The sequence below is a fragment of the Kitasatospora sp. NPDC033851 genome (genome assembly GCF_055576085.1).
Window position 1 is genome coordinate 1 of sequence record NZ_JBVIRL010000018.1, and the last position, 113,671, is coordinate 113,671.

The following is a 113,671-nucleotide window of genomic DNA, read 5'->3' on the forward strand; positions in this document are numbered from 1 at the left end:
GTCCACACGTCGTGGGGGCCGAAGCCGAAGTGGTGGTCGGTGTTGGCGAAGAGGGTGAGGACGTTGTGGTGGGGGATGAGGGTGCCCTTGGGGCGGCCGGTGGAGCCGGAGGTGTAGATGACGTAGGCGGGGTGGGCGGGCAGCACGGCCGTGGCGGGGTTGGTGCGGGGCCGGGCGGAGACGTCCGTCTGGTCGAGGAGGAGGGTGGGAATGTCGGTGTCGGTGCTGCCGGTGGTGAGTAGAAGCGTCGGTTGGGCGTCGTCGAGCATGTAGGCGACGCGGTCGGCGGGGTAGTCGGGGTCGATCGGCAGGTAGGCGCCGCCGGCCTTCAGCACGGCGAGCAGGGCGACGACCAGTTCGGCCGAGCGGTCGAGGCGGACGGCGACCAGGGTTTCGGGGCGGACGCCGTGCTCGGTGAGGAGGTGGGCGAGGCGGTTGGCGCGCTCGTTCAACTGGCGGTAGGTGATCTGCTGGTCGCCGTCGGTGAGGGCGATGGCGTCGGGGGTGCGGGCGGTCTGGGCCTCGAAGTGCTCGCTGAGCGTGCCCTGCGCGGCGGGGGCGAGGGCTGGGCGGGTGGCCCAGGTGTCCAGCAGCAGGTGCCGCTCCTCGGCGTCGAGCAGCTGCACGGCGTGGACGGGCTGTGACGGATCGGTGGCGAGGGCCTCCAGGACCCGCAGCCAGCGTCGTCCCAGGACCTCCACCGACGCCCGGTCGAACAACTCCGCCGCGAACGTGATTCGGACCGCCAGCCCGTCCGGTGCGTCCGTGGCCGTGTAACGCTCGCGGACCTCGAAGGCGAGGTCGAAGTTCGCCTTCGGCTCCCCGGCAGTCGACAACTCGACGTCCACGCCCGGGAGTTCGAGGCGCGCTTCAACGGTGTTCTGAACTGCGAGGATGACCTGGAAGAGCGGGTGCCGGGCCATCGAGCGCACGGGTGCCAGCTCTTCGACGAGGCGCTCGAACGGCACGTCCTGGTGGGCGAAGGCACCGAGACCGGTCTCGCGGACCCGGCCCAGCAGCTCGGCGAACGTCGGGGCGCCGCTCAGGTCGGTGCGCAGGACCAGGGTGTTGACGAAGAAGCCGACCAGCTCGTCCAGTGCCTCGTCGGTACGGCCGGCGATCGGCGTGCCGATCGGGATGTCCTCGCCGGCGCCGAGCCGGGAGAGCAGCACCGCCAGCGCCGTCTGCAGCACCATGAAGGACGTGACGCCCTCCGTCCGGGCCAGCTTCAGCAGCCCCGCCTGCAGTTCGGCGGGGACGGTCAGCTCGACCGTCTCCCCCCGGTTCGAGGCGACGGCCGGGCGCGGCCGGTCGAACGGCAGCGCCAGCTCCTCCGGCAGGTCGGCCAGCGTCTCCCGCCAGTACCCCAACTGCCGTGCCAGCAGGCCTTCGGTGTCCTCCTCCGACCCCAGCAGTTCCCGCTGCCAGAGCGTGTAGTCCGCGTACTGCACCGGCAGCGGCGCCCATCCGGGCGCCTGGCCGCCCACCCGCGCCGCGTACGCGGCCGACAGATCCCGCCCCAGCGGACCGAATGACCAGCCGTCACCCGCGATGTGATGGAGCGTCAGCACCAGGACGTGCCGCTCGGGCGCCAGCGCGAAGAGTGCGGCCCGCAGCGGCGGTTCCGTCGCCAGGTCGAAGGGCTGCTCGGCCGAGCGGTGGACCGCGGCGGCCAACTCCTCCTCGTCGCCGACCTGTTCGACGGTCAGCGCGAACGTGACCTCCTCGATCGGCAGTACCCGCTGCACGGGTTCGCCGTCGACCGCGGCGTAGACGGTCCGGAGCACCTCGTGCCGCTCGATCACGTCACGCAGTGCCGCCGCCAGGGACTCCTGCTCCAGCGGGCCGGAAAGCCGCAGGGCCGCAGGGATGTTGTAGTCGGCGGTCGATCCCGCCAGCTGTCCGAGGAACCAGAGCCGTTGCTGGGCGTAGGACAGCGGCACCCGCTCGGGCCGATCGCCGGTGGCCACCACGGGCGGTCGCAGCACCGTGCCGGTGTCCAGCTGCCGCGCCAGCGCGGCGGGGGTCGGCGCCTCGAAGAGGGTGCGGAGCGGGAGTTCGGCCCCCAGGGCGGACCGCACCCGGCTGCCGAGGCGGGTGGCGAGCAGCGAGTGGCCGCCGAGGTCGAAGAAGCTGTCCTCGACCCCGACCGAGGGCAGGCCCAGGACCTCGGCGAAGAGCGCGCAGAGGATCTCCTCCGGCAGGTTCTCCGCCGCGCGCCCGGCGCCGCCGCCCGCGGCCGCGTAGTCCGGGGCGGGCAGGGCCTTGCGGTCGAGCTTGCCGTTGGCCGTCAGCGGGAGTGCCTCCAGCAGCACCACGGCCGACGGCACCATGTACTCCGGCAGCCGCTCGGCGGCCGTCGCCCGGGCCAGGGCGGGCAGCGCGACCGCGTCCGCGCCGTGCTCCGCCACCAGGTAGCCGACCAGCCGGTGGTCGCCGGGGGCCTCCTCGCGCACGACCACGGCGGCCTGCGCGACACCGGGGCAGGACGCCACGGCGGCCTGCACCTCGCCGAGTTCGATCCGGAAGCCGCGGATCTTCACCTGGTCGTCGGCACGGCCGAGGAACTCCAGCTCCCCGTCGGCGCTCCAGCGGACCACGTCGCCGGTGCGGTACATCCGCTCGCCGGGGGCGCCGTACGGGCAGGCGACGAAGCGTTCGGCGGTCAGGCCGGGGCGGCCGAGGTAGCCGCGCGCCAGGCCGGTGCCCGCGAGGTACAGCTCGCCGGTCACACCGGCCGGAACCGGGCGCAGGGCCTCGTCGAGCACGTAGGCCCGGGTGTTGTCGATGGGCTGCCCGATCGGCAGTACCTCGCCGTGCTTGCCGCCGACCTCGTGGGCGGTGGACCAGATGGTGGTCTCGGTGGGGCCGTAGAGGTTGGTCACGCCCGCGGTGCGGGCCGCCAGGGTCCGGGCCAGTCCGCTGTCCAGCGCCTCACCGCCGACCAGCGCCCGAACACCGGCCAGCTCGCCGCCGACCAGCGCCCGAACACCGGCCGGCTCGCCGCCGGCCGGCTCGACAGCCTCGACGCCCGCGGCCTCGGCGGTCAGCGCGTGCCAGAGGCTCGGCGTGGCCTGCATCGCCGTCACCCCGGCGGCCGTCACCAGCTCCCGCAGCGCGCGCGGGTCCCGTACGGTCGCGCGCGGGGCCAGCACCACCCGGGCGCCGTGGACCAGGGGCAGGTAGAGCTCGAGCGCGGCGATGTCGAAGGCGACCGTGGTCACCGCGAGCAGCCGGTCCGCGGGGTCGAGGGCGAACCGGCGCTGCATCGCGGCCAGGAAGTTGACCAGTGCCCCGCCCGGCACCACCACGCCCTTGGGGCGTCCGGTGGAGCCGGAGGTGTAGATCACGTACGCCGGATGGGCCGGCAGCACGGCCACGGCCGGGTCGGCGTCGTCCGGGGCGGCAGCGACCGGGTCGGCGCCCGCAGCGTCCGGCTCGGTGTCGTCCCCGGTGGCCGGCTCGATCCGGTCCAGTGGCACGACGGGGATCCCGTCGGCTGGCACGGTCGCTGCGGTGTTCTCGGAGGCGAGCACGACGACCGGCCGGGCGTCCGCCAGGGTGTAGGCGATGCGGTCGGCGGGGTAGTCGGGGTCGACGGGCAGGTAGGCGCCGCCGGCCTTGAGCACGGCGAGCAGCGCGACGACCAGCTCGGGCGAGCGCTCCAGGCAGACCGCGACCAGCGACTCCGGGCCGACGCCGCGCCGGATCAGCAGGTGTGCCAGCCGGTTGGCCCGGGTGTTGAGCTCCCGGTACGAGAGCTCCCGCTCGCCGCAGACCAGCGCGACCGCTTCCGGGGTGCGGGCGGCCTGGGCCTCGAACAGTGCGGGCAGGGTGGCCGACGGCGGCTCGACGGCCGTGTCGTTCCACTCGGTCAGGACCTGCTGCCGCTCCGTCGCGTCGAGCAGTTCGACCTCGCGCAGCGGCAGGGTGCCGTCGGCGGCCGCCAGGGCGGCGAGGTAGTGCTGGAACCGGCGGCAGTGGGCGGCGATCTCCGCCGGCTGGTAGAGCGCCGGGTTGGCGTCGACGACGAGCCCGGCGCCGTCGCCGGTCTGCCGGTCGTAGATCAGGATGTTGAGGTCCTCGACCGGGCCGCTGCTGAGGTTGTGGGTGGTGCTCGGGTGGCCGCCGAAGTCCAGGTTGTAGTCGAAGGACTGGATGTTGACCGTGGGGCCGAACAGTTGCCCGCTGGAGGCGACCAGCCCGAGGTCGCGACGGATCTCCTCGTAGCGGTAGCGCTGGTGGCGCAGGGCTTCCCGGGCGGCGCGGCTGGTCTGCTTGATCAGCGCGGAGAGCGGTTCCCGCGGGTCGACGGTCAGGCGCAGGGGCACCACGTTGTTGACCACGCCCGGGGTGGTCCGGGCGACCTCCCCGGACCGCGCGCCGACCGGGAAGCCGAGGACCACGTCGCCGCTGCCGGTCACCCGGGCGGTGTAGGCGGCCGCGGCGGCGAGCACCAGGACGGTCCAGCTGACTCCGAGTCGGCGCGCCGAGGTGCGCAGCGTGGCCATGTACTCGGAGTCCAGTCGGCGCGCGTGGCGCAGGTGGGTGTGCGAGGTGGGGGCGAACCGGCCGGCGAAGTTGACGGCGGTCGGCCGGTCGGCGAGCCGGTCCTGCCAGTACTGGCGGTCCGCCGCGAACTGGGCGGAGGCGCGGTACTCGGCCTCGACCTCCACCAGTCGTGCGAACGGCGGGATCCCGCTCTCCTCGGGCAGGGTCCGGTCCTCCGCCCAGGTGCTGTAGACCTCCGCGACCCGGGCGGCGAAGAGCGGGCCGCTGTGGCCGTCGCCCATCGCGTGGTGGGCCCGCAGCGACCAGACGTAGTGGTCGGGCGCCAGCCGGATCAGGGCGAAGGCGCAGGCGGGGCCGGTCTCCAGGTCGTACGGCCGGAGGTACTCGGTGCGCATCCAGCTCAGCGCCGCCTCCCACGGGTCGGCCTCACTGCTGACGTCGACCGGGACGAACCGCCAGGCCGGGTCGGGCTCGACGAACTGGCGCAGCTCCTGACCGCTCGTCACCAGTCGCAGACGCAGCGTCTGGCAGTCGAGGACGGCCCGGTGGAGGGCGCGCTCGAACAGCTGCGGGTCGACCGGCCCGTGGATCTCCACGTACTCGTGGACCTGGTAGGCAGGGCTGGCCGGGTCCAGCTGCTGCGCGAACCACATTCCGGCCTGGCCGGAAAGCAGGGGCAGGTACTCGGGCTGGGAAGGCGACATGTGCTGGAACTCCGGTTCGTCTGGGATCGCCCCGGGCCGTCGGCCCGAAGGTTCCAACGCTGCCCGGCCGGGCGGTCGGGCGGCGCACGTGTGTGACCGCCCTCGCGGCGCCGGGGCGGCGCCTGGGGCGGTGTGAGGCTTGGATGGGGGGTCAGCGCCCGGTCGGGCTCGCCGTCACCGGGCCAGCGAGTCGAGCAGCATGGCTGCCGTGACCGCCGGGTCGTCCTCGGCCCCGACGAGCGAGGCGTTCGGGAGCTGGGCGCTGCCTTCGCGTTCCGCGCGGGCGCGGCGGCGGCCGCCACCGGTGATGTTGAGCAGGATCCGCGCGTCACGCGGGATCCGCCGCTCGGCCACCGCGCGTCGCAGGCAGGCCACCGCCACGGCGGCGGCCGGCTCGATGTCGATGCCCTCGGTCTCCTCGAACAGCGCGGCCGCGGCGAGCGCGGCCGGGGTGTCGGCCAGCAGGACCTCGCCCGAGGTGTCGGCCAGCAGGTCTCGGACGCCGCCGCGGACCCCGAACGGCGGTGTCGCGTTGACGAGTTCGGGGGCGTGGACGTCGACGGTCGACGGCGCGACCGGACGCGAGAGCGGAGTCGGCGCCGAGACCGGCGTGGGAGCCGGATTCGCAGCAACGGGAGGAACCGGAGTGGGAGACGGCAGCGACTCGGCCGCGCCGGCGCGCTCCTGGAGCCAGAGCCGGTGCAGCGGGGCGAAGCCGGTGTTCTGGCAGAGCAGGGTGCGCGGCGGGGTGCCGCCCGTGGTGGCGGCGATCCGCCGGGCCGCCTCGTGCGCGGCGATCGCGCCGGTGCCGCTGCCGACGGCCTGGACGTAGTAGTCGGGCAGTCGGCCCAGTCGCTCGTACGCGGCCAGCATGACCACGCCGAGGCCGTCGCGCCGGGCGACGTTGCGGACTCCGCCCTCGGGGAAGAAGGGTGCGCCGGTGGCCAGGATGCCCTGGCTGTAGGTGATGGCGTCGTTGTAGCCGCCGCCCTTGACGGCGACGATCCGCACCTGCGGGCCGGTTCCGGCGAGCGCCAGGCCGGGCAGGGCGCGCTCGGGGACCACCAGCACACAGGGGAAGTCGAACTGTTCGGTGGCCCGGACGAACGCGGCCGCGGTGTTCCCGGCGGACGCCACGACCATGATGCCCGCGTCCTGCGGGACCCGGCCAAGGACGGAGAAGGCCTCCAGTTCCTTGAAGGTTCCGGAGTCCATGCGGCAGTCGCGTTCCGGCCAGTAGCCGCTGAAGGCCATCCAGAGGTCGCTGAGTCCCAGGGCGGCGCCGAGACCGCGACATCGGTGCACCGCCGGCAGGCTCGCCCCGGGCACCTCACGGATCACCGGGAGCCAGTCGCGGTAGCGGAAGAGGCCGGAGGCCGCCGGGGCGGCCGCGACCGCGTCGGCCAGTGAGCCGGCGGTGTACTCGGTCCGCAGCAGTGAATTGTCACGGCACCCGGGGCAGGCCGAGATCAGCCCGTCGTCCCCGAGTCGTAAACCGCATCGAGTGCAGACAACCGTGTAGTGCCCGCCGTGCTCCATGGCTTTCTCCCCGTTGCTACCGGCCGTGGCCGGTACTGCAAGCTGAATTTCGTCGGGCCGGGCTGGAAACTACTGCTCCATGGCCGAGATGAGGCTCTTCGGACGCATATCGGTCCAGGAGTTCTCGATGTAGTCCAGGCACTCCTGGCGTCCGGCCTCGCCGAACACCTGCTGCCACCCGGCCGGAATTTCCGTGAAGACCGGCCAGAGCGAATGCTGGCCCTCGTCGTTCACCAGAACCAGGTAGTTGGCCTCGGGGTCCTCGAAGGGGTTCGTCACCGCGTCACCTTTTCTCGCATAACCGGCAAGCCGGATGGACAATGCGGACATGGCGGAGGTGGATCCCTGATCCGGACGGACCTGCCCCCGCCCGGCCCGTACTCCAGTCTTACTCATCCGGGCCCGAAAGGGGAAGTGCGGATTGCTGTCGGGAGGCGTGAACGGAGCGTGGAGACCCTTCCCGTCGTCAAGTCGTGCGCGAGCCGGTCGCGATGGCCGTGACCTGGTGTGAAATGCTGTGCAATACGGCGGAAATGAGGTCCGCGGGCGGAGCGGACGGGGGATCGGTGCGACCGGCTCGGCGGTGAAGTCCCGTACCACTGCGGGCGTACGGCCGGTGACGAAAACCTGCCGAGTGGATGATCGGACGGTCACGGATCGTCTGGCAGACTTCTTCCCCATGAGGTTACCGACCGACAGCCACGCATCCGGTGCCGAGCACAACTCGCCTTACCCCAGCGGTAGTTCACCACAATTCAAGGGGCAGTCGCCCGGCGGGGCGGCGAACGGGACGGACGGGACGGGCGGGACGGGCGGGACGGGCGGCCTCGCCGCCGGCGGTGCCGCGCCGGACGGTCCGCGCACGCTGCGCGGCCGGATCGCCGCCCGCCGGCTCCGTCCGGTCCGGCCGCGCCTCTGGTTCGAGTTGGCGCTCATCGGGATCAGCTACTGGGTCTACAACCTCGTGCGCAACGCGGTGCCGCAGCACGCCGAGACCGCCAAGGCGCACGCGAACCTGGTGTGGGACCTGGAGCGGAGCCTCGGCCTGGCCTTCGAGCGTTCGGTCAACCACGGCATCGACTCGGTGACCTGGGCGATCGTCGGGATGAACTACTACTACGCCACACTGCACTTCATCATCACCATCGCCGTCCTGGTCTGGCTCTACCGCAGCCACCCCGGCCGGTACCCGGCGGTCCGCACCGCGCTGGCCGGAGGCACCGGAATCGCCCTCGTCGGCTACTACGTCTTCCCGATGGCCCCGCCGCGGATGCTGCCCGACTTCATCGACACGGTGACCGCGCACCACACCTGGGGCTCGCTGGCCTCGGGCGCGGGAGCGAGCATCTCCAACCAGTACGCCGCAATGCCGTCGATGCACTTCGGCTGGGCGCTCTGGTGCGGGCTGACGGTGTTCTACCTGGCCAGGCGGGCCTGGCTGCGGGCGTTGGGACTGCTGTACCCGCTGTTCACGCTGACTGTGATCATCGCCACCGCGAACCACCTCTGGTTGGACGCGGTCGGCGGTGGGGTCTGCCTGGGCGTGGGCTTCGTCGCCGCCCGGTTCGTCTTCCACCGCTGGGCCTACCAGTTCCCGCGGATCCCGGACTCCTGGCAGCCCGCCGCCGGCCCGCGCGCGAGCGAGCGGCGGCCCGTGCCGGGCGAGGCCGGCTCTCACCGGTAGCCCAACTCCCTGACCACAGCCGGCCGGTGGGCCTGGATCGGCGGCCCGCCGGCCCGCCGGCCCGCCAGCCGACCAGCCGGCCAGCCGACCGGCCCGATGGCAGGGTCCGCCGATCCCGTCCGGCCGTTCACGGCCGACGGTACGTCGCGCGGCCGGACCGGCGGAAGATCACGGGCACCAACGGCGTACGCTGGCCCCATGCGTCACGTGATCCTCCCCCCGCCGGCCCGCTAGCGGGCGGCCCACTCCACCCACCCCGGCTCGGCGGGATTCCGCCCGCAGTCGGGGCGATGACTGCCGCCCGCGCACCCAGCGGACCTGAACCGGCCATTCATCGTGGAGTACCGACGCATGACCTCGTACACCGCCGTGCCCTTCCGGCACGGCCTGTTGTCCATTTCCGCCGCCGCCGTCGCCTGGGGCGTGGGCGGGGCCGTGGCCGCGCTGCTGATGCGCACCAGCGGCCTCGGCCCGGTGGCCGTCTCCTGCTGGCGCTTCGGCGTCGCGGCGCTCTTCCTGGCCCTGCTGCCGACCGGCGAACGCCAAGCCGAGCGGGGAGCCGCCCGGCCCGGAGCCGCCCGGCGGGGTGCCGCCCGGCCTGGAGCCGCCGTGCTGACCGGGCTCGGCCTGGCGGTCAGCCAGTGCGCCTACTTCGGTTCCGTGCGCTACGCGGGCCTGGGGCTGGGCACCCTGATCACCATCGGCGCCGGCCCGGTGCTCACCAGCCTCGGCGCACACCTGCTGCTCGGCGAGCGCCTCACCCGCCGTGCGCTCGCCGCCGTCGTCCTGGCCCTCGCCGGGCTCGCCCTGCTGGTCGCCGCCCCGGCCGCCGGGCCGCGCCCGGCGCTGGGCGTCGCGCTGGCCGTCCTGGCGGGCGCCGGGCAGAGCGGCCTCACCCTCTGGGCGCGTGGCGGCGGCTCGGCCCGGGCCAGTACCGGTGCCTTCACCACCGGGTTGCTCTGCCTGCTCCCGCTCGCGGCCACCCGGAGCTTCCTGCCGACGGCCGGGGACCCGGCGGTGACCGGGATCGCGCTGCTCTTCCTCGGCACGGTGCCCACGCTGCTCGCCTACCGCTGGTACTTCACCGGGCTGACCGCCGTCCCCGGGACGACGGCGGCGGTGCTGGTGCTGCTGGAGCCGGCGACGGCGGCGGTGATCGGCGTGCTGTTCCTGGGCGAGCCGGTCACGGCGGGACTGCTGCTGGGCTCGGCGCTGCTGCTCGCGGCGATCGGGGCGCTGGCCCGCGGGTAGCCCGGCGGGGTGGCCGTACCCGGCGGCCACCCCGGCGGCCACGCGGCCGGCCACCCGGGCGGGCTCCTGTGGTCGCCGGGGGCGTGTGGCCGTGCTGTGGTGGTCCGCATGAACCGCTCACGCCTGGCCCGGGTGGCCGTCACGACCGCGTCCGCCGTCCTGCCCACCACCGTCCTGCCCACCACCGTCCTGCCCACCACCGTCCTGCTCACCACCGCCCTGCTCACCAGCGCCGCCGGTGCCACGGTCGCCGCCGCCGCTGTTCCGGCGTCGGCGACCGGGCTCCGGGACGTCACCGCCGAGCAGTGCCGGGGTGCGGGCGGGCACGTCGAGGGCAGCGGCTACTGCGTCGACGCGCTCGGCGACGACGCCTGGGGCCAGCCCGTCGACGGCCAGGCGATCAACCCGGACCCGCGCCCCGGCGAGGAGTGAGCACGCTGCTCACGGCACCGGCCGCAGGGTCACCGGCGTCGGGGTGAGGGCGCGCAGGACCAGGTCGATGCGGACCCTGGCAGCGCCCGCGCGGTGCAGGGCGGCGGCGATCGTCCGTAACTCCTCCGGGCCGGTGCAGGCGAGCCGGAGCTCCAGGTCGGCTTCGCCGGCGAGGGCGAGGCCGCTCTGGACGGCCGGGAACTCGGCCGCGAGCCGGTCGAAGTCCAGCGGGACCGGGCCGTGGCTGACCCGGGCGATCGCGTGCAGGGACCGGGCCGGCCGCAGGTGGCTGTCGGGGGCCAGGCCGCCCGGGACGAGCTGGAGCGGGGCCGTCACCGGTGCTGGAGCTGAGCGGTCGGGGCCGGGGCGGGCGGTGCGGCGGGGGTGGAGACGGGCGGGGCGACCAGCCTCGGGTCCAGGACCAGGGTGGTCACCCCGAGCGGGGCGGTGAGGTCGCGCAGGGCGGGTTCGCCGAGTTCGGTGTGGGCCTGGTCCGGTCCGAGGAGGGCGGCGAGGGCTTCGGGGCTGGAGAATCCGACCGCGCAGCGGCGGCCGTCGCGCAGGCGGAAGAGGCGGAGTGCGGTGGTGCTGCCGGTGCCGGAGGTGGTGACCGGTACGTGCCAGACGACGCGGGCCATGCGGATGCTCCCGGGTGGGGTGGTGGTTCCTGCCGGAACTGCTTCCTCGACGCTAGGGCGGTTCGCCCCGGGCGTCGCCGGTCCTGACGCAGCGTTGACCGAATGGGGTGGTGCGTTGACGCACTCCTGACGTTCGGCTCACCCGGATGGACGACACCGCCGGCCGAGGGTGCTCCGTTTGCCGTGCGTCCCGGCTCGGACGACCGTGGATTCTGCCCCTGGTCACGGCCGCGGGAGCGCCCTCGGGGAGACCGGCGTGCGCTCCGGGGCGGGGGGCGGTGGAGCGAGGGGCCCGTGACGAGATATCTTGACGTCAAGACGTTGGAGACGTGAAGCGGAGTACCGATGACTGACTCGACCATCATCTATACGCACACCGACGAGGCTCCGGCCCTGGCGACCTACTCGTTCCTGCCGGTGGTCCAGGCGTATGCCTCGACCGCGGGTGTACGGGTGGAGACCCGCGACATTTCCCTGGCCGGGCGGATCATCGCGAGCTTCCCGGAGCGTCTGACCGAGGCGCAGCGGATCGGCGACGCCCTGGCCGAGCTGGGTGAGCTGGCCAAGACCCCGAGCGCCAACATCATCAAGCTGCCGAACATCTCGGCCTCCGTGCCGCAGCTGAAGGCCGCCGTCGCCGAGCTGCAGGCCCAGGGCTACGCCCTGCCGGACTACCCGGACGACCCGCAGACCGACGAGGACAAGGACGTCCGCGCCCGTTACGACAAGATCAAGGGCAGCGCCGTCAACCCGGTCCTGCGCGAGGGCAACTCGGACCGCCGCGCGCCGCTGTCGGTCAAGAACTACGCCAAGACCCACCCGCACCGCATGGGTGCCTGGACGGGCGACTCCAAGACCAATGTCGCCACCATGGGCGAGAACGACTTCCGGTCCACCGAGAAGTCCGCCGTGGTCGCGGCCGACGGTGCCCTGCGCATCGAGCTGGTCGGCGAGGACGGCACCACCACCGTGCTGCGCGAGAAGGTGCCGGTGCTGGCCGGCGAGGTCGTCGACGCCTCCGTGATGCGCGCCGCCGCCCTCAACGAGTTCCTGGCCGCCCAGGTGGCCCGTGCCAAGGCCGAGGGCGTGCTGTTCTCGGTGCACCTCAAGGCCACCATGATGAAGGTCTCCGACCCGATCATCTTCGGCCACGTCGTGCGCGTCTTCTTCCCGAAGACCTTCGCCGCCCACGGCGCTGCGCTGGCCGCCGCCGGCCTGAACCCGAACAACGGCCTCGGCGGCATCCTGGCAGGCCTGGACGCGCTGCCGAACGGCGCGGAGATCAAGGCCTCCTTCGAGACCGAGCTGGCCGAGGGCCCGGCCCTGGCCATGGTCGACTCCGACAAGGGCATCACCAACCTGCACGTGCCGAGCGACGTCATCGTCGACGCCTCGATGCCGGCCATGATCCGCACCTCCGGCCACATGTGGGGCCCGGACGGCCAGGAGGCCGACACCCTCGCCGTGCTGCCGGACAGCAGCTACTCCGGCGTGTACCAGGCCGTCATCGACGACTGCCGCGCCAACGGCGCCCTCGACCCGGCCACCATCGGCTCGGTGCCGAACGTCGGCCTGATGGCGCAGAAGGCCGAGGAGTACGGCTCGCACGACAAGACCTTCGAGATCGAGGCCGCCGGTACCGTCCGCCTGGTCGACGCCGACGGCAACGTGGTGCTGGAGCAGGCCGTCCAGCCGGGCGACATCTTCCGCGCCTGCCAGACCAAGGACCTGCCGATCCAGGACTGGGTCAAGCTGGCCGTCTCCCGCGCCCGCGCCACCGGCGACCCGGCGGTGTTCTGGCTGGACGAGACCCGCGCCCACGACGCGGTGCTGATCGAGAAGGTCAAGACCTACCTGCCGGAGCACGACACCACCGGCCTGCAGATCGAGATCAAGTCCCCGGTCGAGGCCACCAAGTTCTCGCTGGAGCGCATCCGCCGCGGCGAGAACACCATCTCGGTGACCGGCAACGTGCTGCGTGACTACCTGACGGACCTGTTCCCGATCCTGGAGCTGGGCACCAGCGCCAAGATGCTGTCGGTCGTCCCGCTGATGGCGGGCGGTGGCCTGTTCGAGACCGGCGCCGGCGGCTCCGCCCCGAAGCACGTCCAGCAGCTGGTCAAGGAGAACTACCTGCGCTGGGACAGCCTCGGCGAGTTCTTCGCGCTGGCCGCCAGCTTCGAGCACCTGGCCACCACCACCGGCAACGCCCGCGCCCAGGTGCTGGCCGACACCCTGGACCGCGCCACCGGCACCTTCCTCAACGAGGACAAGTCGCCGAGCCGCCGCCTCGGTGGCATCGACAACCGCGGCAGCCACTTCTACCTGGCCACCTACTGGGCTCAGGAGCTGGCCAAGCAGACCGCCGACGCCGAGCTCGCCCAGGCCTTCGAGGGCCTGGCCAAGACGCTGACCGAGCAGGAGCAGACCATCGTGGACGAGCTGATCGCCGTCCAGGGCTCGGCGGTCGACCTCGGCGGCTACTACCAGCCGGACCCGGCCAAGGCCGCGGCCGTGATGCGCCCGTCGAAGACCCTCAACGAGGCGCTCGCCAGCCTCGGCTGAACCCGGTCGGGCTCTGCACTGAGCCGAGCCGAGCTGAACCACCGGGAGGCCCCCGGGTCCGTGCGAGCGGACCCGGGGGCCTCCCCGCGTTCCCCCGGCCCCGCGTTCCCCCGGCCCCGCGTTCCCCCGGCCTCCGGCCCTCGCCCGGAGGCCGGTGTCCGGCTCAGATGCGGCCGAGCAGGGTCAGCGCGGTACCGACGGCCTCCCGCAGCAGCAGGTACGGGCCGTGCGCCAGCGGTCCGTCCGCGCCGAGCACCTCGGCGGTCGCGCCGGCCCGGCGGGCGGCGAGCGCGGAGCGGACGGCGTGGAAGCCGCTGGTGACCACCGTGCACCGGTAGCCGGGGCGCTCGGCGGCCATCAGGGCCGCGCTGAACCGGAGGTTCTCGGTGGTGTTCACGGCCCGCTCCTCGCGCCGGATCCGCTCGGCCGGGACGCCCCGGGCGATCAGGTAGCGGGCCATCGCGGCGGCCTCGGTGCACAGCTCGTGCGGGCCCTTGCCGCCGGTCACCAGGACCAGCGGGGCGTACCCGGCGGCCTCCTCGGCGGCGAATCGTTCCAGCGTGGCGTCCAGCCGGGCCGCCAGCGTGGGCCCGGGCTCACAGCCGTCCAGCGCCGCGCCCAGGACGACCAGGAAGTCGGAGCCGACCGGCACGGGCCGGCGGCGCCGGTGCAGCAGTGCGAAGCCGAGGAAACCGAGCAGCCAGAGCAGGACGTACCCGCAGAGCAGGACGGCGCCGATCAGCAGGACGTGCATATCCGTTCGAACGCGTACCGCGGAACCACCGTTCCGGCGCCCGGCCCGGGAACGGCGGAACCCCCGTTCCGGAGGTGGAACGGGGGTTCCCGGGAGCGGGGGTTCCGGAGCGTGGGTTCCGGAGCGGCGCGGGTGCTCAGCCCGCCTCGGCCGCCGGAGTTGCCGAAGCGGCCGGAGCCGCCGTAGTCGAGGGAGCCGTCGAGGCGCCCGGCGCCCCCGGGGCCGCGCCCGCCCCCGGTCGCCGGTCGCGCTTGTGCAGTGAGGCCAGGTAGGCGTTGTACGCCTCCAGCTCGGCGTCGCCGGACCGGTCCTCGGCGCGGTCGCGGCGGCGGGCCTGCCGATGCTCGGAGCCCATCCACTGGTAGACCAGGGCGATCAGCACGATCGCGGTCGGGATCTCGCCGAACGCCCAGGTGATGCCGCCCGCCAGCTTCTGGTCCTCCAGCAGCTTCGTCCCGGGCGGCGACCCCTCCGTGGTGAAGGTGGTGACCAGCGGGTGGCTGGCCATCATCACCGCCACGCCGAAGAAGGCGTGGAACGGCATCCCCATGAACAGCTCGATGATCCGCATCACGTGGCCGGGCCGGTGCGGGCCCGGGTCCACGCCCATGATCGGCCAGAAGAAGGCCAGACCGGCGAACAGGAAGTGCACCATCATGAAGATGTGCCCGAGGCGGTACTGCATCAGGAAGTCGAACAGCGGGGTGAAGTAGACCCCGTACAGGCTCGCGATGAACAGCGGGATGGTGAACGCCGGGTGCGAGATGATCCGGACGTACCGGCTGTGCAGCAGCGCCACCAGCAGCTCGCGCGGCCCGCGCGGGCGGCCCTTGCCGGCCGGGCGCAGCGCGCGCAACGCCAGGGTGATCGGGGCGCCCAGCAGCAGCAGGATCGGCGTCAGCATGGAGAGCACCATGTGCTGGATCATGTGCGCGCTGAACAGCACCATGCCGTAGTCGTTCAGCCCGCTGCAGGTGACCAGCAGCAGGGTGCCGACGCCGACCGCCCAGCCGACCATCCGGCTGATCGGCCAGCGGTCGCCGCGCCGGTACAGCCGGACCACGCCCGCCGCGTAGAGCCCCAGGGCGACCAGGCCGCCGAGCAGGAACACCCAGTCCGGGGACCAGGTCCAGACGTTGGAGAAGGTGAACGGTCCTAGCTGGGTCATCCCGCCGTGGTGGTGCATGCCTGACATTCCGTCGCCCATCGGCGGGTCCTGCTTTCCGTCCTCGTGGCCCCCGGTGCGGGTCCGGTTCGCCCCTTTTGCTTGGCCTACAGCCTAGGTGGGCCTTACCTCGGGCCGTGCCCCCACCCCCTCCGTACGGGGTGTCTGCCCACCGGACGGCCCGCTGGCTAGACTGACCGGCCGGTCGGCAGGGAGGCCCAGACATGGCGACGGAGCCACGTACGGCGACGGAAGCAGACACGGCGGCGACGGAACGGGGAGCCGCGGCGGGGACCACCGTCGCGCTGACCGGGGCGACCGGTTTCATCGGCTCCGGGGTCCTGGCGGCCCTCGCGGCGCGCGGCGTGCGGGTGCGCGCGCTGGCCCGCCGGGTGCCGGAGGCCCCCGCCCCCGGCACCACCTGGGTGCCGGGCGACCTCACCGACGGGGCGGCCCTGGCGGAGCTCTGCGAGGGCGCCGGAGTGCTGGTCCACCTGGCCTCCCGGGTCGACGGCTGCGCCGAGGAGTGCGAGGCGGCGAACGTCCGGGGCACGGCCGCGCTGATGGCGGCCGCCACCCGCGCCGGGGTGCGCCGGATCGTCCACCTCTCGACGGCCGCGGTGTACGGCGAGGGCCCGCACGCGGGCATCGCGGTGGACGAGGTGTCGCCCGCCCCGGTGTCCGAGGCCAGCCGTACCCGGCTGCTCGGCGAGCGCCACGCCCTGGACGCCGGCGCGTACGTGCTGCGCCCCGGGCTGGTGACCGGGGCGGGGGACCGCTGGGTGGTGCCGGCCCTGGCCGAGCTGGTCCGCCGGGTGCCGGTGCGCTGGGCGGGCGGCGCGGCCCGGCTCTCGGTGGTGGACCGCACCGACCTGGCCCGGCTGGTCACCGCGCTCGCCCTGGACGACCACGCCGTCCCGCCCGGTGTCCACCACGCCTCCCACCCCGACCCGGTCCGCTCCGGTGACCTGCTCGCGGCCCTGGCCGCCCTCGGCCTGCTGCCCGCCCTGGACGGCCCGGACGTGCCGGACGTCCCGTGGGACGAGTGCCGCCGACTGCTGGCCGCCGTGCCCGGTCGGGTCTCCGAGCGCCAGTTCGGCATGATCGTCCGCGACCACTGGTACCGCAGCGAGGACATCTGGCGCCTGGCCGCCTGCCCGCCCGGCCCCGGCCCGCTCGCCCGCCTCCCGCAGGCCGCCGCGTGGTACCGCGAGGCACTCGGCCAGGACGGCTAGGTCAGTCCCGTACGGCCGGGAGGAGGGTGTCCTCACTGCGCCGCCCGGCGGCGAAGTCGGCGACGTTGCGGGCGGTAGGCCTGGCGGCTGGTGACCAGGTTGTGCTGGGGATCGAGCAACGTCGTGGCCTACCGGTCGGAGGAATCGGCCGGGAACACACCAGCGGCAATCCCGGAAAGCCGTGCGGAGTCTGCATGCTGGCTTCTATGAGGATCGACCGACTGACATTCCGGTCCTGGGGCTCACGGGAACCGGCATGAGGCGACCGTCCGGGCCGGAGGATATGTCCAAGCGCAAGCGCCGCGTTCTCCTCCTGTGGGTACTCATGCGGTCGGTGCTGACCGCGGCCATCCTGGTGGCGGCGTACTTTCTGCTGCCGCTGGACGAGCCCTTCGGGGCGGCCACGGCGGTGGGTCTCATCGCCGGGCTGCTCATGGTGTCCGCGCTCGTCGCCTGGCAGACACGGTCGATCATCCGGTCCCCTTACCCTCGGCTCAAAGCCATCGAGGCGCTGGCCACGAGCGTCCCGCTGTTCATCCTCCTGTTCGCGACGACCTACTACCTCGCGGCGCGGAGCCAATCCGGGTCCTTCACGGACCCCCTGACGCGGATGGACTCCGTGTACTTCACCGTCACCGTGCTCTCCACCGTGGGCTTCGGCGACATCGTCCCCAAGAGCGAGGCGGCCAGAGCGCTGGTCGTCCTGCAGATGCTCGGGGACCTGGTCTTCGTCGGCATCGCCGCGCGCGTCATCCTGGGCGCCGTCAACGTGGGACTCAACCGGGGTAATCGGCCGGTCTTCCCCGACTTCGCCCCGCCTCCCGGCGGCGCGGACACCGACGACGGCACCGGCCGGCCACGGCCGTCGGGATGACGAGGGGTAAGCAGCCCGGGACCGCTTTGTGGGCGTCGTCGTCAACCGACCGCGGATGTGTCAGGGGGCGGGCGTCCCCGGGGGCCCGGGTTTGACGGTGGCACCGGTCGCCCGTCCCGCGAGTCTTTGGGTCCCTACGTAGGAGACCACCACCGCGACGATCACCAGTGGCATCACGGTGAGCCCCTGGGAGCCGAGCAGCAGGGTGGCCAGCAGGACGCAGGTCATCGGGAGTTTGAGCATGGCGACGCTCAGCGCGCCCACCCCGATGGCGAAGCCCGTGGTGGTGTCGAGGCCGGGAAGGTGGGACATGGCCAGGCCGCCCGCGCCGCCCACGAACAGGGACGGGAAGACCGGGCCGCCGCGGAAGGCGCTGAGCGACGCGATGTAGGCGAGCGACTTGAATACGACCAGCAGCAGCAGTGTGCCGACGGAGTAGCCGGCCTGGTCGGCCAGGAGGGGGCCGATGGTGCTCTCGCCCGAGAACAGCACTCCGGAGATCGGTTTGTCGGTGATGCTGGTGTAGAGCAGGGCGAGTACTCCGATGAGGACGCCGATCAGCGCGGTGATCGGCACCCTTCGCGGCTCGACGTGTGTTCTCAGGCGCAGGGCCAAGCGACGGATCACCTCGCCGAGGACCGGGGCGGCGAGGCCTGCGAGGACCGCCCAGCCGAACGCGGCGAGGGTGGGCCGGTCGGCGGGTGGTACGTGAGTCAGCGACAGGGAGTAGGTGCCCAGGCCGGTCCAGGAGTCCAGGCCGGTGAAGATCAGCGAGCCGATGCCGGCGGCGAGCAGGCCGGGCACCAGGACGACGCCGAGCATCGGCCCGGCCAGGCCGGAGGCCTCCATCAGCAGGAACGCGCCGAGGATGGGCGAGCCGAGGAGTTCGCTGATCGCCGCGAAGCTGCCCGCCGCGCCGATGACGGCGAGGGCGTTGGGAGGGGCGTCGCGTTTGAACAGTCGGATCGCGCCGACGGCCAGGCCGCCGCCGAGCGCGATCAGTGGGGCCTCCGGGCCGAGGACGACGCCGAGGCTGAGCGAGGCGATCGCGGCGAGGGCGACCCCGGGCACCGTGGCCACGGATGGGATGCCGCCGGTCTTGAGCCCGTCGGCCGGCTCGTGCCCGCCTCGCCCGGGAAGCTGCCGGATGGTGAGGGCGACCAGGACGCCGGAGACGGCGAGCACGGGCACGGCCCACCAGTTCGGCGTTCCGCTGAAGCCGAGGCCCTTGGGCAGGTCGTCGTAGACCAGGGACTGGAGTTCGGAGACGAGGGCGAGGAAGCCGTACGCAGCGGCCGAGATCGGCACGCCCAGCACGGCCGCCATCACCAGCAGCGCGACGTACTCGCGGCTGCGGACGACCGCGAAGGGGTCCTGCGGGGCAGCGGGCTCGGCGGGCATGGCGTACCGTCTCCTCGGCGTCCGGCCCGCCGGGAGAACCGGTCAGGCGACCCTGGGTCGAGAAGCTCCGACCGTCCTGCCGGTGTCGGCCCTCCGGGCGCGGCAGCGGTTTCTGCGGTCACGCGGCGCCGAGCCCCTGCCGGGTGACGGGACTCGCAGGGCCGCCCCACAGCCGGCGGGGAGGTGTTCCTCCGATCATCGCGGACGCCGGCGGCATCCGGCGCGGTGGAAACGCCACGCGGGTGAGCCGCGTCTGCAGCCGGTGGTAAGCAGTGGTTCTGTGGATCGGCTTCTTGGTGGCGCTCGGCTTCGCCATCCGCGAGTTCCTCGACACCGGCCCGGACGGTGACCGCGCACCGCATCCAACAGCCCCAGGTGCCTCCGCCGGCCACGCGTGACAACCCTCCCAAGATCGGGACAGCACCGCTGCCCGCCGCGTCGGCGTGGCAGCAGCCGGGACCACGCTGCCCGCCGAGTGCCTGCCCCGAACACACGGGACCCCGCCCACCCCGGTGCAGCGGGGTCAGTCCGCCGGCCGGCGCACGTGTCGGTGGCGCAGGTACCAGAGCGCACCGACTACACCGGACAGCGTGACCAGCGCGACCAGGAGCAGCGGGTACCGGCTGCCCGCGAGCTTGGCGTCGGTGGCGACCACGAGCATCACCGCACCGATCGGCAGCAGCAGCGAGAGCACTGTCCTGAGGCCGGAGCCCACGAGCGCGGGCCGGGCCCGGGTGGCGTGGTCCGACTCCGACGGCGCGGTGGTGGCGTCGCCGTGGTAGTACGCCCGGGCTCGCTTGCCGAGTTCCTGGGTCGCACGGTGGTAGGAGTAACCGAGGTAGGGCAACCAGATCAGCGGGGCTACCAGGCCGATGAGGAGGACCACCGCGAGCAGGATCCACTGCCCGACGCGGGCGGCGGTCGACGTCGGCCGTTGCTCGGGGGTAACCACGCCGAGCAGGTAGGCCATCCGTTTCACCACCCTCCACAGGGCTGCGATACGGCCGGGAGGGGTATCGGTTCGCGTCGCCGCGGCGGCCTCGAGCGCGGCCCGGGCCTGCTCCTCGTCCTGGTACACGCCCTGGATCACGAGCAGCTCGGCCGCCCGTGCGCCATCGGTGGGCTCCCGCCCCGCGACCGCCGCCAACTCCAGCATCATCCGGCTCTGCGTGAGCAGCGCGCTGCAGAACGCGAACGGGACGAGCGCCATGAACGGGCCGCCCACGAATGCGCCCTCGCTCTGGCTGACCCGCCGGCCCCGTGTGATCACCATGACGCACAGCTCGGCGTCACCGGCGTCGGGATGCTGGTCGCGCGCGCGGGCGACCGAGGCGCCGGCGCGCCGCCCGAGATGGTGGACGGCGAAATTGGCCAGCAGTTCGGGCAGGTGGCCAGGGTCCGCCAGGGCTGCCCGCAGCACTTGACGGGACAGTGCGGATTCCGGGCCATCGAGGGGAGGTTCCTCCACACGACCAGCCTCTCACCGCGGCGCGCAAACAGGGGTGGCGCCTTTGACGTGTTGGAGGTGACTCGAAGGCCTCGGTCGATCCCGCTGTCCCGCCACCACGGCGTTGCGCTATGGCCCGAGCAGATGCGCGTCTCAGCCGCCGGGGAAGCCGGAACTGAAACTCGGCGATCGTCGCCATCCCGTTCGAGGGCGCGGTGCGGCCGGTCAGCAGCGCGGCCCGGGTCAGCGAACGCAGCGCGGTGGTGTGGAAGTTCGAGCACTTCACCCCCAGGTTCGCGATCCGCGCTTCACTCCGACCCGATCCCTTGCGTGATCGTGGTCGTCCCCCACCCCGGGCGGCGGCCGGCTGACCGGTTCCTCCGCCGTCCGGGATCACCGCCACGGCAAACGGTTTGAAGAACGACATGCACCGCGGTCGCGGCGTGCTACATGCCGCCCTGGTTCTCGATTCCCGCGTCGGCCACCGCGATGGCGACCCCGAGCGCCTCGGTGATGTGGGTCGCGGCCGACATCACCCGGGCGGTGCCGACGATCGGCGCGATCGCGACCAGCACGTCCTGCAGCTGACTGGCGGTCATGTGCTCCTTCATCGCCGGTTCGAGGTGCGCGAGGTAGGAGAGCGCAGGTGCGTCCATCGCCGCCAGCGCCGCGATGCGGGTGAGGATCAGCATGTCGGGGGCCAGTCCGCACCGCTCGATCGAATCGGCGGTCATGGCCATGAGGGTGTCGAGAACGGGCGTCTCAGAGGTGGTGGGCATGTCTGCCATCTCCACGTGTCGCTGGGCTTCAGTCTGCGCTGCCTGCCCAGACCGGGGCGTCCGAAGGCCGCCCGGTCCGACCGTAGGCAACCTCCGGACCGCCCGCACGGACAGTGGGCCGACCGAGTGGATCACCCGGTGCAGTGACTCGATCGGGTGACCCACCATCTCCGGCCCCGCGGAAGGCCAGGAGGATGTGCAGGTTCCGACTCGTGGACCCGGTGATCGTTCTCTCGGCCCGACGAAGGGCTGGGGCAGTGCGCGAGTAGCCGCCGTGTCGCGATCGTGGCAACTTGGTACTGGAGGCCGGATCTCTGACCAGGTCGCACGGAAACGGCGACGGTTTCTCTCCCAAGGAGCCGAACATGGCCAGCAACGTCAGCCGAGCGTCGGAAGGTAATCAAGTCAGCCGGAAGCCCTTCGCGGGCGGCTGGACCCTCTTCGCAGCCTGCATGATGATCTTCGGCGGAACGATGGCGATCCTCGAGGGAATCGGCGCCATCGTCAACGACGAGCGCTATGTGATCACCGGCAACTACGTCTACAAGTTCGACGTCACCGGCTGGGGCTGGCTGCACCTCATCCTCGGCCTCGTGATCGTGGTGGCGGGCTTCCTGCTCTTCACCGGCGCGATGTGGGCACGGATACTCGGCGTGACCGCGGCAGGATTGAACATGATCGCCAACTTCCTGTGGCTGCCCTACTACCCGTTCTGGGCCTTGGTCATGATCGCCATCGACATCTTCGTCATCTGGGCGCTGACAGCCGGAACCCACCGACAGGAGACCCGAGCCTAGGAACGCAGATCCCAGCCGGGCCGGGCCCTCCCGATCCCGGGACGCTTGCCGCGGTTCTGCGCAGCGCGACCCTGAACCCCTGAGATCCGCGGATCGGCGGAGCGCGCAGACCCACCAAAAGCCGGTGCTGGGCCCGAGGGTTTCCCTTGGACGTCCCCGGCACCGGCTTCGGACGCTTTCCGCGGCCTGCTCCCGACGGTGATCGAGCTGCTGGAGCCGGCCGGCAGAAGTGGCCGATGACGTCGCGGTGTGCTGCGCGTCGCCCTGATCGCCCCCGTTCGGGTGGTTCAGGGTTGGGCGGGCGCGGGGCGTGGGACAGGCCGGTAGTGACGAGATCCAGCGCGGGCCGTCGGGCCCGCCGGTCGACCACACCTGCCGCCACGTCCATGACTTCAGTTCATCCCGGCCTCGGGGGCGCGTCCATGACCAGCAGCGTTTCCGTGGGACCCGAGGACGCGGGCAACTGGGTGACGGCACCCGCCGGCCGTCTGCCCGGCGACATTGCCGCTCGGATCCGGGCGGCCCGGGAGGCGGGGGTCGAGGAGCGCCACCTCGCAGCGATCCTCGCCGAGGCCTTCCCCCTGTTCGGCACCGGAGGCAGGGGCCCTGCCCCGCGGGCCGACGCGTGACCACCACCGCCAACCGGAGCGGCTACACGGCAGCAGGGGCACGTGCAGGCTCACCAGGTCGGCGCGGGTGAGGAGTTCGGGCAGCTCGGTGTAGGTCATGCCGAGTTCCAGGCAGGCCGGCTGCGGCCACGCTGGAGGGCGGGGCGCGGGCACGCCCGCCGGGTGCGCGAAGGCCCCCGGACCGTACGCGGCGGCGGGGTCCGGGGGCCTTCGGCGGGCGGGCGAGCGGTCAGAGGACCGTCTCGGCCTCGAGGTAGCGATCCTGCGGGACGGTCTTCAGCTCGGCGACGGCCTCCGCGAGCGGCACCAGGTTGATGTTGGTGCCCTGCAGCGCCGTGATGTGCCCGAAGGCGCCCTTGTGGACGGCTTCGACGGCGTGCCAGCCGAAGCGGGTGGCGAGCACCCGGTCGTAGGCGGTCGGGGTGCCGCCGCGCTGGGTGTGGCCGAGGATGACCGGCCGGGCCTCCTTGCCGAGGCGGTGCTCCAGCTCGCGGGAGAGCTGGGTGGCGATGCCGGTGAAGCGCTCGTGGCCGTAGATGTCCTTGCTGCCCTCCTCCCAGTGCATGGTGCCGGGCTCGGGCTTGGCGCCCTCGGCGCAGACCACGATGGCGAACTTCTTCTGGCGGTCGAAGCGCTCGCGGACGACGGCGGTGAGCTTGTCGATGTGGAACGGGCGTTCCGGGACGACGATGGCGTGCGCGCCGGCCGCCATGCCGGCGTTGAGCGCGATCCAGCCGGTGTGCCGGCCCATGACCTCGACGACCATGACCCGCTGGTGGGACTCGGCGGTGGTCTTCAGCCGGTCCAGGGCCTCGGTGGCGACCGAGACGGCGGTGTCGAAGCCGAAGGTCACGTCGGTGGCGGCGATGTCGTTGTCGATGGTCTTCGGCACGCCGACGATCGGCAGGCCCGCGTCGCTCATCAGCTTGGCGGCCTTCAGGGTGCCCTCGCCGCCGATCGGGATGACCGCGTCCAGGCCGAGGTCCGAGCAGTACTTCTTGGCGCGCTCGACGCCGTCCCGCAGGTGGCTCGGCTGGACCCGGGAGGACCCGAGGATGGTGCCGCCCTGGGCGAGGATGCCGCTCACCGAGTCCAGGGTCAGGGGGCGGTGGTGGCCCTCGAGGAATCCGCGCCACCCGTCCTCGAACCCGATGATCTCGTCGCCGTGGTCGACCACCCCCCGGTGGACCACGGAACGGATCACCGCGTTCAGTCCGGGGCAGTCACCGCCGCTGGTCAGCACTCCGATACGCATTAGCTTTGCAACTCCCGAGCAGAACCGAGGTACGGCCGGACTACAGGCTGGGACGACGAGCCGTCACCGTGACGGGGCGCTCCCGCACCGGGGTGGCGGGGGAGTGGCCGTGGGGTGAAGGACCGGTCGATCCGGACAGAACGTCCGAAACCGACCGTGAAGTCGAGCATACGGCCCCTGGTCCGGCCGGGCAGGAGCCGACGTGGGAGCGGCGCCGTCGGCGCCCCCACGTGGATGTGCAGCCTGCTGCCGAGGAGGGTGTGCAGTAGGCAGCCCCATTGTCGTACGTCCGGGGCCGCCCGCGGGCCGGGTGACCGCATCGCGGGCACCCGGCCGGGGCGTACCGGCGTACTACGCGGGGCGCGTCGCGGCGGCGATGCGCTCGGCGCGCAACGCGTCGTACCAGGTGGTGTCGGCCGGCGGCAGGGCGTTGACGTCCAGCGCCAGCTTGATCAGCATGTCGGCCACGGCGGGGTTGCGCGCCAGCACGGGGCCGTGCAGGTAGGTGCCGAAGACGGTGTCCCGCCAGGCGCCCTCGGTGCCGTCACCGGTGCCGTTGCCCCGGCCGACGGTGACGTTGGCGAACGGCTGGACGCCCTGTCCGAGGTGGGTGACGCCCTGGTGGTTCTCGAAGCCGGTCAGCTGCGGCAGGCCGAGCCGGGGGTCGACGTCGGCGAGCACGTCGCCGACGCAGCGGGCGCCCTCGCCGCGCGCGGTCCAGACGTCGAGCAGGCCCAGGCCGGGCTCGCGCTCGCCGAGGTCGTTGATGAACTCGTGGCCCATGATCTGGAAGCCGGCGCAGACGCCGAAGATGATCGCGCCGTTCTCGGCGGCCCGCACCAGGCCGCTGTCGGCGCGCAGCCGCTCGGCGGCCAGCCGCTGCGGGCGGTCCTCGCCGCCGCCGATCAGGTAGATGTCCCCGCTGGTGGGGATCGCCTGGTCGGAGCGGACGTCGATCCGGGTCACGTTGAGATGGCGCTGGCGGGCCCGGCGCTCCACGACCAGGGCGTTGCCGCGGTCGCCGTAGGTGCTGAGCAGGTCCGGGTAGACCCAGACCACGCGCAGGCTGCTCTCACTCATCCTCGAAGGCCTTCCGTCACGAAAAGACTGGTGTGCGGGCGCGGCATCAGCCGGCCACGACCTTCCGCAGCTGCTGGAAGGCGGTGTAGTTGGCGATGGCCTCGATCCGGCCGGGCGGCGCCATCCGGACGGCCTGCTCCAGGGTGTCCACCACGTGGAACTGCAGCCCGGCGACCTCCAGTCGGACGGCCAGGTCCAGCTTGCGCTGGCCCATCACGAAGACCGGGTGCCCGGCGAGACGCTCGTAGTCGACGTCCCACAGCCAGGAGGTGTCGGTGCCGTCGGCGTCGAGGGCGTTGACGGAGAGGATCACCGGGGCGGGCGGGCCGTCGATCAGCGAGAAGGTCTCCAGCCAGCCGGCCGGGTTCTTGGCCAGCAGCAGGCGGATGTCCCGGCCCTGGTACTGGACGACGTCGTAGCGGCCGGCCACGGCGGTCACCGAGCGCATCCGCTCCAGGGCGACCTGCGGGGAGACGCCGAACACGGCGGCGACGGCGGCCGAGCTGGTGGCGTTGGCCAGGTTGGCCCGGCCGGGCAGCTGCAGCTGGATCGGCCAGGCGCCGCGCTGCGGGTCGATCACGTGGGTGCCCTGGAGCGCCCAGTGCGGGTTGGGGCGACGGAAGCCGCACTCCTGGCAGAACCAGTCGTCGCCGGGGCGCTGCATCACACCGCCGCAGGCGGGGCAGGACCAGGCGTCCTCCTTCCACGCCTGCCCGGCGGCCACCCAGACCACCTTCTTGCAGGAGGAGGCGGCCCAGGTCACCAGCGGGTCGTCGGCGTTGGCGATGACCACGGCCTCGGTGTCCTGCAGGCCCTCGCGCCACTTCTCGGCCATCATCCGGGTCTCGGCGGCGCGGTCGAGTTGGTCGCGGGAGAGGTTGAGCAGGGCGATCGCCTTGGGGCTGGTGTCGCGGGCGACCATCGCCAGGTACTTCTCGTCGACCTCGATCACGCCGAAGCGGGCGTCGCTGCCGCCCGCCAGGGCGGAGGTGATGCCTGCCGGCATGTTCGCGCCGAGGGCGTTGGAGACCACCGGGCCGGCGGCGCGCAGCGCCTCGGCGATCAGGCGGGTGGTGGTGGTCTTGCCGTTGGTCGCGCTGACCAGGACGACATCGAGGTGGTCGGCGAGGGTGGCGAGCAGGTCGGGGTCGAGCTTGAGGGCGACCTTGCCGCCGATCACCGAGCCGCTCCCGCGTCCGGCCTTGCGCGACACGGCGGCGGCGACCTTGCCGGCCGTGACCGCGATCTTGGCGCGGGCCGGCAGCGAGGCGTCGCGTGCGCCTGTGGGCTCCGATTCGGTGCCTGCCATGCTCAGTGGTTCCTCCTTGCTGCGGCACCGCCCGGGACCGGATAACGGGCCGTCGGGCGGCGGGGACGGGAGTCAGCCTACCGACTCCGTCGTCCGGCCGGACGATCCGGACCCCGCGCCGCCTGCTGTGACGGGCCGGCGCAGGGTACTGACGCTCCGTCAAGGAGGGCGGTGTACGGAGGGACTCCTCATCCCTTGGGGACGCTCCACCGGCTCCGCCGGGTTCCCGGGGTGCCCCGGTAAGGATCTGGTGAAGAAATGATCAGCGGCTCGGGTGGTGGGTGCGGGCGGCCGGATCCTCGGCGCGCAGGGTGGCCGTGATCACCAGGGTGCCGTCCTCGGCACGGAAGTCCAGCGGCGCGGCCAGCCGGCGCATCGCGGCGATCAGGCCGCTGTTGGCGGCGTGGGTCACCGCGTACACCGTCCCGATCCCGGTCGCCCGGGCCGTCGCCGACAGCCGCCGCAGCAGGGCCTGGCCCAGCCCCTGGCGCTGCCAGGCGTCCTCGACCAGGACGGCCAGCTCCGCCTCGCCGTCGTCCCACATCAGGTGCCCGAGGGCGAGGATCCGCCCGTCCGGGGCGGCCACGGCGAGGCTGCGGCCGTGCCGGGCGTCCAGCAGGTGGTCGAGGTAGCGGTCGGCGTCGCGGACCGGTCCGTGGTAGCGCAGCCGCAGCGCGGCGGGGGAGCAGCGGCCGTGCATCGCCAGGGCCGCCGCCTTGTCGGCCGGGCCGGCGGGGCGCAGCAGCAGCACGGTCCCGTCCGGCAGGGACAGCCGGGACGGGGCGTCCGGCACCCGGTCGGCCGGGCCGCGCTGCGGGTGCGGCTGCGGGTTGGGGTGGTGCGGGTGTGGGTTGGGGTGCGGGTGCGGCCGGGCGACCCGGGACGGGCCGTCGGCGAGCGCGGGCAGCCGGGCGGCCAGGCTCTCGGACGCCGCGCACCTGGGGTCGGACCTGCGGAAGGGCCGGTGCCAGAGCCGTTCGGGGCGAGTGCGTGATGCCGTCATGCGGCCGACGCTACCTACGGTTCGCTTCCGGTCGGTTACGTGATCGTGAACGGGCGAATGCCCGCCCGGGACACGCCCGGGACACGGCCGGGACCGGCCGGGCCGGAACCGGGACCGGGTGGCCCGGGAGCCGGGACGGAGCCGGAACAGGTCCAGACCGCTGCCTCAGGCAGGTGGGACAGCGGGCGGCCGACGGTGGATTCCATGACCGGCGCTCCTGGTGAGCAGGACGCCGGGACCCCTTTCCGCCAGGCACCCCGCCGGGCACCCAGCCAAGCACCGAAGGCAGCTCTCATGCGCATCACCCCGTCCGTCGCCGTCTCCGCCGCCACCCCCGCCCTCCCGCACGCCCGCCGCGCCCCGGTCGGCACCTCGCTCACCGCCCTGCTCGACCGGCAGGTGCGCACCCGGCCGGATTCCACGGCCGTCGTCGGCGAGAGCGAGGCCGGCGGCCTCACCTTCCTGGAGCTGTCCGAGTCCGCCCGCCGGCTGGCCGCCGAGCTGCGCCGCCTGGGCGCCGGCGCCGACACCTGCGTCGGCCTGTACGTCGAGCCGTCGGTGGAGCTGGTCGCCGGGGTCTGGGGCGTCCTGCACGCCGGGGCCGGCTACCTGCCGCTGTCGCCCGAGTACCCCGAGGACCGGCTCCGCTACATGATCGAGGACAGCGGCACCCGGATCGTGCTCACCCAGGAACACCTGCGCGAGCAGTTGGCCGCGCTGGCCCCGGCCGGGACGGCGATCGTCACCTTCGAGGACGCCCCGGCGAACCGCGCCGCGGCGGAGGGGAGCGGCGCCGAGGGGAGCGGCGCCGAGAAGGCCGGCGCCGAGGAGGTCCGGCCGGAGTCGCTGGCCTACGTGATCTACACCTCCGGCTCCACCGGCCGCCCCAAGGGCGTGATGATCGAGCACCGCGCGGTGGTCTCGCAGCTGCGCTGGATGCTCGACGCCGGGCACCTCGACCCCGGGGTCACCGTGCTGCAGAAGACCCCGATGAGCTTCGACGCCGCCCAGTGGGAGATCCTCGCCCCGGCCGTCGGCGCCCGCGTGGTGGCCGGTACGCCCGGCCTCTACCGCGACCCGGAGGCGCTGGTCGCCGCCGTCCGGCGGCACGGCGTGACCGCGCTGCAGTGCGTGCCCACCCTGTTCCAGGCACTGCTGGACACCGAGGGCTTCACCGACTGCGCCGGCCTGGCCCGGCTGTTCTCCGGCGGCGAGGCGCTGTCCCGGCGGCTCGCCCGCAATCTGGGCCACGCCCTGCCGGGGGCGAAGCTGGTCAACCTGTACGGCCCGACCGAGTGCACCATCAACGCCACCGCGCACGTGGTCGACCCGGCCGAGCTGGGCGACGGCGCCGGCTCGGTGCCGATCGGCCGCCCGGTCGACAACACCCGGTGCTACATCCTGGACGAGCAGCTGGTGCCGGTCGACGCCGACGGCGTCGGCGAGCTGTACATCGGCGGCGTGCAGCTGGCCCGCGGCTACCTGCACCGGCCGGAGCTGACCGAGGAGCGGTTCGTCCCGTCCCCGTTCACGCCCGGCGAGCGGCTGTACCGCACCGGCGACCTCGCGCAGTGGAACGCGGACGGCACCCTCCAGTTCGCCGGCCGGGTCGACAACCAGGTCAAGCTGCGCGGCTACCGGGTCGAGCTGGACGAGATCGCCCGCGCGATCGAGGAACACACCTGGGTGCGCCGCTCGGCCGCGATCGTCGCCGGCGACGAGCGCACCGGCCACCGGAACCTGGTCGCCTGCGTCGAGCTCAACCCGCGCGAGGCCGCCCTGATGGACCAGGGCAACCACGGCGGCCACCACCAGTCCAAGGCCAGCAAGCTGCAGGTCAAGGCACAGCTGTCCGACCCCGGCGTGCGCGACCCGGCCCGGCTGGCCGGCCGCGAGCGGGTCGAGCTGCCCGGGCGGCGCGAGAGCGAGGCCCAGCGCCGGGAGACCTTCGCCCGCAAGACCTACCGCTTCTACGACGGCGGCCCGGTCACCCGCGAGGACCTCGCCGCGCTGCTCGCCCCGCGTCCGGCCGGCGCCTTCGGCCGGGACCTGGAGCTGCTGAGCTTCCCCGAACTCGGCCGCATCCTGCGCTGGTTCGGCCAGTTCCACAGCGAGGAGCGGCTGCTGCCGAAGTACGCGTACGCCTCGCCGGGCGCGCTGTACGCGACCCAGCTGTACCTGGAGACCGGCGGTCTGGACGGGCTCGCGGCCGGGCTGTACTACTACCACCCGGTCGAGCACAGCCTGATCCGGACCGGGCCCGCCGAGACCCGCGAGGAGGCCTACCTGACGCTGCACTTCTCCGGCAAACACGGCGCCATCGAGCCGGTGTACAAGAACAACATCCGCGAGGTGCTGGAGTTCGAGACCGGCCACATGCTGGGCGTCCTCGAGGAGGTGCTGCCCGAGTACGGGCTGGACGTGCGCCCGCTCGGCCTCGACCCGGCGGTCAAGGAGCGGCTGGACGTCGCCGAGGAGGACCACTACCTGGGCGGCTTCACGGTCGCCCGGGGCGGCGGAGCGGCCCGCGCCGAGTGCACCGAGCTGTACCTCCAGGTCCACGAGGACCGGGTGGAAGGCCTGCCGGCCGGCCTCTACCGGTACACCGACGGCGACCTGGAGCGGGTCTCGGACGCGGTGGTGGAGTCCCGGCACGTGATCGCGATCAACCAGTCCGTCTACGCCCGGGCCGCGTTCGGCATCACCGCCGTCAGCCGCGCCGAGCAGGAGTGGCTGGAGTACATCGCGCTCGGCACCAAGCTGCACCACCTGCAGCGCAACGGCCGGGGCCTGGGCTTCATGTCCTCCGGCTACAGCTCCAAGTCCGGCCACCCGCTGCCCGCTTCGCGCCGCATCGACGAGATCCTCGCCGGCCGCGGCATCGCCCCCGGCCCGTCGTACTTCTTCCTCGGCGGCAAGGTGAGCGAGGAGCAGATCCGCAGCGAGGGCATGCACGAGGACACCGTCCACATGAAGGGCCCGGCCGAGATCATCAAGGACGAACTGGCCAACCTGCTGCCCGACTACATGCTCCCCAACCGGGTGCTGGTCGTGGACGCCCTGCCGCTCACCGCGAACGGCAAGGTCGACCTCAAGGCCCTCGCCGCCTCCGACGCCGTCCGCACGGCCGACGCCCGCAGCGAGTACGTCGCCCCGGGCACCGGGCACGAGCGGTGGCTGGCCGAGGCCTGGGGGCAGGCGCTGAAGTACGAGGACGTCTCGGTGGCGGACGAGTTCTTCGCCGTCGGCGGCAACTCGCTGACAGCCGTGGCCCTGGTCCACCGGATCAACCGCGAGTTCGGCATCACGCTGCCGCTGCAGGTGCTGTTCGAGTGCCCCAGGCTGGTCGACCTGGCCGCCCGCATCGAGCGCGCCTGCGGCGAGGGCGAGGGCGGGGGCGGGGCCGGGGGCGGGGCCGGGGCCGGGGCCTCCAGCTCCCGGCTGATCCCGCTGCACCCCGGCGAGTGCGGCCGGCCGGTGTTCTGCTGGCCCGGGCTGGGCGGCTACCCGATGAACCTGCGCCTGCTCGGCCGGGAGGCGAGCGACGGCCGCGCCTTCTACGGCATCCAGGCGCACGGCATCAACGAGGGCGAGACGCCGTACCCGACCATCCGGGAGATGGCCGCCGCCGACGTCGCCGAACTGCGCCGGGTGCAGCCCGAGGGCCCGTACACGCTGTGGGGCTTCTCCTTCGGCGCCCGGGTCGCCTTCGAGGCGGCCTGGCAGCTGGAACAGGCCGGCCAGCGGGTGGAGAACCTGCTGCTGATCTGCCCCGGCAACCCGGAGGTGCGCCGGGACGACGGCCACCAGTGGGGCCGCGAGGCCTCGTACGCCAACCCCGCGTACGTGACCATCCTGTTCGGGGTGTTCACCGGCCGGATCAGCGGCCCCGAACTGGAGCGCTGCCTGACCGCGACGGCGGACGAGGACGGCTTCGTCGCCTCCGTGCACCGGATGCTGCCGGAGCTGGACGAGGAGCTGATCCGCCGGATCACCGGAATCGTCGGTGAGACCTACGAGTTCGAGTACAGCTTCCGCGAGCTGGCCGAGCGGCGGCTGGACGCCCCGGTGACCATCTTCAAGGCCGCCGGCGACGACTACTCCTTCATCGAGGGCAGCAGCGGCTACTCCGCCGCCCCGCCCGCCGTGGTCGACCTGGCCGGCGACCACTACGGGGTGCTGAAGGAGCACGGCGTGGCCGAACTCGTCGCCGCGATCCGGGCGCTGGAGCGGACCACGGACCGGGAGACCGCCCCGGAGCACTGACGCGGACACGCTCACGGATGGCCCAGAATCCGTGAGCGGGGGAACCCCTTCGGATAGGGATGGCTCGGCTTACCGCCGATCCCGTCCCGATCCGAAGGGGTTCCCTGTGTTCCAGAAGTCCGTACGGGCCGTCGCGTGTTGCGCGCTGCTCCTCGTAGCCCCGCTCGCCCTCGCCCAGCCCGCCGCCGCCATCGCCTCCTCGACGGTCACCTCGAACTCCGAGAACAACGGCCCCAAGACCCCGGAGGAGGCCGCCGCCTGCAAGTCCGTCACCAGCGCCCTGCTCGGCGGCTTCGGCTCCATGCTCGGCAACGCCGTGTGCGTGGTGAAGCCCGCCGTCAAGGGCTGATCAGCGCACGACCCGTCAGCGCACGGACTCTGCCCGCAGGGGCGTCCGTGCGCTGACGTAGTATCCGGCGCCATGACGATCGAGGACGCGAGCACTGCCGACACGGTCGAGGTGAAGGCCGAGGACTGACGGCCGCGCCGGGTGCCGGTCAGGCGATCCGGGTCGGGGGGCCTTCCACGGTGTGGCCGGTGGTGGTGAGGAGGGCCGCGAGGTCGGCCGGGGTGACGGACCGGGGGGTGCGGAGGAAGAGCTCCTCGGGGTGGAGCGAGAGCAGGGTGATCCGGTGGTCGTTGAGCGTGGTGGGGGTGTGGGCGAGCGCCGTGGTGCGCACCCGCCACAGCGTGGTCGGTGGCGGGGCGTGCGGAGACCACCAGCTGTGAAGCACCGCGGTGGCGAGCAGGGCGAGCGCGGAGGTGCCCAGGACGACCGGGCCGTCCGGGCCGTGGACGACGACCTTGGCGATGAGGTCGGCGGCGGTGACGGAGAGGAAGACCGCGGCGAGCTCGACGGTGTCGCGGCGCCAGCGGCGGTCGCGTCGGGCACCGGGGACGCGGCGGAGGGAAGGCTTCGAGTGCTCCATGACCTCCACCGTGCCCGACCGGTGTTTCCCGGCCGCGTACCTGCCGTGACCTGGTGGTTACGGTCCGCGTGAGGCTGTTACGGGAGCAGTTCCGCGGCTGCGGCCTTCACCTCGGCGAGGAGGAGGCGGAGGTCGTCCTCCGTCGTCGTGGCGTTGAGGAGGCAGGCGCGGAGCATCTCGTGCTCGCCGAGGCGGGCGCCGGTGACGAAGACCCGGCCGCGCTGCTGGACGGCGGCGGGGAGGTCGCGGTTGAGGGTGTCGCGGGCGGCGGGGTCCAGGCCGGGGGCGCGGTGGCGGAACGCCACGATGGAGGTCTGGACCTCGGCGAGCAGCTCCAACTCCTCGTCGGCGCTGACGAGTTCGCCGAGGCGGCGGGCCAGCGCGGTGCACCGGGCGATGTCCCGGGAGAGGCCGGCACGGCCCTTGTGGGCGATGGTGGCCCAGACCTTGAGGGCGCGGAACGGGCGGGTCTGCTCGGTGCCGTACTCGGAGAACCAGCCGAGCGCGCCGGCCGCCTCGTCGCGCAGGTAGGACGGGACGAGGCTGAAGGTGCCGCGCAGCTCCTCGGTGTCGCGGACCAGGGCGCAGCCGCAGTCGACCGGGACGCCGAGCCACTTGTGCGGGTCGAGGGCGAGCGAGTCGGCGCGCTCCAGGCCGGCGTAGCGGTGGGAGATGGCGGGGTCGAGCCGGCCGAAGGCGCCGTACGCGCCGTCCACGTGCAGCCAGAGGCGCTGCTCCTCGCACAGGTCGGCGATCGGGCCGAACTCGTCGACCGCGCCGGTGCCGACGGTGCCGGCCGAGGCGACGACCAGGAAGGGCAGCAGGCCGGCCGCCCGGTCGCGCTCGACGGCGGAGCGCAGCTCGGCGGTGTCGAGGAGGCCGTCGGGGCCGGTGGCGACGGTGCGCAGGTGCTTGCTGCCGAGGCCGAGGAGTTCGGCGGCCTTGCGGACGCAGGAGTGGGTCTCGCCGGTGACGTAGCCGGCCAGCGGGGGCAGGCCGGCCAGGCCGTCCTCGCGGACGTCCCGGCCGGCCCGGCGGGCGGCGCGGTTGCGGGCGGCGGCGAGGCAGACGATGGTCGCCATCGAGGTGCCGGAGGTGAGCAGCCCGCCGCCGGCCGGGTGCGGGAAGCCGACGAGTTCGGCGATCCAGCGGACGACGGCGCGTTCCAGGTGGACGTCGGCGTGGTCGCCGCCGGCCGAGCTGGGGTTCATCGCGGACGCGGCGAGGGTGGCGAGCACCCCGGCGGGAGCGGGGGCCGAGTTGACCCAGCCGAAGAAGCGCGGGTTGCCGTTGCCCATGGGGTACGGCATGACCTCGCGCCCGATGGTGTCGACCAGTTCGGCGAGCGGGCGGCCGTCGGCGGGCAGCGGGGCGTCGAGCAGGGCCTGGCGCGCGGTGTCGTCCATGGGCTGCCAGATCGGGCGGTCGGGGAGTTCGGCGAGGTAGTCGGAGACCAGTTCGGCGGTGGCGTGGGCGGCGGCGCGGAAGTCGTCGGTGGCCATGCGGGGCGCTCCAGGGGGCCGGGGGAGGGGAGGCGCGGCATCCTCGGCGCACCCTGATCAGGCGATGGTCGGGTGATCTTACGCAAAGGGCCCGCGCCGTGCGGCGCGGGCCCAGCAGACGGAACGGGGGCGATCAGTCCAGCGAGCGGGACGGGGGCGATCAGTCCAGCGAGGCGGACAGGCCGCTCGCCGAGCGGCAGTAGCCCTGCATCTCCTTGTTGGTGATCTTGGCGCAGAGCCGGCCGGCCGCGCCGGCGTCCGTGTAGTTGACCGTGTAGTAGCTGACCAGGCCCTCCGCGCAGGCCTTGCGCTGCCAGCCGTCGGCGGCGGTGGCGCACTGCTGGGCGGCCCAGTCCTCGCGGTCGAGGTTGTACTTCATGGTCCGCGAGCCGACGCCGCGGCTGCAGTCCACCGCCCCGCCGCCGGCCTTGCCGTTGAGGCACCACTTGAGGGCGTCGGCGTAGACCTCGGGGTGGTTCGGGTAGTCGTGCGAGGAGAGGTAGAAGGTCGGGGCGTAGAAGAAGCAGGCGGACTGGAACAGGGCCGGCTGGTCCTTGCACGGGTAGAGCGGGTCCTGGGCGAGCTTGTCGGCGGGCAGGTTGGCCTTGGCCTGCTCGTCCTCCTCGTCCGGGCCGAAGAGCTGCATGAACAGGCCCTCGGAGCAGCGGATCTTGTTCTGGTCGGTGGGGAACTTGTTGCACAGGTCGCGGGCCTTGGCGACGTCCTGCTTGACGACGAACATCGTGCCGTGGCCGACGCCGTGGATGCAGGGGCCGCTGTTCTTGGGCGCGCAGAGCTTGAGCAGGTCCACCTCGGGCTGGGCGGAGGCGTTCAGCATCTCCTCGACGGCGCCGTGCAGGTAGCCGGCCGCGCAGGTCTCGTGCGGGAAGGAGATGACCTTCTGGAAGTCCGCGTTGAAGCGCTTGACCGCCGCGTGGCCGAGCTCGTGCGCGATCGGGTGGCAGAAGCGCACGGTGTACGGCTTCTCCTTGGTGATCTTGTCGAGGTCGGCGAGGGCGACGCCGGGGTCGGTGGCGTCCATCTCGGCCATCAGCTTGTTGCGCAGCGTCGAGCGGGTCCACACCGCCGGGTCGCCGGTCGGAGTGGCGCTCGCGGGGCCCGCCGAGGTCGGCTGGGCGCCGCCGGCGGCAGGAGCCCCGGGGGCCGCGGCGGCGGGCGTCCCGGTGGCCGCCGCGGGCGACCAGTCGGTGACGGCCACCGACCCGAGGCCCAGGACGCCCAGGAGGAGGGCGGTGAGAATCGCGAAGACTCGCGGCTGCATGACGGGATCCCCCGGCGGATCGAGGTGAAAGGGTTCGCTCCCATCCTGACGGCAGGGGGGCGGGAATCCACGATTTCGCCCGCCATTCGGGAGATGTCGGCGACGCTACCGCACCGTGCGACGCTCGGGAGCGGCGGGATGGTTCCCGGTGATCACCCGGACGGCGCAACGGCCCGTGTGGCCGGGCCGCTGCGCCGTCCGGGCGCCGGTGCGTCGCCGCGCCGCTGCGCCGACCGGGTGCCGGTGCGCCGTGCGGGTGCGGGGAGTCATAGCTCCAGCGTGACCTGGTACTCCGTCAGCCAGGCGTCCAGGTCGAGCGCGAGGTCCACGCCCAGCCGGACGGACTGCGGGTCGGTGTCCGGGGCGAGCGCGTCGGCGAGGCGCCGCCGGTCGAGCAGGTCGAGTGCCGGGGACTTCCGCTCGGCGGCGAGCCGGGTGAGTTCGGCGCGCAGCCGGGCCGGGTAGTGCGGGTCGGTGGTCACCGGGTAGGGGCTCTTCGCCCGGTCGGCGATCGCGGCCGGCAGCACGTCCCGGACGGCGGCGCGCAGCAGGCTCTTCTCCCGTCCGTCGAAGCTCTTCATCGCCCACGGTGTGTTGAACACGTACTGGACCAGCCGGTGGTCGCAGAACGGCACCCGCACCTCCAGCCCGTTGGCCATGCTCATCCGGTCCTTGCGGTCGAGCAGGATGCGGACGAAGCGGGTCAGGTTGAGGTAGGAGATCTCACGCATCCGCCGCTCCAGCGGGTCGGCCGCCGCCAGGTGCGGGACCTCGGCGATCGCCTCGCGGTAGCGGGACCGGCGGTAGCCCTCCAGGTCGAGCTTGCGCAGCAGTTCGGCGTCGAGCAGCTGTTCGCGCGGGCCGGAGCCGCTGCCGGCGATGGCGCTGAGGCCCGCGGCCCAGGGGAAGTCCTCGGTGGCGACGCTCCTCGGGTCGTGGAACCAGCTGTAGCCGCCGAACAGCTCGTCCGCGGACTCGCCGGACAGGGCGACGGTGGAGTGACGGCGCACGCCCCGGAAGAGCAGCAGCAGGGACACGTCCATGTCGCCGACCCCGCCCGGCAGGTCGCGGGCGCGCAGCGCGGCGGAGCGCCGGGAGGGGTCGGTGAGGTCGGCGGCGTCCAGCTCGATCACGCTGTGGTCGGCGCCGATGTGGTCGGCGAGCAGCCGGGCGTACGGGCCGTCCTCGGTCTGCCGGACCTCGTCGGCGTGGAAGTGCCCGCTCCGGCCGGTGAACCCGACGGAGAAGGAGCGCACCGGGCCGGCCCCGGCGGCGCGCAGCGCCCGGGCGGCGAGGGCGGTGACGGCGCTGGAGTCCAGGCCGCCGGAGAGCAGCGAGCAGAGCGGGACGTCCGCGTCGAGCTGGCGGTGCACGATGTCCTCCAGCAGGGCCCGGACGGTGGCGACGGTGTTCGCCAGGCCGTCGCGGTGCTCGCGTGCCTCCAGCGCCCAGTAGCGGCGGACCGAGACGCCCGTGCGGCGCACCCGCACCACGTGCCCGGGCCGGACCTCCTGGATGCCCCGGTACGGCGTCAGGCCGGGGGTGCGGGTGTAGCCGAGCAGTTCGCGCAGCCCGTCCAGGTCGACCACCGGACGGACGGCGGGGTGGGCGAGCAGGGCCTTGGGTTCGGAGCCGAAGACCACGCCGTCCGGGGTGGGGTGGTAGTGCAGCGGTTTGACGCCCATCCGGTCGCGGACCAGCAGCAGTTCCTCGCGCCGGGCGTCCCAGACGGCGAAGGCGAACATGCCGTTGAGCCGCTCGGCGAGGCCCTCGCCCCACTCCAGGTAGGCGTGCAGCACGACCTCGGTGTCGCTGCGGGTGCGGAAGCGGTGGCCGGCCGCCTCCAGTTCGGCGCGCAGCTCGCGGTGGTTGTAGACCTCGCCGCTGTAGGTGAGCGCGGCCAGCAGCCGGCCGTCCCGCTCGACCGTCATCGGCTGGGTGCCGCCCTCGGGGTCGATCACCGCGAGGCGGCGGTGGCCGATCGCGGCGTGCGGCTCGAGCAGGACGCCGCCGGCGTCCGGGCCGCGGCAGAGCTGGGTGGCCGTCATCGCGTCGAGGACGCTCCGGTCCCTCGGTTCGGCGGTGAGGTCGCGGTCGAAGGCGACCCATCCGGTGATCCCGCACATCAGCCAGCCTCCGGTCTTCCGCTTCGTGTTCAGGGGATCACGCTACGTGTGGAGTCGGTGACGCTACAAGGGTTGGGCGGAAGACGAGCGAACGCGGGGCCGGGTGGGCGTCGAGGGCGGGTACGGGGTGCGCCCGGGCCGTGCGACTGGGCCATAAGCCGTCATGTCTGCCCGATATCGGGCAGGAACTTTGGCTTCGCGCTTCGATCGACCTAGGCTGCTCACTCGTGCCGAGCTCACCCCACCCTCACGAAGACCTCCTCGCCCACCTGACCCGGACCAGCCCGCTCGGGCCCCGGGAGGCGGCGCGGGTCGTGGCGGAGGTGCTGGCGTACTTCTCCGAGAGCACCGAGGAGTACGTGCGCCGCCGCCACACCGAGCTGCAGGCACGAGGTCTGACCAACGAGCGGATCTTCGCCCGGCTCGCCGAGGAGCTCCCGCAGCGGCGCGTCGCGGCGCCGGAACTCTCGGCCCGCCAGCTGCGGCGGATCGTCTACGGCTGAGCGCCGTCTGAGCGCCGTCGCCCAGGCGGCCCCGGAACGACCTGCGCCACCACGTCTACGCCACCCGTCTACGCCACTACGAACGAGGAGTCCACCCATGTGCGGAATCGTGGCCTACATCGGCCCCAAGGACGCGACCCCCTTCCTGCTGGAGGGACTGGCCCGGCTGGAGTACCGCGGCTACGACTCGGCGGGCGTCGCCGTCACCGGGCGCAGCGGCGGCATCAAGCTCCGCAAGGTGAAGGGCCGCGTCGCCGACCTCGCCGCCGCCGTGCCCGCCCGGTTCAAGGGCACCACCGGCATCGGCCACACCCGCTGGGCCACCCACGGCGTCCCCAGCGACGCCAACGCGCACCCGCACCTGGACAACGCCGAACGGATCGCCGTCGTCCACAACGGCATCATCGAGAACGCCGACGAACTGCGCGTCAAGCTGGCCGCCGACGGCGCCGTCTTCCGCTCCGAGACCGACACCGAGGTGCTCGCCCACCTGATCGCCGCGCACATCACCGAAGGCGTCGAGCTGGAGGACGCGGTGCGCGCCGCGCTCGGCCGGGTGGTCGGCACGTACGGCATCGCGGTGCTCGACGCCGAGCAGCCGGACCGGATCGTGGTCGCCCGCAACGGCAGCCCGATCGTGCTCGGCATCGGCGAGAAGGAGATGTTCGCCGCCTCGGACGTCTCCGCGCTGGTCCGCTACACCCGCCAGGTCGTCCACCTGGAGGACGGCGAACTCGCCACCGTCCGGGCCGACGGCTTCCGCACCTTCACCGCGGACGCCCGCACCACCCACCGCCAGCCGTCCACCGTGGACTGGGAGGTCGACTCCTTCGACACCGCCGGCTACGAGCACTACCTGCTCAAGGAGATCCACGAGCAGCCCGGCTCGGTCGAGCGCACGCTCAGCGGCCGGCTCGACGAGCGCTTCGCCACCGCGCACCTCGGCGGCCTCAACCTGGACGCCCGGGAACTGCGCGAGATCCGCCGGGTCAAGATCCTCGGCTGCGGATCCGCCTACTACGCGGGCGAGATGGGCGCGCAGCTCATCGAGGAGCTGTCCCGGATCCCCGCGCACAGCGAGCCGGCCTCGGAGTTCCGCTACCGCAACCCGGTGATCGAGGCGGACACCCTGTACGTCGCGGTCAGCCAGTCCGGCGAGACCTACGACACGCTGGCCGCCGTCCAGGAGATCAAGCGCAAGGGCGGCCGGGTGCTCGGTGTCGTCAACACCGTGGGCAGCGCGATCGCCCGCGAGTGCGACGGCGGCATCTACCTGCACGCCGGGCCGGAGGTCTCGGTCGCCTCCACCAAGGCGTTCACCTCGACCGTCGTCGCCTTCGCGCTGCTGGCCCTGCACTTCGGCCGCATCCACGACCTGTCGCCCGCCGACGGGCGCCGGATCGTCTCGGCGCTGCAGGCGCTGCCGGACCAGATCCGCGAGGTGCTCGACCAGAGCGAGGCGATCGCCGAACTCGCCGCCGAGTACGCCGAGTCGACGGGCATGATGTTCATCGGCCGGGTGCGCGGCTACCCGGTCGCCCGGGAGGGCGCGCAGAAGCTCAAGGAGATCTCCTACGTCCACGCCGAGGCCTACCCGGCGAGCGAGCTCAAGCACGGCCCGCTGGCCCTGATCAGCCCCGAACTGCCCACCGTCGCCCTCGTCCCGGACGACGAGCTGCTGGACAAGAACCTCACCACGCTGGGCGAGATCAAGGCCCGCTCGGGGCGCGTCATCGCCGTCGCCCACCGCCGCCCGGAGGAGAAGCTCGCGGACCACTGCATCCTGGTGCCCAAGAGCGAGCCCGAGCTGGACCCGCTGCTGCTCAACATCCCGCTGCAGCTGCTCGCCTACCACGCCGCCGTCGCCCTCGGCCGCGACGTGGACAAGCCGCGCAACCTGGCGAAGAGCGTGACGGTGGAGTAGCCCGCACGGAGAGACGTCGGGCCCCGGTCGCTGTGCGGACGACCGGGGCCCGGCCGATTTCGGGGCCCGGCCTCGCCACCTCACCGGCACCTCGTCGGAGGCTCAGAAGACCGAGCAGCCGGAGAGGGTGGTCAGGGTGTCCAGGGCGGTGACCGCGGCGACGGAGTTGCCGGCCTGGTCGAGGCGCGGACCCCAGGCGCAGACGGCGGCGCGGCCGGGGAGTATGGCGAGGATGCCGCCGCCGACGCCGCTCTTGCCCGGAAGGCCGACGCGGAACGCGAACTCGCCGGCGGCGTCGTAGGTGCCGCAGGTGAGCAGGACCGCGTTGATGCGCTTGGCCTCGCTGCGGGACATCAGGTGCGTGCCGTCGGCGCGCACGCCGTAGCGGGCGAGGAAGGAGCCGGCCAGGACCAGGTCGCGGCAGCTCGTGGCCAGGGCGCAGTGGGCGTAGTAGTGCTCCAGGACGGTCTCGACCGGGTTCTCCAGATTGCCGTGGCTGGCGATGAAGTGCGCCAGGGCGGCGTTGCGGTGGCCGTGCTCGGCCTCGGAGGCGGCGACCACCGGGTCGGTGTCGAGCCCGGGATTGCCGGACTCGCGGCGCAGGAACTCCCGTACCGCGCTGGAGGCGTCGCCGGTCATGGTCTGCAGGCGGTCGGTCACCACGAGGGCGCCCGCGTTGATGAACGGGTTGCGCGGGATGCCGTGCTCGGTCTCCAGCTGCACCAGGGAGTTGAAGGGGTTGCCGGACGGCTCGCGGCCGACGCCCCGCCAGAGCGTGTCACCGCCGTAGGCGACCGCGAGCGCCAGGGAGAACAGCTTGGACACGCTCTGGACGGAGAACGGCTGCTCCCAGTCCCCGACGCCGTACAGCTCCCCGTCGACGGTGGCGACGGCCATGCCGAAGGCCTCCGGGTCGGCGGTGGCGAGGGCCGGAATGTAGTCCGCGACCCGGCCCTGCCCCCGGGTCGCCCGGGCGGCCGCCTCCGCGGCCGCCAACAGCACCGGCCAGTCCAGGATCTCCCCGCCGGGCACACCGTTCAACGCACTTCCTCCACCGGCACCGACTACGGACACGATCGGGACCGGGCGCGCGGTGCGGGCGGCGTCCGGTCCGACCAGGATTATCCGTGTTTCGGGGCGGTGCTTCGGTACGGGGTGGGTGGTTGCGGCGGCACAGCGGCGGAACCGGCGGTGGAACCGCGACGGCTACGGCGGTTTACGGGGCGTTGGTGGGGGCCTGGACGGGCGGGCCGGTCAGCAGGGTGCCGGCGTCGGAGTAGGGCCAGCCGTTGGGGACGCAGTCGTGCAGCCCCTTGATCTGCTGCATCATCACCGGCGCCGGAGCGCCCGGGCCCGGGCAGTCGACGTGCCCGTTGCCGAGGATGTGGCCGACCTCGTGGTTGACCGCGAGCGCGTGGTACAGCTCGGGCTTGCCCTGGTAGAACTCGGACAGCTCGGTCCACCGCTTGAGGTTGATCACCACCTGGTGGGTCACGCCGCAGTTCACCCAGCCGCCGGTGTCCAGCCCGTACTGGCCGCAGATCCGGTCGGTGGACTGTGGAGTGGCCAGGTAGACGGTGAAGTCCACCGGGTCGGCGGGCATCCGCTGGAAGGAGGCCGTACCGCCGGCGGCCCAGCCGTGCCGGACATCGCCCAGGACCGCGTCCACCTCGGCGGCGAACTGCTCCGGACTCTCCGCGATCCCGTTCTCCACCCGCACCTTGTACCGGTACAGGTGCTCGCCGGTGCCGAAACGGGCGGAGCCGCCGGGCGCCGTGGTGAACACGAGCGCGGCCGGGCCGTGCTCGCGTTCGCTCCACGGCTGCCACCACAGCAGGCCGGCCGTCACGGCGGCGGCCACCGCGAGGGCGAGCGCGCCGTGCCAGAGCTTCCGGGGGCGCAGCCGCCGGGCGCGGAGCCGGGTGAGCGTCTTCACCGGCTGCCCCCGAGGGGGCCGTTCGGTCGGGCGGGTATCGGGGCCAGTGTGGACATGGCGGTACGGCTCCAATGCGGGGCCCGGGCGGGCTTCGGGGTTCTACCGGGAGGAACGGGTGGGGACGGGGCAGGGGTTCAGGGGGTTCGCGAGGCCGGGGTGAGGTCTCCTGTCGGATGCGGGGCCCGGGTGGTTCCCGGAACCGCTCGATGGTGTCACCCGTGCGGCGTGTCCCTGGGATCGGGGGCCGGATTCGGGTGTTGTGGTGCGGGTCGACCCACTCCCCGTGCACGTCATCGGAGGCACCGTCATGTCCACCACCGCCGTTTTCGCCGTCGACGGGATGAGCTGCGGCCACTGCGAGAGGACGGTCAGCGCCGGGCTGTCCGCCCTGCCGGGCGTCACCGACGTCGTCGCCGACGCGCCGAGCGGGCGGGTCACCGTGGCCTCCGCGCAGCCGCTGGACGAGGCCGTGGTCCGCGGCGCGGTCGACGGGGCCGGGTTCACGCTGGTCGGGCCGGCCTGAGTGCGGGCCAGAGTGCGGGCCTGAGTGCGGGTCTGAGGCCGGGTTCGCGCCCGGTTTCGGGAGCGATGCGTGGGGTCCGTCGGTGGGGTGACCGACGGACCCTGCCGCCGTCCGGGGTTCAGCCCATCGACTTCGCGCCGTCCAGGGACTCGCGGATGATGTCGGCGTGGCCCGCGTGCTGGGCGGTCTCGGCGACGATGTGCAGCAGCACCCGGCGGGCCGACCACGTGGTGTCCGCCTGGAACCACGGGGCCTTCGGCAGCGGGTGGGCGGCGTCCAGGTCGGGGAGCGTGGCCACCAGCTCGTCCGTACGGCGCGACACCTCCTCGTACGCGGCCAGGACGCCGGCCAGCGTCTCGCCGGGCAGCATCCGGAACTCGTCGGCTCGGCGGGCGAAGTCGGCCTCGGTCCACGTGGTGAAGTCGGGCATCGCGGACGGGCCATCCACGATGAACTCCGCCCAGAGCCGCTCGACCGTGGTCACGTGCTTGATCAGGCCGCCCAGACAGAGCGCGCTCGCGGTGGTCCGCAGGCCCGCCTGCTCGTCGGTGAGGTCGCGGGTGGTGAAGCGCAGGAAGTGCCGCTGCTTCTCCAGCGCGACCAGGAGGTCGGCGCGCTCGCCGGTGACGGTGCTGGGGGTCGCGGCGGGGGTGCTGGTCGTGGTCGGGGTCGTCGTGGTCATGGCTTAGGGCCTTTCGTTCGGTTCCTGCTCCCTCGGACAAGAACCACGCTACGGACCATTGCGGCCACTTCCTGTCCTGAATTCCGGGAAGAATCGGATCCATGGCGAACACCAGCACCAGGACGCTGCGACTGCTCTCCCTGCTCCAGACCCACCGGTACTGGCCCGGCGAGGAACTGGCCGACCGGCTCGGCGTCTCCGTCCGCACCCTGCGCCGCGACGTCGACCGGCTGCGCGAACTCGGCTACCCCGTCGACGCGCAGCGCGGCGTCGACGGCGGCTACCAGCTGGCGGCGGGCGCGGCACTGCCGCCGCTGGTCATCGACGACGAGGAGGCGGTGGCCCTGGCGGTGGGCCTGCAGGCGGCGGCGGAGAGCCCGGTGGAGGGCGTCGCCGAAGCCTCGGTGCGCGTACTGGCGAAGGTGGTCCAGGTGATGCCGGCCCGGCTGCGCCGCCGGGTGGAGGCGCTGCGCACGATGACCGTCCCGGTCGACTGGGGCACCCAGGCGGGCGCGGGCGTCGACCCGGACATCCTCACGGTGGTGGCCCTCGCCTGCCGGGACGGCGAACGGATGCGATTCGCGTACACCGCCGCCGACGGGCGCGGCACCGAACGGCACGTCGAACCGCACCGGCTGGTCTGCCTCAACCGCCGTTGGTACCTCGTCGCGTACGACCTCGACCGCGCCGACTGGCGCAGCTTCCGCCTCGACCGGCTGACCGCCCCGCAGGGCAGCGACGCCCGCTTCGCCCCGCGTGTCCTCCCGGCCGCCGACGCGGCGGAGTTCGTCCGCGCGGGCCTCAACGGGATGCCTCGCCCGCAGCGGGTGGAGGTGCTGATCGACGCGCCCGCCGACCACGTCCGGGCGCGGGTCGGCCGCTGGGGCACGGTCGAGCCCGTCGCCACCGGCCGCTGCCGGCTCCTGATGACCGCCGACTCCCTCGACTGGCCCGCCATGGCGCTGGGGTCGCTGGGCGCCGACTTCGAGGTGATCGGCCCTCCCGGGCTGCGGACGCTGCTCGCGGACTGGAGCACCCGCTTCGGACGGGCTGTGGAGCGGGGGGAGGAGGCCGCCGACTAGGAAGTCGGGCCGGCCGACTTCCGGTGCCGGGGGCTGCGGGGCTCGCGGCTTCTCGGCTTCTCGGCCTACTCGGCTATGGGGCGAGCGCGTCGAGAGTGGACCGGAGGCGGGTGAGGGCGGCGGGCAGCTCGGTGAGCGGGGGTGTGGCGAGGGCGAGGCGGACGGCGTTGGGATGGTGGGGGGTGGTGGCGAAGGCGTCGGCGGTGGAGATCAGGATGCCCTCGGCGGCGAGGGAGGCGGCCACCTGATCGGGGCGCTGGTGGGGTTCGAGGGTGAGCCAGAGGATGTAGGAGCCGGGGTGGGCGGTGATGCCCAGGCCGGCGAGGGCGGTGCGGGCGACGGCCTGCCGCGCGGCGGCGTCCGTACGGCGCTCCCGTTCCAGGCGGGCGACCGTGCCGTCCGCGAGCCAGCCGGTGGCGAGGGCGGTGATCAGGCCGGGCGCACCCCAGGCAGCCGTGCGCAGTCGGGTGGTCGCGGCCCGCAGCAGGTGGTCCGGCAGGACGGCGAAGCCGAACCGCAGACCCGGCGCCACGTTCTTCGACAGGCCGGCCACGTAGCAGGTGCGTTCGGGCGCGAGGGCGTGCAGGGGCGGGGGCGGTACGGCCTCCAGGAAGGCGTACGTGCCGTCCTCGATCAGCGTGCAGCCGTGCTCGGCGGCCAGGCCGGCCAGGCGCTCGCGCCGCGCCCGGTCGAGCACCCAGCCGAGCGGGTTGTGGACGGTCGGCATGGTGTACACCGCGCGCACCGGGCGGGCGCGGCAGAGCCGGTCGAGTGCGTCGAGGTCCGGGCCCGCGTCGAGGTCCGGGCCCGCGGGGGTGATCGGGACGGGCGCCAGGTCCAGCCCGTGCGCGGCGGCGAGCAGCTTGATACCGGGATAGCTGAGCGCGTCCACGGCCAGGACGTCCCCGGGGCGGGTGAGGGTGCGCAGGACGCAGTCCAGCGCCTGCTGCGCCCCGCTGGTGAGCAGCACGTTCTCCGGCGCCGTGTCGACGCCGCGGTCCAGCAGGTACCTGGCCACCGCCGCCCGGTCGTGCCGGTGGCCGCCCGGCGGGTGCTGGCGCAGCAGCGCCTCCGCGTCGCCCGAGGAGGCGAGGGCGCGCAGGGCCTGCCGCAGCAGGTCGCCCTGACCGGGGGCGAGCGGCTGGTTGAAGGAGAGGTCCGCCACCCGGGGTACCGGGAGCGCGCGGGAGGGCTCGAGGCCGTCGTAGCCGGAGCGCACCCGGACGAAGGTGCCCCGGCCCTGCTCGCCCACCACCAGTCCGGCGGCGGCCAGTTCGGCGTAGACCCGGGTGGCGGTGGCCAGGGCGACCCGCCGTTCGCGGGCCAGGGCGCGGTGGGTCGGCAGCCGGGTGCCGGCCGGGAGCGCGCCGGAGCGGATGGCCGTCGCGTACTCGTCGACGATCGCCTTGTAGGAGGGCGGTCGCACCGGTCACCTGCCGTTCCTGGGGTGGCGTGTACGGGAGCGCGGACCGGGAGTGTATCCAGGACAATAACTGGATTGTCATGGATGGGAGTTCCTAGCCTCGACACATCCAGCAGCGAGGCCGGCCGGGCCAGCAGCGAAGCCGGGAACGGAGCACGCGCCCATGACCATCCGCAGCGAGCGGGACCAGCACGTCGTCACCCTCACCATCGACCGGGAGAGGAAGCTCAACGCCATCGACTACCCGACGATCGACGCACTGCTCGCCGAGCTCGACCGCATCGACGCCGACGAGACCGTCCGCGCCGTCATCCTCACCGGCGCCGGGCAGCGGGCCTTCAGCGCGGGCGCCGACATCCCGTCCCTGGCCGCCAGCATCGCCGGTGGGCCCGAACGGGCGCTGCGCGAGTTCGTCCGGCGCGGCCACACCCTCACCCGGCGGATCGAGGAGTTCCCCAAGCCCGTCATCGTGGCCGTCAACGGACTTGCGTACGGCGGTGGTTGCGAGATCACCGAGGCCGCGCCACTCGCCGTCGCCGCCGAGCACGCGACCTTCGCCAAGCCGGAGATCTCGCTCGGCTTCCCGCCGCCCTTCGGCGGCTCTCAGCGGCTGCCGCGCCACGTCGGCCGCAAGCGCGGCCTGGAGATGATCCTCACCGGCGACCCGGTCCCGGCCGCCCGCGCCGCCGGGATCGGCCTGGTCAATGCGGTCGTTCCGGCAGGTGAGCTGCTGCACACCGCACGGGACTTGGCCGACCGCATCACCCGGCACGCCCCCACGGCGGTGGCCGCCTGCCTGCGGGCCGTGACCCGGGGCGTCAACCTCCCGATCGACGAGGGACTCGCGGCCGAGGCAGCGGCCTTCGCGGCGACCGTAACGACCGAGGGCGTACGGGACGGGGTGCGGCGCTTCCTGGACCGCACGTCCGCCTCCCGCTGAGGGAGCCACGGCCGGCGGGACCGGTGACGCTGCCCGAGCCGACCCCCGTGTTTCGGACGGCGTCACGGTCCTGCATCAGCACGCCGGTCCGTGCGCCGGGCGAACGGACCGGTCGTGGGGGCCCAGGAGGTCAGCGGGCTCCCGGGTGCGCCGCCGGGAGGGCGGCGTCGTCTCCGCAGTGGGCGGCGACGGTGTCGGCGAAGGCGCGGGCGAGGGGGCAGAGGTTGTCCCAGTCGCGGATGGCCCAGCCGGCGGTGAGGGCCGGGAGATCGGGGAGCGGGAGCAGCCGCAGGCCGGGGTGGCCGGGGCCCTGCCACTGGGGGAGCGCGGGGACGACGGCGTGGCCGAGGCCGAGCTCGGCGAGCAGGATCGCGGTGTCCCAGTCCGCGACGCTGGTGTCGAAGACCGGCCGGATGCCCGACTTCCCCAGCCAGGAGTCGAGTTGGGAGCGGGCGACGGAGTTCTGCGGCAGCCCGATCAGCCGGGCGTCCTGCAGGTCGGCGGGTTCGATGCGGGCCCTGGCGGAGAGCGGGTCGCCCGCCGCGACGGCCAGGACCCACGGCAGGTCGACGACCGGCCGCTGGTCGATGCCGCGGGCCTGCGTGCCGAGGGTGATCCAGGCGAGGTCGACCCGACCGGCGGTGAGCGCCTCCAGACAGCTGCGGCTGGAGACCTCGGTCTGGAACTCCAGGCTGACGTGCGGGAAGCGCCGGCGGAAGGCCACCACGGCCGCGGACATGAAGTGCCGGATACTGGTGGCGCCGGTGGTGATCCGGACGGATCCTCCTTCGCCGCGCGCGAGTTCGGCGATCCGGTGCAGCGCGTGGTCGATGCCGCCGAGGCCGGTGGCGACGGCGGCCTGGAGCAGGCGGCCCGCCTTGGTGGGCACCACCCCGCGCGGGTGCCGCTCGATCAGGGAGAGGCCGAGCTCGCGTTCGAGGCGCTTCACGTGCTGGCTGACCGCGGACTGGGTGCAGTGGAGGTCACGGGCGACGGCGCTGAGCGAGCCGGCCCGGCAGACCGCGGCGAAGACGCGGAGGTCGTCAATGGTCACGGAGATCCAAGGTATCGCTTGGAGGCGTCCCAGCAAACCGGTGGATTGACTTGGGTGTTCGGCGGGTCGATCATCGTTTCCGGGCCCAGGGCGGCAACCCGCCCGCTGCCTTCGCGGCGTTCCGGACGCAAGAGGCGGGGGCGCGGGCGGGTGTCGACCCGCATGGATGCACATTGATGCAACAAGACACGTGACGTGCAACAGAAGGGGGAACGGTCATGCGGTACGCCGACGGTCCGGGTGCGCACTGTGAGGTGTTCGTCGAGGCACCGGTCGAACGGGTGTGGGAGCTGGTGACCGACATTGCCCTGCCCACCCGGCTCAGCCCGGAGCTCCACCGCGTCGCCTGGCTGGACGGCGCGGACCGCCCCGCGCCGGGCGCCCGCTTCGAGGGCCACAACCACCGCGCGAACATGCCCGACTGGCGGACGGTCTCCGAGGTGATCGAGCTGACCGACCCGGTCGCGACCGCGGACGCGACGGACCCGGCCGACGCCCGCACCTTCGCCTGGGCCGTGATGGACGCGGACGGTCGCTACGGCGAGCCGGTGTCCGAGGTGACCGGCTCGCTGGCGCGGTGGCGTTTCGACCTCACCCCCGAGAACGGCGGCACCCGGCTGCGCCAGTCGGTGGAGATCGGCCCGGGCCGCAGCGGCCTCAGCTCCTACATCGAGGCCAAGCCGGAGGCCGAGGAGAAGATCGTCGAGTTCCGACTCGGCGAACTGCGCAAGGGCATGACGGCCACCATCGAAGGCCTCAAGTCGCTGGCCGAGCAGGGGGATTAGGTCGGTCGGACCAGCGGGGGCCGGCGCGAGCCGTCGGCCCTCAGTCGGCCACCCGGCCACCCGGCCACCCGGGCGCCCGTGCGGCGCCGCGGGTTCGTACGCGGTCACCAGGACAGCGGGTACCGGACCGGGTGCCCGCCGATCCGGCCGGGCAGCAGGCCGATGAGGACCAGGAGCCCGGCGGCCAGCGCGAGCAGCGGAAGGAACGGCACGGGATGCGGCGCCTGGAGGACCACGATCACGGCGGTGGCAACCGCCGGAGAGTGCGAGAGGTGGGTGAGCATCATCGCGCCCAGCGAGAGTCCGGCGGCGATGGCCGCGCCCCAGGCGGTGCTGCCGGTGACGGCGAGGGTGGCGAAGCCGATCAGAGCCGACATCAGCTGACCGCCGACCAGGTTGCGCGGCTGCGAGATCGGCAGGCCGGGCGCGCCGTGCACCAGCGCCGCGCTGGCCGCCAACGGGGGGATCAGTAGCGGTTGGTGGAGCAGGACGCCGACCGCGACGAGCAGGAGCAGGGCGCCGATGGCGAAGACGGTGGCCCGCAGGGCGTGCAGCGGGTGCGGTCTGGGCGTGGCGACGGGCGGTGGCATGGACATGTGTGAGTGCTCCGGATGGGGGCAGGGACCCGGAGATGATAAACAGACTGTTGAGGTAAAGGTGGGATGTTTTGCCTGTCGGGCAACGCCGTCCACGTCCTGATGCGCCGACGATGCGCCGACCGAGCCCCGACCGAGCCCCGATCGGGCCCCGAGCGGAGGAGAGCGAGCACCCCCATGACCACCCTGTCCGGCACCGTGCCCGCCGGGGGGCTGGTTCAGCCCGCGTTGATCAGCGTGGCCGGGAGGTAGCCGGAGGTTATGCCGAGCTCCCATCCGTGGACCTGGACGGCGAGCGCGGCGAGGGCGATCGGGACGACCGGGAGCAGGGTGCGGGGCCAGGCCGTCGCGGGCGTGCTGTTGCGGTGTTGGGCGAGGCGGGCGGTGAGCGCCTCCTCGAAGGCCGACCGGTCGTCGTCCAGCAGGACCCGCAGCAGCTGCTGGTCGGGGCTCAACCCGGTCGCCCAGGACTCGCCCGCGGCCTCCAGGGCCCGGGCGGCCGCCGCGCGCTCCGCGGTGTCCGGCTTGCGCAGCGGGGCGGGGGCGACCCGCTGCGAGTGTCGCGTCTCCACGACACCGAGGTAGGCGCAGAGCGCGTCCATCTCGGCGAGGCTCGCCGGGTCGGAGACGGAGGTGCGGTCCGAGAACGGCAGCCGGTCGTGGATCGAGGGCGCGTAGTCCTCCGTCAGCAGCGGCCCGAACATCCGGTCCTCGTCCCGGATCAGGCCGCTGATCACGCACATCGCGAAGGCTTCCACCCAGGTGCCCGCCTTGGGCGCGAAGTCCACGGTGGCACCGAAGCTGATGTCGTCGCTGTCCAGCGTCTCCCCGATGTACGGGAAGGGGACCTGGAAGTCGCCCCGGGGGAAGCAGCCGAGCTGGAGCACGCCGAGGGCGCACTCGGCCGCCGTCCGCAGGGCCGCGCGGGCGTCGGCGCCGGCCAGCGCCGGATCCTCCAGGGTGAGGGCGCCGAGGTGGTCGAGCAGCTCGTCGCCCATCGCGCGGACGGACTTGATGGTCAGTTCGTCCTCGATGTCGTACCAGTGGCCGAGGACCCGGCCACGGACGTCCCCCAGAGCGTCCCGGATCCGCTGGTGGACCACCGTGTGGCGCGTCACTTCCACCATGTGCTGCTGTCTCCTCGTCGGTGGTGCGGTCATTCGTCCGCGATCTTGTGCTGACGGAGGGGTACGCTAGCAGTGGCCTCTGACAGGTGAGCGTGGGCGCGGGCCCGGCCCTCCAGGGCCGGGACGGCCCGTACGGTCCGTCGGTGTGGAGCGTTACGTGGGTCGCTGCTGCTGTTCGATGTACTGCTTGTCGAAGGTGCCGGGAGGACACGCCACTTCAAGCTGAACACTCCTCGCCGGTACCTGGTCACGAGGACCGAGTCGACGTGCAAGGCCGTGACGACTGTCCTGCCGCGCCCGGGGTGTGGGGCGTTGTCAGCGCCTGCGGGTAGGTTCTCGTCCCAGGTCTGCTCGGCCTGCGGGCTCAAGGACGGCCCCGAGCCCCTGATTCCCGCGATTCCCGGAGCTCAGAGGCTGCGGGCCTCCGTGGTCGGGCGGGCCTCCGTGGTCGCGTGGAGGTGGATCAGCGCGTCGTAGGTCGGGCCGATCGCGAGGCGGGGGAGCGGGTCGTCGCGGAACTCCGTACCGGCGTCATAGGTCGGACGGGCGGTGCCCAGCCAGGCGCGGGTGGCCGGCGGGGCGGAGCGCAGGTCGACGTAGTAGTCGCGGTGGCGCACCCGGTCGAGGGTGTACTCGTTCATGTCGGCGGTGGCCGGCGGAACGGTCACCTTCTTCCACGCGGGCGCGAAGGGCGCGTCCTTGGTGAGGAAGGAGCCGCGGTCGAAGGTGAAGCCGATGGAGAGGTAGCCCGCTCCCAGGGCGTCGCGCAGGTAGGAGCCCTGGGTCCTGGGGTACAGCACGGGGTCGCTGGACCGGTACCCGACGTGGCCGTTGTGCGCCGAGAGCAGCATCCTGCTGCCGGTGCGGCGCTGCCACCACAGGGCGTTGTCGGTCATGGCCCGGTCGCGGAAGTGCTCCTTCTCGGCCAGGTCGGCCGGGTCGTCGAGGTCCACGGCGGTGAAGGCGAAGGTCTGAGCGATGCTGCGGGCGTTCTGCAGCGCCCACTCGTACGCCTCGCCGCCCCCGCCCTCGGCCGCGGTGACCAGCTCCAGCGTCCGCTGCGCCACTGCGGCATTGGTCCGCCGCTCGGCGAGCGGCGTCGTGGTCAGGTACGTGACGGCGTCGTCGAACGGGCGCAGGCCGGCGTACAGCTGCTCCAGGCGGGGCAGCGACTCGGGCGCCGCGTCCCGGACGTAGCCGGTCACCCGGTCGAAGAGCTGGTCGCCGATCGAGGGGAAGTCCAGGTCGTCGCCGACGAAGTGGACCGGGCGCCCGGGGTGTTCGCGGTTGTGGGAGCGCATCCAGTCGATCAGGTCGGCGAACTCCTGCCGATCCCACGGGGATCCGCCCATCGTCTCCTGGACGAGTCGCCGGGCGTCGCCGCCGGTGCGGCCCTGGACGTAGTCGTCGACGCGCAGGCCCGAGGACCAGCTGGTCTCCAACGCGAAGGCGGTGAAGCCCTTCTCCTCGACGAGGTAGCGCAGGACGCGCTGCTTCATGGTGAAGAACTCGTGGGTGCCGTGCGTGGCCTCGCCGAGCCCCACCACCGTGGCGTCGCCGATCACGGCGCCCAGCGCCCGCAGGTCGGTGTCCCGGCCGCCGGCCTCGGTGCTTCGCAGCGGGTGGGCGATGGCGTCCAACTCCCTCACCACGGCAGAGGATTGACGCTGCGCTGCGTCCGCCGCCCGGTCCGCCGACCGGTCCGGCGGCTGGTCCGCAGCCGCCACGGTGGCCGGGGCGAACAGGGCGGTGGTCGCCATGGCTGCCGTGGCGGCCAACAGGGACCGTCGGCCGATGTGCGTGCCGCGTGCGGTCATTCTCGGCTGCTCCTCGAGATCGGTGGAGTCGTTCGCCGGCGAACGCCGGTAGACGAATCGTCGATCATCGAGGAGCGTTGGCGCGCTGAGGGATTCCGCCGAGTCGAGCCGGGGGGTAACCCCCGGGTGCCCGCGCGCCGTCCTCGGCTGGACGGCCCTCGGCGGCTTCCTGCCCAGCGTCGCGGTCGGCGGGCTCGGGGTGCTCGGCGCCACCGCCGTCGACATGACCGACCCGCAGGCCGCCCTGCAGAAGATCCTGCCCGGCTGGTTCAACCCGGTCTTCCTGCTCGCCCTGGTCGTCGGCACCATCGCGGTCAACGCCCTCACCGCCTACAGCGCCGGCCTCGCCCTCCAAGCCGTCGGCATCCGCATCCGCCGCACCCTCAGCGTGCTGGTGGACGGCGCGGTCGCGGTCGCGCTGACCCTCTACGCGCTGCTGGTCTCCAACTTCCTCGACACCGTCAGCAACGTCCTCCAACTGACCGTCGTCCTGCTCGGTCCCAGCACCGCGATCTACGCCGCCGACATCCTGCTGCGCCGCAACCGCTACGACGGCCACGCCCTGGGCGACGAGACGCCCGGCAGCCGCTTCTGGTACCGGGCGGGCTTCAACCCCGCCGGCGCCCTCGCCCTCGCCGGCGGCGTGGCGAGCGCGGCCCTCTGCGTCGACACCCTCTACACCGGCCCGGTGGCCGCCCTGACCGGCGTCGACCTGGCCCTGCCGGTGGGCATGGTGGTGGCGGCTGCCGCGTACGCCCTGCTGATGCGCCGTCGCGTGTGACGAGGGGCGGGGCCGGCCGAAAAGGAAACGGCAGGGAGATCGCACTCCCTGCCACTACCAAGCTATAGCGCACGCGGGGGCTTGCGGCAAGGCCCCGGTCACCCCGCAGAATCGATGGTCGAAAGGCCATGACCTGCGAAAACGGGAGTCGTGAAATGCGCGTGTTGTTGACGACATGGGGATCGCGCGGAGATGTCGAACCGCTGGCGGCCCTGGCGGCGGCGCTGCAGGGGCTCGGTGCGGACGTGCGGGTGTGCGCGCCGCCGGACGAGGAGTTCGTGGACCTGCTGGCACGGATCGGAGTGCCGCTGGTGCCACTCGGCCCGACGGTGCGCTCGGTGGTCGCCGGTCCGAAGCCGCCGACGGCGCAGGACGCCTTCCGGCTCGCCCCCGAGCTGGTCGCCGCGCGGTTCGACACACTCACCGCGACGGCCGAGGGATGCGACGTGCTCCTGGCGACCGGCCTGATGCCGGCCGGTGCGCGGGACGTGGCCGAGTACCTCGGCATTCGCTACGTGCTCGCGTGCTTCCACACCCTCGGACTGCCGTCGCGGCACTTCCGGCCAGGGGCACGGCCGGGCACACCCTCCCCGCAGGACGAGACCGACCACCGGGTGCTGTGGGAACAGGACGCCCAGCGGGTGAACGCGCTGTACGGCGGGGCCCTCAACCGCCACCGTGCGTCGCTCGGCCTTCCACCGGTCGACAACGTCCGCGACCACGTCGTCACCGACCGGCCGTGGCTGGCGGCGGACCCCGGGCTCTGCCCGTCGCAGGGCATGACGGAGCTCGACCCGGTGCAGACCGGCGCGTGGATCCTGCCCGACGACCGTCCGCTGCCGGCCGACCTGGAGACCTTCCTGGCAGCCGGTGAACCACCCGTGTACGTGGGCTTCGGCAGCATGGCCGCGCACGCCCCGGAAGGCATCGCTCGGGTCGCGATCGAAGCGGCCCGCACCCACGGCCGTCGGGTGGTCCTCGCCCGCGGCTGGGCAGGGCTGGCCCCGGTCGACGACCGGGACGACTGCCTGGTCGTCGGCGAGGTCAACCAGCAGGCGCTGTTCCGCCGCGTGGCCGCCGTCGTCCACCACGGTGGGGCGGGCACCACCACGGCGGCGGCCCGGGCCGGCGCGCCCCAGGTGGTCGTCCCCCGGATCGCGGACCAGCCGTACTGGGCAACCCGCGTGGCCGAGTTGGGCATCGGCGCGGCCCACCTCGACCCCGCGCCGACTGCCGACTCCCTGTCCGCCGTGCTCGCCACGGCCCTGGCGCCCGAGACCCGCGCACACGCGGAGACCGTGGCCGGCACCATCCGCACCGACGGGGCGACGGTGGCCGCGAAACTGCTGTTCGAGGCCGTGGCCGGCCAGGAACGGCCCCACGGATCCGAGTGAAACGCCGGCGGAACCGGTCGGCGGGTGGACCCGTCGGCGGGTGAACCAGTCGGCGCCGACGAGGCGGGGGAGCGGCCGCCTGAGCCGGGCGAGTTCCGCTCCGGACCATCCTCCGGCCGGTGTCCGTCCGGCCTCCGTCCGGCCTCCATTCGGTGTCCGTCCGGCCTCCGTGTGGTGTCCGTCCGGCTTTCGTTCGGCCTTCGTTCGTTCGGTCGGGGGCGCGTGACAGCCCGGACAGGGCCGGTTCCGGCACCGATCCGACGACCGGGCTCCGGCCGTCGGCGGCGTCGGTTAGGGTGCCCACCGGCGCGCCCGGCCACCGCAGGCCGGCGCGAGGGGAGGGCGGTATGACCGACGGAACGCGCGAGGGAGCCGGGAAGGACGGCGACGGCATCCAGTGGCTCGCGGAATTCGGTCGGCCGGGCACCGGCCTGCCCGGAACAGGAAGGCCCGACGCGGACGGTGAGGTCGGCGGTGTGGTGTTCGCCCGGGGGATCCCGCCGGAGGAACTCGCCCGCCGGATGGGCGCCGACCCTACTGCCGGGACCGCGCCGATCAGCGGCACCGAGATCCGGGCCCTGGACATCGACGTCTACCGCCCCGGCGACGACAGCGACGGTGTGATCCGGGTCGGCGAGTGCGGCGGCTGGTCGTTCGCGATCGAGTACGGCGACTCCACCGGCGGCGAACTGCTCACCGAGATAGCGCGCGACGGTGTCGAGGTCGTCCACTTCCGCCCGATGCCGGAGCAGCCGCCGGCACTGCTCGACTACGCCCGGGACGGCGCCGTGCTGTGCGGCTTCGGCCTCGGCGAGGAACGCTGGCGCTGGGGCCAGGAGCCCGACCTGCTGGTGCCGGACCTGGTTGCCGCGAGGGTCCTGGAAGCGGACGGTGTCACCCCCGCCGGTGTCGACAGGGCAGGCGGCGCCGGCGCCGAGGCCGCCCGCCGCCGCACCCTCGGCGCCGTCGAGCGGCGCTTCGGGTTGAGCCTGCCCCGGGCCGCCTTCGACGGGCTGCGCCTGCGGGCGTACGCCGTCCGGGGCACCCCGGGGATGGAGCCGGGGTGAGGCGCGGGCGCTCGCGGCGACGGAGGCGGTGAACCCGGCGGACAGTGCGATCACCGCGATCACCGCGATCACTGTGATTACCGCGAACAGGATGGACATCACCGTCATGGCCGGGCTCCTTCCCGGGCCCCACGGCGGGGCTCCGATGACCGTCATCCTTGCGCCCTGCCCGTCTTCGCACATGTGCCGATCGGGAGGTTCCCGGGCCGGAATTCTCGGTGAGACCCTGCCGATTGGCAGGGTCAGTTACCTCTCTGCTGAACTGTGAGGAGGCTCCGCGCAGAAGGAATCCGCCATGCACGTGGTGTTGTCCACCATCGATCCCTCCCTGGAGAACGCGCTCGTGGACCGGGGCCAGCGGGTGCTGGCCGTCATTCCGGCCGCCGAGCTGGCGAACCGCTCCGACTCCGCCCGGTACGGGCTGTGCGCCGTCGAGGACTGGGACGACTACACCCGACTGGCCCTGCTCGCGCGGGAATTGGAACCACAAGGAATCGCGTCGGTGTCCACCGGGGACGAGTGCTGCCTCCGCGCGGCCGCCGTCCTCAGGGCGTTCCTGGGCCTGCCCGGGCAGTCGCTCGCCTCGGCGGTAGCGGCGACCGACAAGGCGGTCATGAAGCGGGCACTCGCGGCGGCCGGCGTTCCGGTGGCGGACAACCTGCGGGCGGGCACCCCGGAGGACATCGCCGCGGCCGGTGACGCACTCGGCTGGCCCGTCGTGGCCAAACACCGGTACGGCTTCGCCACCCTGCACACCCACCTCGTACGCAGCCGCGAGCACCTCGCCGAACTCCACGCCCGCCGGGCCTTCGGACCGCTCGCCGGGCTCCCGGCGGGCTTCGCGGCCTCCGCCGTCGGCCGGGGGCTGGACCGGGCCCCCGGTGGGATCCTGGTCGAACGGGCCGTCCCGGTCGCGGCCGAGTACCACTGCGAGCTGCTCCGGCACGAGAGCCGCGAACTGTACTGCCTGCCCGGCCGGTACCCGGCCCCGCTGCTGGGAACCGGTGACGGCGACGGCGCGGCACCCGCGATCGGCTCGGTGCTGATGGACGACTCCGACGGTGAGGAGGCCGCGCGCGTCCGGGAGTTGGCGCGGGCCGCCGCCGACGCCCTGGGCCTCGTCACCGGGTTCGCGCACGTGGAGGTCCTGCGGGACACCACCGGAGCCTGGTACCTCGGCGAGATCGGCCTGCGCCCGGGCGGCAACATGATCCCCCACCTGCTGCGCCTGCAGCACGGCATCGACGTCGCCGCCCTCCTGGCCGACCTGGCCCAGGGCCGACCGCCGTCGATCCCCTGGCGCACCGGCCGCCCGGTGGCCTGGGCGGCGGTCCCGGCCGCACCGGGGAGACGGATCACCGGCATGCCCGACGCGGAGGAGATCCGCGCCCTGCCCCACGTGACGGACGCGATCGCCCTGGTCCGGCCCGGCACGGTGGTCGACGGCCCGCTGAGCAGCCTGACGGCGGCCGGGCACGTCTTCTGCACCGGCACCACCCCCGCCCGGGCCGCCGCCCACGCGGCCGAGACGGCGGCGACCTGGGCGCGCGCGATCACGACCGAGCCGACCACTGCAGGGTGAGCCGCGGTGTGCGGGTCGACATGTCGCCCCGGGCCATGGGCCTTTGACACGTGGCGGGGGCGGGCCGAGGAAGGGTCGGCGATGACGTGGGTCAGGGAGAAGTCGTCTGCGATGAGTTCCGCGCATGCGATGAGTTCCGCTCATGCGGTGAGTTCCGCTCATGCGGTGAGTGCGGCACATGCGATGAGCTCCGCTCATGCGACGAGCGCCGGCCACCTCATGAGCGCGGCTCATGTCGCGGGCGCGGGGCGACCGGCAACCGGATGTTCCGGCGGTGCGCCTCCGGCCCTAAGCTGCGGCCATGGAATTCTCGTCGGGCTGGGGCGTCGGACCGGTGTTCGGCGGCCGGGAGCCCGTTGTCGAGATCAGTGGTTCGGTGCCGACCGCGTGTGATGCCCAGCAGGTGGCGGAGATCCTCTTCGGGTGGGGCTGGCGGGTGCGCAAGCAGTCCTGGACGGAGTTCGAGGCCGAGCACACGTACGCCCGGTTGTCGGTGCTCCCGCTGGACCCGGTGGTCTTCACGGGCGAGATCGCGATCGGCGGGGTCACCGAGTTGATCGAGACCTTCGGCCGGATCGGCCACCGCTGCACCGTCGAACTCTACGACCCGGACAGCGGCGAACTGCTCGCCGAACGCCCGGTCCGCCCGCCCGCTGGATCTTGATCAGCTGGAGCGGCAGCAGCGGTTGCCCGATGCCTGCCCGGTGTTCGGGGAGGTGGCGGTGGACGGCGTCGATCACGCCCCAGTCTCCGGTGCGGGAATCGGGCCGCTCGCCCCGCCAGCCCTCCGGCCCGTCGGCGTCCACGCTGTCGTAGCCGGCGTGGCCGCTCTCGTCGCGTGCGGTGGTGTCGTTGCTCAACTCGCCCTCCGTGGCACGGTTTCGGCGCCCGGTGCGGGCGGACGGCGGTAAGGGTGCCACCGGGCGGGCCGGTTGAACCCTCACCCGGGTGGCCGGTGGCAGGGCGGGCGGCACGCGCCGCCCGTCCGGAGGTTTCCGGCAGGCAGCGGGGGGTCTCGGCGCCTAGGGTCTGTGGTGCGTCGACCGGGCCGCGCGCCGGGCGTACGCCGTCCCCGCCACGCGCCCGCCGCACGCCGGGGTGACCGGCCGACCCGAGAGGTGGACCCGCCCCATGTACACCGTCGTCCGTGGCGCCGGAGCGCTCGGCCTGACCGCGCTGCTGCTCACCGCCGCCACCGGCTGCCAGGGCGACGGTTCGTCCGCCGCCGAGCCCGCGCCCACCTCCCCGGCCTCCGGCACCTCCCCGGCTACGGGCACCTCCTCGGCCTCCGGCACCCCCGCGATCGCCACCGGGGCGAGCGCCCAGAAGCTGAACTGGCACGCCTGCCCCGCCCCCAACACCGCCCAGGGCAGCGGCACCGCGCCCGCCGCCGACTGGCAGTGCGCCACCCTCAAGGCGCCGCTGGACCACGGCAAGCCGGACGGCGCGACGATCGACCTCGCGCTGATCCGCAGCAAGGCCAAGGACGAGCAGCACCGGATCGGCTCGCTGCTCTTCAACTTCGGTGGCCCCGGCGCCTCCGGCGTGGCCGCCCTGCCGGCTTTCGCCCCGCTCTACGCCTCCCTCAACACCCGCTACGACCTGGTGAGTTTCGATCCGCGCGGGGTCGGTGCCAGCGCCGGGGTGGAGTGCCTGGACGACCAGGCGATGGACGCCACCGCCGCCGTCGACAGCACCCCGGACAACCCGGCCGCCGTGAAGTCCCTGGACGACACCAACGCCCGGTTCGTCGCCGCCTGCGAGCACAACTCGGGTGCGGTGCTGCCGTACGTGGACACCGAGAACGCCGCCCGGGACATGGACCTCATGCGGCAGGTGCTGGGCGACCAGAAGCTCTTCTACTTCGGCATCAGCTACGGCACCCAGCTCGGTGGCGTGTACGCGCACCTGTTCCCGCAGCAGGTCGGACGGCTCGTGCTGGACTCGGTCGTCGATCCGACCAAGGACCCGCAACAGTCCGCGCTCGGCCAGGCCCAGGGCTTCCAACTCGCCCTCGACGACTTCATGAAGGCCTGCGCCACACAGGCCGGTACCTCCTGCCCGACCGGCGCCGGCGGCGACGAGGGCACCGCGAAGGTCGCCGCCCTGGTGCAGAAGCTGGAGCAGTCGCCGCTGCCCACGAAGGACGGGCGGCAGCTCACCGAGACCCAGGCGGTCACCGGCATCGCCGGTGCCCTCTACAGCCAGGAGACCTGGCCCGTGCTGGCCGCCGGCCTCACCGAGGCGATGGAGCAGGGCACGGGCACCACGCTGCTCCAGCTCGCCGACGGGCTGAACGGGCGCGACGCGCAGGGGCACTACAGCAACCTGAACGCCGCGAACCGGGCGATCAGCTGCGTGGACGCGCGGCAGCGGTACTCCGACCAGGACGTCCAGCAGCAACTGCCGCAGTTCCAGGCCGCCTCCCCGGTGTTCGGCGCCTACACTGCCTGGGGCCTGACCGGCTGCACCGGCTGGCCCGTCCCGGGCAAGGGTGACCACCCGGAGGTCGCCGCCGCGGGCGCGGCGCCGATCCTGGTGGTCGGCACCACCGGCGACCCGGCCACCCCGGTCGAGGGAGCACACGCGATGGCGCAGCAGCTCGGTGCGGGCGTCGGCGTTACCGTCACGCTGCAGGGAGAGGGGCACGGCGGCTACAACACCGGCAACCCCTGCCTGAAGCAGACCGTGGACGCCTACCTGTTGGACGGCACGGTGCCGGCGGATGGGACGACCTGCAGCTGAGAGCGGGTCGCGTTCCGAAGTGGCCCAATGGAAACGGGGAAGATTGGCTCTGTCGGGCGGTCCACTTGACCGTTAGGCTCGTCGACGTGACGAACACCATGACGAACAGTGCGACCGACAACGCGACCGCCACCGTGACTGCCAACGCGACCGACACCTCGACGAAGGCCACCAAGGTCGACTTCTACTTCGACCCCGTCTGCCCGTTCGCCTGGATCACCTCCCGGTGGATCCTGGAGGTCGATCGCCACCGCGAGCTCGACCTCACCTTCCGGGTGATGAGCCTGTCGGTCCTCAACGAGGGCCGTACCGACCTGCCGGAGCGCTACCAGCGGCTGATGACCACCGGCTGGGGCCCCGTCCGGGTCTGCATCGCGGCCGCCGAGAAGCACGGCCAGCACGTGCTGAGAGACCTGTACACCGAGCTCGGCACCCGCTTCCACGACCAGGACCGGGCCGCCGATGACGCCGTCATCCGGGAGGCCCTGGTCGCGGCCGGCCTGCCCGAGGAGCTGGCCGACGCGGCGAACAGCACCGAGTACGACATCGCGCTGCGCAAGAGCCACCACGAGGGCATGGACCCGGTCGGCGAGGAGGTCGGCACCCCGACCATCCACGTGGACGGCGTCGCCTTCTTCGGCCCGGTGCTGTCCGCGATACCGCGCGGGGAGGACGCCGTGCGGGTCTTCGAGGGCGTCCGGCTGCTGTCCGGCTACCCGAACTTCTTCGAGCTCAAGCGCACCCGGACGGGCTCGCTCGACTTCTCCTGACCCCGTCGGGGGCCGCGGTCCCGGCGCCCCCGAGCGGGCGGGCGCCGGGACCGGGGTGAGGACGGCGGGCCTTCGGGGTCCCATCCGGGCGCGGAGCGACCGACCATGGAGACGGAGGCTCGGTTGCCCCCGAGAGGCGGTGAGTGCGGATGATCGTACGAATCCGGCTGCGCGCTGCTTGGCACCCCGCGACACCACCGCACTCCGAGCCGCATTCGGAGCCGCACCCCGAGCCGCACTCGGTGCCGCACCCCGAGCCGGGGCCCGGCTCCGGGCAAGCGGCGAAGCGCGGCCCCGGTCAAGGCCCGCGCTGGGGCCCGGACCCAGGCCCGGGCCCCAGTCAGGGCTCCGGTCAGGGCTCCGGCTGGACCCCGCGCCCAGGCCAAGGCCAAGGCCCGGGCCAGGGCCCAGGATCAGGCCAGGGCCCCGGCCGGCGCCCGGGCCCAGGAGGCCCGCCCAAGCCCCCGCCGCCCTCGTGGCGCCGCTGGCTGCTCCCCGTCGCCGTCCTGGTGACACTGCTCCTGCTCGTGCTGTTCTCCAACCCCGGCACGCCCGGCACCCGCTACGGCTACACCGACTTCCTGAACCGGGTCGACACCGGCCAGGTGCAGACGGTGGACGTCAGTGACAACGGCGGGGTGAGCGGCACGCTCAAGAACGGCACCCACTTCACCACCCAGATCCCCACCGCCCTGGACACCTCCCAGCTCAGCCGGGCGCTCAGCGACCAGCACGTGACCGTCACCGGCAGCCGCGCCGGCGGCAGCTCGATCTGGTCCACGCTGCTGCTGTTCCTGCCGCTGCTGCTGTTCGGCGGGCTCTTCCTCTGGTCGGGCCGGATGGCCGCCCGGTCGCTGGGCGGTGGACTGAGTGCGATCGGCCGCTCCCGGGCCAAGATCATCGAGGCCGAGCGGCCGGCCACCGGGTTCGCCGACGTCGCCGGGTACGAAGGGGTGAAGCAGGAGGTCAGCGAGGTGGTCGACTACCTGCGAAGCCCGGAGCGCTACGCCGCCGCCGGGGCGAAGGGGCCGCGCGGGGTGATCATGGTGGGTCCGCCGGGCACCGGCAAGACCCTGCTGGCCCGGGCCGTCGCGGGGGAGGCCGAGGTGCCGTTCCTGTCCGTGACCGGCTCCGGGTTCGTCGAGATGTTCGTCGGCGTCGGCGCGTCCCGGGTCCGCGACCTCTTCGACGAGGCCCGCAAACGCGCGCCGTCGATCATCTTCATCGACGAGATCGACGCCGTCGGCGCCCGCCGGGCGGGCGGCACCCGGATCGGCGGCAACGACGAGCGCGAGCAGACCCTGAACCAGCTGCTCGCCGAGATGGACGGCTTCGACCAGACCACCGGCATCGTCGTCATCGCCGCCACCAACCGGCCCGACGCCCTCGACCCGGCCCTGCTGCGCCCCGGCCGCTTCGACCGGCAGGTCACCGTGCCGCTGCCCAACCAGGCCGAGCGGGCGGCCATCCTCGCCGTGCACACCCAGGGCAAGACCCTCGCCCCGGACGCCGACCTGGACCGGATCGCCCGCGGTACCCCCGGCTTCTCCGGCGCCGACCTCGCCAACCTGGTCAACGAGGCCGCCATCAACGCCGTCCGCGCCGGGCGCGCCACCCTCACCGCCGACGACCTCGACACCGCCCGGGACCGCGTGCTGCTCGGCCGTCGGGAGTCCTCCAACGCGCTGCTGCCCGAAGAGCGGCACGCCGTCGCCGTGCACGAGTCCGGGCACGCGCTGATGGCCGCGCTGTGCGAGCACGCCGACCCGGTCGCCAAGGTGACCATCCTCCCGGCCGGCGTCTCGCTCGGCGCCACCGAGCAGCTGCCCGAGGCCGAGCGGCACCTCTACAGCGAGGGCTACCTGACCGACCTGCTTACCGTCCAACTCGGCGGGCGGGCAGCAGAGTTGGTGGTCTTCGGTGAGGGCTCCACGGGCGCCGCCAACGACCTGGCCAACGCCACCTCGGTGGCTACCCGGATGGTCCGCGAGTTCGGCCTCTCCCCGGAGATCGGCCCGGTCGGCTACTCCAGCGGCAGCCCGCACTACCTCGGCGACAGCCCCGAGGACCTGCTTCGCCGCCCGTACTCCGAGCAGACCCAGCGTGCCGTGGACGAGGCGGTCGCGGCCCTGCTGCGGCGGGCCGAGCGACGGGCCGTCGGCCTGCTGACGGAACACCGGCACCACCTGGACGAGTTGGCGAGCCTGCTGGTCGCGCAGGAGACCGTGGACGGCGGCTTGGTCCTCGGCATCCTGACGCACCCGGGGCCGTCGGACAGCCCGGGGCCGTCGCACAGCCCGGTGTCGCTGACCAAGGGGGACGGGTCCGGGACGGCGGAGGCCTGAGTGGGCGTTCCTCGACCACGGCCTCCTCGAACTCGCCGGCCCGATCATCTGCCCGTGACGCCTTCGAAGGGCTGTGTGAAACGATCAGTCATGCCCCGCGGGTAGACCAGGCTCGGCGCCGAGGCCTCCCGCGCCGCTTCCTGCCCAGGCCGAGGACCCCCTATTGTCGGCGGCGGCTGAGAGGCTGCCAGGACAGGGGCGTTGCCCGATGCCCTGACAGACAGAGCTGACAGACAGAGGGAGACTCGGATGGATTTCGCCAAGGCATTGTTTGACCACCTCGCGGATGGGCCGCGGAGGAGCGGACAGCGTGATTCCTGGAGCTTCCACTACCTGGGTGAACTTGCGGTCCCATCGGGTGTGGCGAGCGTCTACGACCCCACGTCGGGCGAGGCGGACGACCTGGAGGTTCCTCCCGGCGATCACCCTGTGTATGCCGTGATGGACGCTTCCTCGCAAACGGCGCCGGTGGCGCTCGGAATCCTGCTGTGGTTCGGCGAGGCGCCGCCGGTGGAGCTCGGCGAGTTCTCCGGGGTCGGCGTGCTGACGCACTGCGGCGTGGTCTGTCTGACCGGGTCGCAGGACAGTGACGATGCCTCGGTGGGCAGTCTGATGAGGCTGGCCGGGCAGGAGATTCGCCGTCGCGCAGCGAGCGGCCAGGACCGCGGCCTTCTGCCGGTTTTCGAGGACGCCTGCCGACTGTCCTGGCCGGATGCCCTTCAGATGCCCGACCGCGCCGTTCCCGACGCGTTCCGTACCGGATGGTGCGTTCTGCCGGACGAGGGGGCCCGGAAGAACGTCATCGCCCTGCTGGACAACGGCGAGGGCGGCGGCATCCACCCCTGCCTTGACGCGCACGGGCGCGAGGTTGCTCACCTCGTGCAGTTCGAGACGGAGTGACGACGCGCCGGTGCGACGTCCGGTGTCGCGCTCCTCGGCGCAGGCCCACGGCCCTGCGACGGCTGGGAAACTGGCCGTGACACCGGAACAGCCACGCTCTGCGCGGGCACGTTGTGTCAGACAACACCGGTCCGCAGCACGACGCCCGAAGAACGATCGCCTGTTCATCACCGCCACCACCTCGCTGAACTCGCCGGTGACGACGATGACGGGCCCCACCACGTCACCTGCCCCAAGGAGTCGGAATGACCGAGCCCCTCACCGCCGATCTTCAGCGGGAGATCGCCCAAGCCCTCGGGGTCGCGCCCGTCCCCGACCCCCTGCGGGAGGCCGAGCGCCGGGTGGCGTTCCTGGCCGAGCAGGTCCGGGCCGCGGGCGCCCGCACCCTGGTGCTCGGCATCAGCGGCGGCGTGGACTCCACCACCGCCGGGCGGCTCTGCCGGCTCGCCGTCGACCGGCTGCGCGCCGACGGCCACCAGGCGGCCTTCTGCGCGATGCGACTGCCCTACGGGGTGCAGGCGGACGAGGACGACGCCCGGCGGGCGGTCGCCTTCATCGAGCCGGACGAGCTGCTGACCGTCGACGTCAAGCCCGCGACCGACGCCGCCCTGTCCGCCCTGCTGACCGCCGGCCTGGCCTTCACCAGCCCCGCTCAGGAGGACTTCGTCCGCGGCAACGTCAAGGCCCGCCAGCGCATGGTGGTCCAGTACGCGGCGGCGGGCGCCAACGGGGGCCTGGTCGTCGGCACCGACCACGCGGCGGAGGCGGCCGTCGGCTTCTTCACCAAGTACGGCGACGGCGCGGCCGACGTGATGCCGCTGTCCGGCCTGACGAAGGGTCAGGTCAGGTCGATCGCCGAGGCGCTGGGGGCGCCGGCCGAGCTGGTCAAGAAGACCCCGACCGCCGACCTGGAGAACCTCGCCCCCGGCCGCCCCGACGAGGAGGCCCTCGGCGTCACCTACGACGCCCTGGACGACTTCCTGGAGGGCCGCCCGGTCAGCGAGGAGGCCTTCGCCACCATCCTCGGCCACTACCGCCGCACCGAGCACAAGCGCAGCCTGCCGATCGTCCCGGGCCGGGACTGATGACCCCGGACACGGGCACCAGCACCGGCACGGACTCGGGCCCGGCCTGGCGTGACCGCGCGGCCGGGGCCGTCCTCGGCGCGGCGGTGGGCGACGCCCTCGGCGCCCCGTACGAGTTCGGCCCGGCCGGGGCCTACACCGCCCGCTTTCCTGCCGGTACCCCCGGCGAGATGGTCGCCGGCGGCGGCTGGGAGCGCGGCGAGGCCACCGACGATACCCAGATGGCCGTCCTTGTCGCCGAATCCCTGGTCGAGCGGGGCGGGTTGGACCTCCCGGACCTCTTCGACCGGTTCCGCCGCTGGGCCGCCGCCGACCCCAAGGACATCGGCATCCAGACCGAGGCCGTGCTCACAAGCGACCTCCCCTGGGACCTCGCCGCCGCCGTCCACTTCAACACCACCCTGCGCGCCGCCGGCAACGGCGCCCTGATGCGCGCCTCGACCTCCGCCGTGGCCTTCGCCCGCGCCGGTCGGCGGGCCACCATGGACGCCGGCCGCCGGATCGCCGCCCTCACCCACGGGGACCGGGCCGCCTGGGAGGGCACGGCGATCTTCCACGAGCTGGTCCGCCTCGCCCTCGACGGTACCGACCCGCTCGACGGAATCCCCGAGGCCCTGGCCCACGCCGACCCCGACAGCCGCGAGCGCTACGCCACCGTCCTCGCCCCCGACTGGCACCCCGACCGCGCCACCGAGGCCAACGGCGCCGTCTGGCCCAGCCTGGGCTCGGCGGTCTGGGGGCTGCGCACCACCGACGGGTTCGAGCCCGCGCTCCGGGCCGCGATCGACCTCGGCGGCGACACCGACACCGTGGCGGCCGTCACCGGCGGCCTGGCCGGGGCGCGGTACGGCTCGGCGGCGGTGCCCGCGCGCTGGACCGAGCCGTTGCACCTGACGCTGCCCGGGTTCGGCGACCGGGTGTGGCGTGCGGCCGAACTGCGCAGCCTGGTAGATCGGTTGACGGCGTAGCGGGCTCCGGCGGCTCACCAGGGGATGGTGATGTCCGGCGGGTGGATCAGGAAGGTGATGGCCAGGATCGCCGGCAGCGCGCCAGGTGGCCCAGGAGCACGCCGAGCATCGCGCAGCGCCAACGGCGGTCCGGTGCTCGCCCGCTCGTGTGCCTCGCTACGGTACCGGGGAGCGGTTCGGAACCGAAGGGGCGGAAGTGCCCGGGCCGAGCCGCGCCGAGCGATGCGCAGGGGTGCGAGGGGGATGAAGTGACGGGGGAACAGCTCGCGGTGGTGTCCGGCGGCGGCACCGGGATCGGCCGGGCGATCGCGGCCCGGCTGGCCGGGGACGGGCACCGGGTGGTGATCATCGGGCGCCGGGCGGACGTGCTGGAGCAGGCCCGGGAGGAGATCGAGTGGACGGTGGGTTCGGGCCGGATCGTCCCGGTGGCGGTCGACCTGACCGACCCGGAGGCGGTCGAGGCGGCGGCTGCCCGGATCACCGAACTCGGCCCGGTGGACGCGCTGGTGAACAACGCGGGTGCCATCATCACCCCGCCCGAGGACGACGGCCTGGCCGCCCTGGCCCGCTCCTGGCGGCACGACCTGGACATCAACCTGCTCACCGCGGTGCTGCTGACCACCGCCCTGCAGGGCGCGCTGCGCCGCCCCGGCGGGCGGCTGGTCGTGATCAGCTCGGCGGCGGCCCAGCGCGGCGGCGCGGGCCCGCACTCGGCCGGCTCCTACGCTGCCGCGAAGGCCGCCCTGCACGGCTGGGCCTTCGGCCTGGCCCGGCAGTTGGGGCCGGACGGGATCACGGTCAACGTGCTCGCGCCCGGTTACATCGAGGAGACCGAGATCTTCGGTTCGGGGTGGAGCGAGGAGTTCCACGCCCGGAAGGTCGCCGACACCCTGGTCGGCCGGGCCGGCACCCCCGCCGACGTGGCGGACGCGGTCGCCTACCTCGTCTCCCCGGCCGCCGGGTACGTCACCGGGCAGGTCATCGGCGTCAACGGTGGTGCGGTCCTCGGGCGCTGACGCGTTCATCGATTGTCAATCGGGCGTGCCTACCGTGATGTCCGACCACGAACCGCGTTCGACCTCGGGAGCCTCCGCTGTCCAGGATCATCACCACCGCCGTGCCCGCCCACGGCCACACCAGCCCGCTGCTGGCCGTCTCCGCCGACCTCGTCGCCCGCGGCCACCAGGTGGTGTTCCTCGGCGGCTCGCGGTTCGCCGGCGCGGCGGAGCGGGCGGGGGCGCGGTTCGTCGCGCTGCCGGCCGGGGCGGACTTCGACGACCGCGACCTCGACGCGAGCTTCCCGGGGCGGTCGAGTCTGCCGCCCGGTCCGGAGCGGCTCGCCTTCGACGCGCAGCACGTGTTCCTCGACCCGATCCCCGTCCAGTACCGGGCGCTGCTCGCACTGCTGGCCGAGTTCCCGGCGGACGCCGTGATCGCGGACGCCTTCCTGCAGGGCGCGCTGCCGCTGGCGCTGAGCCGTCCTCGGCCGGAGCGTCCGGCGCTGATCGGCATCGGGGTGACCCCGTCGATGCTGCCGAGCGTGGACACCGCGCCCTTCGGGCCCGGGCTGCCGCCCCTGCCGGGGGAGGAGGGCCGGGCCCGCAACCGGGCGCTGCGGGAGGAGGCGTACCGGCGCGGCGAGCCGCTGCGCCGGTACGCCGAGAAGGTGTACGCGGAGCTGGGCGTCCGGCTGCCGGAGGGGCCGCGCGGGCTGGCCATGGTGACCGTGCCGGACCACTTCCTGCAGCTGACCGTGCCGGGCTTCGAGTACCCGCGCAGCGACGCCCCGCCCGGCTACCGGCTGATCGGCGCGCTGCCGGGCCTGGTCGGCAGTGAGCAGCCGCTGCCGTCGTGGTGGGGCGAGGTGACGGGCGAGCGGCCGGTCGTCGTGGTGACCCAGGGGACCCTGGCCAACGCCGACCTCGGGGAGCTGGTCGCGCCGACCGTCGCCGCCCTGGCGGAGCGGGACGTGCTGGTGGTGGCCGCCACCGGCCGTCCGGACGGGCCTCGGGCGCTCGCCGACCTGTTCGGCGGCGGCCTGCCGGGGAACGTGCGCGCCGTCGACTACGTCCCGTTCGAGCGGCTGCTGCCGCACACCGACGTGCTGGTCAGCAACGGCGGCTACGGCGGGGTGCAGACCGCGCTGCGGTACGGGGTGCCGCTGGTGGTGGCCGGAGCCGGCGAGGACAAGCCGGAGGTGGCGGCCCGGGTGCAGTGGTCGGGCGCTGGGCTGGACCTGCGGACGGGCCGTCCGGCGCCGGAGGAGGTCGGCCGGGCGGTCGACCAGGTGCTCGGCGAGGGCCGGTTCCGCGAGCGGGCCCGCGCGCTGGGCGCGGAGCTCGCGGAGTACCGGCCGTTCGACACCATCGCCGAGCTGGTGGAGACGCTCGGGGAGCCGGTGGAGTCGCCCGGGCGCTGAGCTGCCCCACGTCTCGGGCGGAATGCTCGGCTGCCGGAACGGTCTGCTGCCGAAACGGTCCGCTGCCGGAGCGGTCTGCAGCCGGAACGGTCCGCTGCCGAAACGATCCGTCAGTCCCCGTCGGCGTCGGCCTCGGCGGTCGGCGTGCCGCCGGACCTGATGCCGAGCTTGACCTCGGCCGTGGTCCAGTCGGTGGCGATCGCCTGCTGGGCGGCGGCGAGGGTGACCTGGCCCTTGCAGATCGCGGTGTGCAGGTGGGTCTCCACCGAGTCCTTGGGATTGTTCGGACCCTTGCCCGGGACGTGGCCGGGGGAGGGCGGCTGGATCCAGAGGTTGCGCGCGTCGTTGGGATCGCCGCCGAGCTGGAGGCTGATCAGATGGTCATACTCGGCGTCGCCCATCGGGCCGGTGTAGCCGTAGGACTTGGCGTTCTCGGCCTTCTCCTTGCCGGTGAGGTTCGCCGGCGGGCGGATGGTCGAGGTGTAGCCGCCCGGCTTGCAGATGGTGTCCTTGAGGCTGTCCTGGTTGACCGCCGGGCTGATCGCGCCCGGGGTGCAGCTCGGGTCGGGCAGCGGCTGCTTGTCCGCGGCGTAGCGGTAGTGGCAGCTGCCCGGCGCGGGCTGCGGCTGGACCTCGTAGGAGCTCTTCGGGCCGGGGCCGGTCACGATCGCGGCCGGGGCGGGCTGGGCTGCGTCCCCGCCCGGGGCGGAGCTGTGGCCGGCGGTCGCCTTGGTGGTGTGGCCACCGCCGGACGAGCAGCCTGCGGCTGCGGCGAGCAGGACGGCCGCGGCCACGGCCAGGGCGCGGCGGGCGGGAGCCGGCACGGGTTCCTCCATCTGGGTGTGCGTGAGCGGCGGTCACCCGGATGGCGGGGACCGCGCCAGCGGACACTACCGTGTCGACAGGCCCGAACGAGTGACGCCACGTCCGGGCGGGCGAAGCCTTTGCCGGGCGTGCGGAACCGTTTCAGCACCCGTACGCCCCGTACGCCCTGTACGCCCTGTACGCCCTGTACGCCCTGTACGGCCGCGCGGGCGCACGGCCGTACAGGGCGTACAGGCGGCGGTGTAGGCGGTACAGGGCGTACGGCCGTGCGCTACTGCGCCGCGATCCAGTCCGAGACCAGATCGTCCAGCACCCCCAGCGGCAGGCTGCCGTGCCCGATCAGCTGGTGGTGGAACTCCCGGACGTCGAACCGGGCGCCGAGCGCGGCCTGGGCCCGCTCACGGTGGCGGACCAGCTCCCGACGGCCGATCAGGTACGAGGTGGCCTGGCCCGGCCAGGAGATGTAGCGGTCGATCTCGTTGCGGACGTTGGCCTCGGGGGTCGCGGTGTTCTCCCGCATGAACGCCATTGCCCGCTCCCGGGACCAGCCGTAGTGGTGCATCCCGGTGTCCACCACCAGGCGCACCGCCCGCAGCGCGTCCATCGAGAGCATGCCGAAGCGGGTGAGGTCCGAGCTGTACAGCCCCATCTCGTCCGCGAGCCGCTCGGTGTACAGGCCCCAGCCCTCGACGTGGGCGGTCAGCTGGCTGCTCGGCTTCTGCCGGAACTGCGGCAGGTGGTGCAGGGTCTGTGCGACGGCGAGCTGCAGGTGGTGGCCGGGCACGCTCTCGTGGAAGGCGATCGCCTCGTACTCGTAGGTGAACCGGGTCTCCGGGCGCAGGGTGTTGATCCAGTGGGTGCCGGGCAGCCCGCCGGGGCCCGGCGGCTGGTAGTAGGCCAGCGGCGCGGTCTCCGCCTCGATCGGGTCGATCTCCTTGGTCACGCAGTCGGCGATCGGGTACGGGCGGAACCAGTCGGCCGAGGCGCGGCGGGCCCGCTCCAGAGCGGCGTCCACCAGGGCGATGATCTCGGCCGCGCTGCCGAAGCGCAGCGAGCGGTCCTCGCGCAGCGCGGTCAGCACGCCCTCGGGGTCGGTGATGCCGAGCACCTTGCCGCCGAGCTCGGCGAACTCCTCGCGCAGCGCCGCGACCGCGTCCAGGCCGGTCCGGTGGACCTCCTCCGGGGTGAGCCCGGGCCGGGTGAAGCGGGCGACGGCGTCGGCGTAGCCCTCGGTGCCGCCCGGCACATGGCAGACGCCGGCCCGGTCGTCGGGGCGGGCCTCCGGTGCCAACTGCTGGGCCAGCCCGGCCCGGTAGCGGGCCAGCGCCGGGCGGACGGTCTCGCGCACGATCGCCAGGGCGCGCTCGTACTCCGGGCGGCCCCGCAGCGGGCGCAGCAGCGAGTCCTCGTCCGGGGCGGTCGCGAGGTGGGTGTCCAGCTGGGCGACGGCGGCATCGACCCCGCTGCGCAGCGGGTGGCGGCCCTCGGCGGCGGCGTCCAGGGCACGGCGCAGGGCGGCGTCGAAGTAGCCGGGCAGGCCGGCGAGTCGTTCCAGGTAGGCGTCGGGGCCCTCGTGGTCGACGGGGACCATCGCGAGCGAGCTGAAGACCTCGTTGTGCGGGGCGACGATGGTTGCCGAGATGCTGAACTCGTGCAGCCCGTGGGTGAGTCGGCCGATGCCGTTGTCGATCAGCCGGGCCAGGAGCCGGTGGGTGATCCGGTCCTCGGTGTTCAGGCCGTCGAGCGGGATCGCGGCGTGCCGGGTGCCGAAGCCCCGCAGGGTCTCGCGGTACCGCTGATCGGCGGCGCGGGAGGGGTCGGGCAGCAGGTGTGCGTAGCCCTCGACGCCGCCGAGGGTCGCGTCGAACGGGTTGTGGGTGTTCTCGGCGTCGAAGTACTCGTCGGCCAGTGCGGCCAGTGCGGCGGGTTGCGGCTGCTCGATCATGGATCCCCCTGGTGTGGCGCGGTCGGTGCGACACGGGTTCCCTGTGGGGCGCCCCGATCCCGCCGATTATTCGGAGTGATCGGCGGCGCGGTCAACACACGGCGGAGGGAGGGAGTTCCGGCCGCCACCGGGTGCCGATCACGCCGCCGACGAGGGCCGACGAGGGCCTGCGAGGGCCGACGCGGATCGGCGATGGTCGGAGCGGCCGGAGTCACGCGGAACGTCAGCGGTAGGCCTCCGGGGCGGCCGGCTTGCCCCCGTCCATCACCTCGACCAGGTAGCGCCAGCAGTCCGGTCGGCTGCCGTCCCGGTCGGTGAAGCCGTACTCCCGGGCGAGCTGCCCACTGGACGTCGAGCGGCCGTTCCAGCGGGCGGCCTCGCCGTCGGCGGCCAGGGCGGCGACCGCCCGGCCGACGAAGTACGGGGACTCGGAGATGCCGAAGTGCGGCTCCCGGGCCACGGCGTCGCGCCAGTTCTCCTCGGTGACGCCGAAGTTCTCCAGCATGATCTCGGAGCGCATCCAGCCCGGGGTGAGCGCGACCGCGGTGGCGCCGCGCGGGCCCAGTTCGTGGCCGAGCGCGAAGGCCATCCGCAGCACCGAGGTCTTGGCCAGATCGTAGAAGAACGAGTTGCGGTAGGTGTCGCGGTTGTACTCGGCGGTGCCGTCCGTCATCTCCACGACCAGGCCGCCCGGGTGCTTCAGCAGCAGCGGGAGGAGGTGGTGGCTGGTGACGGCGTGCGTCTCCACCGCCAGGCGCAGCAGCCGCAGGCCGTCGTCCAGGTCGTGCTCCCAGACCGGGATGTTCCAGCCGAACAGCTTCTCCGCGCCCCAGATGTCGTTGACCAGGACGTCCAGCCGGCCCTGCTCGGCGTCGATCCGCTCCGCCAGGGCGGCCACCTGGGACGGGACCAGGTGGTCCGTCGGCACCGCGATGCCCCGGCCGCCCGCCGCGGTGACCAGGTCGGCGGTGTCCTCGATCGTCTCGGGACGGTCGTACTCCGAGCGGTGCTCCCGGGTGCTGCGGCCGGTGACGTACACCGTCGCGCCGGCCGCGCCGAGCTCGACCGCGATACCCCGCCCGGCGCCCCGCGTCGCCCCCGCGACCAGGGCGATCCGCCCCTCCAGTGCCCCTGCCACCTGTCGGCCTCCCTGTCTGCTGACCCCGTGCTGATCCCGTGCTGACCCCTGCGTACGACTGTGCCGACGCCCGTGGGAACGGACGTCGGCACCATCGTTGCGCAGGGGTCTGACAATCGCCGCCGCCGGAGCCCGGAAGGGCCCGAAGTCCGGAGCACCAGGGACTCCGGAGCACCAGGGGTCCGGAGCAGCAGGGAACCGGGGAGTGTCAGGGGCCGGGGAGGGCCGGGGCGGGGTCAGCGGGCCTGGGCGGCCTTCGCCTCCTTGGCGGCCTTGGCGGCGGCGTCCTTCTCCTGCTTCTCCTTGATCCGCACGGCTTCCTTGCGGGCGTCGACCTGGTTGGCGCGCTCGTGCTGCAGCCAGAGCGGGTTCTCGGCCTTGATCGCCTCGATCTGCTCGGTGGTGACCGCCTCGGTCACGCCGCCGCGGGCCAGGCCCGCGATCGAGATGCCGAGCTTGGCGGCGACCACCGGGCGCGGGTGCGGGCCGTCCTTGCGCAGGTCCTGGAGCCACTGCGGCGGCTCGGCCTGCAGCGCGTTGAGCTCCTCGCGGGAGACCACGCCCTCCTGGAAGTCGGTCGGCGCCGCGGCGAGGTAAATCCCCAGCTTCTTGGCCGCCGTGGCCGGCTTCATGGTCTGGCTGGTCTTCTGCTTGAGCGATGTCATGGTGACAAGGGTAAGGGAGCGCGCGGCCTCCTCCGGTCACGGTCGGTAGCCTTGCCCTGTGACAGACATGCAGGTGAACCCCTCCTTCCGGCTCGTGTACGTCCCGGGCGTGACCCCCGGCAAATGGGTCCGGGTCTGGGAGGAGCGGCTTCCGGACGTCCCGCTCGACCTCCTCGCGCTCCCGGTCGGCGACGGCGAGCGGACCCTGCGCGAGGGCGGCGCGGACGCCGGGCTGGTCCGGCTGCCGGTCGACAAGGACGTGCTCAGCGCGATCCCGCTGTACACCGAGACCACCGTCGTGGTCTTCCCCAAGGACCACTGGCTCGCCGCCGCCGAGGAGGTCACGCCCGACGACCTCGCCGAGGAGGTGGTCTTCCACCCGCTCGACGACACCCTGGGCCTCACCACCGACACCCTGCCCGGGCGACCCGCCATCGCCCGCCCGGACACCACGGCGGACGCGATCGAGCTGGTCGCGGCCAACGTCGGCGTGCTCCTGGTGCCGCAGTCCCTCGCCCGGCTGCACCACCGTCGGGACCTCACCTTCCGGCCGGTGACGGAGGTGCCGCAGTCGCAGGTGGCGCTGTCCTGGCCGCAGGAGCGGACGACCGACCTGGTGGAGGAGTTCATCGGGATCGTCCGCGGCCGTACGGTCAACAGCTCGCGCGGGCGCGGGGCCGGGCAGGCGCCGGCCGAGGAGCAGCCGAAGAAGGCGGCGGCGGGCCAGCGCAAGCCGCAGCAGAAGGCGGGCGGGGCCAAGGCGGGAGCGTCGAAGGCCGGCGGGCAGAAGGCGGGAGCGTCGAAGGCCGGCGGGCAGAAGCCGAAGCCGTCGGCTGGTGGCCGGGGTGCGGCGGCGGCCCGGCGCGGCAAGCCGAAGCGGCGCTCGTAGCCTCCCGTGGCGTAGCGTCGGCCCCGTTCCGTCGAGTGCTGGTGGGAGGAGCGGGGCCATGTGGCATGACCTGGCGGTCGTCCAGATTCCGATCGTCGAGAAGATCCTGCGTACGGTCGCGGTCTACGCGCTGGTCCTGGTCCTGTTCCGGATCGCCGGGAAGCGCGGGCTGGCGCAGCTGAACACCTTCGACATGGTGGTCATCTTCCTGCTCTCCAACGTGGTGCAGAACGCCATCATCGGCGACGACAACAGCCTGTTCGGCGGCGCGATCGGGGCGGCCACCCTGATCGCGGTGAACGCCGTCGTCACCCGCTGGCTCGCCCGGGACCCGAGGGCCGCCCGGATCCTGGAGGGCACGCCCACCACCGTCGTCGAGGGCGGCAAGCTGGTGCCCGGCGCGCTGCACGACCTGGCGCTGCGCCCGTCCGAGCTGGAGCACGCCATCCGGGTCCAGAACGGCGACAAGCTGACCGATGTCGCCAAGGCCCGGCTGGAGCCGGACGGGCAGCTGCTGGTCACCCTGAAGGCGAGCGAGCAGAGCGCCACCCGCGGCGACGTGGAGGACCTGCGGCGGCGGTTGGAGACGATCGAGCGGCTGCTCGCCGAGATCGCCGACGGGCGGGGGCCGTCGAGCTGACGGGGCAGCGGCGGCGGTGTCGCGAGCCTGCGTGGCGCAGGTGCAGCGTCAGTGCGGCCGGGCGGCGCCCGGGTTGCTCATCGGTGGATGATCACGGGTGGGCGTCCGCCGTGGCAAGCGCATCGGCCCGGCGGCGGCGCGAGGCCAGGGCGGCCGCGGTGCCGGCCAGGGCGAAGCCGAGGGCGGCCGAGAGCAGGTGGCCGACAGTGGTGAAGTCCGGTAGCGGGCCGGGCCATTCGCCGTCGCCGGAGAGCGGCCAGGCGACCACGAAGGCGGCCCAGGGGAGGCGGGCCCAGCGGGGCAGGGCGAGGGTGGCGAATGCGAGGGAGGTCTGGGCGCCGTAGCTGATGCCGTAGTCCGAGTCCTGGCGCACGCTCTCCGGGTACCAGCCGTGCCGCAGGGCGACCAGGATGACGGCTGCGGTGATCAGGGTGGCGCCGATGTGGCCGCCGAGGAGGACGGCGGCGGCGCGCAGTCTGCCGAAGCGGCGCTCCGCCCAGGCGAGGCAGCAGCAGATGCCGAGGCCGAGGGTGATCAGGGTGCCGCCGAAGCCGGTGGAGGCGATGTCGGTGAGCGTGCCGTCGAAGAGCAGCGCGCTGCCGAACAGTGCGGTGACCGGATGGTCGTGCAGGTTGTCGAGGTTGGTGCTGATGTAGGCGCGGAGGGCGTCCGCCCGGTCCGCGGAGAGCCGGTCCTCGACCCAGATGTGTCCGAGGACGAGCAGGCCGACGTAGCAGAGTGTCAGCGGCGAGCGGCGCGGATACGTCCGGACGGCGCGGAGCAGCCGGGCCGGGAGCCCCCGCGGTGATCGAGCGTTCATGTTTCTGATGCTGCCCCAGTCGAGCCGATAGTCCGACCGGCACAACCCCGCCGGCCCCCGCGCGACAGTACCGTCCCGGAGCCGCCACCCCCGCACTTCGCCCCACCCCAGCTCCCACCCCAGCTCCCACCCGGCTCCAATCGGGCCCAGCCGGGCTCCTACCGGCGGGTCAGGGTCGCCGTGAAGGGGCGCGGGGACAGGGAGGAGCTGCGGGTGGGGCGGATGGGACGGCCGGGGGTGGGAGTGATGGTCCAGCGGGCCGCGATGGTGGCGATGGCGAGGACGGCCTCGGTGGTGCCGAAGGTGTCGCCGATGCAGCGGCGGGCGCCGAGGCCGAAGGGGGCGTAGGTGCCGGGGGCGGGGCGGGCGGTGGTGAGCCAGCGGTCGGGGTCGAAGCGGTCGGGGCAGGTGAAGACGTCGGCCCGGCGGTGCAGCAGGTAAGGGCTGAAGAGGACGGTGGCGCCCGCCGGGACGTGGTGGCCGCCGAGCCGGGTGTCGGCGGTGACGGTGCGGCTGAGGATCCAGACCGGCGGGTAGAGCCGCAGGGTCTCGCTGACGATCCGGGCGGTGAGCGGGAGGGCGGGCAGGTCCTCGTGGCGGGCGGGGCGGCCGTCGAGGACGGCGTCGAGTTCGGCGTGCAGGCGCTCGCGGACGGCCGGGTTGGCGGCGAGCAGGGTCCACGCCCAGGAGAGGGTGGCGGCGGTGGTCTCCGTGCCGGCCAGCAGGAAGGTGACCACCTGGTCGTGGATCTCGGCGTCGGTGAGGCCCTGTCCGTCCTCGTCCACGGCGCTGAGCAGGGTGGAGAGCAGGTCGTGGTGGTCGGTGCCGGCGGCGCGGTGGTCGGCGATCAGCCGGCGGGTGATCTCCTTGAGGTCCTGCCGGGCGCGCCGGAAGCGGCGGTTGCCGGGGGTGGGGATGCGGTCGGCGCCGGGCAGCGGCATCATGACGCGCCGGCCGACGCCGCGGGTGATGACGTCCATGCACGCGTGCACCGGCAGCGAGCCGGCCCGTTCGTGGGCGGCGAACAGGCAGCGGGCGGTGACGGCGGTGGTGAGGCGGTACATCGCGGCGGGGACGTCGACCACCTCGCCGTCGCGCCAGGCGGCCGTGGTGCCGGCGATTTCCTCGGCCATCATCGCGGCGTAGCCGGGCAGCCGGTCGCGGTGGAACGCGGGCTGGAGCATGCGGCGTTGGCGCCGGTGGGCGGCGGCGGGGCAGGTGGCGAGGCCGTCGCCGAAGACCTCGCGGGCCTTGTCGAGGACGAGTCCGCCCTTGTCGTACGTACGGTCCTCGGTGAGCAGCCGGCGGACGAGTTCGGGGTGGCAGGCGACGTACGCGTCGAGCGGGCCGAGCCGCAGCCGGACGAGGTCGCCGTGGGCGGGCAGGCCGGCCACGAAGTCGAACGGGCGGCGGATGAAGGCGGGGGCGTGGCCGAGCAGGGGGAGGCCGCCGGGGGCGGTGGCGGCGGTGAACCGGGTGGTCGGGAAGAAGTGGATCGGCACGGGCGTCACCTTGGGTCGGGTGGGAAGGACCGGAACGGTTCGTGTTCGGGATCTTTCCCGGCGGCAGCAGGTGAAACGATCGTGGACGGGCGGGTGGGGTGAACACGGGGGCGCATGCCGAACGCTCGTGCGCCCTTGAAGATTTGACGGATCGTTTACCTGCTGACCGTGGCGGCGGGCCCGGTATCGCTGACGGACGCATACACTCGATGTCTTGTGCGACTACCGGTCAGTAGAATTGGGCAGTACTACCTGCCGGTGCGGAGCCGACGCGATGACCGGACGGCCGAAAGTCCGGCAGGGAGTGGGGAGTTCGGATGACCGACGAGAAGGTTCACGCGTTCGCCGACGACGCCCTCGGCCGGTACGACGCGGTGGCACTGGCCGCCCTGGTCCGGGCCGGCGCGGTCAACCCCCGGGAGCTGGTCGGCGCGGCCGTCGCCCGTGCCGCACGGGTGGACGGCAGGCTGCTACCGGTCGCCCACGCCTCGTACGACAAGCCGCAGATCAGCCGGGAAGGCATCGGCGGGCCGCTCTGGGGCGTGCCGACCTACCTCAAGGACAACGTCGACCTGCGCGGGCTGCCGACCTCGATGGGCAGCGAGGCCTTCCGTGCCCAACCGGCCCGCCGCAACGCGCGCTTCACCGACCAGTTCCTCTCCACCGGCCTCGCCGTCCTCGGCAAGACCCGGCTGCCCGAGTTCGGCCTCAACGCCTCCACCGAATTCGCCACTGCCCAGCCGGTGCGCAACCCGTGGAAGCCCTCGCACTCGGCCGGCGCCTCCTCGGGCGGCGCGGCGGCCCTGGTGGCCTCCGGCGTGGTGCCGATCGCGCACGCCAACGACGGCGGCGGCTCGATCCGCATCCCGGCCGCCTGTTGCGGCCTGGTCGGACTCAAACCCACCCGGGGCCGGCTGGTCGCCAACTCCCAGGGCGCCAAACTGCCGATCGACCTGGTCACCGACGGTGTGCTGACCCGCTCGGTGCGCGACACCGCCGCCTTCTTCGCCGCCGCCGAGCGGCACCGCCGCAACCCCAAGCTGCCCCCGCTCGGCCTGGTCGAGGGCCCCGGCGAGCAGCGGTTGCGGATCGGCCTGGTCGTCGACTCGCCGATCGCCAAGACCGACGAAGCGACCCGCCGGGTGGTCGAGGAGACCGCCGCGCGACTCGAGGCGATGGGCCACTGGGTCGAGCCGACCGCCCTGCCCTTCGGTGAGGAGTTCTCCCGGGACTTCGTCTCCTACTGGGGCTACATCGCCTGGGCGATCGCCTTCACCGGCCGGCTGCTGATCGACCCCAGCTTCCGCGCCGACAGGCTGGACGGCCTGACCACCGGGCTGCGCCGGCAGTTCCAGGCGGAGTTCCCGCACACCCCGGGCGTGCTACGGCGGCTGCGCCGGGCCGAGGGGGTGTACAAGCGGGTCTTCCGCAACCACGACGTGATCCTCTCCCCGGTGCTCGCCCACACCGCCCCGCCGATCGGGCACCTCAGCCCGAACGTCGACTTCGAGGAGCTGATGGACCGGCTGCTGCGCTACGTCGCCTTCACCCCGGTCAACAACGTGACCGGCGGCCCGGGCATCGCCCTGCCGGCGGGCTCGGCGCTCAGCGGGCTGCCGGTCGGCGTGCACCTGTCGGCGGCGCACGGGCAGGAGCGGGTACTCCTGGAGCTGGCCTTCGCGCTGGAGGCGGATCGGCCCTGGCGGCGGATCGAGGACTGACCGGCGGCGAGGACCGGCCGGGCGCCCGGACCGGCCGGGGGGGTAGCGCTCACGACGCCGGCGCGGCCACCGACCGGGCCGCGTGCACCTCGTGGTGCAGCCGGGCCAGCGCGCAGTCCGGCGCCGGCGCGTCCGGCCCCGCCTCCGGCAGCGGCCGGCCGGTGCGCAGCGCCTCGGCGAGGTCGGCCAGCTCCCTGGTCACGGCGCCGACCTCGGCCGCCGTCGGGACGGGCGCGCCGTGCTCGATCCGCACCCGGGTGGCGGTGGTGGCGTCCACGATCCGCTCGACCGCGATCACCACCGGCCACCAGGCCTCCGCCCGGGCCCCGACCGGCGGCGGCTCGGTGAGCGCCCGCTGGAACTCGCTGCGGACGGCCGACAGGTCCCGGTAGAGCCGCCGCCGGTACCGGGCGCGGGCCGGCTCGTCCCCTCCCGGCCCGGTGGTGAACGCCAGCGACACGTACGAGGCGGTGTCCTGGACGGCTTCGGCGAGGCGGTCGCCGATCCGGGTGTGCCAGGACTCCGGCCACAGCAGGTAGCCGGCCAGCAGGGTGATGCCGCAGCCGATCAGCGAGTCGTAGAGCCGGGGGAGCACCAGGTGGAAGCCCTGGTGGTTGAGCAGGTCGGAGAGCAGCAGGATCACCGGGGTGATCGCCGCGGTCTGGAAGGCGTACCCCTTGGCGGACAGCGCGGGGATCAGCGTCGCCAACGCCGCCATCACCGGCACGTCCCACCAGCCGTGCGGCACCTCGGCGAGCACCGGAATGGCGATCAGCAGTCCGGCCGCGGTGCCGAGCGCGCGCAGCACGGCGCGGGAGAACACCGAGCCGAAGTCGGGCTTCATCACGAAGGTCACGGTCAGCGCCACCCAGTACGAGCGCGGCACCGCGATCACCGAGACCAGCACCTGCGCGGTGCCGATGCACAGCGCCAGCCGCAGCCCGTACCGCCAGGACGCGCCGGACAGCAGCAGCGCCCGGGTCGCCCGCCGGGCCCGGACCTCCAGGCCGGCGGGCCGGCCGAGCCGGTCGTCGACGGCGTACGGGTCCGGCGCGGCCTCGTGCACGACGGTGGCGGCGTGCCCGATCGCCTCGGCCAGCGCCCGGGTGGACGGCCCGGCGGGCACGGGCAGGTCGGGCGAGGGGGCGGGGCCGGTGCGGCCCTGCTCGACGGCGTCGGCCAGGGCGCGGACGGCGGCCGGGTAGGCGGCGGGCAGCGGGCCGTACTCGGGCGGGCGCAGGTGCGCCGCCGCGGCCCCCTCGACCACCGGGATCACCGCGTTGAGCTGGGCGAGCAGCCGCACCAGGGTGGGGGAGCGGCCGTGTCGGCGGGCCCGCCGGGCGAGCAGCAGGTCGTAGGAGTGGTTGAGCGACTGGGTGAGCTCGTGGCGCCGGCCGTCGTACCCGGGCGTGCCGGCGGCCGCGAGCAGGTCGGCGACGGAGCGGTAGGTCCCGGCGACCACCGCGCGTTCGGGGACGCCGATGCGCAGCGGCCAGGCGAGCAGGGTCAGGGCGAGCACCACCAGGCCGCCGAGCAGCAGCAGCCCGGGCGGCAGCCACCAGGGGGAGGGCAGCGGCAGGCCCGCCCCGACCACCGCGTTGAGCAGCAGGAGCAGTCCGGAGACGGAGGCGACCGCGCCGATCGAGGAGATCATGCCGGAGACCAGTGCGACGACGGTCAGCGCCAGGACGGCCGTCCAGCCGGTGCCGTACACCAGGGTGCCGAGCAGCACGCCGAGGGCGCCGAACAGCTGCGGCACGGCGATGTTGAAGATCCGCATCCGGTAGGCGTCGGCGGTGTCCCCGATGACCGCGGACAGCGCGCCCATCGACACCAGTGCGCCGTAGGAGGGCCGGCCGGTGGCGGTGCCCACCGCGAGCGGGGCGGCGAGCGCGACCGAGGCGCGGGCCACCGCCGCCCAGGGGATCGGGGCGGCCCGGGGCCGCAGGCTCTCGGTCAGCCAGTCGGGCGGGGCGAGTCGGGCGGCTCCTGGGCGCGGCACGCCCCCAACCTACGGCGGGCGGACTCCGCGGGCCCGGTCTAACACGCGGGGACAACGGGTCCTGGGGCGGGTGGGGTTCACCGCTCGCGCTTATGTCAATTTTCGAAACATACCCCGTCTTATGTCCGTCCCCGAAACATAAAGCGAACCGCGAGAGGCGGCGTGAGCTGCGCCGACTTTCCCAATCGGTAACCCACGGGAAAGGGTTGACACCATTAGTTGGTCTAGTCCAATGTGTGGAGGGCGTGGTTCGGCAAAGCCTGAGGCGAGGTGAGAGACCTTGCCGAGCAGGCGAGTTGAACCCCTGGCGTGGTGCCGAGGCGCGGTCGGGGGTCGAGCCGAGAAGGAGCGTGTGCGGACCGCAGATGGTCCGCGGGAGGAATTCCCGACCCGGCCGGGAACCGGTCGAGCAGCCCGCCGTGCCCGCGCCGCCCGCCGAATCAAGCGCTGCGCCGACTACGAACCATGGAGTGACTGCCCATGCCGAGCCCAGACGGACAGGCCGACGAGTATCTCTACCGCGCCGCCTCGCAGCGCCCCTACTTCAGCGCGGACACCGAGAGCTACCTGGCCCGCACCGCGCTGCGCGAGATCCGCAAGAAGCACCCGCTGCGCGTCCTCTCCGAGGAGGACTACGCGCACTGGCAGACCTACGGCTACACCGTCGTCAAGCAGGCCATCCCCGCCGAGGCCGCGCGGTGCCTGCTCGACTTCACCTGGGACTTCCAGGGCCTGTCGCCCGACCGCCCCGAGGACTGGTACCGCGAGCGCGACTACCGCGACGAACTCGACCAGCACCTGCACATCTACGGCTTCGTCGAGGCCTACCACCACCAACTCATCTGGGACAGCCGCCAGTCGCAGCGCGTCTACGACGCCTTCGTGGACGTGTGGGACTGCGAGGAGCTCTGGGTCACCCTCGACCGGCTCAACCTCAACCCGCCGAACATCCGCAACCGCGACCGCGCGCTCATCGAACCCACCGACCGCGGCTTCGACATCGAACTGCACTGGGACGTCGACACCACCCAGGGCATCCTGCCGCAACGCGTCCAGGGCATCATCGCGCTCAACGACACCGCCCCCGACCACGGCGGCTTCCAGTGCGACCCGGAGCTGTTCCGCCGCTTCAACACCTGGCAGGCCGCCCAGCCGGCCGACCGCGACCCGATCCGCCCGACCGTCGACCGGGAGGAATTCCCCGTCGTGCGGCCCGAGTTGAAGGCCGGCGACCTGCTGATCTGGAACGGCCTGCTCGCCCACGGCGTCGCGCCCAACACCTCCGAGCGCGGCGTGCGCTCGGTGCAGTACCTGTCGATGATGCCCGCGCTGGAGGAGGCCGAGCAGCTGCGCCGCTCCCGGGTGGAATCCTGGCGCACGCTCGCCACCCCGGACTGGAACCGCACCCTGGTCGGCGACGCCACCCGGCCCGAGTCGCTGCGCTACGGTCGCGCCGAACTCACCGAGCTGGGGGAGAAGTTGCTCGGCCTGCGGTCCTGGAGCGGCAAGGACTTCGACCGGCAGCAAGCCGACCCTCGGCAAGCCGAAGGGCAGCAAGCCGACCCTCGGCAAGCTGATCTGCAGGACACCACGGGGGAGCGGGAATGCGCGACATCTGCCTGACCCTGCCCACCAACCGCGAGTGCGCCGACACCATCACCGCCGTCGGCGCCGAAGCCGCCTACGCCGTACGGCGGTTCGGCGTCCGGGTGCACCTGCTGGTGCTGGACTCCGCCGACCCCGCCGCGCGCGCCCGGCACGCCGCCGCGGCCGCCGCCCTGCCCGCCGCCGAGAACCTCCTCGTCCACCACCTGGACGAGGACGCCCAACGCGCCTTCCTGCGCGAGGTCATCGACCGCTCCGGCGCCGCGGGCCCCGACAAACTGCTCGACCTGATGCTGCCCGACGCCGTCTCCTACGGCGCCTGCACCAACCGGGCGTTCCTGCTCGCCGCCGCGCTCGGCTGCGCCTCGGTGCACCGCCGCGATTCCGACAGCCGCTACCAATGGCTCGACGGCGAACCGGTGTTCCCCATCGAGCACGAGCTGGCCACCCTCGGGCTGAAGGCCGCCGACGCGGCCGCCGCCGTCACCGAGAACACCCTCGACCCGGCGCACGCGGACAAGCCCGTCGCCCTGGTCGGTGCCTCCTTCGTCGGCGAACTCTCCGTCGACCTCGGCGAGATCCTCGACACCGACCCCGAGGTCTACCACGACGTGGTCGCCCTCTGGGCACCCACCGGCGCCGCCGAACACGACACACGCGAACTCGTCGCCGAATCCTTCAGGGGTGGCGGCAGCGAACCGTTCACCACCGACCGCGCCGTACTCGACCGACCCGACATCTGGCACATCGACATGTGCAACATCGGCCTCGACCACCACGTGTACGAACGCGTGCCGCTGCCGCCCGCCACCGACACCATCGGCAGCGACTACTTCCTGCACCACCTCGTGTACGACGCCACCCTGCCCGGCGTCACCCACAACCGGCACATCGTCAACTACTACACGCCGGAACGGCGCACCGGCCCCGGCTTCACCGCCTACCAACTGCGCTACGCCAAGTTCCTGCTCTCCATGCTCTACCTCTACCCGGTCTACACCGAGATGGAGGCCGCCGGCGACGCCCTGCTGGACGAGCACCACCACGTGCGCCCCGAGCCGATCGCCGAAGCCGCCCGCCGCAGCGCAGCGACCGACCGCGCGGAGAACCACCGCAGACTCGCCGAACTCGACCGCTGCTACCGGCGACTGGGCGGCAAGTACGCCGAGTTCGCCGACCACCTGGCGCCCCGGCGGGCGCGCCTGCTCGACCAGGCGCAGTCGGACATCGAGGACTACGCCCTGCTGATCGACGCGTGGGGCCCGCTGGTGCGGGCGAGCAAGACCACCCCCGCCGACCGGCTGCCGCACTAGCCGGAAGACCGGGAGCTCTCCGTGACACGCCAGACCGCACACCAGGCACCGAACCCCACGCCCAGCCACCGCGCCCCGACCGAGACCGCGGTCCACACCGGCGAACCCGGCCCCGACCGGCCCGACCACACCGCGCTCCGCGCCGCCCTCGCCGCCGCCACCGACGACCGGATCATCTACGACCTCGACGGCATCGGCCGCCAGTACGCCACCCTGCTCGACGAACTGCCGGGCGTCGCCGTACGGTTCGCCATGAAGGCCTGCCCTGTGGACGAGGTGCTGGACCACCTCGCCGCCCTCGGCTCCGGCTTCGACGCGGCCAGCCCCCAGGAGATCGACCAGGCGCTGCGCACCGGCGTCGCCCCCGAGCTCATCCACTACGGCAACACCGTCAAATCCGACCGCAACATCGCCGAGGCCTACCGGCTGGGCGTACGCGACTTCGCCACCGACAGCGTGGAAGACGTCGCCGCGATCGCCGAACACGCCCCCGGAGCACGGGTGTTCTGCCGGATCGCGACCACCGGCGAAGGCGCGCTGTGGGGCCTGAGCCACAAGTTCGGCTGCTCGCCCGAGGACGCCCTGCGGGTGCTCGGCGAAGCCCGCACCGCCGGACTCGTGCCGTCCGGCCTGTCGGTGCACGTCGGCTCGCAGCAGATGACCGCCGAAGCCTGGGGCGCCGCCGTCGACTCGCTGGCCGCCGTACTGGAAGCACTCAACTGGCGCGGCATCACCCCCGATCGGATCAACCTCGGCGGCGGACTGCCCGCCCTCGGCGTCCTCGACCGGCGCGGCCGACCCCTCGACCCGCCGCTGGACAAGATGTTCGCGGTGATCCGCGACGGCATGGACCGGCTGCGCGCCGTCAACACCGGACCGCTCGAGTTCCTGCTGGAACCCGGGCGCCACCTGGTCGCCGACCACGGCGCGATCCGCGCGCACGTCGCCCGCCTCACCTCCCGCCACCGCCTCGACGGCACCCGCGAGGACTGGCTCTACCTCAGCTGCGGCAAGTTCAACGGCCTCTACGAGATGGACCAGCTGCAGTACCGGCTGGAGTTCCCCACCCACCCCGGCGGCCAGTTCGTCCACGCCGTGGTGGCCGGCCCGACCTGCGACAGCGACGACGCGTACGCCCAGGAGGACGGCCTGGTGCGGGTCCCCCGCGCGGCCGGCTCCGGCGACCCGGTCTGGATCCACTCCTGCGGCGCGTACGCCACCGCCTACGCGACCCGCGGGTTCAACGGCTTCGAACCGCTGCCGCACACCTGCATCGGCGGGAGCAGCGAGGGAAACGAGGGAGACGACGCATGAGTGAGTCCCGTATCAGGCTGCTCCGGGAGGACGACTGGGACGAGGTGGTCGCGCTGGAGGAGCGCGCCTACGCGGCCAGCGGCCTGTCCGAGGGCCGCGAGGCGCTGCGGTCCCGGCACCGCGCCTCGCCGGACACCTGCTTCGTCCTCGAGCACACGAGTCGCCTCGGCGGCTACCTGCTGGCCCTGCCGTACCCGCTGTTCCGCTGCCCCGACCTCAGCCGCAGCGAGCACGAGCACGGGGACGGGGAGGGGGGAGAGTCCACCAACCTGCACGCCCACGACCTGGTCATCGCCGAGGAACTGCGCGGTGCGGGCCGGTCCCACCGGATGCTGCGCCACCTCGAGCAGACCGCCCGGGCGGCCGGCTACCGGACCCTCTCCCTGGTCGCCGTCCGCGGCTCCCACGTGCTGTGGACCCCCCTGGGCTACCGCGCCCGGCCCGAGATCGAGCTGCCCGCGAGCTACGGCACCCGGGCGGTCTACATGGCGATGCCGCTGGACCCCGTCCCGGCCCGGCCGCTGCCGAACCCCACCGACCCGATCCCCGGGCCCCGACCCAGAGCCGAAGTGGGCTGATCCGCATGTCTCCCGTTCGCGACGACTTCCGCCGCTCCCAACTGTCCACCGGCGCACTGTTCTTCGTCCTCGGCTTCCAGTACGCGACCTGGGTCTCCCGGGTGCCCGCGCTCAAGGCCAGGCTCGACCTCGGCGAGGCCCAGATCGGCCTGCTGCTGATGACCTGCGGGATCGGCGCGGCGGTGTCCTTCCCGCTGGTGGCGGTGCTGATGCGGCGGCTCGGCTCGCGCCCGCTGTCGGTGCTGTCCGCGCTCGCCCTCGGCCTGATCCTGCTCGCCCTGTCGGTGGTGCCGAACTACCCCGTCACGCTGCTGGTGCTGTTCTGCGACGGCGTTGCCGTCGGCTGCCTGAACGTCGCGATGAACGCCCAGGGCGCCGCGCTGGAAGCCCGCTTCGAACGGACCACGATGTCCCGGCTGCACGCCACCTTCAGCGCCGGCTCACTCCTCGCCGCCCTGCTGGCCTCCGGCGTCAACGCCTTCACCGGCGCCCTGGCCGTGCACTTCGGGCTGGCCGCCGTCCTCCTCGCGGCACTCGTCGCCGCCGCCCGGCCGGGGCTGCTGCCCGACGAGCCGCGGCAAAGCCCGGAAGCGGCCACCGAGGAACGCCGCGGCTTCACCCTGCCGACCGTCGCGACACTCTGGATGGGCCTCGCGATGGTGTTCGGCACCGTCACCGAAGGTGCCATGAACGACTGGTCGGCGCTCTACCTCAAGGACGTCGTGAACGCGGGTGCCGGACTCGCCCCGATGGGCATCGCCGTCGTCTCGGTCATGATGGTGTGCGCCCGGATCTTCGCCGACGGCTGGCGCACCCGCTTCGGCGACGGCCGCATCGTCCGCACCGGCAGCCTGCTGGCCGGCCTCGGCCTCGCCCTCGCCCTGCTGGCCGGCGGCACGGTACCGACCCTGCTCGGCTTCGCCTGCGTCGGCCTCGGCGTCGCGGCCGTCACCCCCTGCGTCTACGTCGCCGCCGCCCGCCAGGGCGCCGACGCACTCTCCCTGGTCGCCGCGATGGGCACCACCGGCCTCCTGGCCGGCCCCGCCGTGATCGGCTTCATTGCCGGTGCCACCAGCCTCCTCTGGGGCATGGCCGCCGTCGCCGCCTCCGCCGCCGTCGTCTCCCTCTGCGCCACCCGCATCACCTGGCCCGGCCGGGAAGCCCCAGCCGCCGACACCCGCCTCACCCCCGAAGCGAGTTGACGATCCATCAGGATCCGACCGGCAGGTCCGCACCCCCGAGGCGACGTGCCGGGCGAGCCTGTTCCGCAGCTCGGTGAGGCGGGCGATCTCGGCGTCCAGGGCGGCGAGGCGGGCGGCGCCGCCGCGGGATGCCCGGACGCTGACCCCTGACCCTTGCGTCAGGGGCAAGGCCGTTCAGTGGAGGAGTGTCTGACGGGGCATGAGGGACACGGGTCTTCTAGAGTCGCCTGCGGTACGTCCGTACGTCCGTACGACCGTGAGCCGCACCGAGAGGGAAGAGCATGACCGAGCAGGCCCCCGCGCCCTTCGAGCACGTGGACGAGGACTGGCAGACCGCGCTGGCGATCGTCGCCCACCCCGACGACATGGAGTACGGCGGGGCCGCGGCCGTCGCCCGGTGGACCTCCCAGGGCAAGAAGGTCGTCTACGTGATGGTGACCAGCGGCGAAGCGGGCATCGACTCGCTGGACCCGGCCGAGTGCGGGCCGTTGCGGGAAGCCGAGCAGGTCGCCTCGGCGCGGGTGGTCGGCGTGGACACCGTCGAGTTCCTCGGCTACCCGGACGGCGTGGTGGAGTACGGGCTGCCGCTGCGCCGGGACATCGCCCGCGTGGTGCGCCGCCACCGCCCGGACATCGTGATCACCAGCAACTTCCGGGAGACGTACGGCGGGGTGTTCCTCAACCAGGCCGACCACATCGCGGTCGGCCGGGCCACCCTGGACGGCGTCCGGGACGCCGGGAACCGCTGGGTGTTCCGCGAGCTGGTGGCGGAGGGGCACGAGCCGTGGAACGGCGTGCGGCAGATCTGGGCGGCGGCCTCGCCGGAGTCGGGGCACGCGGTGGACACCAGTGACCACTTCGACCTGGGCGTTGCCTCGCTGGAGGAGCACAAGGCGTACCTGGCCGGGCTCGGTGGGGCGATGGGGAATGCCCGGGAGTTCCTGGAGGGCTTCGGCCGGGAGGTGGGCAGCCGGCTGGGGACGCGCTTCGCGGTGCCGTTCGAGGTGTTCCCGCTGCGCTAGTCCGATGGCTTGTCGATGTCGGACCCGGAGCCGGAGCCGGACCCGGAGCCGGTGTCGGAGCCGGTGTCGGCGTCGGTGCCGGACCCGGACCCGGACCCGGAGCCGGTGTCGGAGTCGCTGCCGGGCCCGGTGTCGGAGCCGGACTCGGGCCCGGTGTCGGCGCCCTCGCGGCGCCGGCGCCGGTACCGCAGCACCTGGCGGAGCAGGAAGGCGGCGACCAGCGCTCCGAGGCCGATCGCGAACCAGAGCTGGTAGCGGATCGCGGTCCGGTACACGGTGCCGATGTTGGCTCCGGCGACATAGCCGAAGGTGCCCCAGACGCCCGTCCACAGCACGGCGCCGAGCACGTTGAACGGCAGGAACCGGCGCCAGGGCATCCCGGTGGTCCCGGCGATGATGCCGTTGGTCTGGCGCAGCACGTCCACGAAGCGGGCGACCGCGACGACCTTGCCGCCGTGCCGTTCGAAGAAGCCGTCGGCGCGTTCCATCCGGGCCGGGGTGAGCAGGACGTACCGGCCCCAGCGGTGGACGAAGGCGCGTCCGCCGGTGCGGCCGATCAGGTAGCCGAGGCTGTTGCCGAGGATGGCGGCGCAGGCCGCGATCAGCAGGACGGCGGCGAGGCTGAGGTGCCCGGTGCCGGCGTACACCGAGGCGAGGACCAGGATGGTCTGCCCGGGCACCGGGATGCCGCAGTTGTCGAGCAGCACGAGCAGCGCCACCGCGAGGTACCCGTAGTGGTCCAGCAGTGGCGCGAGCCCGGCGAGCGCCCCGGGCAGCGGGGTCGTGGGGGCGGACACCGCTCCTCACCACCTCGCGCGGGTCTGCGGACAGGCCGCGCGCCGTGGGGTGGTGGGGGCGTCGGTCAGCGTCCCGCCTGGCGCTGTTCGATGTTGCAGTCGGGGCCGGGGTAGATCAGACCCTCGTGGCCGTCCTCGAAGCGGACCATGTACGGCGGCTGGCCGTCGGCGCCGCGCACCTCGATGATCTCGCCCTTCTGGTCCACCATGCCCACCGACCTGCTGTGGATGTGGAGCTGGTCACCTACCGCTGCGTGCATGGTCTGCTCCCTGGGTCCTCGGGGTCGTGGCGGCCGCCTCCGCGGCCGTTCCGCTATCCACTGTGCTGCGGGGGCGGCGGGCTCGCAACGCCTCGGGCGGACGGGACGCGGGGGATGGGCGGGGATTCCCGGGCGATGGGCGCGGGATTCGCGTGGGGATTCGCGCGCGGATGGGTGTGGGATCTGGAGGGGAAGCGCGCGGGATTTCGCGGGTCGGACGTCAGCGGGCGGGCAGCCGTTGCGCGAGGTAGCCGCGGACCAACCGCTTGCACTCGGCGATCAGCGTCGGATCGCCGTTCGGGTCGGCGCGGAAGGCCAGCTTGAGCACCGCGTCGGCCGCCTCCAGGGCGACCCGCAGGGTCAGCGTGGTGGCCGCCGGGTCGCTCGCCCGGAACACCTCGCCGCCGAGCGCCTGCAGGCGCAGCGCGACGGCGGTGTTGTTGTCCACGCCCGCGTCCAGCAGGTGCCGGTCGTCCCGGACCCCGGCGGGGACGACCGGGCCGGCCAGGCCGAAGTCGACCTGGCCGAAGCCGGGCACCGAGCGTTTCATCGCCACGAACTCCTCCACCGCGAGGTCGGTGAAGGCAGCCGGGTCGACCGGGGCGGCGGCGGCCAGCCGGGCGTCGAGGCGCTGGAGGTACCGGTCGAGGTTGCGGCCGGCGAGAGCGGCCAGCAGGTCCTCCTTGCCGGCGAAGAACTGGTACAGGGTGCCGATCGGCACCTGGGCGCGGTGGGCGACCTCCTTGGTGGTGAGCGCGGTCGCCCCGACCTCGTCCAGCAGCCCGGCACAGGCGTCCAGGACGCGGCCGTACCGCTCCTGGCTGCGCTGTTGGACCGGGCGTCGACGGACCGACGGGCTGGTCCGGTCGACGGTCTCGGAACTCCGGGTCTCCGCACTCCTCATGGGCTCACTCTGCCGCATCCGCTGTTCCGGCGGCGAATCACCGGGGCGGGAGCGGCCCGGAGTTCCTTGTGGGAAGGGAATCGACTGGTGGCCGGAGCTGAACGGCACGGTGGCGGGAAGGTGTCCATGAGCCGGCAATGGTCTTGTCGTGGACGCGAAGACCGGTTCATACTCCTGGGGCGGACTACCTTGCGTGATCGCCGCGTGTCTCTTCGTGGTGATCGCGATTCAGTCGTGGCGGCCGTGGCGACCGTGACGGACGTTCCGTCGCCACCAGAAGTCTGGATGATCCCGTGCGCCTCCTTGCTCGTGCCACGTCCCGTTGTTCGTCCCGCAGAACGGAAGGAGGGGGTTCGGTTCGGTGACACTGTCCTACGGAGGGCGTGAGGCCCTCGACATCGAGTACCACCGGCAGTTCCTGGAGTCCGGGTACCTGGTGCTGCCCGGCCTGCTGGCGGAGTCACTGCGCGAACGGCTCGTCCCCGAGGTGGACCGGTGGGTGGACGAGGGCCTGCGGGCCCGGTCGATCGCCTCCTGCGCCGATCCCGTCCGGAACGGGCCGCCCCCGCTGCTGGAACTGGAGCTGCCGGCCCACGGCCAACTCCTCACCCACCCACCACTGATGCGGACGCTGACCCGCCTGCTCGGGCCGTCGTTCGTCTTCCACCACCTGCACAGCGACCGCCAGTCCCCCGGAATCCCGGGAAAGCCCTGGCACCACGACTGCGAGCCCAACGACCGCTCCGACCCGTCGCTGCTGATGGTCCACGCGCTGCACTACCTCGGCGGACTGGACGAGAAGGTCGGCAGTCTGGCCGTGCTGCCGGGCTCGCACCACAGCACCGTCGGCAAGTCCGCGTTCGCCCACCACGGCACCGCGGAACTGCCCGGCGAGGTGGTCATCGACCGGCTGCCGCCCGGCTCGACCGTGCTGCTCAACTCGGCGCTGTTCCACACCCGCCGGCCGGCGCCCGACGGGCCGGGCCGGGGGCGGTACTTCATCGACGCCTCCTACTGCCAGGTGGGCGCGCGCTGGCGCCCGGTGAAGCCGTACTGGCGGCAGATGCTCGCCCGCGCCCGCGAACTCGACCTGGCCGACGGCCAGTGGCCCGAGCTGTTCGCGGAACGGCACTTCACCGAGTACACCGGAACCGTCTGAGGAGAGCACTGCCGTGGAGATCGTCACCGCCGTCGCCTACCCCGAGGTCCACGACGCCTACCTGCGGGACCATCCGGTGGAGCGGGCCCACGAGGCGAACAGCAACACGTACGGCGAGGAGAACCTCGAACGCGCCGACCGCATTTCCGGCGGCTGGTGGCGGGTCCGGCTCGCGCGGACGGACGTCCTGGGCGTCGTCCTGCCCTGGCACCTCAGCGAGGGCGGGGCGCTCGAACTGGTACCGCGCTCCGGGCTGACGGTGGGCGAGGCGGCCGAGCGCGTCCGCTCCGGCGGGGCCGCCTGGGCGGCCGCCAACCCGGTCTGCGCGGCGAAGCTGCGGCTGCTGCGCCGGACCCCGTTCACGCCGGTCTTCCTCAGCACCGCCCCGGTCGACCACTCCGACTACGGGGACCTGTCGGTCCGGGCCGGGCTGATCCACCTCGACGGCCTGCACCGCATGCTGGCTTGGGAGTTGGCCGGGAGACTACCCGACCGGCCGGTCCTGGACGGGTACCTGGTGGGCGACCCCGGGGTGCCGGCCGGCCCGGCCCGCGCGCGCCTGACGGGGGACGAGTCGGCGTGACCCCCGCGACGCAGCACCTGCGGTCCACGCCGTCCGCCCGGTCCGCCCGCTCGTTACCCTCGCTGCTCGCCCACCTCGCCCGGACCCACCCGGACCGGCCCGCGCTGAGCGACGGCGTCCGCACCTTCGACTACCGCACACTGGACGCCGCGGCGGGCCGGGTCGCCGCCAGGCTGGCCGGCGGCGGCACCGGACGGGGCGACCGGGTCGCCCTGGTCGGACCCCGGGACGCCCGGATGCTGGTCCTCCTGCACGGGGTGCTGCGTTCGGGCGCGGCGGCGGTGCTGGCCGACCCGGACTGGTCGCCGGCCGACCTCGCCCGGCGGCTGGCGGCCGTCCGGGTCGCCCGGGTGCTCGGGACGGAGGGCGGGCTCGGCGGAGAGGTGGTGGACGTCGAGGCGCCGGGCGTGAGGCCCGAGGTGCCGGGCGGGAAGAGCGAGGCGCCGGGCGAGATGCCCGTGCCGCAGCACGAGGTGCTGGGCGAGGACCTCGCGTACCTCTCCTTCACCTCCGGGTCGAGCGGCGAGCCCAAGGCCGTCGCCGTCACCCACGCCAACGCCGTGCACTACGCGCAGGAGCTGGCCGGGCGGCTCGCCTACACCGAGGCCGACGCGCCGCGCACCGCGCACGTCACCACGCTGGCCGCCGACCTCGGCCACACCGCCTGGCTGCTCGCCCTCGCCACCGGCGGCTCGGTGCACGTCGTCCCGGACCGCGAGGTGCGCGACCCGGAGGCCTTCTGGGCATCGCTGGCACGCGCGGGGGTGACCGTGCTGAAGACCACCCCCTCGCACCTGACCGCCCTGCTGGAGGGCCGCCCGGTCGACTCCCCGCCGCTGCACACCGTGCTGCTCGGCGGCGAGCCGCTGCCCCGCCCGCTTGCCGCCGCCCTGCTCGACGGCGGCACCACCGCACGGCTGGCCAACCACTACGGACCGACCGAGACCACCGTCGGCGCCACCTGCCTACTGGCCACCGACACCCGCCAACTCCCCGCCGAGGAGCCGACCGTACCGATCGGCACCGCGATCGGCGAGGTGCTGCTCACCGTGGTGGACGGCGCCGGGCGGGCGGTGCCGGACGGCGCGGTGGGGGAGCTGCTCATCGGCGGCCGCGGTGTCGCCGCCGGGTACTTCGGGCGGCCGGCCGAGACGGCCCGCGGCTTCGTCCACCGGGACGGCCGACCGATGTACCGGACAGGCGACCTGTGCCGCCGGCGGGCGGACGGGAACCTGGTCTTCCTGGGCCGGGTGGACCGTCAGGTGAAGGTGCGCGGCTACCGGGTGGACCTCGCCGAGGTCGAGCGCGCCATGGACGGGTATCCGGGCGTCGTCCGCTCGGCGGCGCTGCTGCGGGAGACCGCCGTCGGCAGTCAACTGCTGGGCGCGGTACGGCTGTCGGGCGGTTCGCAGGACGTGGAGGGCCTCGGAGCGTACCTACGGGACCGGCTGCCCGGCTACTCCGTGCCGCAGCCGATCCTGGTACTGCCGGAATTCCCCGTCGGGCCGAACGGCAAGCTCGACCGGCCGAGGCTGGGCGAGCTGGTCGCCGAACTGGTCGAGACCCGAGCGGAGTTGTCGGGCGCCACCGGATCCGGCCTGGCCGGGGAGATCGCCCGGTTCTGGGCGGGCGCGCTCGGACTGCCGGCCGTCGGGCCGCGGGCCGACGTGCTGGGCCTCGGCGGGGACTCCATCCTCGCCATGCGCACCATCGCCTTCCTGCGGCGCTCGGGCCTGCGGGTCGCCTACGAGGACTTCTACCGGCACCCGACGGCGGAGGGCCTGGCGGCCGCCGCCGTCCCGGCCGCACCCTCCGTTCCGGCACCGCGCACCGGGGACGACGCCGGTCGACTCGCCCCGGCACAGCGCTGGTTGTACCGCCAGCGCTCCGTGCGGGACGTGCGGCACTGGAACCAGTCCGTCCTGCTGCGCTGCCGTGCGGCGGTGGACCCGGCGGCGCTCTCGGGGGCGGTCGCGGCCGTCCTGGAACGCCACCCGGCGCTGCGCCGGCCGATCTCCCCGGACGGGTGCGGCGAGCCCCGGCCGGTGCCCGACCTCGATCCCGTCTCCTTCTCCCGGATCCCACGCGCGGACGGGCCGGTCGCCGACACGATCGCCGGGGTCTGCACCGAACTCCACCGCAGCCTCGACCCGTTGGCCGGCCGACTGCTGCGCGTCCACCTGTTCTCGGGCCCGCCCGGGACGGACGACCGGCTCGCGCTGGTCGCGCACCACCTGGTGGTCGACGGGCTGTCCTGGCGGATCCTGCTGGACGACCTGGCGCACGCGTACCGGGCGGTGCTCGACCAGAAGCCGGCCGACCTGCCGCCGACGGCGGACTTCTACGCGTGGGCGGCGGCCGCCCCGGCGGCGCCCGCTCCGGACACCGCCGCGGAGTCCGTCACAGCGTCCGCCACAGCGTCCGCCACGGCGTCCGCCACGGCGTCCGTCGCGGAGCCGACCGACGAACCGGCCGCGCTCAGTTGGACGCTCGACGCGGACGCCACCACCCGGCTGGTCGCGCGGCACGGCGGCGGGGCCGGGCTGGAGGCGGCGCTGCTCGCCGCCTTCGCCGGGGCCGTCACCGCCTGGAGCGGCAGTCCCCGGTTCGCGGTGGAGGTCGAGACCCACGGCCGGGACACCGCGGGCGATCCGGGCGAATTCCTGGACACCGTCGGCTGGTTCACCGCCGTCAGGCACGTCGACCTGCCGGCCGGGGCCGATCCGGAGACGGTGGCGCGGAGCCTGCGCGAGACGCCCGTCCGGCCGATGGACGCCCCCGGGGAGCGGCCCGCCGCCGGGTTCAACTTCCTCGGCACCTTCCGGCTGCCCGAGGAGCCCGCGCTGGACTGGACGGTCGCCGAGGAGCAGGCCGGGGTGGCCCGCTGCGCCGGGGGCGATCCGCTGTACGAACTGCGGCTCACCGCGCGGATCGTGGAGCAGCGACTGGTCGCCGACCTGGTGTACGGGTGGCCCGCGCTGTCGCACCGCGCCGCCGAGCGGATCACCGGCGCGTTCGCCGGGGCCGTGGCCGCCGAGGCGGGAGGTGCCGAGGCGGGGGTTCCTGGCACGACGGTGCGCCCCGCCCGCGCCCCGCTCTCCACCTCCGGCCAGCTGTTGCACCCGGGCGTCCCGCCGACCGCCGGGGCGGCGGTGCGCCAACCCGCCCGGGCGGCGGTGCGCGAACCCGCCCGGGTGCTGCTCACCGGCGCCACCGGCTATCTCGGGCGGCACCTGCTGGACGCCTTCCTCCGGCGCGGCGCCGACGTCACCTGCCTGGTGCGGGCCTCCGACGACGCCGAGGCCCTGAAACGGCTGGGGGCCCACGCGGCCCACGCGGCCCACGCGGCCCACGCCGTCGCCGCGGACGTCGACCGGGACAGCCTCGGCCTTTCCCCGGCCGGGCTGGAGCAGGCCCGGGGCGCGCGGATCGTCGTGCACGCGGCGGCGGACGTCCGACTGGTGGCCTCGCCCGACGAGCTGGAGCGCACCAACCACACGGCGGTGCGCCGCCTGCTCGGCTGGGTCGGGGAGCACGCCCCGGCCGCCCGCGTCCACCACGTCTCCACGCTCGCCGTCTCGGGCGGCGTGGACGGCCCGCCGCGCCGCTTCAGCGAGGCGGACCTGGCGATCGGCCAGCACTTCCGCACCCCGTACGAGCGGACCAAGTACCGTGCCGAGCAGGCCGTCCGGGCCTGGGCCGCCACCGGGCACGCCGCCTACCTGCACCGCAGCGGCCACATCGCGGCGCACAGCCGGACCGGCGCGTTCCAGGCCAACATCGGCGACAACCGGATCTACCAGCTGATCCGCGGCTACCTGCTGGCCGGGGCCGCGCCCAGCCGGCCGGACACCGCGTTCGCGTTCTCGCACGTGGACACGGTGGCCGCCGGGATCGCCGCGATCGCCCTCGACCCGTACGCCGCGCCCGGCGCGTACCACGTCGAGTCGCCGTACGAGGTCCCGCACGACGAACTGGTGGGCTGGCTCGCCGGGCTCGGCCACCGGGTGCGGCTCACCGACGACGAGACCTTCGCGGCCGCGATCGCCGGGGCCGAGCGGCGGCACCCGACGGCCGCCCGGCTGGCCGCCGCCTGGGCACAGCAGGAGGAACGCAACGTCCGGGTGGACAGCGCGTACACCACCGCCGTGCTCGACCGGCTCGGGGTCCGCTTCACCGCCCCGACCGCGCAGTGGTGGTCGGCCGCGCTCGCCTGGGCCGCCGAGGCCGGCTTCCTGCCGCCCGCCGACCCGTCCCGACCCGTCCCCGACCCTTCGGCCGGCCCCGCTCCCCGCCCCTCCACCGATCGTGCCCCCGAACTCTCCCCCGAAGGCAGGACTCACCCGTGAAGGCAGCATCCAGCGTGACAGCAGGTTCGGTGTCCCGGCTCTCCCCGGCGCTCAAGCAGGCCACCCCGGTCGTCGCCGTGCGCGGCGAGGGGCTCCACCTCTACGACGCCGAGGGCCGCCGCTACCTCGACTTCACCTCCGGCGTGGGGGTGACCAGTACCGGCCACTGCCACCCGCGGGTGGTCGATGCCGTCCGCGAGCAGGCCGGCCGGCTGATCCACGGCCAGTACACCACCGTGCTGCACGACCAGCTGCTCACCCTCACCGAGCGGCTCGGCGAGGTGCTGCCGCCCGGCCTGGACTCGCTGTTCTACGCCACGGCCGGCACCGAGGCGGTGGAGGCGGCGCTGCGGCTCGCCCGGCACGCCACCGGGCGGCAGAACGTGATCGTCTTCGAGGGCTCCTTCCACGGCCGCACGATGGGCGCGGCCTCCCTCACCACGGCCGGCACCCGGTTCCGGGCCGGCATCGGCCCGCTGATGTCCGGGGTCGCGGTGGCGCCCTTCCCGGCCGCGTTCCGGCTCGGGATGTCGGAGGCCGAGGCGGTGCAACACGCGCTGCGCGGACTGGACGAGGTGCTCGCCACCGTCTCCGCGCCCGCCGAGACGGCGGCGATGTTCGTCGAGCCGGTGCTCGGCGAGGGTGGCTACGTTCCCGCCCCGCCCGGCTTCCTGGCCGGGCTGCGCGAACGTGCCGACCGGCACGGCATCCTGCTGGTCGTGGACGAGGTGCAGACCGGCTTCGGCCGCACCGGCCGGTTCTGGGCCCACCAGCACGAGGACACCCACCAGCACGAGGACGCCCACCCGCACGAGGGCGGGGTGTGCCCGGACATCCTGATCACCGCCAAGGGCCTGGCCAGCGGCTTCCCGCTGTCCGCGATCGCCGCGCCCGCCGAGCTGATGGGCCGCGCCTGGCCCGGCTCGCAGGGCGGCACGTACGGCGGGAACCCGGTGGCCTGCGCGGCCGCCCTGGCCACCCTGGACGTGCTGCGCGAGGAGCGGCTGGTCGAGAACGCCGCCGAGCAGGGCGCGCGACTGCTGGCCGGGCTGCGGGCGGTCGCCGCCGAGGCGCCCGGGATCGCCGACGTCCGCGGGCTCGGGCTGATGGCCGCCAGTGAGTTCTGCCGCCGCGACGGCTCCCCGGACCCGGAGGCCGCCCGGCGTGCCCAGCAGGCGGCCGGTGAGCACGGCCTGCTGCTGTTGCTCTGCGGGATCCACCTCAACGTGGTCCGGATGATCCCCGCGCTGGTGGTCACGGCCGGGCAGATCGACGAGGCGCTGGAACTCTGGACGAAGGCCGTCGCGGCCGGAAGCCGGTAGGAAGGAGATGCGAATGGACGCGATGACGGAAATCGGCTGGAGCAGCCTGGAGTTGGAGGCCCGGCGGGAGCTCTGGTCGCTCCCGCTGGAGGAGGAGGAACGGCGGCTGCTGTGGGCCGACGCGCGGGCCGAACGGTGGGGCGCGGCCGAGCCGGTGCGCGCCCGGCTGCGGGACTTCGTCCGGGACGCCGTCGCCTCCGTCGGCATCACCCACGTCAGCGGCCTGGTGGACCCGGCGCACCCGGAGAAGGAGATCACCGAGGCGCTCTCCTTCCTGCTGCGGGACTACGGCCGGATCGTCCCGCAGAACGGGCGCGGCGACCTCACCTCGGTGCTGCGCGACCAGGACGGCGACGGCAACACCGAGCTCGGCTTCCATTGCGACACCTGCGACCTGCTGGTCCTGCTGTGCCTTCGGCCCGCCTTCGACGGCGGCGGTTTGACCAAGCTGGCGAGCGCGCGGCACGTCCGCGACCTGATCGAGCGGGAGCGCCCGGACGCCCTGGCCACCCTCTGTGAGGACTGGACCTTCGACCGGACCGGCCGGGCGGGCCCGCAGGTGGTGGTCACCCCGATCCTCTACCACCAGAAGGAGGGGACGGTCGGCTGCTACTACCAGACCCGCACCGTCCGCTCCTCCCCGGACCGCGGCGGGCCGGAACTGACGGACCGTCAGTGGGAGGCGCTGGGCGTGCTGGACGAGGTGCTGTACCGGCCGGAGATCGCCTTCGGGCTGCCGATGGCCGCCGGTGACCTGCTGATCATCCGCAACAGCCGGGTGCTGCACGGGCGTTCGCCGTTCATCGACGAACCCGGCGGGTACGCCCGGCGGATGCTGCGGATCTGGGTGAACGAGGGGGAGGAATGGGCACGTTGACCGCACCGAACGACACCGTGGCCGCACCGCAGGACACCGTGGCCGCACCGAACGACGCCGCGACCGCACCGCACGGACGGGTGGCGATCGTCACCGGCGGGGGCAGCGGCCTCGGCCGGGCCTCGGCACTGGCCCTGCTGGAGGCCGGCTGGACCGTCGCCGTCGCCGGACGGCGCAAGGACGCGCTGGAGGAGACCGCCGCGCTCGCCGGCCCGGCCGCCGCCCGGGTGCTGCCCGTCCCGACCGACATCCGCAGCCCGGAGGAGGTCGCCCGGCTCTTCGACACCGTCCACGACCGTTACGGCCGGCTGGACCTGCTGTTCAACAACGCGGGCGCCGCCGCCCCGCGCCGGCCGATCACCGAGACCCCGTTCGAGGACTGGAACCGGGTGCTCGACACCATCGTCACCGGCGGCTTCCTCTGCGCCCGCGAGGCCTTCCGGGTGATGAGCGCCCAGACCCCGCAGGGCGGGCGGATCATCAACAACGGCGCGCCCTCGGCGTACGTGCCGCGCCCGCACTCCATCGCGTACACGGCCGCCAAGCACGCCGTCCTCGGCCTCACCAAGGTGCTCGCCCTGGACGGCCGCCCGTACGGCATCTCCTGCGGGCAGATCGACGTCGGCAACGTCACCCCCGTCGACGGCGGACCGCAGCCGGCCGCGATGCAGGCCGACGGGACGATGGCGGTGGAGGCGACCATCCCGGTGGAGCGCTTCACGGAGGCGCTGGTGCTGATGGCCGCGCAGCCGCCGGACACCGTCATCCAGTCCCTGGTGATCCTGCCGACCACCATGCCGTTCGTCGGGAGGGGGTGAACCGTGCTGGTCAGCGCACGCTCCTTCGAGGAGTACCGGGCGATGTTCGCGCTCACCGAACGCGACCTGGAGCAACGGATCCTGGACTGTCCGGGCGGGGCGGCGAGCTTCGTCGCCGAGGCCGGGCGGCGGGGCATCGACGCCGTCGCCGTGGACCGCCAGTACGCCCACCACCGCGAGGAGTTGGGCCTGCTGGTGGAGCGGGAGACCGCCTTCAAGCGCGACCTGCTGGAGAAGGAGACGGCGGGCTACGCCCGGACCTGGTACGCCGACGCGGACGACATGGTCCGACAGTGGACCGCGAACGCCCGGGACTTCCGGGCCGACATCGCGGCCCGCCCGGATCGCTACGTGGCCGGCTCGCTGCCCGAACTCCCCTTCGCCGACGACTTCTTCGACCTGGTGCTCAGCTCGCACCTGATCTTCTCGTACGGCAACCGGCTCGACGAGGACTTCCACCGGGCGGCGCTGCTGGAACTCGCGCGGGTGGCCCGCCGGGAGGTCCGGCTGTTCCCACTGATGGTGTACGACACGGGAGTTCGCTACCCGGGGCTGGAACCGTTGCGCCGGGAGCTGGCGGGGCTCGGGGTCCCGAGCCGGGTCGAGCGGGTGGCGTACGAGTTCCAGCCGGGGGACAACGAGATGCTGGTGCTCGCCTGCGCGGACCACCGGCCCCCGGTGCGGGCCGAGCGGTGGGCCGCCGCCGGGGACCGGGTCCGGTGGCGGCACCAGGAGGCGCTGCCGGGGGCTTGATCAAGCGCGGCCCTGGCCGAGAGGGGCCCTGGCCGGGAGGGCCCTGGTCAAGCGGAGCTCCGGCCGAGCGGGGTGGTCGGTCAGTTGACGTCGACCGCCGGCCCGCCCGGCTGGGAGGTGTCGGCGACCGGGCCGTACGCCGCGGAGAAGTACCCGTCGGCGGGGCAGAGCCCGGAGCCGCCGCTCTTGGCGAAGTGCTCGTTGTGGAAGGCCAGGCTGTGCGCGGTGTTGTCGGCGTTGCCGGCGAACGTGCCGCTGAGCTGGTAGGTGCAGGTGATGGTGCCGAACCAGCTGTTGAGCACCGCGGTGGCCTGGATCGCCCCGGCCGACCCGCCACCGAGAGTGACCGGGAGCCCCGGGCCGTCGGAGACGGTCAGGCCGTACGGGAGGTTGCCGACGGTCAGGCTGCGCACCGAGGTGACGCCGGTGACGTTGCTGGTGCACGAGCCGAAGGTGAGCCCGGTCAGTGACTCGGTGGCCGAGCCCGGGGCCGCCGGGTTGGTCAGCACCTTCGCGGCGAGCTGCGAGACGGCGCAGGTCACACCGGTGGTGCTGGTCGCGGTCGAGTAGAAGGTGGCGGCGCCCCCGGCGAGCGGCGCGGCGAGCGTGTCGCCCGGTGCGACGGCGGTGCCGCCCGCGCCGCCGACGGTGAGGACGGGGACGGCGGCGACGGGCTCGGGCGCCGCGGACGCGGGCACCGCGACCACGGCGAGCGCGGCGGTGGCGGCGAGGGCCGCGACGGCGGCGGCGGGGACGGCAAGGTGACGGCTGAAGCGCATGGGAAAGCCTCTTCCTCGGTGAGGGGCGAGAAGACGACCTTTCGCGGCTCCCGGGCCGGGGGGGACCGGGGAGCTCACTACGTTCTAGGACCGTGACCGAGTGCCGTCAAGGCGATGGACGGAACTTGCTGACTATTCGTCAACAACGGGCGGAGGTTTGGACCGTGCCGCCGCCTGCGAGAATCCCGGTAGGGCTGAGCACGACAAAGCGGGCGTCGTCTCGAGGGCCGCGGCGGAGAGGGGACGGACACGGCATGACCGAGGACGAGGTGGAGGAGCGGCTGCGCGCGCTGTGTCTGGGCCTGCCCGAGGTGGTCGAGGTGGCCAACCACCACGGTGAGCCGTCGTGGCGGATCCGGCGGCGGACGCTGGCCCAGCTCTCGGAGCACCACCCGCGCGGTCGGCGGAGCTTCTGGGTACCGGCCCCGGTCGGCGGCAAGGAGGCGATGGTCGCCGCCGAACCCGACCGGTTCTTCTCGCCGCCCTACGGTGGACGCGACTGGGTCGGGGTCTACCTCGACGTGCCGGTCGACTGGACGGAGGTGCGCGAGCTCGTCGTCGACGCGTACCGGCTCATCGCGCCCAGAAATCTGGTGGCCGGGCTGGGGGAGGCGTGACGTCCGCCACCGGTGGCCGCTCGGCGGGCCTCAGACGCGCCGGATGAGCGTGACCCCGTCCCGTACGGTGAGCATCACGACCTCGCTCCGCGGATCGGCGGCGACGGCGTCGTTGAACTGCCGGAGCGCCAGGACGTCCGGGTCGGTGGTGTCCGCGTCGATGATCTCCCCGCGCCACATCGTGTTGTCGCACGCGATCAGCCCCCGGGGGGAGAGCTTGGGCAGCGTCGCGGAGTAGTAGGCGTGGTAGCTCGGCTTGTCCGCGTCGATGAAGACCAGGTCCAGCGGCTCCTCGATCTCGGAGATCGTGTCGAGCGCGGGACCGACCCGCACGCTGATGACGTCGGCGTAGCCGGCTTCGGCGATGTGCTTGCGGGCGACCTCGGCCCGCTCCGGGTCGATCTCACAACTGATCACCCGGGCGCCCTCGGGCAGGGCGACGGCCATGGCCAGCGCCGAGTAACCGGTGAAGGTGCCGATGTCGAGGACCACATTCGGCTGCAGCGTGTGGATGACCATGCGCAGGAGCCCGCCGACGACCTGGCCGCTGATCAGGTGGCCCATGCCCAGGTCGTTCCCGTTGACGCCGGCCAACTGGGCCGGGTCCGGGGTCGAGTGGGCCTCCGCGTAGTCGTCGATGCCGGGCAGGGTGATGGGCGGCAGGGTGAACATCTCTTCCTCCTGGGTGGGTGGTGGACGTCGTTCCTACGGGTCAGGTCGGGTCGTACGCGCTCTGCCAGCCGTGCGTGTTCGCGTGCAGCCAGGACTCGAAGTCCGCCGGAGTGAGGGCGGACCAGTCCGGGGACTCCTCGACGCGCATCCTTCCGAGGTGCCGGCCGAGTCGGGTGAGGGCGTTGCCGGCGCCGCGCCGCGCGGTGTCGAAGGCGGCCAGCGCCTCCGGCCACGTCTCGTGTTCCCGGCAGGCGAGTTCGAGGGCGCAGGCGTCCTGGATCGCCTTCACCGCGCCGGCACCGGTGTGCGGGCGGGCGATCGCCCCGGCGTCGCCGGCCAGCAGCAGGGCGCCCTTGGCGTAGCGGGAGACCGTGGTGTCGTACATCGGGTTGATGGACAGTTCGTGCCGCTCGGTGCGCCGCACCACGTCGGCCCACACGGGCGGCAGTTCGCGGGTGATGAGCTCGTCCAGGTAGCCGGCGGCGGTCTCGGTGACCTGCCCCCGGGGGACCGGGGCGGCCTCGGCCGGGTAGAGGTCGTGCGGCACGCTGCCGTACAGCGCCCAGTTCTGCCGGAAGCCGCCGGAACCGGCGTCGGGAATACGGTAGAACACGGCGTGGCCGCCGCGGAAGCCGACCGCGACGAAGTCGTCGAGCAGCGGGGACTGCGGGCCGGCCGCCCCCCGGTCGGCGGGGTGGTCGCCGCGCCAGAGGCCGTACCCGCCGTACTGCACGGCGGCCTCGGGTGCGACCGCCGGCCGCACCGTGGAACGGTGGCCGTCGGCGCCGACGACGGCGGCGAACGTCCCGGCGGGGCGGCCGTCGACCAGGAGCCGGACGCCGTCGTCCCCCTGCCGGACGTCGGTGACCGTCGCGCCCTCGTGGTAGTCGCGGTCCGGCACCCGGGCGCGCAGCCCCTGCCAGACCAGCGCCCAGCTCGCCATGATCGCCGGGTACGGCTGACGGCCGACCACGCGGCCCTCGGCCGACCGCTCCGCGCGGGTGAGCCAGATCAGCTCGGGACGCCGCAGCACCCGCATGTCGGAACCGAGGTATCCCGCGTCGAGCAACTCGCCGTAGAGCGACGCCGGGAGGGTGATCCCGGCGCCGCGGTCGCGCAGACCGCCCCGGCTGCGCTCGAACACGGTGACCTTGCAGCCTGCCCGCGCCAGGGCGACGGCCGTGGCGCAGCCGGCGATGCTGCCGCCCACGACGGCGACCCGACTTCCTCGTATGCGCATGGTTGCCCTCTCCTCAGTGGGGCCGGGCCGGGCCGGCTCGGTCTCCCGGGCCGGCCCGGTCTCACGGGCCGGTGTCGGTGTTCACGGGGTGTCCGGTGCGGTGCCAGCGGGTGAAGCCGCCCACGAGGTGACGTGCGTGCCGGTTCTGCGCCCGGAGAAGCCGGACGCTTTCGGCCGAGGTCACGCAGAAGGGCCCGTGGCAGTAGGCGATGATCTCGGCGTCGGCCGGGAGTTCGTCGAGCCTGCTCAGCAGTTGGTCGTGGGGGAGGGAGACGGCGCCGGGCACGTGCCCCATCGCGTAGTCGTCGGTCGGGCGGACGTCGATGACCAGCGCCCCGCCGCCGACCCGGCTGGTCAGCTCGTCGACGGTCACCGGTTCCAGCTCGCTCAGGTCGCCGAGCTGGTCGTTGATGACGCTGCGCAGGTCGGCCAGGCGCCGCTCGGCGAACTCCTGGAACACGCCGAGGAATCGGGCCACGTCGTCGTCGGCCAGGCGGTACCGCACGCTGGTGCCGTCCTTCCGGCTGTCGACCAGGTGGGCCGAACGGAGCTGCTGCAACTGGGCCGAGGTGTTCTTGAACGGGATCCCGGAGTCCTGGGAGAGCTGCTCGACGGTGAGTTCACGCCCGTCGAGCAGGTCGAGCAGGCGGAGCCGGAGCGGGTTGGCGAGCACCTTTCCGACCCGGGACAGCTCCGCGTAGATCGGGAGGCTCAGTTTCGGCGTGTTCAGTTCGGACATGACGGACCTATCGTGTGGTGCCGGGCCGGGGCACGGCCGGTTCGAGGACGTGACGGTTGCGCCCGGCGCCCAGGCCCGCCATCATCTCGCCGGCCGTGACGACCAGCATCAGGACGAGCGCTGCCGGGAGGCCTCCGGAGGCGGTGACCAGCATCCCGCCGGCCAGCGGCCCCAGGATGGCGATGAGGTAGCCGACGCCCTGGACCATACCCGAGAGGCCGACGGCCGTATCGGCGTCCTTGGCGCGCATCCCGATGAGGGTCAGCGCCAGGGCGAACCCGGAGCCCTGGGCCAGGCCGAGCAGCAGCGCGGCGATCCAGGCACCGAAGGAGATCGGCGCCAGCATGAGCGCGATCAACCCGCCCGCGTTGAGCACGCCGACGACGACGGCGACGATCCGCTGGTCGGGAAGCCGCCGGATCAGCAGCGGAACCCCGAGCGAGCCGGCCACCTGGATCAGGGAGGTGACCGCCTGCACGAGGCCGCCCTCGTCGAGCGTCATGCCCCGCTGGTGGCAGATCGTCGGCAGCCAGCCCAGGACGAAGTAGAAGGACAGGCCCATGAATCCGAAGAAGGCGGTGACCTGCCAGGCCAGTGCGTCCCGCCACAGCGCGGCGGGGATCCGGGCCCGCCCGACGCCCAGGGTGCGCTGCCGCAGGACGGGCAGCCAGATCACGCAGGCGACCACGGCGACCGGGACGGTGATCCAGGCGAGAGAGGCCAGCCAGTCCGTGCCCTGACTGCCGCTCAGCCGGGGGGCGAGCGCCGAGGCGCCGGCCGCGCCCACCGTGAGGGCGATCGTGTAGAGCGCCATCATCGGTGCGATCCGGCTGCTGAACTTCCGTTTGATCATGCCGGGAATGGCGCCGTTGATCGCCCCGATCGCGGCGACGACCAGCAGCGTGCCGAGGAAGAGTGCGCTCTCGCTCCGCACCGTGCGGACGAGGTCGCCGACGAGCAGCACGATCACGGAGGTCGCCACCAGGCGTTCCTCGCCCATCCGCCGGACCAGCGCGGGGCCGGTGAAGGCGAACAGGGCGAGACAGACCGTGGGCAGCACGGTCAGCAGGGTCTGGCTCGGTCCGGACAGGCCCAGCCCGGACTTGATGGGGGTCAGGAGCGCCGACACCGCCGCGATCGGGGCCCGCAGATTGAGGGAGACCACGACCAGCGCGGCCAGTAACCACCAGGTCGGCCGACGCGACGCGGATTCCTCCGACGCCGGCGGGGCGATGGTCGACGGTTGAGTTCGGGATGCCACGGCGACCCACTCCCAAGTTCCAAAGGACTTTAGAATAAGAGAATGATACCCCTCGGGTGATGTTCGAGCGCGTGGTTTCGTAGTTCCGCACTGGTGCGCTCCTGAATGCTCCCCGGACTGCTGATTGCTCCCCGGGCTGCGCCGCCTGTTTCCTGTTCGATTGCCTTGCACCTATGGGCAGTGCTGTGCGCCCTGATTTGGTACCGTGATCATTGGTATGCGAGCTGCTACCAGGGGAGGAGCGGCATGTCCGACCAAGTGGCCCTGAAGTCTGCCTGCGCAGAATCCGTCGCCGTGTTGATCGCCGCCGACCGTTTGGTATACAGATCGAGTCTGCGAAGTCTGCTCGACGGTGTCGAGGCACTGGAAGTGGTCGGGGACGTCGACACCGGGCCCGATGCCGTGAAGGCGATCCACCGCTTATGCCCTGACGTGGTGTTACTGCACGCGGCCCCGTCGAGCGCCGCCACCGTCGACCTGATCACCTCCATTACGGAACGCTTTCCCGACACGGCCGTGCTGGTCGTGAGCATCGCCCACGACCGAGAGGTCTTTCTCGCCGCCATGCGTGCCGGTGTCCGCGGCTACCTCTCCCGGGGCGCACCCTCCCAGGACCTCGTGCTGGCCATCAGGATCGTCCGGTCCGGAGGCCTGGTCTTCGACTCCAGTACGTCGGGGTGGGTGACCGACCACCTGGCCCAGCCGGCGGGGGTGGCCAAGCCCTTCCCGGAGCTGACGGACCGGGAGCTGGAAGTGCTGGAACTCGTCGCGGACGGTCTGGGCACGGCGGTGATCGCCCATCAACTCGGCCTCTCCGTCAAGACGGTGCGCAACTACCTGTCCCGGATATTCGCCAAGTTGCACCTGGTCGACCGCACCGAAGCCGCGGTCCGGGCCAGACAGGCCGGTCTCGGCCACTGACCCGGACGGCGAGTGGTGGGGTGCCCGCCGGTCACGCCCACCACCGCGCCCGGCCCGTCAGGACCTCGCGCGCGGCGCCTTCCGTGCCACGATCACCCGGTTGTAGAGCTCCTCGGGCGGGGTGGCGATGATCTCGGCCCGGTCGAAGCCCGCGTCGAGCAGGCGGTCGCGCCAGAACTCCGGCGTGGTGAGGATCTCCCCGTCCTCCCGTAGGAACCGTGGCAGCAGGTCGAGTTGGAGCAGCATGCGTTCGAAGCCGGCCTCCCGCAGGTAGTACTTGGCCTTGTCGGTCAGCAGCTCCAGGACGTCGGTGGCCCGCGCCTTGCTGCCGGCCGGCCCCATCACCCGGCAGAACTGGTCGGCGTTGATGAACACCCCGCCCGGGCGCAGCACGCGCAGCACTTCCGCCGCGGCCTTCGGGTAGGTGTCGAGTTCGAGGTGATGCAGCGCGAAGCTGCTGATGGCCACGTCGAAGCTCTCGTCGGGGATGTCCGACAGGTCCTCGGCCACCCCGGCCTGGAACGAGGTCAGCGGATCGGCGGCGAACTTGGCCGTCGCCTCCTTGACCATGGTCGGGGCGGGGTCGACCCCGAGGATCCTGGCCTGGGGCAGTGCCGTGCGGCACAGCGAGGTGAGCCGGCCGGTGCCCGAGCCGATGTCGAGGATGTCGGCGGTGTCCGCCGGCAGGCGGTCCACGGCCGCGGACAGCAGGGCCACGTTGGAGGCGTCGGTGTTCAGTACCTTGTCATAGTCGATCTTGACGTTGTTCCAGTGAGTCGTGCCCGATTCCATGACGGTCCACCCTTCGTTCGTCCGGTGCTTGTCCGTATCGATCCGTGCTGTTTCGTACTGATCCATTCCGATCCGTACGGATCCGGTCCGGTCGCTGTGTCACTCGGCGGCGAGGCCGAACTCCGCGCGCCAGCCGAACAGATCGGTCAGGTCCTTGTCGTGCGTGCTGAACTCGCCCCGCTCGCCGCGGACGACGTGATCGCGTTGCCGTGACTGGTTGACGACGACGGCGGTCCGCGGTGCGCGTTGCCCGGCGTAACGGCGCAGCGCCTCGGGGATGTCGGCGGTGCGGGACAGCAGTCCGCCCAGGACGGCCGCGTCCTCCAGGGCCATGCCCGCCCCCTGCCCGGCGCCCGGTGACATCGGGTGCGCGGCGTCGCCGAGGAGACTGACCCGGCCCCGGCTCCAGTCGGCGACGGGTTCCCGGTCGTTGATGTCGGTGACCACGGCCGGCGCGTCGGGATCGGTGCGGCGCACCACGTCCACCAGCGCCGGGTGCCAACCGGCCATCAGCGCCAGGAGATCGGCCATCGCCTCCGGCGGGGCCTTGGCGGTCCAGACACCGGCCGGTGCGGCCACCTTGGCCGCCCAGTACAGCTGTCCGGGACCGACCGGGGCGGCGAAGAGGCCCATGCCGTCCGCGGTCACGATGAACCCGTTCGGGAACTCGGGCGGTGCGGGGGAGCGGCCCCGCAGGGTCGTGTATCCGCAGTAGCGGGGAGGTTCCGCGCCGAGGAGGTGCCGCCGCACCACGGAATGCAGGCCGTCGGCGCCGATCAGGGCCGCCGCCGCCGTCGTCGGGTTCCCGTCGGACAGAGCGATCTCGACCTCGTCACCGTGGTCGGTGCAGCCGGTCACGCTGATGCCGTGCCGCATCCGCACTCCGGCGTCGCCGGCGTACCGGAGCAGCAGGGACTGCAACGACGTGCGCAGGAGCGACACTTGCGGCGCGCCGAACCTGCGGCTCAGCTCGCCCACCCGGTCGGTGGCGACGACCGCGCCGTCGGTGCCGACGATCGGGCGGACCTCGTCCGCCTCCGGGACGTGCCCGGCGGCTCGCACCGCCGAGGCGAGCGAGGTGTCGATCTCCGCCAGTGCGTGCAGCGCGTTCGGATACAGCACGAGACCGGCCCCCGCGTCCCGCAGGGTCGCGGTCCGCTCGATGACCGTCACGGGAATCCCCGTGCGGCGCAGGGCGATGCCGAGAGCGAGGCCGCCGATGCCGCCGCCCGCGACGGCCACGGTCCGTTCAGTCATGGCCGGTGCCCTCCCGCTCGTGGTCGAGCGGCGACAGCCAGCGGCCCCCGGGGGCGCCGAACGTGCCCTGCTCCCGGTCGTAGGCGATCCGCCCGGACTTGACCGTCACCTGCACCCGGCCGGTGAAGGTCCAGCCCTCGTAGGCGGACCAGCCGCACTTGGCCTCGACGTCCGACGCCGACAGCATCCAGCGGTGGTCCGGGTCGAAGACCACCAGGTCGGCGTCGGCCCCGGCGACCAGCCGTCCCTTGCCGGTCAGCCCGAACAGGTCCGCCGGCGTCTCCCCCAGGTGGCGCACCAGCCGGCGGACCGCGGTGTCCTGGTCCTCGTCCGGCCAGCGCCGGCGCATCCCGGTCCACACCGCGGTGGCCAGCTCCTGCACGCCGGGCAGCCCCGGTGGCGCGTCGGCGACCGGACGCTCCTTCTCGTCCTTGGTGTGCGGCGCGTGGTCGCTGCCCAACGTGGCGACCTCGCCCGCCCGCAGGGCCGCCCACAGCCGGTCCTGGTCCCGGCGGCCGCGGATCGCCGGGGCCAGCCGGGTCCGCGCGCCGCCGCGCACGGTGTCGGCATCGGTGAACGACAGGTGGTGGGCGGTGAGTTCGAAGGTGACCGGCAGTCCGTCGGCGGCGGCCGCCGCGACCAGGTCGGCCTCCTCCGTACTCGACAGGTGCAGGATGTGCGCCTTGGTGCCGTGCCGGCGGACCAGTTCCAGCACCTGGACGACCGCCGAGATGGGACTGCTGCGCGGCCGCCACCGCTCGTAGTCCCGGTAGGAGTCGGGGGGACCGCCCCGCCAGGCGTCCAGCAGGTCGTGCAGCCGCTGGTTCTCGGCGTGCAGGACGAGCCGCACCCCGGAGGCGGCCGCGGCGGCGAACACCTTGTCGAGGACCTCGGGATCGCTGAGGACGGTGGGCGCGGTGTGGTGCCCGGCCATGAACACCTTGGCGCTGCGGGCGATCGCCGGATCGAGGTCGACCAGGACCTCGGGGTGCAGCGGGTCCGCGCCGATGTGGAAGGCATAGTCGACCAGCGAACGGCCGGCGATCTGCCGGGCCTTGGCGACCACGGCGTCCGGGTGGAGGGCCGGGGGCACCGTGTTCGGCATGTCCATCACGGTGGTCACGCCACCGGCGACGGCGGCGCGACTGCCGTGCTCCCAGTCCTCCTTGTGCTCCAGACCGGGGGTGCGGAAGTGGACGTGCGAGTCGATCAGCCCGGGGAGCACGTACCGGCCCGCCGCGTCCAGGACGGGGACGTGGTCGGGCGCGGAGTCGGCGAGCCCGACGATCCGTCCGTCCGCGACGAGCACCACGCCCGGGCGGACACCGGCCGGGGTCACCAGCCGCCCGTTGACCACCGCGAGCTGCACGTTCACCCGAGCCATGTGGCGCTCACCAGCTCTCGGCACAGGTCGTTGGTGGGGCCCATGTGCGCGACCGCGCGGGCGTCGGCCATCAGCCCGTTGATGCGGTTGGCGACCACGTACCCCCCGGAGCCCAGCAGGCGCGCCACCTCCACGCCCACCTGCTCGGCCGTCTCCGTGGCGAACAGCTTGCTGTGCAGGGTGGCCAGGCCCGGATCGGCCGCGTCCCGGCGGCCGGCCCGGTCGATGACGGCGCGCGTCGCCTCGATCCGGGTGGCCAGGTCGACGAGCCGGAAGCGGGTGACCGCGTCGGGTGGCTGCCGACGGCGGTGGACCTGCTCGACCGCGAGGTCCAGCAGCGCCGACGCGATGCCGAGGGAGACCGCGCCCAGCGTCGCACCCGTCCGGCGGACCGAGGCGATGATGCGGGTGGCCTCACCGACCGGGCCGAGCCGGTCCCGGTCGTCGACGACGCAGCCGTGCAGGGACACGAACCCGGTCGCCGAGCCGCGCATGCCGACCAGGTCGAGGCTCAGGTCGGGGCGCAGGCCCTCGTCCTCGGCGGGGACGAGGAAGAACGTCTGACCGGTGGAGCCGTAGCCGTCGCTCGACTCCTCCACGCCGTCGGAGGTCCGCGCGAGGATGAGGTAGAGCCCGGCCACGCCCGCACTGGTGGTGAAGGACTTGGCGCCGTCGATCCGCCAGCGGCCGTCCGGCAGCCGTTCCGCGGTGCTGTTCAGGCGCTTCTTTGCCGCGCCCACGCCGGGTTCGCTCCACCCGGACGCGGCGAGCAGATCGCCCTTGGCCAGTGCGGGCAGCAACCGGGCGTGCTGTGCCGGGTCGCCCCATTCGGCGATGCGCGCGCTGACCGCGTAGTGCTGGAACAACATGATCGCGGCGGACGGATTGGCCCGGGCCACCTGGGCGACGACGTGGTTGACGAGCCTGGCGTCCCCGTCGAACCCGCCGTACGCGGCGGGAACGGCGACGCCGAACAGGCCGGCCTGCCCGAGCTCGGCCAGCAGCGTCTCGTCGGGCCGGCCGGTGGACGCGCTGCGCGCCGCCGCCGCGTCGAGGCGCTCGACGAGAGCGGCCGGCAGCCCGCCTCCGGGATCGATCACCTGGAGAGCGACAGACATGCGGTGATCTCCTTCGGCTGGAGGCGGGCGAGGGGTTCGATCGGGAACGACCCGAGGGTGGTGGTGCGCTTGCCGCGGACCGTGATCCAGGTGAGCTCCGGCTCGTAGGCGCCGTTGCGCACCGTGGCGCTGACGCTCGACCGCCCACCGGAGGTGACGATGTCGACCGTGCCGTCGGGCACGCCCGCCTGCTGCGCCGCGATCCAGGGCGTGGTGCCCTTGATCCGGACGGCCGCGGCGACGCAGGCGGCCCCGGTCAGCGCGATCGTCGGGTGCCAGGTGGGCACCGAGATCGCGCGGACGGCGATCCGGCCGCTCTCCGCGGCCATCACCGCGGCCACCTTGGGGAAGGCCCCGTCGACGGGCCAGCCGAGCACGGCCGCGGCCGCCCGTCGGATCCGTACCAGCCGGTCGAACAGCCGTTGGTCGTCGGCGAACAGGTCCTCCGGGCGGGACAGTCCCAGGGTGGAGGCCGCCACGAAGGCGTAGGGATTGCCCATGGACACCAGCGAGAGCGGCACCGGCTTGCCGTCCACCTCGACCGTCGTGGTGGCCGCGCCGGCCAGCAGCAGCTGGCTCAGCGGTTTCGGTGCCGGCTGGACGAAATGGATGTCGAACAGTGCGGAATCCCGGCGGGCCTCGGCGATCTCGCACACGATGTGGTCGCCGTTGTTGCGGACCATGACGCGCACCCGCATCCCCGGGGAGAGCCGGGGCAGCGACCCCGACTCGGCACTGGCGACGACGGACCCCAGGATGGAGTGCCCGCACGAGCCGCGCAGGTCGAAGGCGGTCGGCCCGGACGGAAGCGCCTGCACGAACCGGTAGTCCAGGTCGAACAGCGGGTGCTCGGCGGGCTCGACCAGCGCGATCTTCAGGATGTGCCCGGCGCCGACGTCATCGAGCCACTTGCGGGCCACGGCGAGCCGGTCGAGCAACGACCCCTCGCTGCGCGGCAGACGGCGGGCGTCGAGGACGAGGGTGGGGCACGGACTCCCGTGCGCGTAGACGACGTGCCCGATCATGACGCCACGTCCTTGGGCTCCCGGAACGGTGGGACCGACGGCGCGACGCTGAACTGCTCGCGCCAGATCTCGTAGACCAGCAGGGCCCAGAGGGCGAGGGCGGTGGCGTTGCCCGGCCGGGCGGCCTGGTCCGCGAAGAGCCGGTCCACCGCGCCGGGGTCGAGTTCGCCGGCCCGCCGCAACCGGTCGGTGGCCAGCAGATCCCTGGCGTAGTCCCAGAGCGGCCAGCCGGGCGTCAGCATGGCGGCGATCGGCAGGGTGAACGGCTGCTTCTCGCGGGCCAGTACGGCCTGGGGGAGGAGGCCGCGCGCGGCGGCGTACAGGGCGCGCTTGACCTCCCCGCCGTGGATGCGGTCCCGGTCGGGCAGCCGCACCGCGTGCCGGACGACGCTCTGCTGGCAGAACGGCAGTCGGACCTCGACGGAGCTGGCCATGCTGAGGTGGTCGACCCGCCGCAGGTGGTAGGCCGGGAGCCGGTAGCCGATCTCGAACGCGGTGATCCGGTCGAGCACGGTGCCCGGCCCGGACCGCAGCGCGTCGGTCGCCGACTCGGGCAGCGCCCGCGCGGAACCGACCGCCGCGGCGTAGTCCGCGGTGTAGAGCCGCTTGCGCCGTGCGGCCGGCAGGACGGCCAACTCGTCGAGGTACGGCTGGTACCAGGGCCTGCCCGCCTCGGCGGCCTCCGCCGCCGCGCGCATGCGCCCGTACCCGCCGAACACCTCGTCCGCGCCGTCGCCGGTCAGGGCCACGGTGAAACCGGCCTCCCGCACCGCGGCGAACAGGGCGTAGCTGCTCACGGTGATCGGATCCGCGTTGGGTTGGCCCAGGTGCCACACGACCCGCGGCAGCAGGTCGGGCAACTCCTTGGGATCCAGCTCGACCTGGTGGTAGCTGGTCCCGGCGTGGTCGGAGACCTGGCGCGCGAAGTGCCGCTCGTCGTCGGGCCATGTGCCGGTGTAGGCGATGTTGAAGGTGTGCAGCCCCGGCGCCCGGCCGGTGGCGAGCGTGGTCACCAGGCTGGAGTCCAGGCCCCCGGAGGTGATCGACGCGAGCGGCACGTCCGCGTCCAGCAGCGCCTCGACCTCTCCGTGCAGGAGCGCGCGCAGATCGCCGTTCCGGGCGCCGGCCTGCGGCGCGGGCGACGGCCGGCGCCGGACGCGCAGCCCTCCGGCGCGGTCGAGGACCGCCGTGACGGCCGGCGGCAGCACCGCGACGTCCCGGAACATGGTCTGCTCGCCGAACGGCGTCTTGGTCGCGAGGTAGGACTCCAGTCCGGGCGTCCAGACGCTGGTCGACACGTCCGGGAACGCGAGGAGCGCCGGGATCTCGGAGGAGAAGTACAGTGCGCCGCGGCGCTCGTCCCAGTGGTGGTACAGGGGCTTCATGCCCAGGTGGTCGGTGGCCAGCACCAGCCGCGGTTCGGCGCGCAGGTCCAGGACGGCGATGGCGTACATGCCGTCGAGGTGGTCGACGAACGCGTCCCCGTACTGCTCGTAGAGCGCGGGGAGCACCGATCCGTCGCAGTGGTCGGTGAACCGGTGGCCGAACGCGCCCAGTCTGGCGCGCAGTTCGGCGTGGTTGTAGATCTCGCCGTTGAGGACGACGTGAACGGCCCCGGACCCGGAGCGGTAGGGCTGGCGTCCGCCGGCGGGATCCATGACGGCGAGTCGGTTGCTGCCCAACGACCAGGTGGGGCCGACCGAGCAGCCCTGATCGTCGGGGCCGCCGTGACGTTGCAGTTCGCTGACCCGGGCGAGGTCGTCCGGCGGCACCACGGCGTTGAAATGGCCGTAGATACGGCACATTCCGCTACCTCCTATTTGGTAGGCACAGCGGTCATCGAACCCGGCGGGGCGCCGCGGTGTCGTGAGTCATCTGGCCCGGACGGCATGGGAACTCCGGGCCGGCCACGATTCCCATCCGAGACGGGAAGGGTCGGGATATCTGACTCATGCCGGTAGGACTCTCACCTGGCAGCGTGCGGGAAGGTCGGCGACGAACAGGCAGCTCGTCGCCGACCGACGGGCACCGCCGCCCGTCGGTGCACCCGGCTCTCCCGGGGCGGGCGCACCGGGCGAACCGATCGGAGAGTCGAGGCGCATCGGAGGGCGCATCAGAAGGCACATCAACAGGCACAGCACCGCTCATCGAGACAGGAAGTCCGCAGGACGAGCTGCATCAGCAGCGACGGTCGCTTCGAGCAGGAAGGTGGCATTGTGAACCCTCAGCCCGTTGGTGGCGTGATCGAGAGGACTGACGACGGGAGGTCCGCGCCTCCGGCGGCCCTGACCCGCCTGCCGCTCACCGACATCGTGCAGCCCGATTCACCCCGCCTGTCCGGGCCCAACCACGAGCACGCCCGTCTGCTGGCGAACTCCGACGCCGCGCTGCCGCCCATCCTCGTCAACCGCCGCACGATGCGCGTGGTCGACGGCGCCCACCGCCTCCTGGCGGCGAAACTGCGCGGTCAGGAGGCCATCGACGTCGACTTCTGTGACTGCGACAGCGACGAGGCGTTCGTGCTCGCGGTCGAGAAGAACGTCACGCACGGGCTGCCGCTGTCGCGGGCCGAACGGACGGCGGCCACCGAGCGGATCCTCGGCGCCTACCCGGAGTGGTCCGACCGGGCGATCGCCGCGGTCGTGGGACTCTCGCACAAGACGGTGGGGTCGATCCGCCGGCGTTCCGGCCAGGACGCCGAACCGATCACCCACCGCCGCGGCCGGGACGGCAGGATGCGGCCGGTCAACGGTGCCGCGGCCCGGGCCAGGGTGAGCAGCCTGCTCGCGGACCGGCAGGACGCGTCGCTGCGCGAGATCGCCCGGGAGGCCGGGGTCAGCCCGGACACCGTGCGCAACGTCCGGGACGACTCGCGCCGTGCCGAGGCCCTGACGGCGTCCGAACCGCCGGGCCTGCCGGACCAGGACCAGGACCAGGACCGCGACCAGGACCGCGAGCGGCGCGCGGCGTCCGGGCGGGCCACCGTCTGCGTCCGGATCCAGGCGTCCGGGCCGGCCGACCGGTCCGCGTTGATGCGCAGCCTGCGCAGCGATCCTTCGCTGCGGTTCTCCGAATCGGGGCGTCTTTTGCTGCGCTTGCTTGACATGTATGCGCTAAACGCGGATGCCTGGGCCCGGGTCAGCGGGGACGTACCCGCCCACCGGGCGGCCGACATCGTGCAACTGGCCCAGGAGTGCGGCCGGATGTGGCAGAACTTCGCGGCCGCCGTGGAGCAGCGACAGCGGGACGCGGAGAAG

General features: G+C 73.3%; 94 protein-coding genes and 2 pseudogenes (1 of these 96 cut by a window edge). 48 read left to right on the forward strand and 48 right to left on the reverse strand.

Annotated elements, in window-relative coordinates; genetic code table 11:
* The 3 genes from ACZ51D_RS29025 to ACZ51D_RS29035 all read right to left on the reverse strand — a co-directional run.
* A partial coding sequence (locus tag ACZ51D_RS29025) for an amino acid adenylation domain-containing protein (protein WP_465663890.1) occupies nt 1-5,216 on the reverse strand: 5,216 nt, incomplete at its 3' end.
* A 174-nt stretch (nt 5,217-5,390) separates the two neighbouring features.
* The gene (locus ACZ51D_RS29030) at nt 5,391-6,755 is read right to left on the reverse strand and encodes a pyridoxal-phosphate dependent enzyme (protein WP_465624741.1); all 1,365 of its coding nucleotides are present in this window, start codon (nt 6,753-6,755) and stop codon (nt 5,391-5,393) included.
* Between the two features lie 69 nt (nt 6,756-6,824).
* Nucleotides 6,825-7,034 carry an MbtH family protein gene (locus ACZ51D_RS29035; protein WP_360268339.1) on the reverse strand — a complete coding sequence of 70 codons (210 nt, stop codon included), beginning with the start codon at nt 7,032-7,034 and terminating at the stop codon, nt 6,825-6,827.
* A gap of 400 nt (nt 7,035-7,434) precedes the next feature.
* Between ACZ51D_RS29035 and ACZ51D_RS29040 the strand changes: the two genes are divergently transcribed.
* The 3 genes from ACZ51D_RS29040 to ACZ51D_RS29050 all read left to right on the forward strand — a co-directional run bounded on the left by ACZ51D_RS29040 (nt 7,435) and on the right by ACZ51D_RS29050 (nt 10,122).
* Nucleotides 7,435-8,439, forward strand: coding sequence for a phosphatase PAP2 family protein (locus tag ACZ51D_RS29040; RefSeq protein WP_465663891.1), 1,005 nt, complete (start codon nt 7,435-7,437; stop codon nt 8,437-8,439).
* 351 nt (nt 8,440-8,790) lie between these two features.
* On the forward strand, nt 8,791-9,690 hold the full coding sequence (locus tag ACZ51D_RS29045; protein WP_465663892.1) for a DMT family transporter: 900 nt from the start codon (nt 8,791-8,793) through the stop codon (nt 9,688-9,690).
* A gap of 108 nt (nt 9,691-9,798) precedes the next feature.
* Entirely contained in the window at nt 9,799-10,122 is a 324-nt protein-coding gene (locus ACZ51D_RS29050) for a hypothetical protein (RefSeq protein ID WP_465663893.1), read from the forward strand.
* A gap of 9 nt (nt 10,123-10,131) precedes the next feature.
* Here the strand turns inward: ACZ51D_RS29050 and ACZ51D_RS29055 are convergent, their stop codons facing one another.
* Together ACZ51D_RS29055 and ACZ51D_RS29060 are read right to left on the reverse strand one after the other, a co-directional pair.
* On the reverse strand, nt 10,132-10,458 hold the full coding sequence (locus ACZ51D_RS29055; RefSeq protein WP_465624749.1) for a hypothetical protein: 327 nt from the start codon (nt 10,456-10,458) through the stop codon (nt 10,132-10,134).
* Nucleotides 10,455-10,760: an SAV_915 family protein gene (locus tag ACZ51D_RS29060; RefSeq protein ID WP_465624751.1), complete on the reverse strand. Its 306-nt coding sequence runs from the start codon at nt 10,758-10,760 to the stop codon at nt 10,455-10,457. Before ACZ51D_RS29060 ends, ACZ51D_RS29055 begins: the two co-directional genes overlap by 4 nt.
* A 345-nt stretch (nt 10,761-11,105) precedes the next feature.
* Between ACZ51D_RS29060 and ACZ51D_RS29065 the strand changes: the two genes are divergently transcribed.
* Nucleotides 11,106-13,325, forward strand: coding sequence for an NADP-dependent isocitrate dehydrogenase (locus tag ACZ51D_RS29065; protein WP_465663894.1), 2,220 nt, complete (start codon nt 11,106-11,108; stop codon nt 13,323-13,325).
* A 163-nt stretch (nt 13,326-13,488) separates the two neighbouring features.
* Here the strand turns inward: ACZ51D_RS29065 and ACZ51D_RS29070 are convergent, their stop codons facing one another.
* Together ACZ51D_RS29070 and ACZ51D_RS29075 are read right to left on the reverse strand one after the other, a co-directional pair.
* Nucleotides 13,489-14,079: a YdcF family protein gene (locus tag ACZ51D_RS29070; RefSeq protein WP_465663895.1), complete on the reverse strand. Its 591-nt coding sequence runs from the start codon at nt 14,077-14,079 to the stop codon at nt 13,489-13,491.
* A gap of 136 nt (nt 14,080-14,215) precedes the next feature.
* The gene (locus ACZ51D_RS29075) at nt 14,216-15,265 is read right to left on the reverse strand and encodes a cytochrome c oxidase assembly protein (RefSeq protein WP_465663996.1); all 1,050 of its coding nucleotides are present in this window, start codon (nt 15,263-15,265) and stop codon (nt 14,216-14,218) included.
* A 203-nt stretch (nt 15,266-15,468) separates the two neighbouring features.
* Between ACZ51D_RS29075 and ACZ51D_RS29080 the strand changes: the two genes are divergently transcribed.
* Both ACZ51D_RS29080 and ACZ51D_RS29085 read left to right on the forward strand, forming a co-directional pair.
* Nucleotides 15,469-16,479 (forward strand): NAD-dependent epimerase/dehydratase family protein, encoded by a 1,011-nt coding sequence (locus tag ACZ51D_RS29080; protein WP_465624755.1) that lies wholly within the window; start codon nt 15,469-15,471, stop codon nt 16,477-16,479.
* A 283-nt stretch (nt 16,480-16,762) separates the two neighbouring features.
* Entirely contained in the window at nt 16,763-17,353 is a 591-nt protein-coding gene (locus ACZ51D_RS29085) for a potassium channel family protein (RefSeq protein WP_360502264.1), read from the forward strand.
* Between the two features lie 60 nt (nt 17,354-17,413).
* On the opposite strand, the gene ACZ51D_RS29090 is transcribed toward ACZ51D_RS29085, so the two are convergent.
* The 3 genes from ACZ51D_RS29090 to ACZ51D_RS29100 form a co-directional block, all read right to left on the reverse strand.
* Nucleotides 17,414-18,754 carry a chloride channel protein gene (locus ACZ51D_RS29090; protein ID WP_465624758.1) on the reverse strand — a complete coding sequence of 447 codons (1,341 nt, stop codon included), beginning with the start codon at nt 18,752-18,754 and terminating at the stop codon, nt 17,414-17,416.
* A 523-nt stretch (nt 18,755-19,277) separates the two neighbouring features.
* Entirely contained in the window at nt 19,278-20,174 is an 897-nt protein-coding gene (locus ACZ51D_RS29095; RefSeq protein WP_465624760.1) for a hypothetical protein, read from the reverse strand.
* A gap of 473 nt (nt 20,175-20,647) precedes the next feature.
* Nucleotides 20,648-20,980 (reverse strand): carboxymuconolactone decarboxylase family protein, encoded by a 333-nt coding sequence (locus ACZ51D_RS29100; protein ID WP_360502256.1) that lies wholly within the window; start codon nt 20,978-20,980, stop codon nt 20,648-20,650.
* A 365-nt stretch (nt 20,981-21,345) separates the two neighbouring features.
* Here ACZ51D_RS29100 and ACZ51D_RS29105 point away from each other — a divergent pair, with 365 nt between their 5' ends.
* Both ACZ51D_RS29105 and ACZ51D_RS29110 read left to right on the forward strand, forming a co-directional pair.
* Nucleotides 21,346-21,777: a DUF7144 family membrane protein gene (locus ACZ51D_RS29105; protein WP_360502254.1), complete on the forward strand. Its 432-nt coding sequence runs from the start codon at nt 21,346-21,348 to the stop codon at nt 21,775-21,777.
* Between the two features lie 422 nt (nt 21,778-22,199).
* Nucleotides 22,200-22,406 (forward strand): hypothetical protein, encoded by a 207-nt coding sequence (locus ACZ51D_RS29110; protein ID WP_465624835.1) that lies wholly within the window; start codon nt 22,200-22,202, stop codon nt 22,404-22,406.
* An 18-nt stretch (nt 22,407-22,424) separates the two neighbouring features.
* Here the strand turns inward: ACZ51D_RS29110 and ACZ51D_RS29115 are convergent.
* The 5 genes and pseudogenes from ACZ51D_RS29115 to ACZ51D_RS29135 form a co-directional block, all read right to left on the reverse strand.
* Nucleotides 22,425-22,526 (reverse strand): annotated as a pseudogene (locus ACZ51D_RS29115) (2-hydroxyacid dehydrogenase); the annotation flags it as partial.
* A 109-nt stretch (nt 22,527-22,635) separates the two neighbouring features.
* The gene (locus ACZ51D_RS29120; RefSeq protein WP_360502250.1) at nt 22,636-23,661 is read right to left on the reverse strand and encodes a 6-phosphofructokinase; all 1,026 of its coding nucleotides are present in this window, start codon (nt 23,659-23,661) and stop codon (nt 22,636-22,638) included.
* A gap of 351 nt (nt 23,662-24,012) precedes the next feature.
* Nucleotides 24,013-24,741, reverse strand: coding sequence for a type 1 glutamine amidotransferase (locus ACZ51D_RS29125; RefSeq protein ID WP_360502247.1), 729 nt, complete (start codon nt 24,739-24,741; stop codon nt 24,013-24,015).
* Nucleotides 24,742-24,787: 46 nt separating this feature from the next.
* On the reverse strand, nt 24,788-26,050 hold the full coding sequence (locus ACZ51D_RS29130; RefSeq protein ID WP_360502244.1) for a MurT ligase domain-containing protein: 1,263 nt from the start codon (nt 26,048-26,050) through the stop codon (nt 24,788-24,790).
* A 262-nt stretch (nt 26,051-26,312) separates the two neighbouring features.
* Nucleotides 26,313-27,053 (reverse strand): GNAT family N-acetyltransferase, encoded by a 741-nt coding sequence (locus tag ACZ51D_RS29135; protein WP_465663896.1) that lies wholly within the window; start codon nt 27,051-27,053, stop codon nt 26,313-26,315.
* Between the two features lie 294 nt (nt 27,054-27,347).
* On the opposite strand from ACZ51D_RS29135, the gene ACZ51D_RS29140 reads away from it, so the two are divergent.
* A complete protein-coding gene (locus ACZ51D_RS29140; RefSeq protein ID WP_465663898.1) occupies nt 27,348-31,319 on the forward strand; it encodes a non-ribosomal peptide synthetase family protein in 3,972 nt (1,323 codons plus the stop codon).
* A 106-nt stretch (nt 31,320-31,425) separates the two neighbouring features.
* The gene (locus ACZ51D_RS29145) at nt 31,426-31,668 is read left to right on the forward strand and encodes a hypothetical protein (RefSeq protein ID WP_360502236.1); all 243 of its coding nucleotides are present in this window, start codon (nt 31,426-31,428) and stop codon (nt 31,666-31,668) included.
* A gap of 148 nt (nt 31,669-31,816) precedes the next feature.
* On the opposite strand, the gene ACZ51D_RS29150 is transcribed toward ACZ51D_RS29145, so the two are convergent.
* The 4 genes from ACZ51D_RS29150 to asnB (ACZ51D_RS29165) form a co-directional block, all read right to left on the reverse strand.
* Nucleotides 31,817-32,248, reverse strand: coding sequence for a hypothetical protein (locus ACZ51D_RS29150; protein WP_360502233.1), 432 nt, complete (start codon nt 32,246-32,248; stop codon nt 31,817-31,819).
* Between the two features lie 77 nt (nt 32,249-32,325).
* Nucleotides 32,326-33,750: a pyridoxal phosphate-dependent decarboxylase family protein gene (locus tag ACZ51D_RS29155; RefSeq protein WP_465663900.1), complete on the reverse strand. Its 1,425-nt coding sequence runs from the start codon at nt 33,748-33,750 to the stop codon at nt 32,326-32,328.
* A 160-nt stretch (nt 33,751-33,910) separates the two neighbouring features.
* On the reverse strand, nt 33,911-35,032 hold the full coding sequence (locus ACZ51D_RS29160; protein ID WP_360502228.1) for a hypothetical protein: 1,122 nt from the start codon (nt 35,030-35,032) through the stop codon (nt 33,911-33,913).
* Between the two features lie 266 nt (nt 35,033-35,298).
* Entirely contained in the window at nt 35,299-37,158 is a 1,860-nt protein-coding gene (gene asnB / locus ACZ51D_RS29165) for an asparagine synthase (glutamine-hydrolyzing) (RefSeq protein WP_465663901.1), read from the reverse strand.
* Between the two features lie 227 nt (nt 37,159-37,385).
* Between asnB (ACZ51D_RS29165) and ACZ51D_RS29170 the strand changes: the two genes are divergently transcribed.
* On the forward strand, nt 37,386-37,661 hold the full coding sequence (locus tag ACZ51D_RS29170; RefSeq protein ID WP_360502223.1) for a hypothetical protein: 276 nt from the start codon (nt 37,386-37,388) through the stop codon (nt 37,659-37,661).
* Nucleotides 37,662-37,758: 97 nt separating this feature from the next.
* The gene (gene glmS, locus ACZ51D_RS29175) at nt 37,759-39,585 is read left to right on the forward strand and encodes a glutamine--fructose-6-phosphate transaminase (isomerizing) (RefSeq protein WP_360502220.1); all 1,827 of its coding nucleotides are present in this window, start codon (nt 37,759-37,761) and stop codon (nt 39,583-39,585) included.
* Between the two features lie 102 nt (nt 39,586-39,687).
* On the opposite strand, the gene ACZ51D_RS29180 is transcribed toward glmS, so the two are convergent.
* Both ACZ51D_RS29180 and ACZ51D_RS29185 read right to left on the reverse strand, forming a co-directional pair.
* Complete coding sequence (locus ACZ51D_RS29180; protein WP_396289337.1) at nt 39,688-40,599, reverse strand: glutaminase; 912 nt, start codon at nt 40,597-40,599, stop codon at nt 39,688-39,690.
* 202 nt (nt 40,600-40,801) lie between these two features.
* Nucleotides 40,802-41,521 (reverse strand): DUF3152 domain-containing protein, encoded by a 720-nt coding sequence (locus ACZ51D_RS29185; RefSeq protein WP_465624775.1) that lies wholly within the window; start codon nt 41,519-41,521, stop codon nt 40,802-40,804.
* 283 nt (nt 41,522-41,804) lie between these two features.
* Between ACZ51D_RS29185 and ACZ51D_RS29190 the strand changes: the two genes are divergently transcribed.
* Complete coding sequence (locus ACZ51D_RS29190) at nt 41,805-42,044, forward strand: heavy-metal-associated domain-containing protein (RefSeq protein ID WP_465624777.1); 240 nt, start codon at nt 41,805-41,807, stop codon at nt 42,042-42,044.
* A gap of 118 nt (nt 42,045-42,162) precedes the next feature.
* On the opposite strand, the gene ACZ51D_RS29195 is transcribed toward ACZ51D_RS29190, so the two are convergent.
* A complete protein-coding gene (locus ACZ51D_RS29195; RefSeq protein ID WP_360502211.1) occupies nt 42,163-42,726 on the reverse strand; it encodes a DinB family protein in 564 nt (187 codons plus the stop codon).
* 101 nt (nt 42,727-42,827) lie between these two features.
* Here ACZ51D_RS29195 and ACZ51D_RS29200 point away from each other — a divergent pair, with 101 nt between their 5' ends.
* Nucleotides 42,828-43,808, forward strand: coding sequence for a helix-turn-helix transcriptional regulator (locus tag ACZ51D_RS29200; protein ID WP_465624780.1), 981 nt, complete (start codon nt 42,828-42,830; stop codon nt 43,806-43,808).
* A gap of 73 nt (nt 43,809-43,881) precedes the next feature.
* Here ACZ51D_RS29200 and ACZ51D_RS29205 read toward each other — a convergent pair whose 3' ends face one another.
* Nucleotides 43,882-45,234, reverse strand: a complete 1,353-nt coding sequence (locus ACZ51D_RS29205; protein WP_465624782.1) for an aminotransferase-like domain-containing protein — start codon at nt 45,232-45,234, stop codon at nt 43,882-43,884.
* A 160-nt stretch (nt 45,235-45,394) separates the two neighbouring features.
* On the opposite strand from ACZ51D_RS29205, the gene ACZ51D_RS29210 reads away from it, so the two are divergent.
* Entirely contained in the window at nt 45,395-46,171 is a 777-nt protein-coding gene (locus tag ACZ51D_RS29210; protein WP_465663903.1) for an enoyl-CoA hydratase-related protein, read from the forward strand.
* Between the two features lie 130 nt (nt 46,172-46,301).
* On the opposite strand, the gene ACZ51D_RS29215 is transcribed toward ACZ51D_RS29210, so the two are convergent.
* Entirely contained in the window at nt 46,302-47,225 is a 924-nt protein-coding gene (locus ACZ51D_RS29215; RefSeq protein WP_465624786.1) for a LysR family transcriptional regulator, read from the reverse strand.
* Between the two features lie 218 nt (nt 47,226-47,443).
* On the opposite strand from ACZ51D_RS29215, the gene ACZ51D_RS29220 reads away from it, so the two are divergent.
* Nucleotides 47,444-48,010: an SRPBCC family protein gene (locus ACZ51D_RS29220; RefSeq protein WP_465624788.1), complete on the forward strand. Its 567-nt coding sequence runs from the start codon at nt 47,444-47,446 to the stop codon at nt 48,008-48,010.
* Nucleotides 48,011-48,114: 104 nt separating this feature from the next.
* Here the strand turns inward: ACZ51D_RS29220 and ACZ51D_RS29225 are convergent, their stop codons facing one another.
* The 3 genes from ACZ51D_RS29225 to ACZ51D_RS29235 form a co-directional block, all read right to left on the reverse strand.
* Entirely contained in the window at nt 48,115-48,606 is a 492-nt protein-coding gene (locus ACZ51D_RS29225; protein WP_465624790.1) for an HPP family protein, read from the reverse strand.
* Between the two features lie 218 nt (nt 48,607-48,824).
* The gene (locus ACZ51D_RS29230; protein WP_465624792.1) at nt 48,825-49,733 is read right to left on the reverse strand and encodes an immunity 49 family protein; all 909 of its coding nucleotides are present in this window, start codon (nt 49,731-49,733) and stop codon (nt 48,825-48,827) included.
* A gap of 407 nt (nt 49,734-50,140) precedes the next feature.
* Entirely contained in the window at nt 50,141-51,550 is a 1,410-nt protein-coding gene (locus tag ACZ51D_RS29235; protein ID WP_465663905.1) for an erythromycin esterase family protein, read from the reverse strand.
* Nucleotides 51,551-51,683: 133 nt separating this feature from the next.
* Between ACZ51D_RS29235 and ACZ51D_RS29240 the strand changes: the two are divergent.
* The 13 genes and pseudogenes from ACZ51D_RS29240 to ACZ51D_RS29300 form a co-directional block, all read left to right on the forward strand.
* A pseudogene (locus ACZ51D_RS29240) lies at nt 51,684-52,331 on the forward strand (cytosine permease); the annotation flags it as partial.
* Nucleotides 52,332-52,486: 155 nt separating this feature from the next.
* Nucleotides 52,487-53,725 carry a glycosyltransferase gene (locus ACZ51D_RS29245; RefSeq protein WP_465663907.1) on the forward strand — a complete coding sequence of 413 codons (1,239 nt, stop codon included), beginning with the start codon at nt 52,487-52,489 and terminating at the stop codon, nt 53,723-53,725.
* 347 nt (nt 53,726-54,072) lie between these two features.
* The gene (locus tag ACZ51D_RS29250) at nt 54,073-54,792 is read left to right on the forward strand and encodes a DUF6461 domain-containing protein (protein ID WP_465624797.1); all 720 of its coding nucleotides are present in this window, start codon (nt 54,073-54,075) and stop codon (nt 54,790-54,792) included.
* 295 nt (nt 54,793-55,087) lie between these two features.
* Nucleotides 55,088-56,374 carry a hypothetical protein gene (locus ACZ51D_RS29255; RefSeq protein WP_465663908.1) on the forward strand — a complete coding sequence of 429 codons (1,287 nt, stop codon included), beginning with the start codon at nt 55,088-55,090 and terminating at the stop codon, nt 56,372-56,374.
* Nucleotides 56,375-56,675: 301 nt separating this feature from the next.
* Nucleotides 56,676-57,038, forward strand: a complete 363-nt coding sequence (locus ACZ51D_RS29260; RefSeq protein ID WP_465624803.1) for a hypothetical protein — start codon at nt 56,676-56,678, stop codon at nt 57,036-57,038.
* A gap of 467 nt (nt 57,039-57,505) precedes the next feature.
* Nucleotides 57,506-59,119 (forward strand): alpha/beta hydrolase, encoded by a 1,614-nt coding sequence (locus tag ACZ51D_RS29265; RefSeq protein ID WP_465663909.1) that lies wholly within the window; start codon nt 57,506-57,508, stop codon nt 59,117-59,119.
* Between the two features lie 98 nt (nt 59,120-59,217).
* Complete coding sequence (locus ACZ51D_RS29270; protein ID WP_465663997.1) at nt 59,218-59,889, forward strand: mycothiol-dependent nitroreductase Rv2466c family protein; 672 nt, start codon at nt 59,218-59,220, stop codon at nt 59,887-59,889.
* Nucleotides 59,890-60,398: 509 nt separating this feature from the next.
* A complete protein-coding gene (gene ftsH, locus ACZ51D_RS29275; protein WP_465663911.1) occupies nt 60,399-62,234 on the forward strand; it encodes an ATP-dependent zinc metalloprotease FtsH in 1,836 nt (611 codons plus the stop codon).
* Between the two features lie 249 nt (nt 62,235-62,483).
* Nucleotides 62,484-63,134, forward strand: coding sequence for a hypothetical protein (locus tag ACZ51D_RS29280; RefSeq protein ID WP_465663912.1), 651 nt, complete (start codon nt 62,484-62,486; stop codon nt 63,132-63,134).
* A gap of 245 nt (nt 63,135-63,379) precedes the next feature.
* Nucleotides 63,380-64,219: an ammonia-dependent NAD(+) synthetase gene (nadE, locus tag ACZ51D_RS29285; RefSeq protein WP_465624811.1), complete on the forward strand. Its 840-nt coding sequence runs from the start codon at nt 63,380-63,382 to the stop codon at nt 64,217-64,219.
* Nucleotides 64,219-65,187: an ADP-ribosylglycohydrolase family protein gene (locus ACZ51D_RS29290; protein WP_465663914.1), complete on the forward strand. Its 969-nt coding sequence runs from the start codon at nt 64,219-64,221 to the stop codon at nt 65,185-65,187. The genes nadE and ACZ51D_RS29290 overlap by 1 nt, the downstream gene beginning before the upstream one ends.
* A gap of 248 nt (nt 65,188-65,435) precedes the next feature.
* Entirely contained in the window at nt 65,436-66,203 is a 768-nt protein-coding gene (locus ACZ51D_RS29295; protein ID WP_465624813.1) for an SDR family NAD(P)-dependent oxidoreductase, read from the forward strand.
* Nucleotides 66,204-66,304: 101 nt separating this feature from the next.
* The gene (locus tag ACZ51D_RS29300) at nt 66,305-67,606 is read left to right on the forward strand and encodes a nucleotide disphospho-sugar-binding domain-containing protein (RefSeq protein ID WP_465663915.1); all 1,302 of its coding nucleotides are present in this window, start codon (nt 66,305-66,307) and stop codon (nt 67,604-67,606) included.
* Nucleotides 67,607-67,716: 110 nt separating this feature from the next.
* Here the strand turns inward: ACZ51D_RS29300 and ACZ51D_RS29305 are convergent, their stop codons facing one another.
* The 4 genes from ACZ51D_RS29305 to ACZ51D_RS29320 all read right to left on the reverse strand — a co-directional run bounded on the left by ACZ51D_RS29305 (nt 67,717) and on the right by ACZ51D_RS29320 (nt 72,179).
* Nucleotides 67,717-68,442, reverse strand: a complete 726-nt coding sequence (locus ACZ51D_RS29305) for a hypothetical protein (protein ID WP_465663916.1) — start codon at nt 68,440-68,442, stop codon at nt 67,717-67,719.
* A gap of 260 nt (nt 68,443-68,702) precedes the next feature.
* Nucleotides 68,703-70,376: a DUF885 domain-containing protein gene (locus ACZ51D_RS29310; RefSeq protein ID WP_465663917.1), complete on the reverse strand. Its 1,674-nt coding sequence runs from the start codon at nt 70,374-70,376 to the stop codon at nt 68,703-68,705.
* A 223-nt stretch (nt 70,377-70,599) separates the two neighbouring features.
* On the reverse strand, nt 70,600-71,514 hold the full coding sequence (locus ACZ51D_RS29315) for an SDR family oxidoreductase (protein ID WP_465624821.1): 915 nt from the start codon (nt 71,512-71,514) through the stop codon (nt 70,600-70,602).
* 236 nt (nt 71,515-71,750) lie between these two features.
* Nucleotides 71,751-72,179: a DUF5997 family protein gene (locus tag ACZ51D_RS29320; RefSeq protein WP_360502145.1), complete on the reverse strand. Its 429-nt coding sequence runs from the start codon at nt 72,177-72,179 to the stop codon at nt 71,751-71,753.
* A gap of 58 nt (nt 72,180-72,237) precedes the next feature.
* Here ACZ51D_RS29320 and ACZ51D_RS29325 point away from each other — a divergent pair, with 58 nt between their 5' ends.
* Nucleotides 72,238-73,068: a LysR family substrate-binding domain-containing protein gene (locus ACZ51D_RS29325; protein ID WP_465624823.1), complete on the forward strand. Its 831-nt coding sequence runs from the start codon at nt 72,238-72,240 to the stop codon at nt 73,066-73,068.
* Between the two features lie 58 nt (nt 73,069-73,126).
* On the forward strand, nt 73,127-73,708 hold the full coding sequence (locus tag ACZ51D_RS29330) for a DUF421 domain-containing protein (RefSeq protein ID WP_360502140.1): 582 nt from the start codon (nt 73,127-73,129) through the stop codon (nt 73,706-73,708).
* A gap of 91 nt (nt 73,709-73,799) precedes the next feature.
* Here ACZ51D_RS29330 and ACZ51D_RS29335 read toward each other — a convergent pair whose 3' ends face one another.
* The gene (locus ACZ51D_RS29335) at nt 73,800-74,528 is read right to left on the reverse strand and encodes a rhomboid-like protein (protein WP_360502138.1); all 729 of its coding nucleotides are present in this window, start codon (nt 74,526-74,528) and stop codon (nt 73,800-73,802) included.
* A 158-nt stretch (nt 74,529-74,686) separates the two neighbouring features.
* Entirely contained in the window at nt 74,687-76,030 is a 1,344-nt protein-coding gene (locus ACZ51D_RS29340; RefSeq protein WP_465624826.1) for a cytochrome P450, read from the reverse strand.
* 317 nt (nt 76,031-76,347) lie between these two features.
* On the opposite strand from ACZ51D_RS29340, the gene ACZ51D_RS29345 reads away from it, so the two are divergent.
* Entirely contained in the window at nt 76,348-77,751 is a 1,404-nt protein-coding gene (locus ACZ51D_RS29345) for an amidase (RefSeq protein WP_360502133.1), read from the forward strand.
* Between the two features lie 49 nt (nt 77,752-77,800).
* On the opposite strand, the gene ACZ51D_RS29350 is transcribed toward ACZ51D_RS29345, so the two are convergent.
* Nucleotides 77,801-79,753 carry an FUSC family protein gene (locus ACZ51D_RS29350; protein WP_465624828.1) on the reverse strand — a complete coding sequence of 651 codons (1,953 nt, stop codon included), beginning with the start codon at nt 79,751-79,753 and terminating at the stop codon, nt 77,801-77,803.
* Nucleotides 79,754-80,233: 480 nt separating this feature from the next.
* On the opposite strand from ACZ51D_RS29350, the gene ACZ51D_RS29355 reads away from it, so the two are divergent.
* From ACZ51D_RS29355 to ACZ51D_RS29380, 6 genes are all read left to right on the forward strand, one after another.
* The gene (locus ACZ51D_RS29355) at nt 80,234-81,376 is read left to right on the forward strand and encodes a phytanoyl-CoA dioxygenase family protein (protein WP_465623559.1); all 1,143 of its coding nucleotides are present in this window, start codon (nt 80,234-80,236) and stop codon (nt 81,374-81,376) included.
* The gene (locus ACZ51D_RS29360) at nt 81,358-82,671 is read left to right on the forward strand and encodes a DUF6271 family protein (RefSeq protein ID WP_465623558.1); all 1,314 of its coding nucleotides are present in this window, start codon (nt 81,358-81,360) and stop codon (nt 82,669-82,671) included. The genes ACZ51D_RS29355 and ACZ51D_RS29360 overlap by 19 nt, the downstream gene beginning before the upstream one ends.
* A 171-nt stretch (nt 82,672-82,842) precedes the next feature.
* Complete coding sequence (locus tag ACZ51D_RS29365; protein ID WP_465623566.1) at nt 82,843-83,985, forward strand: type III PLP-dependent enzyme; 1,143 nt, start codon at nt 82,843-82,845, stop codon at nt 83,983-83,985.
* The gene (locus ACZ51D_RS29370) at nt 83,982-84,563 is read left to right on the forward strand and encodes a GNAT family N-acetyltransferase (RefSeq protein ID WP_465623556.1); all 582 of its coding nucleotides are present in this window, start codon (nt 83,982-83,984) and stop codon (nt 84,561-84,563) included. The genes ACZ51D_RS29365 and ACZ51D_RS29370 overlap by 4 nt, the downstream gene beginning before the upstream one ends.
* Before the next feature lie 5 nt (nt 84,564-84,568).
* Nucleotides 84,569-85,765, forward strand: a complete 1,197-nt coding sequence (locus tag ACZ51D_RS29375) for an MFS transporter (protein WP_465663918.1) — start codon at nt 84,569-84,571, stop codon at nt 85,763-85,765.
* A gap of 281 nt (nt 85,766-86,046) precedes the next feature.
* Entirely contained in the window at nt 86,047-86,787 is a 741-nt protein-coding gene (locus ACZ51D_RS29380) for a PIG-L deacetylase family protein (RefSeq protein WP_465663919.1), read from the forward strand.
* On the opposite strand, the gene ACZ51D_RS29385 is transcribed toward ACZ51D_RS29380, so the two are convergent.
* The 3 genes from ACZ51D_RS29385 to ACZ51D_RS29395 all read right to left on the reverse strand — a co-directional run bounded on the left by ACZ51D_RS29385 (nt 86,784) and on the right by ACZ51D_RS29395 (nt 88,748).
* Entirely contained in the window at nt 86,784-87,584 is an 801-nt protein-coding gene (locus tag ACZ51D_RS29385; protein WP_465663920.1) for a DedA family protein, read from the reverse strand. The genes ACZ51D_RS29380 and ACZ51D_RS29385 overlap by 4 nt on opposite strands.
* A 65-nt stretch (nt 87,585-87,649) precedes the next feature.
* Nucleotides 87,650-87,844, reverse strand: a complete 195-nt coding sequence (locus ACZ51D_RS29390; RefSeq protein ID WP_360502118.1) for a DUF1918 domain-containing protein — start codon at nt 87,842-87,844, stop codon at nt 87,650-87,652.
* A gap of 220 nt (nt 87,845-88,064) precedes the next feature.
* Complete coding sequence (locus ACZ51D_RS29395) at nt 88,065-88,748, reverse strand: TetR/AcrR family transcriptional regulator (RefSeq protein WP_360502115.1); 684 nt, start codon at nt 88,746-88,748, stop codon at nt 88,065-88,067.
* 361 nt (nt 88,749-89,109) lie between these two features.
* Here ACZ51D_RS29395 and ACZ51D_RS29400 point away from each other — a divergent pair, with 361 nt between their 5' ends.
* Genes ACZ51D_RS29400 through ACZ51D_RS29430 form a run of 7 tightly spaced genes read left to right on the forward strand, consistent with a single transcriptional unit; the run spans nt 89,110 to nt 98,609 of the window.
* A complete protein-coding gene (locus ACZ51D_RS29400) occupies nt 89,110-89,907 on the forward strand; it encodes a phytanoyl-CoA dioxygenase family protein (protein WP_465663921.1) in 798 nt (265 codons plus the stop codon).
* A gap of 13 nt (nt 89,908-89,920) precedes the next feature.
* A complete protein-coding gene (locus ACZ51D_RS29405; protein ID WP_465623549.1) occupies nt 89,921-90,490 on the forward strand; it encodes a DUF6309 family protein in 570 nt (189 codons plus the stop codon).
* A complete protein-coding gene (locus ACZ51D_RS29410) occupies nt 90,487-94,839 on the forward strand; it encodes an amino acid adenylation domain-containing protein (RefSeq protein WP_465663923.1) in 4,353 nt (1,450 codons plus the stop codon). The genes ACZ51D_RS29405 and ACZ51D_RS29410 overlap by 4 nt, the downstream gene beginning before the upstream one ends.
* Nucleotides 94,840-94,868: 29 nt before the next feature.
* A complete protein-coding gene (locus tag ACZ51D_RS29415; RefSeq protein WP_465663998.1) occupies nt 94,869-96,161 on the forward strand; it encodes an aspartate aminotransferase family protein in 1,293 nt (430 codons plus the stop codon).
* Nucleotides 96,162-96,174: 13 nt separating this feature from the next.
* Nucleotides 96,175-97,038, forward strand: a complete 864-nt coding sequence (locus tag ACZ51D_RS29420) for a TauD/TfdA family dioxygenase (protein ID WP_465663925.1) — start codon at nt 96,175-96,177, stop codon at nt 97,036-97,038.
* Nucleotides 97,026-97,856 carry an SDR family oxidoreductase gene (locus ACZ51D_RS29425; protein WP_465663926.1) on the forward strand — a complete coding sequence of 277 codons (831 nt, stop codon included), beginning with the start codon at nt 97,026-97,028 and terminating at the stop codon, nt 97,854-97,856. Before ACZ51D_RS29420 ends, ACZ51D_RS29425 begins: the two co-directional genes overlap by 13 nt.
* Nucleotides 97,857-97,859: 3 nt before the next feature.
* Complete coding sequence (locus tag ACZ51D_RS29430; RefSeq protein WP_465663927.1) at nt 97,860-98,609, forward strand: methyltransferase domain-containing protein; 750 nt, start codon at nt 97,860-97,862, stop codon at nt 98,607-98,609.
* 80 nt (nt 98,610-98,689) lie between these two features.
* On the opposite strand, the gene ACZ51D_RS29435 is transcribed toward ACZ51D_RS29430, so the two are convergent.
* Nucleotides 98,690-99,388 (reverse strand): Tat pathway signal sequence domain protein, encoded by a 699-nt coding sequence (locus ACZ51D_RS29435; protein WP_465663928.1) that lies wholly within the window; start codon nt 99,386-99,388, stop codon nt 98,690-98,692.
* A gap of 254 nt (nt 99,389-99,642) precedes the next feature.
* Here ACZ51D_RS29435 and ACZ51D_RS29440 point away from each other — a divergent pair, with 254 nt between their 5' ends.
* A complete protein-coding gene (locus tag ACZ51D_RS29440; RefSeq protein WP_465663929.1) occupies nt 99,643-100,005 on the forward strand; it encodes an MmcQ/YjbR family DNA-binding protein in 363 nt (120 codons plus the stop codon).
* A gap of 30 nt (nt 100,006-100,035) precedes the next feature.
* Here the strand turns inward: ACZ51D_RS29440 and ACZ51D_RS29445 are convergent, their stop codons facing one another.
* The 4 genes from ACZ51D_RS29445 to ACZ51D_RS29460 form a co-directional block, all read right to left on the reverse strand.
* Nucleotides 100,036-100,677: an O-methyltransferase gene (locus tag ACZ51D_RS29445; RefSeq protein ID WP_465663930.1), complete on the reverse strand. Its 642-nt coding sequence runs from the start codon at nt 100,675-100,677 to the stop codon at nt 100,036-100,038.
* Nucleotides 100,678-100,717: 40 nt separating this feature from the next.
* Nucleotides 100,718-101,917: an FAD-dependent monooxygenase gene (locus ACZ51D_RS29450; RefSeq protein ID WP_465623538.1), complete on the reverse strand. Its 1,200-nt coding sequence runs from the start codon at nt 101,915-101,917 to the stop codon at nt 100,718-100,720.
* Nucleotides 101,918-101,978: 61 nt separating this feature from the next.
* Entirely contained in the window at nt 101,979-102,656 is a 678-nt protein-coding gene (locus ACZ51D_RS29455; RefSeq protein WP_465623536.1) for an ArsR/SmtB family transcription factor, read from the reverse strand.
* 7 nt (nt 102,657-102,663) lie between these two features.
* Nucleotides 102,664-103,917, reverse strand: coding sequence for an MFS transporter (locus tag ACZ51D_RS29460; RefSeq protein ID WP_465623535.1), 1,254 nt, complete (start codon nt 103,915-103,917; stop codon nt 102,664-102,666).
* A gap of 246 nt (nt 103,918-104,163) precedes the next feature.
* Here ACZ51D_RS29460 and ACZ51D_RS29465 point away from each other — a divergent pair, with 246 nt between their 5' ends.
* Complete coding sequence (locus tag ACZ51D_RS29465) at nt 104,164-104,838, forward strand: response regulator transcription factor (RefSeq protein WP_360502084.1); 675 nt, start codon at nt 104,164-104,166, stop codon at nt 104,836-104,838.
* 57 nt (nt 104,839-104,895) lie between these two features.
* On the opposite strand, the gene ACZ51D_RS29470 is transcribed toward ACZ51D_RS29465, so the two are convergent.
* The 6 genes from ACZ51D_RS29470 to asnB (ACZ51D_RS29495) all read right to left on the reverse strand — a co-directional run bounded on the left by ACZ51D_RS29470 (nt 104,896) and on the right by asnB (ACZ51D_RS29495) (nt 112,219).
* Complete coding sequence (locus ACZ51D_RS29470; protein ID WP_360502081.1) at nt 104,896-105,630, reverse strand: class I SAM-dependent methyltransferase; 735 nt, start codon at nt 105,628-105,630, stop codon at nt 104,896-104,898.
* 99 nt (nt 105,631-105,729) lie between these two features.
* Nucleotides 105,730-106,887 carry an FAD-dependent monooxygenase gene (locus ACZ51D_RS29475; protein WP_465663931.1) on the reverse strand — a complete coding sequence of 386 codons (1,158 nt, stop codon included), beginning with the start codon at nt 106,885-106,887 and terminating at the stop codon, nt 105,730-105,732.
* On the reverse strand, nt 106,880-108,271 hold the full coding sequence (locus tag ACZ51D_RS29480; protein WP_465663932.1) for a dihydroorotase: 1,392 nt from the start codon (nt 108,269-108,271) through the stop codon (nt 106,880-106,882). Before ACZ51D_RS29480 ends, ACZ51D_RS29475 begins: the two co-directional genes overlap by 8 nt.
* Nucleotides 108,259-109,389: an acyl-CoA dehydrogenase family protein gene (locus ACZ51D_RS29485; protein ID WP_465663933.1), complete on the reverse strand. Its 1,131-nt coding sequence runs from the start codon at nt 109,387-109,389 to the stop codon at nt 108,259-108,261. The genes ACZ51D_RS29480 and ACZ51D_RS29485 overlap by 13 nt, the downstream gene beginning before the upstream one ends.
* Nucleotides 109,368-110,414 (reverse strand): PrpF domain-containing protein, encoded by a 1,047-nt coding sequence (locus tag ACZ51D_RS29490; protein WP_360502072.1) that lies wholly within the window; start codon nt 110,412-110,414, stop codon nt 109,368-109,370. The genes ACZ51D_RS29485 and ACZ51D_RS29490 overlap by 22 nt, the downstream gene beginning before the upstream one ends.
* Nucleotides 110,411-112,219 (reverse strand): asparagine synthase (glutamine-hydrolyzing), encoded by a 1,809-nt coding sequence (gene asnB, locus ACZ51D_RS29495; RefSeq protein ID WP_465663935.1) that lies wholly within the window; start codon nt 112,217-112,219, stop codon nt 110,411-110,413. Before asnB (ACZ51D_RS29495) ends, ACZ51D_RS29490 begins: the two co-directional genes overlap by 4 nt.
* Before the next feature lie 435 nt (nt 112,220-112,654).
* Between asnB (ACZ51D_RS29495) and ACZ51D_RS29500 the strand changes: the two genes are divergently transcribed.
* Nucleotides 112,655-113,671, forward strand: the 5' portion of a protein-coding gene (locus ACZ51D_RS29500) for a ParB/RepB/Spo0J family partition protein (protein WP_465663937.1). The gene runs 6 nt beyond the window's last position; only the first 1,017 of its 1,023 coding nucleotides appear in the window; the start codon lies at nt 112,655-112,657; its stop codon lies off the right edge, out of view.

What these genes read in the sequence shown, in the direction of transcription:
- ACZ51D_RS29195 (WP_360502211.1), bottom strand. Translation starts at nt 42,726, where the DNA reads ATGACCACGACGACCCCGACCACGACCAGCACCCCCGCCGCGACCCCC.
- ACZ51D_RS29360 (WP_465623558.1), top strand. Translation starts at nt 81,358, where the DNA reads ATGCGCGACATCTGCCTGACCCTGCCCACCAACCGCGAGTGCGCCGAC.
- ACZ51D_RS29310 (WP_465663917.1), bottom strand. Translation starts at nt 70,376, where the DNA reads ATGATCGAGCAGCCGCAACCCGCCGCACTGGCCGCACTGGCCGACGAG.
- ACZ51D_RS29105 (WP_360502254.1), top strand. Translation starts at nt 21,346, where the DNA reads ATGGCCAGCAACGTCAGCCGAGCGTCGGAAGGTAATCAAGTCAGCCGG.
- ACZ51D_RS29050 (WP_465663893.1), top strand. Translation starts at nt 9,799, where the DNA reads ATGAACCGCTCACGCCTGGCCCGGGTGGCCGTCACGACCGCGTCCGCC.
- ACZ51D_RS29225 (WP_465624790.1), bottom strand. Translation starts at nt 48,606, where the DNA reads ATGTCCATGCCACCGCCCGTCGCCACGCCCAGACCGCACCCGCTGCAC.
- ACZ51D_RS29420 (WP_465663925.1), top strand. Translation starts at nt 96,175, where the DNA reads ATGGACGCGATGACGGAAATCGGCTGGAGCAGCCTGGAGTTGGAGGCC.
- asnB (WP_465663935.1), bottom strand. Translation starts at nt 112,219, where the DNA reads ATGTGCCGTATCTACGGCCATTTCAACGCCGTGGTGCCGCCGGACGAC.
- ACZ51D_RS29395 (WP_360502115.1), bottom strand. Translation starts at nt 88,748, where the DNA reads ATGAGGAGTGCGGAGACCCGGAGTTCCGAGACCGTCGACCGGACCAGC.
- ACZ51D_RS29450 (WP_465623538.1), bottom strand. Translation starts at nt 101,917, where the DNA reads ATGCGCATACGAGGAAGTCGGGTCGCCGTCGTGGGCGGCAGCATCGCC.
- ACZ51D_RS29230 (WP_465624792.1), bottom strand. Translation starts at nt 49,733, where the DNA reads ATGGTGGAAGTGACGCGCCACACGGTGGTCCACCAGCGGATCCGGGAC.
- ACZ51D_RS29040 (WP_465663891.1), top strand. Translation starts at nt 7,435, where the DNA reads ATGAGGTTACCGACCGACAGCCACGCATCCGGTGCCGAGCACAACTCG.
- ACZ51D_RS29045 (WP_465663892.1), top strand. Translation starts at nt 8,791, where the DNA reads ATGACCTCGTACACCGCCGTGCCCTTCCGGCACGGCCTGTTGTCCATT.
- ACZ51D_RS29080 (WP_465624755.1), top strand. Translation starts at nt 15,469, where the DNA reads ATGGCGACGGAGCCACGTACGGCGACGGAAGCAGACACGGCGGCGACG.
- ACZ51D_RS29130 (WP_360502244.1), bottom strand. Translation starts at nt 26,050, where the DNA reads ATGGCAGGCACCGAATCGGAGCCCACAGGCGCACGCGACGCCTCGCTG.
- ACZ51D_RS29200 (WP_465624780.1), top strand. Translation starts at nt 42,828, where the DNA reads ATGGCGAACACCAGCACCAGGACGCTGCGACTGCTCTCCCTGCTCCAG.
- ACZ51D_RS29390 (WP_360502118.1), bottom strand. Translation starts at nt 87,844, where the DNA reads ATGCACGCAGCGGTAGGTGACCAGCTCCACATCCACAGCAGGTCGGTG.
- ACZ51D_RS29270 (WP_465663997.1), top strand. Translation starts at nt 59,218, where the DNA reads ATGACGAACAGTGCGACCGACAACGCGACCGCCACCGTGACTGCCAAC.
- ACZ51D_RS29345 (WP_360502133.1), top strand. Translation starts at nt 76,348, where the DNA reads ATGACCGACGAGAAGGTTCACGCGTTCGCCGACGACGCCCTCGGCCGG.
- ACZ51D_RS29065 (WP_465663894.1), top strand. Translation starts at nt 11,106, where the DNA reads ATGACTGACTCGACCATCATCTATACGCACACCGACGAGGCTCCGGCC.
- ACZ51D_RS29445 (WP_465663930.1), bottom strand. Translation starts at nt 100,677, where the DNA reads ATGTTCACCCTGCCGCCCATCACCCTGCCCGGCATCGACGACTACGCG.
- ACZ51D_RS29485 (WP_465663933.1), bottom strand. Translation starts at nt 109,389, where the DNA reads ATGTCTGTCGCTCTCCAGGTGATCGATCCCGGAGGCGGGCTGCCGGCC.
- ACZ51D_RS29435 (WP_465663928.1), bottom strand. Translation starts at nt 99,388, where the DNA reads ATGCGCTTCAGCCGTCACCTTGCCGTCCCCGCCGCCGCCGTCGCGGCC.
- ACZ51D_RS29370 (WP_465623556.1), top strand. Translation starts at nt 83,982, where the DNA reads ATGAGTGAGTCCCGTATCAGGCTGCTCCGGGAGGACGACTGGGACGAG.
- ACZ51D_RS29155 (WP_465663900.1), bottom strand. Translation starts at nt 33,750, where the DNA reads ATGGCCACCGACGACTTCCGCGCCGCCGCCCACGCCACCGCCGAACTG.
- ACZ51D_RS29280 (WP_465663912.1), top strand. Translation starts at nt 62,484, where the DNA reads ATGGATTTCGCCAAGGCATTGTTTGACCACCTCGCGGATGGGCCGCGG.
- nadE (WP_465624811.1), top strand. Translation starts at nt 63,380, where the DNA reads ATGACCGAGCCCCTCACCGCCGATCTTCAGCGGGAGATCGCCCAAGCC.
- ACZ51D_RS29235 (WP_465663905.1), bottom strand. Translation starts at nt 51,550, where the DNA reads ATGACCGCACGCGGCACGCACATCGGCCGACGGTCCCTGTTGGCCGCC.
- ACZ51D_RS29110 (WP_465624835.1), top strand. Translation starts at nt 22,200, where the DNA reads ATGACCAGCAGCGTTTCCGTGGGACCCGAGGACGCGGGCAACTGGGTG.
- ACZ51D_RS29475 (WP_465663931.1), bottom strand. Translation starts at nt 106,887, where the DNA reads ATGACTGAACGGACCGTGGCCGTCGCGGGCGGCGGCATCGGCGGCCTC.
- ACZ51D_RS29480 (WP_465663932.1), bottom strand. Translation starts at nt 108,271, where the DNA reads ATGGCTCGGGTGAACGTGCAGCTCGCGGTGGTCAACGGGCGGCTGGTG.
- ACZ51D_RS29265 (WP_465663909.1), top strand. Translation starts at nt 57,506, where the DNA reads ATGTACACCGTCGTCCGTGGCGCCGGAGCGCTCGGCCTGACCGCGCTG.
- ACZ51D_RS29455 (WP_465623536.1), bottom strand. Translation starts at nt 102,656, where the DNA reads ATGTCCGAACTGAACACGCCGAAACTGAGCCTCCCGATCTACGCGGAG.
- ACZ51D_RS29440 (WP_465663929.1), top strand. Translation starts at nt 99,643, where the DNA reads ATGACCGAGGACGAGGTGGAGGAGCGGCTGCGCGCGCTGTGTCTGGGC.
- ACZ51D_RS29375 (WP_465663918.1), top strand. Translation starts at nt 84,569, where the DNA reads ATGTCTCCCGTTCGCGACGACTTCCGCCGCTCCCAACTGTCCACCGGC.
- ACZ51D_RS29060 (WP_465624751.1), bottom strand. Translation starts at nt 10,760, where the DNA reads ATGGCCCGCGTCGTCTGGCACGTACCGGTCACCACCTCCGGCACCGGC.
- ACZ51D_RS29085 (WP_360502264.1), top strand. Translation starts at nt 16,763, where the DNA reads ATGTCCAAGCGCAAGCGCCGCGTTCTCCTCCTGTGGGTACTCATGCGG.
- ACZ51D_RS29220 (WP_465624788.1), top strand. Translation starts at nt 47,444, where the DNA reads ATGCGGTACGCCGACGGTCCGGGTGCGCACTGTGAGGTGTTCGTCGAG.
- ACZ51D_RS29245 (WP_465663907.1), top strand. Translation starts at nt 52,487, where the DNA reads ATGCGCGTGTTGTTGACGACATGGGGATCGCGCGGAGATGTCGAACCG.
- ACZ51D_RS29070 (WP_465663895.1), bottom strand. Translation starts at nt 14,079, where the DNA reads ATGCACGTCCTGCTGATCGGCGCCGTCCTGCTCTGCGGGTACGTCCTG.
- ACZ51D_RS29140 (WP_465663898.1), top strand. Translation starts at nt 27,348, where the DNA reads ATGCGCATCACCCCGTCCGTCGCCGTCTCCGCCGCCACCCCCGCCCTC.
- ACZ51D_RS29250 (WP_465624797.1), top strand. Translation starts at nt 54,073, where the DNA reads ATGACCGACGGAACGCGCGAGGGAGCCGGGAAGGACGGCGACGGCATC.
- ACZ51D_RS29090 (WP_465624758.1), bottom strand. Translation starts at nt 18,754, where the DNA reads ATGCCCGCCGAGCCCGCTGCCCCGCAGGACCCCTTCGCGGTCGTCCGC.
- glmS (WP_360502220.1), top strand. Translation starts at nt 37,759, where the DNA reads ATGTGCGGAATCGTGGCCTACATCGGCCCCAAGGACGCGACCCCCTTC.
- ACZ51D_RS29120 (WP_360502250.1), bottom strand. Translation starts at nt 23,661, where the DNA reads ATGCGTATCGGAGTGCTGACCAGCGGCGGTGACTGCCCCGGACTGAAC.
- ACZ51D_RS29290 (WP_465663914.1), top strand. Translation starts at nt 64,219, where the DNA reads ATGACCCCGGACACGGGCACCAGCACCGGCACGGACTCGGGCCCGGCC.
- ACZ51D_RS29305 (WP_465663916.1), bottom strand. Translation starts at nt 68,442, where the DNA reads ATGGAGGAACCCGTGCCGGCTCCCGCCCGCCGCGCCCTGGCCGTGGCC.
- ACZ51D_RS29100 (WP_360502256.1), bottom strand. Translation starts at nt 20,980, where the DNA reads ATGCCCACCACCTCTGAGACGCCCGTTCTCGACACCCTCATGGCCATG.
- ACZ51D_RS29490 (WP_360502072.1), bottom strand. Translation starts at nt 110,414, where the DNA reads ATGATCGGGCACGTCGTCTACGCGCACGGGAGTCCGTGCCCCACCCTC.
- ACZ51D_RS29210 (WP_465663903.1), top strand. Translation starts at nt 45,395, where the DNA reads ATGACCATCCGCAGCGAGCGGGACCAGCACGTCGTCACCCTCACCATC.
- ACZ51D_RS29320 (WP_360502145.1), bottom strand. Translation starts at nt 72,179, where the DNA reads ATGACATCGCTCAAGCAGAAGACCAGCCAGACCATGAAGCCGGCCACG.
- ACZ51D_RS29470 (WP_360502081.1), bottom strand. Translation starts at nt 105,630, where the DNA reads ATGGAATCGGGCACGACTCACTGGAACAACGTCAAGATCGACTATGAC.
- asnB (WP_465663901.1), bottom strand. Translation starts at nt 37,158, where the DNA reads ATGTGCGGGATCACCGGATGGGTCGCCTTCGACCGCGACCTCACCGCC.
- ACZ51D_RS29135 (WP_465663896.1), bottom strand. Translation starts at nt 27,053, where the DNA reads ATGACGGCATCACGCACTCGCCCCGAACGGCTCTGGCACCGGCCCTTC.
- ACZ51D_RS29355 (WP_465623559.1), top strand. Translation starts at nt 80,234, where the DNA reads ATGCCGAGCCCAGACGGACAGGCCGACGAGTATCTCTACCGCGCCGCC.
- ACZ51D_RS29150 (WP_360502233.1), bottom strand. Translation starts at nt 32,248, where the DNA reads ATGGAGCACTCGAAGCCTTCCCTCCGCCGCGTCCCCGGTGCCCGACGC.
- ACZ51D_RS29465 (WP_360502084.1), top strand. Translation starts at nt 104,164, where the DNA reads ATGTCCGACCAAGTGGCCCTGAAGTCTGCCTGCGCAGAATCCGTCGCC.
- ACZ51D_RS29425 (WP_465663926.1), top strand. Translation starts at nt 97,026, where the DNA reads ATGGGCACGTTGACCGCACCGAACGACACCGTGGCCGCACCGCAGGAC.
- ACZ51D_RS29380 (WP_465663919.1), top strand. Translation starts at nt 86,047, where the DNA reads ATGACCGAGCAGGCCCCCGCGCCCTTCGAGCACGTGGACGAGGACTGG.
- ACZ51D_RS29335 (WP_360502138.1), bottom strand. Translation starts at nt 74,528, where the DNA reads ATGAACGCTCGATCACCGCGGGGGCTCCCGGCCCGGCTGCTCCGCGCC.
- ACZ51D_RS29030 (WP_465624741.1), bottom strand. Translation starts at nt 6,755, where the DNA reads ATGGAGCACGGCGGGCACTACACGGTTGTCTGCACTCGATGCGGTTTA.
- ACZ51D_RS29255 (WP_465663908.1), top strand. Translation starts at nt 55,088, where the DNA reads ATGCACGTGGTGTTGTCCACCATCGATCCCTCCCTGGAGAACGCGCTC.
- ACZ51D_RS29260 (WP_465624803.1), top strand. Translation starts at nt 56,676, where the DNA reads ATGGAATTCTCGTCGGGCTGGGGCGTCGGACCGGTGTTCGGCGGCCGG.
- ACZ51D_RS29330 (WP_360502140.1), top strand. Translation starts at nt 73,127, where the DNA reads ATGTGGCATGACCTGGCGGTCGTCCAGATTCCGATCGTCGAGAAGATC.
- ACZ51D_RS29160 (WP_360502228.1), bottom strand. Translation starts at nt 35,032, where the DNA reads ATGCAGCCGCGAGTCTTCGCGATTCTCACCGCCCTCCTCCTGGGCGTC.
- ACZ51D_RS29075 (WP_465663996.1), bottom strand. Translation starts at nt 15,265, where the DNA reads ATGCACCACCACGGCGGGATGACCCAGCTAGGACCGTTCACCTTCTCC.
- ACZ51D_RS29125 (WP_360502247.1), bottom strand. Translation starts at nt 24,741, where the DNA reads ATGAGTGAGAGCAGCCTGCGCGTGGTCTGGGTCTACCCGGACCTGCTC.